The sequence below is a fragment of the Cognatiluteimonas weifangensis genome (genome assembly GCF_003416885.1).
GTDB classification, from domain to species: Bacteria; Pseudomonadota; Gammaproteobacteria; order Xanthomonadales; family Xanthomonadaceae; genus Cognatiluteimonas; species Cognatiluteimonas weifangensis.
In genome coordinates this window covers 137,715-248,565 of record NZ_QVPD01000001.1, presented here as the reverse complement: position 1 = coordinate 248,565, position 110,851 = coordinate 137,715, and the positions used below count along the sequence as shown (strand labels likewise).

The window sequence follows — 110,851 nt, the reverse complement described above, 5'->3', positions numbered from 1 at the left end:
GCGGCGGCGGATCGGCTCCGCATCACCGAGATCTTCCTGTCGTTGCAGGGCGAGGCCCGCGACGCCGGCTGGCCGAGCGTGTTCGTGCGCCTGACCGGCTGCCCGCTGCGCTGCCGGTACTGCGATACCACCTACGCCTTCCACGGCGGGCAGTGGCTGGGGATCGACGCGATCCTGGCGGAAGTGGCCCGCCATGGCGTGCGACACGTCTGCGTCACCGGCGGCGAGCCGCTGGCGCAGAAGCGCTGTATCGGCCTGCTGCAGCGGCTGTGCGATGCCGAATACGCGGTATCGCTGGAAACCTCGGGTGCGATGGATATTTCCGCGGTGGACCCGCGCGTCTCGCGCGTGCTCGACATCAAGACTCCGGGCTCGGGCGAGGTCGCGCGCAACCTGTGGTCGAACCTGCCGCTGCTGACCGCGCACGACCAGGTCAAGTTCGTGATCTGCGACCGCGCCGACTTCGACTGGGCCTGCACAGTGGTCGCCGAACGCAAGCTGCACGAGCGCTGCGATGTGCTGTTCTCGCCGAGCGCCGCGCAGCTGCCGGCCCGCGAGCTGGCCGACTGGATCGTGGCCGACCGCCCGCCGGTGCGCTTCCAGCTGCAACTGCACAAGGTCCTGTGGGGCGCGGAGCCGGGGCGATGACTTCTTGCCGTCATTGCCGCGCAAGCGGGGAATTTCGGTGGGCGCACGGCCCTCGCGCGGGTGCCCTTGCGGCTACTGGATCGAAGCCGCCGGCGTCCCGCTTTCGCGGGGACGGCGTGCAGGAACCGCGAGGTTTCCATCGATCCGCCGCCATCGCGGCCGTGCCGACATGAAAAAAGCGGTCGTTCTCGTCTCCGGAGGCATGGACTCGGCCGTGGTGCTGGCGCTGGCCCGCGAGCAGGGCTATGCGACGCATGCGCTGAGCGTGCGCTACGGCCAGCGCCACACCTCCGAACTGGACGCCGCCGCGCGCGTGGCGCGCGCGCTGGGCGCGGTCGCGCACAAGACCGTGGCGGTGGATCTGGCCAGCATCGGCGGCTCGGCGCTCACCGATGCCGGCATCGCGGTGCCCGAGGACCGCGACGGCCACGAGATCGGCACCGCCATCCCGGTGACCTACGTGCCGGCGCGCAACACCATCATGCTGTCGCTGGCGCTGGGCTGGGCCGAGGTACTGGGCAGCGCCGACTTGTTCTGCGGGGTCAACGCGGTCGACTACTCGGGTTACCCGGACTGCCGGCCCGAGTTCATCGAGGCCTTCCGGCAGCTCGCGAACGTCGCCACCAAGGCCGGTGTCGAGGGCGTGGGTTTCCGCGTGCACGCGCCGCTGTTGCGGCTGTCCAAGGCCGACATCGTGCGCGAGGGCCTGCGCCTGGGCGTGGATTTCGCGCAGACCGTGTCCTGCTACCAGGCCGATGCCGACGGCCGCGCCTGCGGCCATTGCGACGCCTGCCGGCTGCGCGCGCAGGGCTTCGCTGCGGCCGGCGTCGCCGATCCGACGCGTTATCGCCCGTAAGGCAGCCAGGGCTGCGCTAGAATCCGTCTCCGCGCCACGCGCGCCTCCGTGGGCCGTTAGCTCAGTCGGTAGAGCATCGGACTTTTAATCCGCTGGTCGCTGGTTCGATCCCAGCACGGCCCACCAGTGTTCTGCAGCCGGTCTCCGAATCGGCCTCAATCCGCTGGTCGCTGGTTCGATCCCGGCACGGCTCACCATCGCCATGAATTCCTTCTCCCCGCGTGCGGGGAGAAGGTGCCCGCAGGGCGGATGAGGGGCCGGCGGAGCGGTCGCCCTCGCCGCTGTTCCTCTCCCCGCAAGCGAGGCGCGGGAAGCCTGCGGCGAGGTGAGGGAAGTCCGCGTGGAGTGAGGGAGACCTAGGCGGGTGCGGGAACGCGCGCGCCGACGACCGGTGGCTGCAGCGGTCGTGCCGATTGGCCATAGTGGCGGGACCTCGAGCCCCAGGAGGCGCCATGACCCCGGATCCCCAGCACGACGCCAGCGTCGCCAAGCAACTGTTCCTCGGCGAGATCCTCGAGGAGCGCCTGTTTCCCTATCCGCAGATCCGCGCGCGCGACCGCGAGATGCTGGGGGCGATGACCGACGCCATCGACCAGTTCCTGGGCGAGCGCGCCGGCGACCTCAAGCACTACGACCGCATCGCCGAGCAGCCGCCGGAGTTTCTCCAGGCGCTGCGCGACATGGGCCTGTTCGGGCTGATCATCCCCGAGGGATACGGCGGCCTGGCGCTGTCCAATGGTGCCTACGCGCGCGTGCTCGCCCAGACCAGCAGCCACGACAGCTCGGTGTCGCTGACCATCGGCGCGCACAGTTCGATCGGCATGAAGGGGCTGCTGCTGTTCGGCAGCGACGAGCAGAAGCGGCGCTACCTGCCCGGGCTCGCCAGCGGCGAGCTGATCGCGGCGTTCTGCCTGACCGAAGCCGGCGCCGGTTCCGATGCCGCCTCGATCCGCACCCGGGCGACGCGCAACGACGACGGCAGCTGGACGCTGAGCGGCGAGAAGATCTGGATCACCAACGGCGGCATCGCCGACTTCTACACCGTGTTCGCACGCACCGACACGCCCGAGGGCAGGATCACCGCGTTCCTGGTCGAGGCCGGCTGGGCGGGCGTGAGCCACGGCCCGCACGAGGACAAGATGGGGATCCGCGCGTCCTCGACCACCACCGTCGCCTTCGACGACGTGCGGGTGCCGGCGGAAAACGTGCTCGGCCCGGTCGGCAAGGGCTTCAAGGTGGCGATGAGCATCCTCAACAGCGGTCGCACCGGCCTGGGCGGCGGCGCGGTCGGCGGGATGAAGGCGCTGCTGCGGCTGGCCACCGCGCAGGCGCAGCAGCGCGAGCAGTTCGGCAAGCCGATCGCGGAGTTCGGCCTGGTGCGCGAGAAGATCGCGCAGATGACGCTGGACTGCTTCGCCGCCGAGAGCACGGTGTGGATGGTCGCGCATCTGATCGACAGCGGTAGCGCCGATTACTCGGTGGAAGCGGCGATCAGCAAGGTGTTCGCCAGCGAGGCGATCCAGCGTGCGGCGTACGAGGCGCTGCAGATCGCGGCCGGCAACGGTTTCATGCGCGAGTTCCCGTACGAGCAGATCGCCCGCGACAGCCGCATCCTGTCGATCTTCGAGGGCACCAACGAGATCCTGCGCCTGTACGTCGCGCTGTCCGGGCTCAAGGACGTGGGGGCGGGCCTGAGCGAGTTGCAGGCGGCGGCGGGACAGATCTTCAACGACCCGATCAAGGGGTTCGGCGTGCTTGGCGGCTACACCGGCCGGCGCATGCGCGAGGCCACCGGCTACGGCATCGACCGGATCCGCCATCCGCTGCCGCCGGCGCTGCGCCGGCTGGCGACGACCTGCGAGAAGTACACGGTCGAGCTGTCGAAGGCTTCCGACCGGCTGCTGCGGCGCCACGGCAAGCAGATCGCCGACCGGCAGCACGCGCAGAAGCGCATCGCCGACATCGCCATCGACCTGTTCGTCGGCCTGTGCGTGCTGTCGCGTGCCGCCAGCCTGGTGGCGCAGTCGCACCCGGCCGCGGACGATGCGGTGGCGATCGCCGGCCTGTTCGCGCGGCAGGCGCGCCGGCGCATGGCGCGCAACGTGCGCGGGCTGGAGCGCAACGAGGACGAGGCGATCGAGCGCCTGGCGGTGGCGACCCTGGCGCGCGGCGGCTACGGCTGGGACGTGATCTGAGCCGTGCGGCGCGTGCGGCGTGCAGTCCCCTCATGCGGGCGCGGGGCTGCCCGCCAGCGGCCGCCGTTGCGCGTCCAGGTCGATGCTGCGCTCGGCCAGGGCCGGCCACACGCGCAGCGCATGGCGGCTGACGCGCTCGAAAAACTGCACGAAGCGCAGCACCTGCGCCTGCGACATCGCCTGCCGGCCGGGGTGCTGCGCCTGCAGCGTCTGCTCCTGCTGCCAGCGCCACTGCGGCACGACCTCGAACCCGGGACCGCGCAGCAGCAGCAGCCGCGGCAGTCGCGCCCACAGCGGCGGGTAGTCGCGCGCCAGCGCGTCGTTGCTCCAGCGCCGCCAGCGGCCGTGCGGATCCTCGTCGCGCTCCAGCGCATTGAGCGGCGCGACCAGTTCGGCCGGCGCCTGCGGCGGCACCTTCAGGAACCAGCCCTCGAACAGGACCAGGTCGGCGTGCGCCACCCGCGGCCATTGCGATTCGGGCAGGCGGTCGTCGGCGATCTTGTCGAAGCGCGGCAACGCCGCGGTGCGGCCCTCGCGCAGCGCGTCGAGCACCGCGCAGGCGAGCGCGGCGTCGTGGCTGCCGGGCGCGCCGCGGGTCGCGCACAGCGGATGCACCTCGCGACCCAGGCGCTGTCGCTCGCCATGGCCGAAATAAAAGTCGTCGATCGACAGCGGCACCACCCGCAAGCCGCGTTGTGCGCCCAGCGCGGCGACCTGCGCCGACAGGGTCGATTTGCCGGTGCCCTGCAACCCGGCGAGGGCGTAGATGCGGCTGTCGCCGGCGAGCGCGGCGTCCAGGATCGCGGCCACGAAGGATGCGTCGTAGCCGTGGCCGGGGGGGTGGGCTGCGGCGTCGGAGGCCGGATGCGCGAGGGTTGCCATCGCGCGACAATACCGCAATGGACGACACCGATCTGTACGCCCAGGCCCTGGCCGAGTTCGACCGATTGTTCGAGGAGGCGGCGCGCGCCGGCGAGCCGGACCGCACCGCGATGACGCTCGCCACCGCCACCCTGGACGCGCGGCCGTCGGCGCGCACGGTGTTGCTGAAAGGGGTCGATGCGCGCGGCTTCGTGTTCTACACGCACCTGGACGGACGCAAGGGCCGCGAGCTGCAGGCCAATCCGTACGCCGCGTTGCTGTTCCACTGGCCGCGGGTGCGCCAGGGCGTGCAGGTGCGGATCGAGGGCCGGGTGCACACGGTGCCCGACGAGGAGGCCGACGCCTATTTCGCCACCCGCCCGCGCGGCAGCCAGCTCGGCGCCTGGGCGTCGTTGCAGTCGGAGACGCTGGACAGCCGCGAGGCTTTCGCGCAGCGCCTGGCGCAGGTCGAGGCCCGGTTCGAGGGCCGCGCCGTGCCGCGGCCGCCGCGCTGGACCGGGTTCCGGGTGCGGCCGCGCTGGATCGAGTTCTGGTACGGCGCCGAATTCCGCCTGCACGAGCGCTGGCTGTACGAGCGCGACGTCGCCGGGGCGTGGTCGAAGCGGATGCTCTATCCCTGAAGGTGCAGCCGGGCGCAGGAGCGGCATGAGCCGCGCTGCTCGTCCGCGTGGGGGCGGATCGCGACTTGCGTCGTTCCTGTGCGTCGCTCCCGCCGCTCGCGGCTACAAGGGGTAGAGATCGCGGCTGAACTGCAGGCTCGCGGCCGTGCCGCCCTGCGGGACCACGGTGACCTCGAAGCGCAAGGTGTCGGGCAGCGTGGTGCTGGCGGTGCCGATGTAGTCGATCAGCCCGTCGATCCGCAATTCGCGCATCGCCAGCGGTTCGCGGCCACCGGTCAGGCCGGCCACCGTGGCGGTGACCGCGGCCGGCAGCGCGCTTGCGCTGGCGTCCGGGCCCTGGCGCACCGACACCAGCAGCAGCGCCGTGCCGGGATCGCGCGCGATGCCGTAGCGGCGCGCGACCGCGGCGTCGAGCTGCGCCGTCTGCACCGCACTGGCGCGGATGGTGACGTCGCCCACGCGCACGACCGCATCGCCCTGGCTGCCGGCCGCATCGGCCGACGACGCGGGCGTGGTGGGCACGGGTGCCGTCGCCGTGCCGGTGCAGGCGGCGAGGATGCCCAGCGACAGGGCGGCAAGAACGGAACGTATGGCTGGCATGCGGGACTCCGGCGGCGCGGCCGCTCAGTCGTTGGCGGCGGACAGTTGCCGGCCGCGCTGTGTGGCGGCATGGATCGCGCGCGCGACCAGGGCGGCGAAGCCGCCGGCCTCGAAGGTCTCGATCGCGGCCTGGGTAGTGCCGCCGGGCGAGGTCACGCGGCGCCGCAGGTCGGCGGCCTCGGCATCGCCCGCGGTGAGCATGCGCGCGGCGCCGAGGATCGTCTGCAGCACCAGCGTGCGCGCCGCCTCGGCCGGCAGGCCCTCGGCTACCGCCGCCGCCTGCATCGCCTCGGCCAGCAGGAACACGTAGGCCGGGCCACTGCCGGAGACGGCGGTGACCGCGTCCATCTTCGCCTCGTCGGTCAGCCACACGGTCTCGCCGGCGGCCGCCAGCAGCGTTTCCGCACGCCGGCAGCCGGCGGCGTCGACCTGCGGGTTGGCGTACAGGCCGGTGACGCCCGCGCCGAGCAGCGCCGGGGTGTTGGGCATGCAGCGCACCACCGCGATCTCGCCGCCGAGCCAGCGCTGCAGTTGCGCGGCGGTGATGCCGGCGGCGATCGACACCACCAGCGGCCGCGCGGCCTGCGCCTGCGGCGCCAGGGCCTCGCACACGCCGCGCAGCACCTGCGGCTTCACCGCCAGCACCCAGGTGGCGGCACCGGCGACCGCCTGCGCGTTGTCGGCCAGCGCCGCCACGCCGAAGTCGCGCTGCAGCCCGGCGCGCAGGTCCGCCACCGGTTCGGCCACGCGGATCGCGGCCGCGGGCGTGCCGCGCGCGACCAGGCCGCCGATCAGGCTGCGCGCCATGTTGCCGCCGCCAATGAAGGCGATGGCGCCGGCGGAGGTCGGAGCAGGGGAAGCGGAAAGCGGAGAGGCAGTCATCGGCGGCCGAATGCGACGGGGTAATGGTGCGATGGTATTGCATCCCCGCACGGCGCACGGCGGTGCGGACCTCGCCGGGCCGCCGGGGGGCGGCCTAGTCCGGGCGCCCGTCTTGCGGTTGCCGGACCCGCGGCCCGAACAGCGCAGTGCCGACCCGGACCATGGTCGCGCCCTCGGCGACGGCGAGGGCGGCATCCTCGCTCATCCCCATCGACAGCGTGTCGGCCTGAGGGTAGGCCGCGCGCAGCTGCTCGAACAGCCCGCGCATGCGCGCGAACGCGGCGCGGCGGCGCTCGGGATCCGGCAGCGGCGCCGGAATCGCCATCAGCCCGCGCAGCGCCAGCCGCGGCTGCGCGGCAATCGCGGCGGCCAGCGCCGGCACCTGGTCGGGGCGGCAGCCGTGCTTGCTGGCTTCGTCGTCGATGTTGACCTGGACCAGCACGTTCAGCGGCGCGCGCGCGGAGTCGCGGTGCGCGGCCAGCGCGGCCACCAGCTTGGCCCGGTCCAGCGACTGCACCCAGTCGAACAGCGCCGCCGCCTCGCGCGCCTTGTTGGATTGCAGGTGGCCGATCAGGTGCCATTCCAGGTCCGGATCCGCCAGCGCCGCCTGCTTGGCCTGCGCCTCCTGCACGTAGTTCTCGCCGAACGCGGGCCACTGCCCGGGCCGTTCGCGGCGCCAGGCCGCGGCCAGTTCCGCGACCGCGGTCGCGCTCTGGAACTTGCTCACGGCCAATAATCGCGGCGATGGCCGCCCCGCCCGTCGTGCCGCGTTATCAAGCTGTTGCAGCAGGTCGTGCAAGGCATGCGCGAGCACGTCGGGGCATCCTGTGAATGGGCGGTTTGCGGGGGCCGGGGGCCTCCGGTTTCCGCCTATACTGCCGACGGCAGGCATTCCATGCCAGCCGTGGCGTTTCGATTAAGCTGGTTGCAGTCGGTGCAGGGGAGCACGCATGGATATCGCCGAGCTGTTGGCGTTTTCGGTCAAGAACAAGGCTTCCGACCTGCATCTGTCGGCGGGTCTGCCGCCGATGATCCGGGTCGACGGCGACGTGCGCCGGATCAACATCCCGGCGCTGGACCACAAGCAGGTGCACGCGCTGGTCTACGACATCATGTCGGACAAGCAGCGCCGCGACTACGAGGAATTCCTCGAGGTCGACTTCTCCTTCGAGATCCCCGGCCTGGCGCGTTTCCGCGTCAACGCCTTCAACCAGAACCGCGGCGCCGGCGCCGTGTTCCGCACCGTGCCCTCGGAAGTGCTGACGCTCGAGGACCTGGGCTGCCCGCGCATCTTCAAGGAGCTGATCGACCAGCCGCAGGGCCTGATCCTGGTGACCGGGCCGACCGGCTCGGGCAAGTCGACCACGCTGGCGGCGATGGTCGACAACATCAACAAGGAAGAGTACGGCCACATCCTCACCATCGAGGATCCGATCGAGTTCGTGCACACCGCGCAGAAGTGCCTGATCAACCAGCGCGAGGTGCACCGCGACACCCACGGCTTCAACGAGGCGTTGCGCAGCGCGTTGCGCGAGGACCCCGACTACATCCTGGTCGGCGAAATGCGCGACATCGAGACCATCCGCCTGGCGCTAACTGCGGCGGAAACCGGCCACCTGGTGTTCGCCACCCTGCATACCTCGTCGGCGGCCAAGACCATCGACCGCATCATCGACGTGTTCCCCGCCGGCGAGAAGCCGATGGTGCGCTCGATGCTGTCCGAATCGCTGCGCGCGGTGATCAGCCAGGCGCTGCTGAAGAAGGTCGGCGGCGGTCGCACCGCGGCGTGGGAGATCATGGTCGGCACCCCGGCCATCCGCAACCTGATCCGCGAGGACAAGGTCGCGCAGATGTATTCGTCGATCCAGACCGGCCAGCAGTACGGCATGATGACCCTGGACCAGCACCTGCAGGACCTGGTCAAGCGCGCCGTGGTCACGCGTCAGCAGGCGCGCGAGTACGCCAAGGACAAGCGGTTGTTCGAGTGACCGCGACGGCAACGACGGCCGGATCGCGACAAGGCACGGCTAGCCACCGGTCCGCAGGCCGGTGGAATGGAGCAAAGCAATGAGCAGCATCGATTTCACCTCGTTCCTCAAGCTGATGGCGCACCAGAAGGCGTCGGACCTGTTCATCACCGCCGGCATGCCGCCGTCGATGAAGGTCCACGGCAAGATCTCGCCGATCACCCAGAACCCGCTGACGCCGCAGCAGTCGCGCGACCTGGTGCTGAACGTGATGACGCCGCAGCAACGCGAAGAGTTCGAGAAGACCCACGAGTGCAATTTCGCGATCGGCGTGTCCGGCGTCGGCCGCTTCCGCGTCTCGTGCTTCTACCAGCGCAACCAGGTCGGCATGGTGCTGCGCCGGATCGAGACCAAGATCCCGACGGTCGAGGAACTGAATCTGCCGCCGATCATCAAGACGCTGGCGATGACCAAGCGCGGCATCATCCTGTTCGTCGGCGCCACCGGCACCGGCAAGTCGACCTCGCTGGCGGCGATGATCGGCTACCGCAACCAGAATTCGACTGGGCACATCATCACCATCGAGGACCCGATCGAGTTCGTGCACAAGCACGAAGGCTGCATCATCACCCAGCGCGAGGTCGGCATCGACACCGACAGCTGGGACGCAGCGCTCAGGAACACCCTGCGCCAGGCGCCGGACGTGATCATGATCGGCGAGATCCGCACCCGCGAGGGCATGGACCATGCCATCGCCTTCGCCGAGACCGGCCACCTGGTGCTGTGCACCCTGCACGCCAACAACGCCAACCAGGCGATGGACCGCATCATCAACTTCTTCCCGGAAGACCGCCGCGGCCAGCTGTTGATGGACCTGTCGCTGAACCTCAAGGGCGTGGTCGCGCAGCAGCTGATCCCGACCCCGGACGGCAAGGGCCGGCGGGTGGCGATGGAGATCCTGCTGGGCACGCCGCTGGTGCAGGACTACATCCGCGACGGCGAGATCCACAAGCTCAAGGAAGTGATGAAGGAATCCACCAACCTGGGCATGAAGACCTTCGACCAGGCGCTGTTCGAGCTGTACCAGGCCGGCGAGATCAGCTACGAGGATGCGCTGCGCTACGCCGACTCGGCCAACGAGGTGCGTCTGCGGATCAAGCTGGCGCAGGGCGGCGACGCCAAGACCTTGGCGCAGGGGCTGGACGGGGTCGAGGTCGCCGAGGCGCGCTAGGCCACGGGGGGCGGCGGGCGCCGCTGCGCGCCGGCATCCCCAGCTTTTCCATCAGCGCCAGCGCGTCGAACGGCGCATGCACCTTGGCGTCGTTGTCGAAGTAGCAGTAGACGTCGCGGCGGCGGCGCGCGACCGGCCGCGCGCCGCCGATGAGGCGCGCGTCGTCCGGCTGGCCGCCATCGGCCCAGGTGCGGATCCGCGCCGCCCAGCGCTCCAGCGCGGCATCCGAATAACCGCTGGCGTAGAGCTCGGTGTCGCCGTGCAGGCGCAGGTAGAGGAAGCCGGCGGTGATGTCCTCGAAGTACGGCCATTTGCCCGCGGTATCGGCCACCGCCAGCGCCACCCCGTGCCTGCGCAGCAGCGCGACGAAGGCGGGATCGCCGAAGCTCGGATGCCGCACTTCGACGACGTGCCGCAAGCGTCGCTTGCGGTCGATCGCCAGTGCGCTGCGCCCGCGCATTCGGGCGACGTCGCGGCGGCGCGCCAATGCCAGCGCCTGCGCGCTGTCGCGCGGCAACTTCTCCAGGAAGCCGTCGATCGACGCCGGGTCGAAGCGCAGGCTCGGCGGAAGCTGCCACAGGATCGGGCCGAGCTTGGCGTGCAGCCGCAATATCCCGGAAGCGAAGAAGTTGGCCAGCGCCTTGTCGGCATCGCGCAGCCGCAGCACGTGGGTGATGTAGCGCGGGGCCTTGACCGCGAACACGAAGCCGGGCGGGGTGGCGTCGCGCCAGGACGAATAGCTGCGCGGGGTCTGCAGCGAGTAGAACGAACCGTTGATCTCAATGCTGCCGAAGCAGGCGGCGGCGTATTCCAGCTCCCGCCGCTGCCCCAGTCCCGCGGGATAGAACACGCCGCGCCACGGCCGATAGCGCCAGCCGGAAATGCCGATGCGGATCGCCATGCCGCGATGCTGGCGGCACGGTCGTGGCCGGCGCGTGATCGGCGGCGCAGCGACAACCGGCCCCGGTCCTGCACGACAACCGCGACCCCGACCCTGGCCCGATATGGCTTTCGATCCTGCCGGTGGAAAGCCGGGTCGCTTATTCCCGCGCTGCTGGCGGAGCCGCGTACTGCGACAGGCCCAGCGTTTCCAGCCCCTGCTCGAAGCGGATGTCGACCGGGATCCCGGCACCGTCGAGTTTCTTCAGGTCGCCGGCGAGTTCGGGGCCGATCACGCCGAGGGTGTCGGTCAGCTGCCTGGCCTGCGCATAGTCGCCGTCGCCCTGCACGGTGAGCAGCTTTTCGCCGAGCGCATTCATCGCCACATGCATCTTGTCGAAGTCGACGCGATAGCGGCCGCTCCGCGGGTCGCGCGCGAAAGCGCCGCGCTCGGCGAAGAAGTTGAAGCGCAGCATGTTGGCCTTGGCGTGCGCGTCGGTGGCGCCGAAGCGCACCGAGCGCAGGATGCCGGCGAGGAACGTGACGTAGTTGTCCAGCAGCTTCGACTTGTCCAGCTCGCCCTTGTTGGCCAGCGCGTCGACCATGTACAGCCCGAGCACGTCGGCCTTGCCCTCTTCGAAGCTCGATGCGTAATCCTTCAGCGCTTCGGACACCGTGCCCTTGCCGTCGAGGGTGTTCTTGATCCCGAGCCCGTGCGCGACCTCGTGGAACATGGTGTTCTGGAAGAACGCGTCGAAGGTGACGTTGGCGACCTGGTCCTGCGCGATCAGTTGCCTGGCGATCGGCACCATGATGGCGTCGAACTTGGCCTGCATGACGTTCTCGAGCTGCAGCCGGCGGGTGCCCTTCCGCAGCTGCACCTGCTCGTCGTTGGGCAGGTTGATGGCGATGGTCTTGGCGCCGACATTGGCGTTGCCGCCGTAGTACACGGCCGCGTAGGCGTTGAGGTCGGCGTCGGAGCCGGGCGTTTCGGCCTTGTACTTGTCCGCGACCGGCAGGCCGCGCTGCAGCTCCGGCAGGAACGCGGCGAAGCGCGCCAGCTTCGCGCTCCAGGCCTGGTCCTTGACCAGCACCACGCCCTCGTACGCGGCCTTGTAGCCGAACAGCTGGTCCTCGTAGGTTTCGATCGGGCCGATCACGATGTCCACGGGATTGGACTTCATGTCCATCCACGCCAGGTCGCTGGGCTGGAAGTCGTCGCTGAGCAGGGCGTCGGCGCGCATCGACAGGTAGTTGGCGAAGGACTTGTCGGCGCTGGCCGCCGCGGCTTCGCGCAGCAGCGCCGCCGCACGTTCCAGGTCGGCCTTGTAGGCGACATGGTAGGGCACGGTGACGAGCTTGCCGGCGTCGTCGCGGCGCAGCAGCGTGTACCAGGAAGTCTTGTCCGGCAGGTTCGCGGCCTCGAACTCCGCCTTGGTCATGTCGGCCGGATAGAAGGTGCTGCCGGCCGGTCGCGGACCGATTCCCGGCAGCAGCGGCGTGTCGGCGTTGAGCCGGTCCCAGGGGCCGAAGTTGAGCGCGACCAGGTCCCGGGTGGCGGCGTCCGGTGCGCGCGCCAGCAGCGCGGCGCGGTCGCCGTCCCAGGACTGCTGCCAGTAGAGGTCGTTCATCACCTCGCTGGCCTGCACCAGCAGCGCGATCATGCGCTTGCCGTTTTCGTCGAAAGCCGACAGGTCGGCTTTCAGCGGCACGGTCGCGTAGTCGCCGGCGTGCTGTCGGGCGTAGCTGCCCTGTGCGGCAGGTGGCGCCGCGCCTTCGGCGGAAGCGGCGGGTGCTGCGTCGCGCTGGCAACCCGTCGTCGCCGCGGCGAGGGCGGCGAGGAGGCAGGCGACCAGCAGGCGGCGGTGGGCCCGCAGGCGGCTCGGGATGGGCATGGCAGGCTCCGCTCAGGGGGAAGACCGCCATCCTAGCGTCGCCGACGGGATGGCGTTTGCCGGGCTGTCCGCAATCCTGGACAGGTTGCGTTCATACAAGGCCATCGGGCCGCCGGCCACGGTGGCAGCGCGCACGGAATGCCAGGGACGATCGCCAGGGCCTGCGATCTGCGGCATCCGCTCCGTACGACGTCATCCGTCCTCCCCCGGGGACCGCCGATGCCGCAGTTCAAGTACCACGCCTTCATCAGCTACAGCCATGTCGACCGCCGCTGGGCCGACTGGCTGCACAAGGCGTTGGAGACCTACCCGATCCCGCAACGCCTGGTCGGGCGCCGGACCGCGGCCGGGACGATCCCGAAAAAGCTCGCGCCGATCTTCCGCGACCGCGACGAGTTGCCCAGCGCCCACGACCTCGGCGGCAAGGTCGACGAGGCGCTGGCGCAATCGGCCAGCCTGGTGGTGATCTGCTCGCCGCATGCGGCGGCCTCGCGCTGGGTCGACGCGGAGGTGCGCGCATTCAAGCGCCTCGGCCGCGAGGGGCGCGTGTTCTGCCTGGTCGTCGAGGGCGAACCCAACGCCAGCGACATGCCGGGTCGCGAGGCCGAAGAATGCTTCGTGCCCGCGCTGCGCTACCGGGTCGGCGCCGACGGCGTAGCGACGACCGAGCGCGCCGAGCCGATCGCCGCCGACGCCCGCCCCGGCAAGGATGGCAAGACCAACGCCAAGCTCAAGCTGCTGTCGGGATTGCTGGGTGTCGGTTTCGACGAACTGCGGCAGCGCGAGCAGCAGCGGCGCACGCGGCGGCTGGCCTGGGTCGCGGCGCTGGCGATCCTCGGCATGCTGCTGGCGACCGGGCTTGCGGTCGCCGCGTTGAAGGGGCGCGAGCAGGCGCGGTTCCAGCGCGAGCAGGCCGAAAACCTGGTCGGTTTCATGCTTGGCAACCTGCGCGACAAGCTGGAGGCGGTGAACCGGCTCGACATCCTCGACGAGGTCGCAGACCACGCCATGGGCTATTTCGACGCGCAAGGCGAAGACAGTGGCGACGATGAGTTGGGAGCCAAGCGCGCCGAGGCCTTGCTGTTGATCGGAAGGGTGCGGATGGGGCAGGGCAAGTACGAACAGGCGGAGAAAGCATTCGACGGGTCGTTACGCCTGGCAAGCGCCCTTGCGGAGAGCCAACCGGCAGACCCGGCCAGAAAGATTGCGATCGCGGATGCGCACTCATGGCTCGGCCAGACAGCGTGGCAGCGTGGCGATCTGAAGTCGGCGTTGGCGCATTTCGAGGCCGCGCAGCCAATTGTCGATGGAGTGGTAACAGCAAATCCAGACAACAAGGATTGGCTGTCTCGCCTGTATTGGTCGCACTACAACATCGGCCATGTTTTCGAACAACGCGGAGATCTCCGGGCTGCATTGCGCGAATACAACGTGGTTCTCGATCTCATCAAAAACCGGATTTCAGCCGATCCCGGGAATGATGCACTCAAAGCCGAGCTGGCGAATGCACACGACGCCCTCGGGCAGGTGAATTACGCATTGGGAAATCTTGCTGTCGCCGAGAAGCATTACGGCGACGAGCAAAGGCTGCTTCTTTGGCTGATCGATCGCCGGCCCGGCAACAACGTGTGGAAGCGGGATCTGGCGTTTGCCGAAACCTTCCTCGCGCAGATAGCTGAGGCGAGGGGGCATTCGGATGTCGCGAACGAAAGCCTGAAGCGTGCGATGCAGATTGGCGAGGAGTTTCTTTCCTCCGATGCAGACGATATGGACAAGGTCGGGGATCTGGCGTCCTATTGCCGGCGACTGGCGCGAAATCTACGGCTGCGCGGCGACACGGCTGCTGCGGCATCGCTGCTGAATCGCGCCGATGCGCTGTATGCGCGGATATTGACGAAATCGCCGGAAGACGTGCGCGCCGAGGGCGGGAAGGCCGCCACGACGTTGGAGCAGGCACGCCTGGCCTGGCAGATTGGCGACACCGTTAAATCCCGGGCCAACGTCCTTGCTGCGCGCGATTCATACGCAACATTCCTGCGTGAGCGAAAGGATGATCGCTCAGCCGCGCTGGGCATGGCTCGTGCCCAATTACTGCTTGGCGTGATCGATGATTCGGCCGGGAATTCTCGCCGCGCGATGAGCGCATGGGCACATGGTCTGGAAGCGATGCGCGTTTTCGGAGCGGATTCCCGCGATCCGGATCAGATCGCGGTGCAGGCCGAGCTGCTGCATCGGCTTGGCCGCGAATCGGATGCCGGGCGCCTGGTTGCGAGACTGGATGCAATGGGCTATCGCGATCGGGACTACATGGCATGGGCAATGCCAGTCCCGCCGAGCAGGACTTCCGGCAGTGCGGAAGTTGCCCGGCGCGGGCATTGATTTCAGGGGAAAACCAGCAACGGAGGAGACAGCGTCATGACGATCAAAGTGAAATTGAGTGGCAATACAGTCACCGTCCACCCAAACATCCATGCGGTCGACAAGGGCAGCCGTCCGCTGGAGTGGGGCCCCCACGAGAATAGCGACACCTTCACATTCGACGATCCGCCGATCACCTTCTATGACCCGAATGCGCCCATCAGCGGGATCACCGCGACCGGAGACAGCGCTTCGGGTACCGACGACAACACCAGTACCACCGACACCGATTACGGATATCAAGTGCATATCATCGACGCCGCCGGAAACCATATTACGTTTCCGGCCACCGACGGTACGACGCGGGGTGAGCGACCGACACAGAAAAGGAACACGATGCAGGTGGAGGGCATGATGGCCGAGAACGATCCCGTAATCCGCAACAGGCCATCCTGAGCGAGATGTCGTGGACCCGATTGGCCATTAGCTCGAAAGCATTCCCTGCTGGCGATGTCACCTCGTGGCTTCGCCGGTGGGGGATGCTGTGGCTTGGGTGCTCCGGTTGACCTTGCGGCTGTAATACCGACGGCACGCTAGAATGGGCGCATGGACGCCCCCGGCACCCTCGCCAACCAGCTGCTGGTCGCGCTGCCGACGCTGGCCGACCCCAACTTCTCGCGCAGCGTCGCGCTGGTCTGCCAGCACGACGCCGACGGCGCGATGGGGCTGGTGGTCAATCGCGCCTCCGAGTACACCCTGGGCGAGGTGTTCCGGCAGATGGGCATCGACAGCGACGACGCGCAGCTCAACGCGCGCCAGGTGCTGGCCGGCGGGCCGGTGCACCCGGAGCGCGGCTTCGTGCTGCACGACGGCGCCCGCGAGTGGGATTCCAGCCTCGCCATCGCCGATGGCCTCTATGTCACCACCTCGCGCGACGTGCTGGAGGCGATGGCCTGCGGCCAGGGGCCGGACTCGGCCCTGGTGGCGCTGGGTTGCGCCGGCTGGGGTGCGGGCCAGCTGGAGCACGAGCTGGTCGAGAACAGCTGGCTGACCGTGCCGGCCGATCCGGAATTGCTGTTCGCGCTGCCGCTGGAGGCGCGCTGGCAGGCGGCGGCCGGGCGCATCGGCGTGGACCTGGCGCGGGTCGCGGACTACAGCGGCCGTGCCTGAGCGCGCGCCGGCGACGACGACGGTGGCCACGCCGGCTCCGGCGTCGATCCGGCCTGACGGCACCGTGCTCGGCTTCGATGTCGGCGCCCGCCGGATCGGGGTTGCGGTCGGCAGCGCGTTCGGCCACGGGGCGCGCGCGCTGGCGGTGGTCGACGTGCATGCGCAGGGTCCGGACTGGGCGGCGATCGACCGCCTGCAGCGCGAATGGCGGCCGGACGGGCTCGTGGTCGGCGACCCGATGACCCTGGACGGCGGCGACCAGCCGATCCGCGGCGTCGCCCACGCCTTTGCCGCGCAGCTGCGCACGCGCTACGCGCTGCCGGTGGTGTTGGTGGACGAGCGCTCCAGTTCGATCGAGGCCGCGCAGCGTTTCGCTGCCGAGCGCGCGCAGGGGCGCCGCAAGCGCCGCGACGCCGCCGTGCTGGATGCGGTCGCCGCCGCGGTGATCGTCGAACGCTGGCTGGCGGCGCCGCAGGATGCGCAGCCGTTGCCGTGACCTGTCCTTTCCGCCCGGCGCGGGCCGGGACCCAATCGAAGCCGGATCCATGACCGAACAACTCGATTCCAGCGGCCGCCTGCGCCACCTGCTTGCCCTCGAAGGCCTACCGCGTGCCGCGCTGCTGCGGCTGCTCGACCGCGCGCAGGCGCTGCGCGCGGATGCCTACGCGGGCAGCGCCCTGCGCGGCACGCTCGCCGGCAAGGCGGTGTGCAACCTGTTTTTCGAGCCGTCCACGCGCACCCGCTCCAGCTTCCAGCTGGCGGCGACGCGGCTGGGCGCCGACACGCTCAACTTCGATGCGTCCACCTCCTCGACCAAGAAGGGCGAGACTGCGGCCGACACCCTGCGCACGCTGCAGGCGATGGGCGTGCACGGGTTCGTCGTGCGCCATTCCGAGGATGGCGCGGTTGCCGCGCTGGCGCAGGCCGCCGGTGCCGGCACCGCACTGGTCAACGCCGGCGACGGCCGCCACGCGCATCCGACCCAGGGCCTGCTCGACATGCTGACCCTGCGCCAGGCCAAGGGCCCCGATTTCGCGCGGCTGAAGGTGCTGATCGTCGGCGACGTCAGGCACTCGCGGGTGGCGCGTTCGGACCTGCATGCCTTGCGCACGCTGGGAGCGGCGGAGATCCGCATCTGCGGCCCGCAGGCGCTGCTGCCCGATGCCGCCACCCTGGCCGGCTGCGCGGTGACGCAGGACCTGGATGCCGCGCTCGACGGCGTCGATGCGGTGATGATGCTGCGGCTGCAGCGCGAACGCATGCAGCAGGGATTGGTCGCGTCGCTGCAGGATTACCACCGCGACTACGGCCTGACCGTGGCGCGCCTGCGCCGCGCCGCGCCCGATGCGGTGGTGCTGCATCCGGGGCCGATGAACCGCGGGGTGGAAATCGACGACGCCGTCGCCGACGGCCCGCAGTCGCGCGTCCTGGCCCAGGTCGCCAACGGCGTCGCGGTGCGGATGGCGGTGCTGGAAGAACTGCTGGGCTGACCCGCGGCCGCGGATGCAGCGCTGCGCGTTCACTGCATCAGCAGCAGCGTCGCCAGCCCGAGGAAGGTGAAAAAGCCCATCACGTCGGTCACGGTGGTCAGGAAGATCCCGCTCCCCAGCGCCGGGTCGTAACCGAAGCGCTTGACCAGCACCGGCACCAGCACTCCGGCCAGCGCCGCGAACAGCAGGTTGAGGGTGAGCGCGACGGCAATCACCAGCGACAGCCCGAGGTTGTGGAACCACGCCAGCACGATGCTGCCCAGCACTGCGCCGAGCATCACGCCGTTGAGCAGCGCCACCCGGACTTCCTTCCACAGCAACAGGCGGATGTTGGAGGCGCCGACCTGGCCCAGCGCCAGCCCGCGCACCATCAGCGCCAGCACCTGGGTGCCGGCGTTGCCGCCCATGCCGGCGACGATCGGCATCAGCACCGCCAGCGCCACCAGCTTGTCGATCGTGCCTTCGAACTGGCCGACCACGCTGGCGGCGAGGAAGGCGGTCGCCAGGTTGATCGACAGCCATACCAGGCGCCGGCGCATCGCCCGCCAGACCGGGCTGAACAGGTCCTCGTCCTCGTCCAGGCCGGCCGCGCCCAGCGCCTGGTGCTCGGCCTGCTCGCGGATGATGTCGACCACGTCGTCGATGGTGATGCGGCCGAGCAGGATGTTGTTGTCGTCCACCACCGGCGCGGAGATCCAGTCGTGGTCGGAGAACCGGCGCGCGACTTCCTCGGCCGATTCGCCGACGTCGATCGCCGGCTGCTCGTCGTCCAGCAGTGCGTTGATCTGGGTGTTGGCGTCGTGGGTGAGCAGCGCCTGCAGCGCGATCCGGCCCAGGTACTGGTGGCGGCGGCTGACCACGTACAGGTGGTCGGTGTGGTCGGGCAGCTCGCCGCGCAGGCGCAGGTAGCGCAGCACCAGGTCCACGGTGGTGTCGGTGCGCACCGTGACCACGTCCGGATTCATCAGGCGCCCGGCGCTGTCCTCGGGATAGGACAGCACCTGTTCCAGGCGCTCGCGGTTCTCGCGGTCCATCGACTTGAGCACTTCGTCGATGACGGTGCCGGGCAGGTCCTCGACCAGGTCGGCGAGGTCGTCGATGTCCAGGTCCTCGACCGCGGCCACGATCTCGTCCGGATCCATGTCCGCGATCAGGCCCTCGCGCACCTCGTCGCCGACGTGCAGCAGCACCTCGCCGTCGTCCTCGGCGTCGACCAGGCCCCAGACCACGCTGCGCTGGCCCGGCGGCAGCGATTCGAGCAGGTTGCCGATCTCCGCCGGCGACAGGGTGTTGACCAGACGCCGCACCGGGCCGAGGCGGCCGCTGTCGAGCGCGTCGGAAAGCAGACGCAGCTGGCGCGCGGTCTTGTCGTGGCGGACGGCTTCGGCCATGCGGGGCTTCCTGGTGCTGGAAGGCACGTAGCGGGTCGCATCCACGATGGGCGCGACAGGGTCAGGCGTTCATGCGCGCATTATCGCCCGTTGCCTGCGCACTGCACAGCCCCGCGGGCCGGCGCGCAGGCCGGTGACGCGCGGCGCCGGGGCCCTGGCGGTGCGGGACGCGGGGATGGCTGCGACGAACGACGTTGCCGGCCGCGCCGGAAGGGTGCGACCGACGGGCCCCGCTCAGCACTCCCGCAGCCAGCCCTCGATCCCGGCGCGATCGCGCATGCGCAGCAACGCGGCCGCGCGCGCGCGCAGGGCGCCGAGGTCGCAACCGCGGATCGCGCGCCGCACTTCCAGCATGGTGGCCGGATGCAGGCTGAACTCCTCCAGCCCCAGCGCCAGCAGCAGCGGGACGAACGCTGCGTCGCCGGCCATCTCGCCGCACACCGCCACCGGCTTGCCGCGCGCGCGCGCGCTGCGGATCGTGTCGTGCAGCAGGCGGATCACCGCCGGATGCAACGGCGTGTACAACTCGCCCAGCGCGTCGTTGTTGCGGTCGACCGCCAGCAGGTACTGCACCAGGTCGTTGGTGCCGATGGACAGGAAATCGAGCGCGTGGATGAAACCGGGCAGCGCGATCGCGGCGGCCGGGACCTCGATCATCGCCCCCAGCGGGATCGACTCGGCGACCTCGAAGCCTTCGTCGCGCAACTGGCGGCACACGCGCTGCAGCCGCGCGCGCGCGGCGACGATTTCTTCGCGGCTGCTGACCATCGGCACCAGCACCCGCACCGGGCCGTAGCCGGAGGCGCGCGCGATCGCCCGCAACTGGGTGTCGAACAGGTCCGCGCGCGCCAGCGACAGGCGCACGCCGCGCAGGCCCAGCGCCGGATTGGGCTCGTGGTCGAGGGTGAGGCCGGTGCGGTCGGCCTTGTCCGCGCCCAGGTCCAGGGTGCGGATGGTGACCGTGCGTCCGGTCATGCCCAGCACCAGGTCGCGGTAGGCGCGCAACTGCGCCTCCTCGTCCGGCAACTCGCTGCTGCCCAGGAACAGGAACTCGGTGCGGTACAGGCCGACGCCGGCGGCGCCGAGCGCGTGCGCGTCGGCCACGTCCTCGCGCGATTCGGCATTGGCCCAGAGCTTGATGTCGACGCCGTCCAGCGTGCGCGAGGGCTCGCGTCGCAGCCGGTTGAGCTGCTTGCGTTCGCGCGCCTGTTCGCGCAGCCGGGTGCGGTGCGCGCGCAGGTCGGCGGCGTCCGGCTCCACCACCACCAGGCCGCTGCCGCCGTCCACCGCCAGCACGTCGCCGTCGTTGATCCTGGACAGCGCCTGCGCCACGCCGACCACCAGCGGCAGGTGCAGGCTGCGCGCCAGGATCGCGCTGTGCGACAGCGTGCTGCCGCCGGTGGTGACCACCGCCATCACGCCCTGGCTTTGCAGCTGCGCCAGTTCCGCCGGGGCGATGCCGTCGGTGACCAGGATCTCGCCGGCCACGCCCTGCAGATCGGCGGGGCGCCGATGCAGGGCGGCGTGGATGCGGCCGATCACCTGATCGATGTCGTCGACGCGGCTGCGCAGATAGGCGTCGTCCATGTCCTGGAACACGCCGGCGATGCGGTTGCGTTGCAGACGCAGGGCGTATTCGGCGGAGTAGCGGCCGGTGCGGATCAGCTCGTCCAGGCCGTGCAGCAGTTCCGGGTCGTCGAGCAGCAGCGCGTGCAGGTCGAGGAATTCGCCGACCTCCTGCGCCAGCGCGCCGTGCAGGCGTTCGCGCAGGCCGTGCATGTCGCTGCGGACGATGCGGATGGCCGCGTGCAGGCGCTCGAGTTCGGCCTCGACGTCGTCGATGCGTTCCTCGGCGACGTCCAGCACGTGCGGCAGCCGCATCCGCGCGCGGCCCAGTGCGCTGCCGCGCGAGGCGCCGTGCCCGGGCAGCACCCGCCGCATCAGCCCTCCTCGTCGAACAGGCGCTCGAACAGCGCGGCCACCGCGTCGGCGGCCTGGGTCTCGTCCTCGCCCTCCACCCGCAGCAGCAGCGGGGTGCCCTTGCCGGCGGCCAGCAGCATCACGCCCATGATGCTCTTGGCGTTGACTTCGCGGCCCTTGGCCGCGAGCGTGGCGCTGCAGCGGTAGCCGGACAGCAGTTGCACCAGCTTCGCGGTCGCACGCGCGTGCAGGCCGAGGCGGTTGGCGATCATGAGTTCGCGTTCGATCACGGGCGTGCGGCCTCAGGCGTCGTCATGGATCACCCCGTTGCGGGCGCCGGCGGCGGCGACCGCGGGCAACTCGTCGAGCTCCAGCTCGGCGTAGTTCATCACCCGCAGCAGCATCGGCAGGTTGACCGCCGACACGCGCCGCACCGGCGTCCCCAGCCGTGCCAGCCGGGCGGCCAGGTTGCTGGGGGTGGCGCCGTAGAGATCGGTCAGCACCAGCACGCCGGCGCCGCGGTCGACCCGCCGCAGCGCCGCGCTGGCGGCCGGCAGCTCGGCCTCGGGATCGGCGTCGAAGGCCACCTCGAAGGCTTCGGCCGGCAGCGGCAGCTGCCGCAGCAGCCGGGACGCCACCGCCAGCAGCGCCGAGCCGATGCCCTTGTGGGTGATGAGCAGGATGCCGACGGACATGCCCCAACTTACCAGACCCGGGCCCGCGGCCGAAAGCGCCGCCGCGCGCGGCGCCGGCGGCCGGCACCGCGGCCGATCAGCGCTCCAGCACGTGCAGGTCCTGCAGCAGCAGCTCGAGCTTGTCCTGCATCTGCGCCTGCGGCTGGCTGCCCTCGGCGGTGTAGTAGGCGGTGTACAGCACCGCGGGGTCGTCGGCGCCGGGCATCGCCACCACGGTGGTGATCTTGGTCGCGTCCTCGTCGCTGCGCACCTTGGCGTCGAAGGGATGCTGCCGTCGCAGCTTCTTTTCCCAGTCGTTGCGGTAGTCGTCGCCCAGGTGCGGCGGCGGCGCCTGGCCGCGGACCAGCATCAGGTAATTGTCGTCGCTGGCCTTGGCCGAGAGCCAGACCTCGGCCGCGTCCCACACCACCTTGCCGCGGTCCGGGAAGAAGGCGAAGCCCAGGGTCAGCACGCTGTCGGGCTGGATCGCCTGCAGTTGCGGGGTGAAGGCGAAGCGCATGCGCCCGGAGGCGTAGCTGAAACGGCGGCCGTAGTCGAAGTCGATGCGGGTGTCGCGCAGCGCCGCCGGCAGCAGTTCGGGCCGGCGCAGGAATTCCTTCCACTGCGCCAGGGTGCCGTCGTAATTGACGTAGACGAAGTCGGTCAGCGCGCGCGTGTTGATCAGCTGGTCGTGCTCCTGCATTGCCAGCGCGAAGCGCGCCACGCCGACGTAGCCGTCGGGCACCGGCAGCGCCAGCACGACCAGCCAGGCATTGGCGTAGGGCAGCGGCCAGCGCCATTCCTGCCAGCGCCGGCCCCAGGCGTCGACATGGACGGCGGCCTTGGCGGGCGCGCCCAGCGAGGTGACGAGGATGTTCTCGGCGCCGACGTTGCGCTTGAGGAAGCCGGTTTTCAGCAGCAGGTCCATGGCCACCGCGGGCTCGCGGTAGAGCCGGTCGGCGGGCACGTCGTCGGGCTTGCGCAGGTGGAACAGCAGGTTCTTGCCGAACGCGCCGGGGGTGACGTAGCCGTTGGCGGCCAGCCGCACGTCGTTTTCGGCCTCGCCGGACAGCCCCCAGGTGCCGCTGCTGTTGCGGGTGATCAAGCGCGGGAAATCGCCCATCGTGGCGATGCTGTGCAGCAGCTCGCTGGAGCCCTCGCCGTTGGGGAACAGGCGCTGCGGTTCCTTGCCCAGCAGTTCGCGCAGCTGGCTGTCGACATAGGCGTCCACGCGCGCCGAATAGGCGGCGTAGAAATCGTCCAGCGCCAGCGGCAGCGCGAACTGGGTCCTGAAGGTGTTGCTGATGGTGCTGTCGAAGACGTCGAACTGGTAGCTGACGCGCTGGTCGATCCGGGCCAGGTCGTCGGGCGCGTCCAGGACCTGCGCGATCGGCAGCGCGTAATTGAGGTTCTCGTTGGGCGACTTGGCCAGCACCACGCCCAGCACCTTGCCGTCCTTGTCCACCAGCGGGCCGCCGCTGTTGCCCGGCGAGGCGGCGGCGGAGAAACGCAGCCAGTTCCAGCGTCCGTCCTGCTGCTCGGGGGTGTCGGAGGTATACAGGCCATCGCGGATCACCACCCCGGTGCCGTAGGCGTTGCCCACCGAATACACCGCCTGCCCGGGCACCGGCACGGTCTCCAGCGGCAGCGCGGCGACCGCGGGCGGCGCGGCCAGGGTGAAGACGACGAAGTCCTTTTCCAGCGAGAACTTGCGCACCTTGTCGATGGCGTACACGCGGCCGCCGTTGTCGCGCAGCGCGGGCGGTCCCCACAGGCTGTCGACGCCGGTCAGCAGCACGTGCGCGGCGGTCACGTAGCGACCGTCGCCGATGGCGAAGGCGGTGCCGATCGAGTAGTACTTGTCGTTGCGCTGCTGGAACGGCAGCAGTTCCAGCGGCAGCGGTCTCTCGTACTGCAGCGGGTCCTGCAGCGGTTTGGCCGAGACCACTTCGAAGGTCGCCGCCTGGATGCCCGGCAGGCGCTGCGGATCGAGGCTGGCCGCGGGCGCGGCGGCGGCGAAGCAGAGGCCGGCGATCAGCGCCAGCCATGGCGTCCGGCCGGCGCGGGCGCCGGGAGTGCTGTCCTGCATGGGGTCCCCTGTTGGTCGCGTACTGGTGGAGAGGCCGCGACGGTACGCATGCGCCGCGCGGCCCGGCATCATCTTGGCACGCGACCGCGGGCGCTGCACGTCGGCGGCCCGGGCGCGCGCCGCGGGCCGTGCGGCTCAGTCCAGTTCGCGGTGGTGGACGGCGACCTCGCCCCAGCCGCGTTCGCGGCAGTGCGCGGCCAGGCGCTCGGCCAGGTATACCGAGCGGTGGCGGCCGCCGGTGCAGCCGAAGGCGATGGTGACGTAGCTGCGGGTGTCGGTGCGCAGCCGCGGCAGCCAGGTGTCCAGGAACTGCGCGACCTGGCCGGTGTATTCGACCACCTCGGCCTGGGCTTCGAGGAATTCGCGCACCACCCGGTCGCGCCCGGACAGCGGCCGCAACTCGGCGTCCCAGTGCGGATTGGGCAGGACCCGGGCATCGAACACGAAGTCCGCGTCCGGCGGCACCCCGCGACGATAGGCGAAGGATTCGAACAGCAGCGACAGGGTGTCATCGTTGCCGAGCCCGAACTCGGTGATCACCTGGCGCCGCAGCTGGTGCACGTTGAGCGCGCTGGTGTCGATCACGCTGTCGGCGATCTGGCGCAGCGGCTTGAGCACCTGCCGCTCCAGCGAGATCGCGTCGGCCAGCACCAGCCCGAGATGGCTGAGCGGATGCCGGCGGCGGGTGTCGGCGTAGCGCCGCAGCAGCACCGTGTCCCGGGTGTCGAAGAACACCAGCCGTGGGTCCAGCCCCATCGCGCCGACCGCCGACAGCCATTCCGGGATGTTGGCCAGGTCGCTGTGGCGGTTGCGCACGTCCAGGCCGACGGCGAGCTTGTCCGGGGCGTCGTCGCCGGCGACGCTGTGCACGAACGCCGGCAGCAGCTCCGCCGGCAGGTTGTCGACGCAGTAGAAGCCCAGATCCTCCAGCGTCTTCAGCGCCACCGACTTGCCGGAGCCGGACATGCCGCTGACCACGATCAACTGCGGGGTGACACCCGGGGTCACGGCGCGCGCTCCAGGAAATGGCTGTGGCGGGCCATGAACGCCGCGGCCGGGTCGACCCCCTTGGCGCGCAGGATGTGCACCCGGGTCGCGGCCTCGGTCAGCACCGCGAGGTTGCGGCCGGCCATCACCGGCACCGTGATCGTCGGCACGTCCAGGTCGAGCACCCGGCGCACGCCGCCGTCGCCGGTCAGTCGCGCCAGGCCGCTGCTGTCGCCCGCGGCGGCGGGCCACGGCTCGGCCGTGGGCTTGCCCAGGTGCACGATCAGGCGCAGGTACTTGTTGCGCTTGACCGCGGTGTCGCCGAACATCTGGCGGATGTTGAGCACGCCCAGGCCGCGGACCTCGAGCAGGTCCAGCAGCAGTTCCGGGCAGGTGCCGTCGAGCACGTCGGGCGCGATCTGGGTGAATTCCGGGGCGTCGTCGGCGACCAGGCGATGGCCGCGGGTGATCAGCTCCAGCGCCAGCTCGCTCTTGCCGGAACCCGACTCGCCGGTGATCAGCACGCCGATCGAATAGATCTCCATGAACACCCCGTGCAGCGTCACCCGCGGCGCCAGCGTGCGCGCCAGGTGGTACTGCAGGTGGTTGAGCAACTCGTGGCCGCGCTTGGGCGAGGACCACAGCGGGGTGGCGGATTCCTCCGCGGCGCGGCGCAGGTCCTCCGGGCAGGTCTGGTCCTTGCTGATCACCAGCGCCAGCGGCCGGAAGTGCATGATCTTCTCGATCGTCTCCCAGCGCTGGCGCGAGTCCAGGCTGTCGAGCCAGGCCAGTTCCTCGGTGCCCAGGATCTGCACCTTGTTGGGATAGATGGCGTTGAGGTAGCCGGCCAGCGACGGCCGCCGGGCGACGGTCTCCACCGACTCCAGCACGTGTTCGGCGCCCTCCTGGCCGGCGATCCAGCGCAGGTCCAGGCGGTCGCGCTGCTGCTCGAACAGCTCGCGGGCGCTGATGGCGGCGATCATGCGGTCCCGGGCCTCAGGGCGCGACCGGGGCGGTGCCCAGCAGGATCGCGCGCAGCGCGCCGGCATCCGGGGCCTGCCGCAGCGCGCTGCGGAACCCCGGATCGGCGAAGCGCTCGGCCAGTTCCGAAAGCAGTTGCAGATGCTGCTGGGTGAAATGCTCCGGGACCGCCATCGCGAATACCAGGTCCACCGGCACGCCGTCGCCGGCGCCGAAATCCACCGGCTGCCGCAGGCGCAGGAATGCCGCCCGCACCTCCTCGAACGCATCGCTGCGGCCGTGGGGAATGGCGACCCCGTGGCCGATCGCGGTGCTGCCCAGGCGCTCGCGCTGGCGCAGGCACGCACCGATCGTGGCCGCCAGCGCCGGAGCGGCGCCGGCCAGCAGCCGCGCGGCCGCGTCGAGCACCTGTTCGCGGTCGACCGGGTCGGCCAGCAGCACGATGCGGTCGGGATTGAGGAGTTCGGGCAGGGGCATCGGGTGGCGGGCCGCGGATCGGGCGTCGGGCGGGCGTCAGGAGAAGTCGCCGCTGCGCGAGGTGCTCTCGGCGCGGCGGCTGACATCGACCAGCTTTTCCTTGTGCTTGACCAGCAGCCGGTCGAGCTTGTCGGCGAGCAGGTCGATCGCCGCGTACATGTCCACCGCCGTGGCGTCGGCGTGCAGGGTGCGTCCGGCGATGCCGACGGTGGCCTCGGCACGGTGGTCGTGGCGGTCCAGGCCGAGCTGGGCGCGCACTTCGAGCGGCTGCTCGAAATGGCGGCCCAGCCGCGCCAGCTTGTTTTCGACGTAATCGCGCAGGGCCGGGGTGATCTGGATCTGCTGGCCGTGGGTTTCGATGCGCATCGCAACCTCTCCTTCGTCTGCGTGGGACCGGCGGCAGTGCCCGGAACCGGGACGGGTGCCGTGGACGGACGTTACCCCATTACGGGAACGGCGTCCCCCACCGCCAGCGGCAGCCGCTCAGCCGACCCGGAGGCGGTCGTGCGAGGACGGGATGTTCATGGCCTCCCGGTATTTTGCCACGGTGCGCCGCGCCACCGGCACGCCGGTGGCCTTGAGGGTCTCGGCCAGGCGCGCGTCCGACAGCGGCTTGCGCGGGTTCTCGGCGTCGATCAGGCGCCGGATCATCGACTGGATCGCGGTGCTCGACGCCTCGCCGCCGCCTTCGGTGTCGATGCCCGAGGCGAAAAACGCCCGCAGCGGCATGGTCCCGCGCGGCGTGCGCACGTACTTGCGGGCGACCGCGCGCGACACGGTCGACTCGTGCAGGCCGATTTCGGCGGCGACCTCGCGCAGGGTCAGCGGCCGCAGCGCCTGGTCGCCGAACTCGAGGAAGCCGGCCTGCTGCCGGATCAGGCAGCGCACCACCTTGAGCAGGGTCTCGCCGCGGGCCTGCAGGTTCTTCAGCAGCCAGCGCGCCTCCTGCAGACGCCCGCGCAGGTAGCCGGCATCCGCGGCGGTGGCGCCGGCGATCATGCCTTCGTAGCCGCGGTGGATGGTCAGCCGCGGAGCGTGGCTGGCGGCCAGCGCCACCCGCCACACGCCCTGCTGGCGCCAGATCACGCAGTCGGGGGTGATGTAGGTATCGGCGGGCAGGGCGCCGATCTGTGCGCCCGGGCGCGGGTCCAGCGTGCGCAGCAGCTGCAGCGCCAGCTGCACCTGGTCGCTGTCGCAATGCAGCTCCGCGGCCAGGCCGTCGACGCCGGCCTTGGGCAGGCGTTGCAGCGGGCCGCTGGCGATGCGCAGGGCCAGCGCCTTGCCGGCGGTGTCCTCGGGCAGCGGCGCCAGCTGCAGGGCCAGGCATTCGCCCAGGTCGCGGGCGGCGACGCCGGCCGGGTCGAAGCGCTGCAGCTGGCGCAGCACCGCCAGCACCTCGTCGGCGCCCGCCACCAGCTCCGGGCGCAGCGATTCGGCGATCGTCTCGAGCGGATCGCGCAGGTAGCCGTCGTCGTCGATCGCATCGATCAACGCCAGGCCGATGCGGCGGTCGCGGGCGGACAGGTGGGTGAGGTGCAGCTGCCACAGCAGGTGGTCGTGCAGGGAGTCGGTTTCGACCACGCGCTCGGCGGCCTCGCCGGGATCCTCGTCGGTGGCCGGTCCCAGCCGCTGCTGCCAGGGCTCCTCGCCGCGGGTCCACGGCGGGAGGTCCTCGGTCGCGGCCTGTTCGCTGCCGTCGGCCTCGCCGGCCGTGTCGACGGACTCGTGGCTGGACAGCGGCTCCGGCTCGGCCCAGTCCAGCAGCGGGTTGCTCTCCACCGCGGCGGCGAGTTCGGCGTCCAGTTCCAGCGCCGACAATTGCAGCAGGTGCAACGCCTGCCGCAACTGGGGCGTGAGCACCAGTTGCTGGCCGAGCGAAGTCTGCAGGCGGGGCTTCATGACCGGTACAACGCGTCCTGGCTGGGGACGGCGGCCGCAGGGTCTGGAAACGGGGCCCGCCGCAACCACGGGCGACCCCGGAGGCTACAGGCGGAAGGACTCGCCCAGGTACACGCGACGCACGTCGGGATTGGCCAGCAGCGCGTCCGGAGCCCCCTGCGCGAGCACGCCGCCTTCGTTGAGGATATACGCGCGGTCGCAAATGCCCAAGGTCTCGCGCACGTTGTGGTCGGTGATCAGCACGCCGATGCCGCGATTCTTGAGGTGGCGGATGATGCGCTGGATCTCGCCGATGGAAATCGGATCGACGCCGGCGAAGGGTTCGTCCAGCAGCATCAGCCGCGGCCGCGCCGCCAGCGCCCGGGCGATCTCGACCCGGCGGCGCTCGCCGCCCGACAGGCTCGCTCCGATCTGGTCGGCGACGTGCGCCACCTGCAGCTCGTCCATCAGGCTGTCGAGTTCGCGCGCGCGCCCGGTCTTGTCCAGGTCCGGGCGCAGCTCCAGCACCAGCCGCAGGTTGTCGGCGACGCTGAGCTTGCGGAACACCGACGGCTCCTGCGGCAGGTAGCCGACCCCGAGCTTGGCGCGGATGTACATCGGCTCGGTGGTGATGTCGCGGCCGTCGAGCACGATCCGGCCCGCGTCCGCCGGCACCAGGCCGACGATCATGTAGAAGCAGGTGGTCTTGCCGGCGCCGTTGGGGCCGAGCAGGCCGACGACCTCGCCGGCGTCCAGGTTCAGGCCGAAGTCGTGCACCACGGTGCGCGCGCGGTAGCGCTTGCGCAGCCCTTCGGCGACCAGCATCAGCGGTCGTCCTTGCGGTCCGGGGCGGTCTCCGGCGCGGTCGCGCCTTGGGCATCCCTGGGCAGGATCCGCATCCTCACCCGGCCGCCGCCTTCGCCGCCGCTGTCCACGCGGCCGCTCTTGAGGTCGTAGACCACGCGCTGGCCGCTCATGCTGCCGCGCGGTTGCTGGATGCTGACGTTGCCGGTGAAGACCACGACCTCGGTCCGCAGGTCGTAGTCCACGGCGTCCGCGCGTGCGCTCATCGGCGTGCCGTCGTCCAGGACCTGCTTCAGCACCACCGGGCCGCCGCTGAACACGGCGCGAGTGGGATCGCCGCCGGCCAGGGTGATGCGGGCGCTGTCGGCAGTGATGTCGAGGCTGCCCTGGGTGATGTGCACGCCGCCGGACAAGGTGTTGACGCTGTCGCCGCTGAAGGTGCCGACCTGGCGACCGGCCTCGATGTCCATCGGCCGGTTGCGGTCGGAGCTGCGCGCCCACGCGGCGCCGGCCGCAAGCAGTGCGGCCCCCAGCAGCAGCCACGCCGGGAGGCGCCGGCCGGCGCGGCGGCGGGACAGATCAGCGTTGCGGGACATAGCGGCTGTGCACCTGCGACTTGAGTTCGTAGCGCTTGCTGGCCAGATTGGTTTCCAGGCCGCGGCCGCGCAGTATAGAACCGGGCTGGGTGATGGTCACGACGGCGGGCGAGGTCGCCAGGTCGCGGTCGGGGAAGACGTTCAGCTGCTCGGTCCGCAGCGCGACCTTGCGTCCCTGCGGCGGGCCGTCGACGCGCACGTCGCCGCGCAGGCGCAACTCCTTGCCGTCGGCGGCGACCCAGCCGCTGCGCGCCCGCACCTGCCAGTAGTGGTTTTCGGAATCGGGCAGCAGGAACAGCGGCGTCTGCATCGCCATGGTGCGGTCGCCCGGATCGCGCGCCATCCGCGGTGCGCGCAGGGTGAAGGATTCGCGGCCGGCGTCGTCGAGCGCGACCAGTTCGAAATCGTGCAGCACGTAATCGGAGCGGCCGCCGCTGCCGGCGCCGGTCTCGGCGGCGCCGCGATGCATCCACACCGACCAGCCAGACACCAGCGCGCCCGCCAGCAGCAGCAGGGTCAGGGTGGTGCGCCAGTTCATGCCAGCAGCTCCTCGACCCGGCCCTGCGCGGCCAGCAGCAGGTCGCACAGCTCGCGCGCCGCGCCGCGGCCGCCGCGCGCGACCGTGCGCCAGTGCACGCGTTCGCGGATCCACGCATGCGCGTCGGCCGGCGCCGCCGCCAGCCCGACCGCGCGCAGCACCGGCAGGTCGGCGAGGTCGTCGCCCATGAACGCGACCGCTTCCAGGCCGATGCCCTGGTGCGCCGCCAGTTCGCGCACGCAGGCGAGCTTGTCCTTGACTTCCGCAAACGCCTGCACGCCCAGTTCCGCGGCGCGGCGTTGCGCGACCGCGCCCGGGCGCGCAGTGACGAAGGCCACTGCGATCCCGGCACGCCGGAGCAGCGCCAGCCCCTGACCGTCCTGGACGTGGAAGGCCTTCCATTCGCGCCCGTCGGCGTCGTACAGCAGACGGCCGTCAGTCAGCGTGCCGTCGACGTCGAAGCAGGCGAGGCGGATCCTCGCGGCGCGTTCGCGGATGTCGGCCGGATAGTCGCTGGTGGGGAAGTAGGGCATCGGAAACCGGGATTCGGGGGGTTCGGGACGATTCGGGATTCGGGTTCGGGGCTTGGCGCGGAGCCCGCTGTTGCGAAGCCCCGCTCTCCAATCGCCAGTCCCCGCGGCTAGACCACCCGCGCCCGCAGCAGGTCGTGGATGTTGAGCGCGCCGACCACGCGGCGCTCGGCATCGACCACCATCAGCGCGCTGATCTTGTGTTGTTCCATCAATTGCGCCGCTTCCACCGCCAGCGCCTCCAGGCCGATCGACTTGGGCGTGCGCGTCATCACCTCGGCGATGCGGGTGGCGCGCAGGTCGATGGCGGCGTCGTCCAGGGTGCGGCGCAGGTCGCCGTCGGTGTACAGGCCCAGCAGACGGCCGTCGTCGTCGACCACCGCGGTGATGCCCAGGTGCTTGCGGCTCATCTCCAGCAGCGCTTCGCTGAGCGAGGCTTCCGCGCGCACCCGCGGGACCTCGTCGCCGGCGTGCATGACGTCGGTGATGCGCAGCAGCAGGCGGCGGCCGAGGGTGCCGGCCGGGTGCGAGCGGGCGAAGTCGTCGGCGGTGAAGCCGCGCGCCTCCAGCAGCGCCACCGCCAGCGCGTCGCCCAGCGCCAGCGCCGCGGTGGTGCTGGTGGTCGGGGCCAGGGCCAGCGGGCAGGCTTCGGCCGGGATGCTGACGTCCAGGTGGATGTCGGCGGCGGTGGCCAGGGTCGAGTCGGCGCGTCCGGTCATCGCCACCAGCTTGTTGCCCTGGCGCTTGAGCACCGGCAGCAGCATCAGCAACTCGTCGGTCTCGCCGGAGTTGGACAGCGCCAGCACCACGTCGGCGTCGGTGATCATGCCCAGGTCGCCGTGACCGGCCTCGCCGGGGTGCACGTAGAAGGCGGGGGTGCCGGTGGACGCCAGGGTCGCGGCGATCTTGCGGGCGACGTGCCCGGACTTGCCCATGCCGGTGCAGACCACGCGACCGCGCGTGGCCAGCAGCAGGCGGCAGGCCTGGCCGAAGGCGCCGTCGACGCGTGCGGCGATCGCCTCCAGGCCGCGGATTTCCACCGCGAGCACGCGCCGGCCGCTGGCGGCGAAGTCGAAATTGTCGGCAAGTGCGGGGACGGAGGCCATCGGTACGGCAGTCATTCCGCTAGACTGGAGCGCCTGATTTTACGCGACTGGCCCGATGAACGCCGAAACCATCCAGCGACTGATCCAGCAGGGCCTGCCCGACGCCCGGGTGCAGGTGGAGGGCCCCGACGGCGTGCATTTCGAAGCCACCGTGGTCTGCGCGGCGTTCCGCGGCAAGCTGCCGCTCGCCCGCCATCGCCTGGTCTACGCCACCCTGGGTGAGCGCATGGGCGGGGAGATCCACGCGCTGGCGCTGAAGACGCTGACGCCCGAGGAAGCCGGCGCGTAAGCGGGCCCGGCCCCCGATCCCACTTTCCTCTTTCCATCGTGGCGGGCCGAAGCCCGCCGTACAGGCCATCGCATGCAGAAGATCGTCGTCCAGGGGGGCCGGCCGCTGCGCGGCGAGGTCCGCATTTCCGGCGCCAAGAACGCGGTGCTGCCGATCCTGTGCGCGGGCCTGCTGGCCGACGCGCCGGTGCTGATCCGCAACGTCCCCGACCTGCACGACGTCAAGACCACGCTGCGGCTGCTGGCCGAGCTGGGCGCCGGCATCGCCGCCGACGGCGAGGCCGGCATCCGCATCGACCCACGCAGCGTGCGCAGCCACGTCGCCCCGTACGAGCTGGTCAAGACCATGCGCGCCTCGGTGCTGGTGCTGGGGCCGCTGCTGGCGCGCCACGGCGCCGCGGAGGTCTCGCTGCCCGGCGGCTGCGCGATCGGTTCGCGCCCGGTCGACCAGCACATCAAGGGCATGCAGGCGCTGGGGGCGGAAGTCAGTGTCGAGCACGGTTTCATCAAGGCCGCGGCCAAGCGCCTGACCGGCGCGCGCGTGGTGTTCGACATGGTCAGCGTCGGCGCCACCGAGAACGTGCTGATGGCCGCCACCCTCGCCGAGGGCCGCACGGTGCTGGAAAACGCGGCGATGGAGCCGGAGATCGTCGACCTGGCGCAATGCCTTACCGCGCTGGGCGCGAAGATCGAGGGCGCCGGCAGCGGCCGGATCGTGGTCGAGGGCGTGGAGCGTCTGCACGGCGGCGAGCACACGGTGGTCGCCGACCGCATCGAGACCGGCACCTTCCTGGTCGCCGCGGCGATGACCGGCGGTCGCATCACCGCCACCCGTGCGCGCCCGGGCACGCTGGATGCGGTGCTGGGCAAGCTGCGCGAAGCCGGGGCGCAGATCGACTGCGACGGCGACCGCATCACCTTGGACATGGACGGCCGCCGGCCGCGCGCGGTCAACCTCACCACCGCGCCGCATCCGGCGTTCCCCACCGACATGCAGGCGCAGTTCATGGCCCTGGACTGCATCGCCGACGGCGTCGGGGTGATCAACGAAACGATCTTCGAGAACCGCTTCATGCACGTGCAGGAACTGCTGCGGCTGGGCGCGGACATCCGGGTCGAGGGCCACACCGCGATCGTGCGCGGCGTCGAAACGCTCGGCGGCGCGCCGGTGATGGCGACCGACCTGCGCGCCTCGGCCTCGCTGGTGCTGGCGGGGCTGGTGGCGCGCGGCGAAACCACCATCGACCGCATCTACCACCTGGACCGCGGCTACGAGAACATCGAGGCCAAGCTCTCGGGGCTGGGCGCCCGGATCCGGCGGGTCGACTGAGCGCCACCGGGCTCCGGCAAGCGCGCATCGCTCAGGGCAACGCCCGCATCCGTAGGTCGACGGTATCACCGCCCAGCTCGTGCTGAAGCAGGCGCACCGGTAGCGGCACGCCTGGCGCCACCCACGCGACGTATTGTTTGCCGGCCTCGCTGGCGAACAGCTTGACTGTGTCCACCCGGCGGCCGCCAACCACCAGCGTCTCGTTGCGTAGCCGGCGATAGGCGAGGATGCGTGCACGGCCGTTCTCGAGCATGCGATAACTCGGAGTGCGGTGGGCAGCGACGTCGGCAGCCAGCGCCACGTTCAGCACCAGCGGATCGACGTCGCCGGCGAGCAGCGGTACCGGCCCGCGCCTGTGCGGCTTGACGTCACCGCTCCAGCTCGCGCGCCGGTGGCGCCAGTCGAAGCGGGCGACGACGCCCTTGTTGGACACTACTGTGGACACGTGCCGGCTGCTGCCCAGCGGGCGCGGCCGGGCAGCGGCGAAATCGAAGACCGTGGCCTGGTCGATGCTACCCAACAGGTTGCCGACGCGCAGGGACACCAGCCAGCGCCCGCCGGTCTGCGGCCGCACGCTCATGCTGCCGCTGGCGGGGCGGCCGTTGTAACTGAGGTCGTAGCGGGCCTGGGCGGGCTTGAGCGCGAGCGCCGGCACAGCCGGGAGCGCGAAGGCCAGCGCCAGCACCGCTGCCGCGGTGCACCGGGTGGAAACGTGAATGCGGGTCATGTCGGGTCCTTTCGGGTGGGCTCAATGCAGCGACCTGAGCCTGAGGTCCATTTCGTCGTCGCCATTGTGCCGGCGCAGGATGCGCATCGGTACCGGCACGCCCTCGGCGATCCACAGCACCGTCTCGCGTGAGCCGTCCGGCATCGACACGCGGGTGGCCGCGTGCGACTTGCCGTCGACGTCGATGGTGTCCTTGCCGACCACTCGGAACGTCATCTGCTTGGCGCGGCCGTCGTCGACCATGCGGTAGCTGTGACTGGCCTCGCCAGCCTGCACATCGCGCACGATCGCGAGGTTGACCAGCATCGCATCGAGATCGCCGGCGCGCAGCGCGACCGGGCCGGCGCGATCGGGCTTGACGTTGCCGCTCCAGCGCGCCTCGCGCCGATCCCAGTCGTAGGTCGCGTGCTTGCTGCTCTTCTTGATCAGCAGCAGCGAGGAGTCGCTGTTGGACAGGGGTTTCCAGTGCCCGCCGTCGGCCTGGAACACGGTGTTCTGGCTGAGCCGGGCGACGGCGCCGTCGATCTCCAGGCTGTATTTCCAGCGATCGCCGCCGACCGCGACCAGAGTCATCGTGCCAGTGCCGCGCAGGCCCATGTAGCTGGCCTGGTAGGTGGCGGTGAACGGCTTGAGCGCCGCGGGCCGGGCCGCGGACGCGGACAGTGCGACGGCCAGCAGCAGGGCCGCCATCGTCGCCGGCAGCCATCCGGGTTTGTGCGGGCAGGGAGCGACCAGGGTCATTGCAGGGTTTCCTTGTATTCGACCAGGCGCAGGTCGGTGCCGTCGTCGCCGTCCTCGCGTTGCAGGATGCGGATCGGCGTCGGCACGCCGCGGGCGACCCAGACCACGGTCTGGTCGTTGCCGTCCTGGCGACTGACCCGCATCGCGTCGTAGGACAGGCCGTCGACCTCGATGCCTTCGGTCTGCGCCGCGACGACGTAGGTGTGCTCGCGCGCGCGGCCGCCTTCGACGAAGCGGTAGTGCAGGGTGCGGCCGGGCGCGGCGTCGCGGATCACCGCCAGGTCGATCAGCAGGCCGCTGAGGTCGCCCTCGCGCAACGGCACCGGCGCGCGTCGCGATTTCTTCAGGTCGCCGTCCCAGCGCGCGCTGCCGGCGACCCAGTCGTAGACCCCGGTGCTGCGCTTGCTGGACAGGAACACGCGCCGTAGCGTGCTCTGGCTGAGCGGCCGGTAGTGGTGGCCGTCGCTGTCGAACAGGGTGCTCTGCTGCACGTTGAGCCCGGTCAGGCGCATCAGGCCGCTGCCGGCCATGCCCAGGTCGATGCGCCAGCGGCGGTCGTCCAGCCGCAGCAACCGCAAGCTGGCATCGCCCAGCCGGCGACCGTCGCTGAACACCTGGTAGGTGGCCACGAACGGCGCCAGCGCCGGTGCCGGGGCAGGGTCGGGCGCGGGCAGCGCGGCGGCGTCGCGCGCTGATGCCGCGGAGGACTGCGTTGCAGTCGGCGGCGCTGCAGTGGGCGGTGCCGACTGCGCCAACACCACGCCGGACAGCAGCCCGCACGCCAACAGCAGGAATCGCGGAAGGGTCATGGCCCGGATCGAGGCTCGCTGTGGTCCAAATGCCCCGTGGAATCTAATTGCAGCGGAGTAAACAGCGGATGACCGTCGAGCAGGACGGTTGCGCCGTGTTCAGCGATGCGCCCGGCGGCCGCCAGTCGCACCACCGCGACCAGCAGCGGATGCTCGACCTGCAGCACGCGTGCGGCCAGCGTGTCGGCTTCGTCGTCGGCGAGCACCGGAACCCGCGCCTGCGCGATCACCGCGCCGGCATCGAGCTCCGGCACCACGAAATGCACGCTGACGCCGTGCTCGCGCTCGCCCGCCGCCAGCGCGCGTGCATGCGTGTGCAAGCCACGGTATTTGGGCAGCAGCGAGGGATGGATGTTGAGTACGCGGCCGCGGAAGCGGGCGACGAAGTCGTCGCCGAGGATGCGCAGGTAACCGGCGCAGACGATCCAGTCCGGCTGCGCTGCGGCCACCGCGACGGCGAGCGCGGCATCGAACTCCGCCCGCGTCGGGAAGGCCCTGGCGTCGCGGCTCCAGCGCAGCGGCGCCGGCACGCGTTGCAGCGCCGGCGCCGCCGGACGATCGCTGAAGACGCCGACGACCTGCGCGGCGAGATGGCCGGCAGCGATCGCGTCGAGCAGCGCCTGCAGGTTGCTGCCGCGGCCGGAGACCAGCACTGCGAGGCGGGGCAGGGGCGATGGAATCGGGGGCGTCGATGCGTCCGGTTGCGCCCGCGGGCCGCGACTTCCGGCGTCGATGTCCCTGCCCCCCATTGCCTCCGCCTCAGGCGATGCGCACGCGGGCAGCGCCCGTCGTTGCCACCACCTCGCCGATGGCGCGATGCGCAAGCCCGAGGCGCTGGAGCTCCGTGGCGACCGCGGCGACGGCCTCGGCCGCGATCACCAGCACGAAGCCGATGCCGCAGTTGAAGGTGCGCCACATCTCCTCGCGCGGCACCGCACCCTCGCGCTGCAGCCAGTCGAATACCGGCGGCAGCACGATGGCCGAGGCCTCGATGTCCAGCCCCAGGCCGTCGGGGATCACGCGGATGATGTTTTCGGTCAGGCCGCCACCGGTGATGTGCGCCATGGCGTGGATCGCCGCACCCTGGTCGCCGCGCAGCAGTTCCAGCACCGGCTTGACGTACAGCGCGGTCGGCGCCATCAGCGCGTCGACCAGCCGCACGCCGCCGAGGTCGAGCTCGGCCGGCCGGCCGGCGCGGTCGTAGATCCGGCGGATCAGCGAATAGCCGTTGGAATGCGGGCCGCTGGAGGCGATGCCCAGCAGCACGTCGCCGGCGCGCACCTTGCGGCCGTCGAGCAGGTCGGACTTCTCCACCGCGCCGACGGTGAAGCCGGCCAGGTCGTACTCGCCCGGCGGATACATGTCCGGCATCTCGGCGGTCTCGCCGCCGATCAGCGCGCAGCCGGCGAGCTCGCAGCCGCGGGCGATGCCGCCGACCACCGCCACCGTGGTGTCGACATCGAGCTTGCCGGTGGCGAAGTAGTCGAGGAAGAACAGCGGCTCGGCGCCCTGCACCAGCACGTCGTTGACGCACATGCCGACCAGGTCGATGCCGATGGTGTCGTGGCGGCCCAGTTGCTGCGCCAGCTTGAGCTTGGTGCCGACGCCGTCGGTGCCCGACACCAGCACAGGCTCGCGGTACTTGCCGGACAGGTCGAACAGCGCGCCGAAGCCGCCGAGTCCGCCCATCACCTCCGGGCGGTAGCTGCGCCGGACCAGGGGCTTGATGCGTTCGACCACGGCGTTGCCCGCGTCGATGTCGACCCCGGCGTCGCGGTAGGTCAGGGGCGTGGGAGCGGGGGGCTTGGGCGTGTTCACACGGATTCCGGCGGCGCGCGAAACCGCGATTTTAGCAGCGCCGCCCCGGCTGCGGCCCGGCGCCGACGCGGCGATGGACGCGCCGGCGCGGGTGCGGCACCATTTCCGTCGGTAGCCAGGCGGGGAGGAGCGATGCGGCGGACGATCCGGATGGCGTGGCGGGCAGGGTGGCTGCTGGTGCTGCTCGCCGGCGGCATCGGCGTGGCCAGCGCGCAACGCGTGGAAGGCGACCGCGCCGCCGCGCGCGGCGTCTACCAGGCCGAGGTCAGCGTCCGCAGCCAGGCCGAAAGCGAGCGCCACGCCGGGTTCGCCCGCGCGCTGGCGCAGGTGCTGGGCAAGCTGTCCGGGGACCGCGGCGCGGCCGCGCGCCCGGGCGTGGACGACGAGATGCGCCGCGCCGGCGACTACGTCGACGGCTACGACTACCGCCAGGACGAGGGCGTGTCGGCGGTCACCGGCGCCCCGACCTACGACACCACCCTGATCGTGCGCTTCGACCGCGACAAGGTCGACGACATCGCCGCCGCGCTCGGCCTGCCGGTGTGGCCGCAGCCGCGGCCCAAGCCGGTGCTGTGGCTGGCGATCGACGACGGCAGCGGCCCGCGCCTGGTGGGCCTGCCCAAGGCCGAGGCGGCGCGCTCGGTTCTGGACCGGGCGCTGGAGCGCGGCTACCGCCTCGGCCTGCCCGCGGGCAGCGCCGCCGAGCAGGCCGCGGTCGGCGCGATCTGGCGCGGCGACACCGGTGCCATCGCCCGCATCTCCGCGCGCTACAGCCCGCCGCTGCAGCTGATCGGCAAGCTGCGCCGCGGCAACGGCGGCTGGGTCGCCGACTGGATCTTCGTCGATCACGGCAAGGTGCTGGCGCGTTGGTCCGACAGCGACCGCAGCGCGCGCCGGGCGATGGCTGCCGGCGCCGACGGCGCCGCCGATGCGCTGGCGCGCCGTTACGCCAAGGTCGCGCCGATCGGGCCGCCCGGCCGCTACCTGGTGCGCTTCACCGGCCTGGACAGCAGCCAGGACTACCTGCGCCTGTCGGCCTGGCTGCAGGACCTGTCGGTGGTGCGCGGGATCACGCCGGTGCGGGCGACGCCGGAGGCGCTGGACCTGGAACTGGAACTGACCACCGGCGTTGCCGGCCTGCGCCGCCTGCTCGACGACGAGCTGCTGGAAGCCGACGGCGCGGACGAGCCGCCGCGCTTCCGGCTGCGCTGAGGCCGCCATGGACGGTCGCGACGAGTACGCGCTGGCGACCTTCCTGCAGCGCCTGCAATGGGGCCTGCTGGCGCTGGCCGTGGGCTGGGGCGTGTGGCTGCTGGCGCCGGTGCTGACGCCGTTCGTGCTGGCCGCGCTGCTGGGCTGGCTCGGCGATCCGCTGGTGGACCGGCTCGAGCGCGCCGGGCGTGCGCGCAATACCGCGGTGATCGTCGTGTTCACGGTGATGGCGGCGATCGTGCTGCTGGGCCTGCTGCTGCTGCTGCCGTTGCTGCAGCGGCAGATCGTCACCCTGGTGGCGTCGTTGCCGAATTATCGCGACTGGTTCATCGGCACCGCGCTGCCGTGGGTCGAGGTGCGCACCGGGCTGCAGCTGGTCGGCTGGCTGGATCCGGCACGGCTGATCGAACTGGTGCGCACGCACTGGCAGCAGGCCGGCGGCGCCGCGGCGACGGTTTTCGGCTACCTCTCGCGCTCGGGCTTCGCGCTGCTGGGTTGGGTGGCCAACGTGGTGCTGCTGCCGGTGCTGACGTTCTTCTTCCTGCGCGACTGGGACCTGTTCGTGGGCCGGGCCGCGGCGCTGGTGCCGCGCGACCACGCAAGCACGGTGGCGCGGCTGGCGCGCGAATCCAGCGAGGTGCTCGGCGGCTTCCTGCGCGGGCAGCTGCTGGTGATGCTGATCCTGGGCGTGCTCTACGGCCTCGGGCTGTGGGCGGTGGGGCTGGACCTGGGGATCCTGATCGGCATCATCGCCGGGCTGCTGACCTTCGTGCCCTATCTCGGGCCGGCGACGGTGGTGGTGCTCGGCAGCATCGCCGCGCTGGTGCAGTTCGGCGATTGGCAGCACCTGGTCGGGGTGGCCGCGGTGTTCGGCATCGGCCAGGCGATCGAGAGCTACTGGCTGACCCCCAAGCTGGTCGGCGACCGCATCGGCCTGCATCCGGTGGCGGTGATCTTCGCGGTGCTGGCCGGCGGCACCCTGTTCGGTTTCCTCGGCATGCTGCTGGCGCTGCCGGTGGCGGCGATCGCCAACGTGCTGCTGCGCTATGCGCACGAGCGCTATACCCAGAGCCGGCTGTATGCCGGCGGGCACCCGGCGATCCTGCTCGACGACTACGTCGCGCCCGACGACAGCGCCGCGAGCCGGGACGACGCGTGAGCGCGCCCGGCCCCGACGCGGCGCGGCAGCTGCCGCTCGCGCTGCGTTACCCCCCCGACCAGCGCCTGCAGACGTTCGTTGCCGCGCCCGCCGGCGCGCTGGCGCAGCTGCGCACGCTGGCGCAGGCGCCCGGCGCCGACGGGCTGTTCCTGTGCGGGCCGGCGGGCGTCGGCAAGACCCATCTGGCGCTGGCCGCCTGCGCGGCCGCGGAGGCCGCCGGTCGCCGCGCCGCCTACCTGCCGCTGCAGGCCGCCGCCGGGCGCCTGCCGCTCGCGCTGGATGCGCTCGAGGGCAGCGACGTGATCGCGCTCGACGGCCTGGATGCCATCGCCGGCAGCCGCGACGACGAGATTGCGTTGTTCGGCTTCCACAACCGCGCGCGCGCGGCCGGCCGCGCGCTGCTGTACACCGCGCGGGTGGCGCCCGATGCCTTGCCGCTGGCCTTGCCGGACCTGCGCTCGCGGCTGGCGCAGTGCGCCCGGATCGCGCTGGCGCCGCTGGACGATGCCGGCCGCCGCACGGTGTTGCGCGAGCGCGCACAGCGGCGCGGGCTGGTGCTGGAGGAGGCGGCGCTGGAATGGCTGCTGCGGCGGGTCGGACGCGACCTGGCCGGGCTCACCGGCCTGCTCGACCGGCTCGACCGGGCCTCGCTGGCGGCGCAACGGCGGGTCACCGTGCCGTTCCTGCGGCGGATCCTGGCGCCCGGCCACTGAGCGGCCGCGGGCACCGCCGCTCAGGAGCTTTCCGCGGCCAGTCCGGCATCCAGCTGCGCCAGCCGCTGCGGCGTGCCGACATCGGTCCAGCGGCCGCGATGGTGTTCGCCGGTCGCCGCTCCGCGCGCGATCGCCGCGCGCAGCAACGGCGCGAGCTTGAAGCGTGGTGGTGTGGCTTCCACGCCGGGGGCCGCGCCGATCGTCGCGCGCCAGTCGGCGAACAGCGACGGCCGGTAGACGCCGATGCCGGCGAAAGTCAGCGCCGCCGCGCCGCTGGCGGCCAGGCCACCGTCCGCGCGCAGGACGAAGTCGCCGTGCGGATGCTGCGGCGGGTTGTCGACCAGCACCAGGTGCGCGGCGCCGGCGGGGGCGCGCGGCAGCCGCGCGAAGTCGTAGTCGCACCAGATGTCGCCGTTGATCGCCAGGAACGGCGTGTCGTCGGCGCCGGCCAGCAGCGGCAGCGCGTGGTGCATGCCGCCGCCGGTTTCCAGCGGCGTGGCGCCTTCGTAGGCGTAGTGCAGGCGCAGGCCCCAGTGCGCGCCGTCGCCGAGCGCGCGCGAGAACTGCTCGGCCAGCCAGCTGGTGTTGACCACCACGTCGCGCACGCCGAGCGCGGCGAGCTTTTCCAGGTGCCAGGCGATCAGCGGCTTGCCGCCGGCGCGCAGCAGCGGCTTGGGCGTGGTCTCGGTCAGCGGGCGCATGCGCTCGCCGAGGCCGGCGGCGAAGATCAGCGCCTTCATCCGGGCCCGGTCCCGGCCGCGCGCGCCGGCGCCGGCACCCGGCGCGCGATCAGCGCGGCCAATGGCGCCAGCTCCGGGTAGCGCGGCAGCACCGCGTCGAGGTAGGCGAAGAAGCGCGGCACGTCGGCGAGGTATTTGGGCTTGCCGTCGCGATGCTGCAGGCGCGCGAAGATGCCGATCACCTTCAGGTGCCGCTGCACCCCGATCCAGTCGGCGTCGCGGCGGAACCGCGCCAGCGGCGGCACCGGCAGGCCGGCGGCCACGGCGCGCGCGTGATAGCGGCCGAGCCAGCCGTCCACGCGCGCCTGCGGCCAGCTCAGGAAGGCGTCCTTGAACAGGCTCAGCGGATCGTAGGCGATTGGGCCGCGCACCGCGTCCTGGAAATCCAGCACCGCCAAGCCGCCGTCCACCGGCATCAGGTTGCGCGGCATGAAGTCGCGGTGCACCAGCACCTGCGGCTGCGCCAGCGCGGCGTCGATCAGGCGCCGGTAGACCAGATCCAGCGTCTCCAGTTCGCCGCAGTCCAGGGTCACGCCGAGATGGCGGCCGAGGAACCATTGGTCGAACAGCCGCAGCTCGCGCGCCAGCAGCGCCTCGTCGTAGGCCGGCAGGTCCGGCGGCGGCGCGATCGCCTGCAGCTTCAGCAACTGCGTAAGGGCGGCGTCGAACAGGGCGTCGGCATTGGAGTCGTCGATCGCCTGCAGGCAGGTGTCCGCGCCCAGGTCCTCCAGCAGCAGGAAACCGCGCTCGACCTCGCGCGCCAGCACCTGCGGTACGCGCACGCCGCCGGCCGCGAGCAGGTCGCGGATGCGCAGCCACGGCCGCACATCCTCCTTGTCCGGCGGCGAATCCATCACGATCCGGCTGGGCGCCGCGCCGAGCGTGCGCCAGTAGCTGCGGAAACCGGCGTCCGTCGACGCGCGCACCAGCGTCGCGGCCGGGGCCGCGAGCGCGTCGCGGGCCCAGGCCAGGCGCTCCAGGGCGCGCGCGGAAGGATCGTCGGCGGGGCGGTTCATGCGTTCTCCGGGCGGGGCGCGGTGCCGCACAGGGTAAACTGCCGCTTCGATTACAGGGAGATGATCGTGGCGACACTGCAACCCGTGCTGCTGTGCGGCGGTTCCGGTACCCGCTTGTGGCCGTTGTCGCGCGAGGCCTATCCCAAGCAGTTCCTGCCGCTGGCGGGCGAGGACAGCCTGCTGCAGGCGACCTGGCGCCGGGTCGCGCCGCTGGCCGACGCCGCGCCGATCGTGGTCGCCGGCGAGGAGCACCGTTTCCTCGCCGCCGAGCAGCTGCGGCTGACCGGCGCGCCGGCCGCGGCGATCGTGCTGGAACCGGTCGGCCGCAACACCGCGCCGGCGATCGCCGCAGCGGCGCTGCAGGCGACCGCGGCGGGCGCGGACCCGTTGCTGCTGGTGCTGCCGTCCGACCATGTCGTCGCCGACGCCGAGGCGTTCCGCGCCGCGGTGCGCGCGGCCTGCGCGGCGGCGGCGGACGGCGCGCTGGTGACCTTCGGCATCGTGCCGGACGCGCCGGAAACCGGCTTCGGTTACATCCAGGCCGCCCCCGGCGAGGGCGTGCGCAAGGTGCTGCGCTTCGTCGAGAAACCCGATGCCGACACCGCCCGGGCCTACCTGGACGCGGGCGGTTACTACTGGAACAGCGGCATGTTCCTGTTCCGCGCCTCGCGCTACCTGGCCGAGCTCGAGCGGCTGCGCCCGGACATCCTTGCGGCCACCCGCGCCGCGTTCGCGGCGGCCCGCCGCGACGGCGACTTCATCCGCCTGGACCGCGACGCCTTCGTCGCCTGCCCCGCGCAGTCGATCGACTACGCGGTGATGGAGCGCACCGATGCGGCGATGGTGCTGCCGGTGGAGGTCGGCTGGAACGACGTCGGCTCGTGGTCGGCGCTGTGGGACGTGGCCGAGCGCGACGCGGCAGGCAATGCCTGCCGCGGCGACGTGATCGCGGTCGACAGCCGCGACAGCTACGCCTATGCGCGGCGGCTGGTGGCGCTGGTCGGGGTCGAGGGCATCGTCGTGGTCGAGACCGACGATGCGGTGCTGGTGGCGCGCAAGGACAAGGTGCAGCAGGTCAAGGAGGTGGTCGCGCAGCTCAAGGCCGACCAGCGCAGCCAGGCGGCGCTGCACCGCGAGGTGCACCGGCCCTGGGGCAGCTACGACTCGGTCGACCAGGGCGAGCGCTTCCAGGTCAAGCGGATCAAGGTCAAGCCGGGCGCGGCGCTGTCGCTGCAGTCGCACACGCGCCGCGCCGAACACTGGATCGTGGTCAGCGGCACCGCGCGGGTGACCCGCGACCACGACGTGTTCGAGCTGCACGCCAACCAGTCGACCTACATCCCGATCGGCGCGAAGCACCGGCTGGAGAACCCCGGCAGCGAGGTGCTGGAACTGATCGAGGTGCAGTCGGGCGACTATCTCGGCGAGGACGACATCGTCCGCTACGAGGACGTGTACGGCCGCGCCTGAACGCAAGCGCCCCGCTTTCGCGGGGCGCCGGGCCTGCGGGCGGAAGCGTCGCGTCAGGTCGTGGCCACGGGCTTCTTGCGGCGCAGCAGTTCGTAGAGGAACAGCAGCACGATCGCGCAGCCGACCGCGAGCGCCCAGACCTGCCAGGTCGCACCCACCCCGAACATGCCCGCGAGGTAGTTGCCGGCGAGCGCGCCGGCGATGCCCAGCACGATGGTCATGATCCAGCCCAGCGGATCCGCGCCGGGCTTGAACAGCCGGGCCAGGATGCCGATCACCGCGCCACCGACGATGTAGCCAAGGATGCCTTCGAACATGCTTGTGCTCCCCTAGGGTGAGATGGGTGTTGCCCGCCGCATCCTAGGGGGTCAGGGCGGCGGAGCCTTGCGGCGGCGCAGCATGCGGGCCAGCATGCCGCCCGGCAGCGCCAGCACGCAGCTGCCGGCCAGCGCCGCGAGGAAGCGCGCGCCCGGGCCGGGCAGGGCGATGCCGAAGACGCCGGCCGCGGATACACCCAGCACGGCGCCCGCGACCCCGAGCAGGGCGCTCGACCAGAAGCCGACGTGGCGCTGCCGGCTGCTGGCCAGTCGCACCAGCAAGCCGGCGAACACGCCGGTCGCCACGAGGGCGATCCAGCCATCGCCGAGGCGTTCGAACAGGCGCAGGAACTGGACGATCTGGACCGGGCCGTGCTCCATGCGCCGCTCCGGGGTTCAGCAGCAGCCGTGGGTGCCGCGTTCCTGGACGCTGGCGGCCACCGCCGCGCCGGTGGTCTCGCCACGCACGCTGGCGGCGTGGTGCTCGGCGAGCACCCGCGCCACCGAGGCGGTGACCTTCTTGCCCATCGGGATGTGCAGGAATTCGTTGGGCCCGTGCGCATTGGAATGCGGGCCAAGCACGCCGGTGATCATGAACTGCGCGCCGGGGAACTTCTCGCCGAGCATGCCCATGAACGGGATCGAGCCGCCCTCGCCCATGTACATCGCCGGCTTGCCGAAGAATTCCCGGCTGGCGGTGTCGATCGCCCGCTCCAGCCACGGCGCCATCGCCGGCGCGTTCCAGCCGGTGGAGGCCTTCTCCAGGTCCAGCGTCACCTGCGCGCCGTTCGGCGGATCGCGCAGCAGGGCGTCCTTGAGCAGGTCGCCGGCGCGCTTGCCGTCCAGGGTCGGCGGCAGGCGCAGCGACAGCTTGACCGCGGTCTGCGGACGCAGCACGTTGCCGGCCGAGGCCAGCGGCGGGATGCCGTCCATGCCGGTGATCGACAGCGCCGGGCGCCAGGTGCGGTTGAGCACCAGCTCGGTCAGGTCGGCGTGCATGGGCTGCATGCCCGGCAGCAACGGGAACTTGTCGTAGACCTCGGTGCCGAGCACTTCGGCGACCTTGGCCGCCTGGAGCGCGCGGTCGGCGGGGATCTCGGCGTGCAGGCCGTCGAGCAGGATCCGGCCGCTGTCCTCGTCCTCGATCCGCGACAGCAACTGCCGCAGCAGGCGGAAGCTCGAGGGCACGATGCCCGACGCGTCGCCCGAGTGCACGCCTTCGGACAGCACCTTGACGGTGAGATTGCCGCCGGCCAGGCCGCGCAGCGAGGTCGTGCACCACAGCTGCTCGTAGTTGCCGCAGCCCGAATCCAGGCATACCACCAGCGAGGGCTTGCCGATCCGCTCGGCGAGGTGGTCGACGTAGGCCGGCAGGTCGTAGCTGCCCGATTCCTCGCAGGCCTCGATCAGCACCACGCAACGCGCATGCGGTGCGCCCTGCGCCTGCAGTGCCTGGATCGCCGCCAGCGAGCCGAAGATCGCATAGCCGTCGTCGGCGCCGCCGCGGCCGTACAGGCGCTCGCCGCGCAGCACCGGCGTCCACGGCCCCAGGCCTTCGTCCCAGCCGGTCATCTCCGGCTGCTTGTCCAGGTGCCCGTAAAGCAGCACGCAGTCCTCGCCGGTGTCCGCGCCGGTGGCCGGGATCTCCAGGTAGATCAGCGGCGTGCGCCCTTCCAGCCGCACCACCTCCACCGTCATCCCGGGGATCGCCTGGGCCCGGGCCCAGGTCTCCATCAATCCGGCGGCAGCGTCCATGTAGCCGTGCCCGACCCAGTCCGCGTCGAACATCGGCGACTTGTTGGGGATGCGGATGTATTCGACGAGTTGGGGAACGATGTCCGCGTCCCATTTGTCGGCGACGAAGCGTTCGATCTTGCTGGCATCCATGGCGGGCCTTGCGTGCGTGGAGTCGCCGAATTCTACGCTGCGGCGGCGTGTAGGACTTTTCCTACGCCGGGATGCGGCATTTCCCGGCTTCGCCGCGGCGGATGCGGCGATAGGGTGGCGGCATCGGGATGCGGACACTGTTTCCACCGGCAGCCAAGACCAGCCGGCCCGGAAACGGAAGCCCACATCACCCAAGGAGATCCGCCATGAACACCTTCGCCGCTACCCTCAAGTCGCTCGCCCTGACCCTGCTGCTGGCCACCAGCGCGCTGTCCGCCTCCGCGTTCGCCGCCGACCGGGTCAACATCAACACCGCCGACGCCGCCACCATCGACCGGGTGCTGCTCAACGTCGGCCCGTCCAAGGCGCAGGCCATCGTCGCCTACCGCAAGGCCCACGGCAGCTTCCGCAGCGTCGAGCAGCTGGCACTGGTCAAGGGCATCGGCCTGAAGACGGTCGAGAAGAACCGCGACCGCATCGTGCTCGGCACCGTCGCCCCGGCGCGCAAGCCGGCCGCGCCCGCCGCGCGCAAGGTCGCCACGCGCTGACCGCTACGCCGGACGCGCACGGAGGCGCGCCGCGGCCGCAGGAGCAGGACGCTCCAGCCAGGACCGGCAGGATGCCGCCACAGGGACGTATGCCGCCCGCCCCGCGCAGGAAGCGCGAGGCGGGCGGCTCTGTTGCGGCCGGGCGGGCCCGCCCGGCGGGGTGGCCAATGTCGCCGCCGCGCCTCGTTACACTGGCGGCATGGAGCGCGCGATCCGGATCATCCCCGCCAACGAGTACCGGCGCCAGCGCTGGCGCAACGGGGCCGGCTGGACCCGGGAGATCCATGCGCAGCCGGCGCCGGCGCCCGCCGACGGCTGGGACTGGCGCCTGTCGATCGCCGAGATCGAGCAGGACGCACCGTTCTCCGTCTTTCCCGGGATCGAGCGCGAACTGCTGCTGCTGGCCGGCAACGGCCTGCGCCTGCGCTTCGACGACGGCGAGATCCGCGAGCTGTTGCCGCCGCACGACCGCCTGCATTTTGCCGGCGAGCGCGCGTTGCGCGGCGAACTGCTCGACGGCCCGACCCAGGACTTCAACCTCATGTGGCGCCGCGACGCGTTCGACGCCCGGCTCTGGCACCGGCCGCTGGTGGGGACGATGGTGCTGTTCGCCGGACCCGGCGAAACCTGGGCCGTGCACCAGTTGGCCGGGCATGCACGCTTCGCCGACGACTCCGGGCTGGGCGACCTGCAGCAGGGCGATACCGCCTTGCTCGCCGCCACTGCCGCACGCCGGCGTTGCGTGCTCGACGGCAGCGGCGCGGTGCTGCTGGTGCGCCTCGCCCCGCGCGAGCGCCGCTAGGCGACCCCGGGCAGCGGCCGCAACCGCACGTCCGCCGGGCCCCGCACGGCGCTGGCGCCCTGCGGCCGGGCGTCGTTGCCGCAGCGGGGCTCCATCACCGGACCGGGGATCCGGGGGCGCTCGCAGCCAGGTACCTGAGCGCCGACCTGCAAGGGCACGGACAGCCCCGGCCCACCGCTGCGGCGGTGGGGTGGGCAGGCGTCGCGGCCGCTGCCTCAGAACCGGTAGTTCACCCCGATCCACGCGCTGCGCGGCGCGCCCGGGCTGATGTTGTTGTTGCTGTGGGCGCTGGCGAAATAGCGCCGGTCGGTCAGGTTCTCGATGTTGAGCTGCAGTTGCAGCGCCGGGGCGAGGGTCCAGTACACGGCCGCGTCGAAGCGGGTGAAGGCCGGCAGCTCGACCGCGTTGTCCACGTTGGCGAAGATCGCGCCGCGGTGGACGATGCCCAGGCCGACGCCGAAGGCCGGGGTGAAGTCGTAGCGGTTCCACAGCGAGGCCGAATGCCGCGGCAGCTGCGCCAGGCGATTGCCGGCCAGCGCGGTGGCCGACTGGGTGCTGGTGATCTCGCCGGTCTGGTACGCGTAACCGCCCATCAGTTGCCAGGCCGGGGTGATGCGCCCGGCGATGCCCAGCTCCACGCCCTTGGCGACCTGGCCGTCGACCAGCAGCGAGCGGGTCGGGTCGGCGGGGTCGGCGACCGCGACGTTGCCGCGGTCCAGCCGGTAGACCGCGAGGCTGGCCTGCAAGTCCGGGCGCAGGTCCCACTTGGCGCCGAGCTCACGGTTGCGGAAAGTTTCCGGGTCCAGCGCCGCGTTGCCGACGTTCAGCGAGGCCAACTGGTCGCCGGCGCGCGGCTGATAGGCGACCGAGTAGCTGGCGTACAGCGAGACGCGGTCCAGCGGCTTGTACACCAGCCCGGCGCGCGGCGAGAGCAGGCCGTCGTCGCTGCGGAAGGTCTCGCCGCTGCGGTGGTCGCGCAGGTCGACGCGGAAGTCGTCGTAGCGCAGGCCGGCGATCAGCTGCCACTGCGGCGACAGTTCGATCTGGTCCTGCAGGTACACCGCGGCGACCTCGGCCACGCCGTGGTTGTCGGCGTCGCTGGCCTTGCGGCGGAACTCCACCGGCAGCGGGCTGCGCGGATCCGACAGCGGCACGCTGATGCCGGTGACGGTGCTGCCCGGCGCGCCGAAGTAGCCGGTCATGCGCAGGTTGTCGGTGACCTGGCGGCCGAACTCGGCGCCGGCCAGCACGGTATGCCGCACGCCGCCGGTAGCGAGCTTCCACACCAGGTCGGTCTGGTTGAACAGGTTGCGGCGGGTGGTGGCGTTGTTGTAGGCCGCCAGGGCCACGCTGTCGGTGGCGGCGTCCACCGCGCCCGGGAACACGTTCTGGTAGAACTTGTCGTAGTCGGCCCAGCGCAGGTGGTTGCGCAGGCTCAGGCTGTCGCCGAAGTCGTGGTCCAGCACCGCGTCGAAGGCGTCCACGGTGGCCTGCACCGGGCTCAGTTCCGGGTTGCCGAAAAAGCGCGAGGGATCGACATCGAGCGGGCGCCCGCCCAGCGACGGCACGCCGCGGTCGGCCACCCGCGCATCGTGGAAATGCTCGTAGGACAGCTGCAGCCGGGTGTGCGCGCCCAGGTCGATGCCGAAGGTCGGGTTCAGGCCATGGCGCTCGAGCTCGTAGCCGTCGCGAAAGCTCCCGGAGTCCTCGTACACCGCGTTGATGCGGAAGCCGGCATCGGCGTTGCCGCTGCCCAGGCCAGTGCCGTAGTCGAGCGTGGCGCGGCGGCGGTCGCCGGAGCCGAACTGCAGGGTGCCGCTGCGGTGGCTCTGGCCGTCCGCCTGGCGGGTCACGCGGTTGATCACGCCGCCGCTGCCGCCGCGGCCGAAGATCATCGCGTTGGGGCCCTTCAGCGCCTCCACCCGCTCCAGGTTGTAGAGGTCGCGGATGTACTGCACGTCGTCGCGGATGCCGTCGACGAAGAAGTCGCCGGTCGAGCTGGTGCCGCGGAACACCGGCGTATCGCGATTGCCCTCGCCCTGCGCCACGCCGATGCCGGGCATGTAGCGCAGGGTGTCGGCGAGGCTGGTCATGGCCTGATCGGCGGCCAGCTTGTCGGTGACCACGGTCACCGCCTGCGGCACGTCGAGCAGGCGCGTGTCGGTGCGGGTGGCGGTGCGGGTCTTGCGCGCCGTGTAGTCCGGCAGATAGCGCTGGCCGACCACGGTGACACCGGCCAAGTCCTGGGGAGCGTCGTCGTCGACGGGGTCGCCGTCGGCGGCCAGGGCCGGCGCGCACAGGGCCAGGCCCAGGGCCAGGGTCAAAGGGGCACGACAACAGCGCGCGGCGCGCGCACGGGACAGGGACGGCATCGGTTCCTCGGCAAATGGGGCGGCCTGTGGGCCGCGTCATCCGCCATGGTAATGAGAACGATTCGCAGTCGCAATCGTTTCGGTGCCGGACTCAGTCGCGGTCGTCGCGGGTCCAGACGGCGTCGTCCTCGAGCTTGACCGGGAACCGGACCGCCGGGGTGTAGGCCGGCGGATTCAGCGGCCGGCCGTCGCGGACGTCGAACCTGGAGCCGTGCAGCACGCATTCGATGGTGCCGCTGCCGGCATCGAAGCAGCCGGCCGACAGCTCGAAGTCCTCGTGGCTGCAGCGGTCCTCCAGCGCGTAGTAGGCGCCGTCATAGTTGACCACCAGGATGGGGGTATCGCCGTCCCAGACCAGCTTGCTCTCGCCGGGCAGCATTTCGGAGGTGGCGCAGACGCGGATCCAGTCGGGCATGGCGGGCTGTCTCGGCAACGGCGGGTGGCAGCAGCGGCGCCGGGCGCGCAGGTGTTCGTCGCTGCGCAGGGCCGGCGGACGCGCCGCTACAGGGGTTTTTCCAGCACCTCGAAGCGCAGGTCGTCGCGCCTGGGGATGCCGAAGCGCGGATCGGTGGCGGGGAACGGCTTCTTGATGCCGGTGCGGCGGTAGCCGCGGCGCTGGTACCAGGCGATCAGTTCCTCGCGCAGGTCGATCACGGTCATGCGCATCGCCGGCAGCCGCCACTCCTCGCGCACGATGCGCTCGGCCTCGGCCAGCACCGCGCGGCCGAGGCCGCCGCGTTGCAGCTCCGGACGCACCGCGAACATGCCGAAATAGCCGGCGCCGTCGACCTCGGCGACATGCGCGCAGGCCAGCGGCAGGCCGTCGCGCTCGGCCAGCACGATCCGGCTGCGCGACCGCGCCAGGTCGGCGTACAGCACTTCCGGGACGATGCGGTTGCCGTCCAGCAGGTCGGCCTCGGTGGTCCAGCCGCGGCGGCTGGCGTCGCCACGGTAGGCGGCGGTGACCAGCTCCACCAGCGCCGGCACGTCGTCCGCGGTGGCGGCGCGGAACGCCGGGGCAGGGGAGGCGACGGGGGCACTCATGGCGACAGGGCCCGCAGGTTAGGCCAGAGCATCAGCGCCAACAGCAGCAACAACAGCGGCACGGCCAGCCACAGGATCGCCCGGATGGCCTTGCCGGCCCGGCCCTGGATCGCCTCGGTGCGGTCGTTGATGCGCTCGGCGCGGTCGAGTTGCGCCTGGTACAGCGCCATGTATTCGCGCTGAAGTTGCAGGCTCGCGCGCTGGTTGTCGCGGATCTCGCGCAACAGCGTGGCGGTCTCGTCGGGCATCGGATCCTCCGTCGGCACCGGCGGAGTCTAGCCGAGCAGGCGCCGCACCTTCAGCAGCGCCGCGATGAAGGCCTCGATCTCGGCGTGGGTGTTGTAGAAGGCGAGCGAGGCGCGGCAGGTCGCCGGCACGCCGTAGAACTGCATCAGCGGATGCGCGCAGTGGTGGCCGGAGCGCACAGCCACGCCTTCCAGATCGAGCAGCGTGGCCAGGTCGTGGGCGTGCGCGCCTTCGACCAGGAACGAGACCACGGCCGCCTTGTCGGGCGCGGTGCCGATGATGCGCAGGCCCGGGATCTTGCGCATTTCCTCGGTCAGGTGCGCCAGCAGCTCGGTTTCGCGCGCGGCGACGTTGGCCATGCCCAGCGCGCCCAGGTAATCGACCGCGACGCCGAGGCCGACCTGGCCGGCGATGTTGGGGGTGCCGGCCTCGAAACGGTGCGGCGGATCGTTGAAGGTGGTGCCCTCGAAGCGCACCTGCCGGATCATCTCGCCGCCGCCGAGGAACGGCGGCATCGCCGCCAGGTGCTCGCGCCGCGCCCACAGCGCGCCGGTGCCGGTCGGGCCGCACATCTTGTGCCCGGTGAGGGCGTAGAAGTCGCAGCCGATCGCGGCGATGTCCACCGCCATGTGCGGCAGCGCCTGCGAGCCGTCGACCACGGTGACCACGCCGCGCTTGCGCGCCAGCCGGCAGATCTCGCGCACCGGGTTGATGGTGCCGAGCACGTTGGAGACGTGGGCCACCCCGAGCAGCTTGACCTCCTGGGTCAGCGCGGCGTCCAGCGCGTCCAGGTCGAGCGCGCCGTCGGCGGTGATCTCCGCGACCTTGATCGTGGCGCCGGTGCGTTGCGCAACCAGCTGCCACGGCACGATGTTGGCGTGGTGCTCCATGCGCGTGAGCACGATCGCGTCGCCGGGCCGCAGCTGCGGCAGCGCCCACGAATAGGCCACCAGGTTGATGGCGAAGGTGGTGCCGCTGGTGAACACGAGCTCGTCGCTGCGCACGTTGAGATGGCGCGCCAGCTTGCCGCGCGCGGCCTCGTAGGCGTCGGTCGCCTCGTTGCCCAGCGCGTGCACCGCGCGGCTGACGTTGGCGTTGTGGCGGCGGTAGAAATCGTCGGTCGCCGCGATCACCGGCTCCGGCTTCTGCCCGGTGTTGGCGGAGTCGAAATAGACCAGCGGCTTGCCGTGGACCTGGCGGTCGAGTAGCGGAAAGTCGGCGCGCACCCGCGCCCAGTCGATCGCGGCCGGGATCGGCGTGGCCGCGTTCATGCCGGCGCCAGCGCGGCCAGGGCGCGGTCCAGCGACGCGGTCAGCGTCTCGCGCAGGGTGGCTGGTTCCAGCACCGCCAGCACCTCGCGGCAGAAGGCCGCGGTCAGCAGACGCCGCGCCTCGGATTCGGGCAGGCCGCGCGAGCGCAGGTAGAACATCGCGGTGGGATCGAGCTGGCCGACGGTGGCGCCGTGCGCGGCCTTGACCTCGTCGGCGTAGATCTCCAGCACCGGCTGGGTGTCGATCTCGGCCTGGTCGGACAACAGCAGGTTCTTGTTGGACAGGTTGGCGTCGCTGCCGTCGGCGCCGGGGCGGATGACGATGCCGCCGTGGAACACCGCGCGGCCGCGGCCGGCGCCGAGGCCACGCCAGGTCAGGTCGCAGGCGGTGTCGCGGGCGATGTGCTCGATGTGCAGGCGGGTGTCGAGGTGGCGCTTGTCGCTGGCCAGCAGCACGCCGTTGCAGACCAGCATGGCGTTCTCGCCTTCCAGGCGCACGTTGAGCTCGTGGCGCGACAGCGCGGCGCCAAGCTCCAGGTCCAGGCGCTGGTATTGCGCCTCGCGCGCCAGCACCGCGTCGGTGCGCGCCATCAGCGTCGCGCGCGGCGCTTCGTCCTGCAGCCGCAGGTGCTGCAGCTGCGCGCCGGCGGCCAGATGCACGTGGGTCAGGGTGTTGCCGAGATGGGCGTGGGCGCCGGCGGCGAGGTGGTGCTCGACGACGGTCGCCTCGGCGCCGCGGCGCAGTTCGATGAAATGGCGCGCATGCCAGGCGAGGTCGGCGTCCGCGGCCGCGCCCACGAACACCAGCTGCAGCGGCGCGGGCAGGCGCACGTGCTCGGCCACGCGCAGCACCGCGCCGTCGACGGCGAAGGCGGCGTTGAGCCGGGCGAAGACCTCGTCGGCGCGTTCGAAGCGGCGCTGCAGGAAATTGCCGGCGCGCGGGTCCGGGTCGGCCAGGACCTGCGCCAGCGGGCGCAGCGTGGCGCCGGCCGGCAGCCCGGACAGGTCGGACAGCTCCGGGTCGAAGCGGCCGTTGACCAGCACCATCCGCGGCGCCGGGATGGCGGCCAGCAGCGCCGGGTCGACCGCGGCGTGCGGCTGCGGCAACGCACTGAAGCTGCGGCGCTCCAGCGCGCGCAGCGGCGTGTACTTCCAGGCCTCGCTGCGCGTCGGCGGCAGGCCGTCGCGCAGCGCCGCATCCAGCGCCAGGCGGCGTCCGGCGTCGCCGTCGAAACCGGCGGCCAGCGAGTCGAGCAGCGCGCCCATCAGGCGGCCTCCGGCGCGACCCGGTCCTTGAGCCAGGCGTAACCGTGGGCTTCCAGTTCCAGCGCCAGCTCCGGCCCGCCGCTCTCGACGATGCGGCCGTCGGCCAGCACGTGCACCACGTCGGGCTTGATGTAGTCCAGCAGGCGCTGGTAGTGGGTAATCACCAGGAACGCGCGCTCGGGCGAGCGCAGCGCATTGACGCCGTCGGCGACGCTCTTGAGCGCGTCGATGTCCAGGCCCGAGTCGGTCTCGTCCAGGATCGCCAGTGCCGGCTCCAGCACCGCCAGCTGGAAGATCTCGTTGCGCTTCTTCTCGCCGCCGGAAAAGCCCTCGTTGACCCCGCGCTGCAGCAGGCGATCGTCCAGGTGCAGGATCGCCAGCTTCTCGCGCACCTTCTTCAGGAACTGCATCGAGTCCAGCTCCGGCTCGCCGCGCGCCTTGCGCTGGGCGTTGAGCGCGCTGCGCAGGAAGTAGGTGTTGTTCACGCCCGGGATCTCGACCGGGTACTGGAAGGCGAGGAACACCCCGGCCGCCGCGCGCGCCTCCGGCGCCAGCTGCAGCAGGTCGCGGCCCTGGAACTCGACGCTGCCGGCGGTCACCTCGTAGCCGTCGCGCCCGGCCAGGATGTTGCCCAGGGTGGACTTGCCGGCGCCGTTGGGGCCCATGATCGCGTGCACTTGCCCGGGCTGCACCTGCAGCGACAGGCCCTTGAGGATGTCGCGGCCGTTGATGCGGGCGTGGAGGTTGTCGATCTTCAGCATGGGATTGGGATTGGGATTCGGAGTGGGGAAATGGGAAGCGGGGAAGGGGGACCGGGTCAGCCGACCGCGCCTTCCAGGCTGACGTCCAGCAGTTTCTTGGCTTCGACCGCGAACTCCATCGGCAGCTCGCGGAACACCTGCTTGCAGAAGCCGTCGACGATCATCGACACCGCATCCTCCTCGCCGATGCCGCGGCTGCGGCAGTAGAACAGCTGGTCGTCGGAGATCTTGGAGGTGGTGGCTTCGTGTTCGACGGTGGCGCCGGGCTGCTTGACCTCGATGTAGGGGAAGGTGTGGGCGCCGCACTGCTTGCCGATCAGCAGCGAGTCGCACTGGGTGTGGTTGCGCGCGCCCTCGGCGCTGCGCTCGACCTTGACCAGGCCGCGGTAGATGTTCTGGCCGCGGCCGGCGCTGATGCCCTTGCTGACGATCTTCGACTTGGTGCGCTTGCCGATGTGGATCATCTTGGTGCCGGTGTCGGCCTGCTGGTAGTGGTGGGTCAGCGCGACCGAATGGAACTCGCCCACCGAATCGTCGCCGCGCAGCACGCAGCTGGGGTATTTCCAGGTGATCGCGCTGCCGGTCTCGACCTGGGTCCAGGTCACCTTGCTGCGCGCGCCGCGGCACTCGGCGCGCTTGGTGACGAAGTTGTAGATGCCGCCGACGCCGTTCTCGTCGCCGGGGTACCAGTTCTGCACCGTGCTGTATTTGATGTTGGCGTCGTCCAGCGCCACCAGCTCGACCACCGCCGCGTGCAGCTGGTTCTCGTCGCGCATCGGCGCGGTGCAGCCTTCCAGGTAGGAGACGTTGGAACCCTCTTCGGCGACGATCAGGGTGCGCTCGAACTGGCCGGTGTGGCCGGCGTTGATGCGGAAATAGGTCGACAGTTCCATCGGGCAGCGCACGCCCTTGGGAATGAACACGAAGCTGCCGTCGGAGAACACCGCCGAGTTGAGCGCGGCGAAGTAGTTGTCGCCCACCGGCACCACCGTGCCCAGGTACTGGCGCACCAGCTCCGGGTGTTTCTGGATGGCATCGCTCATCGAGGTGAAGATGATGCCCACCGCCGCCAGTTCCTTCTGGAACGTGGTGCCGACCGACACCGAGTCGAACACCGCGTCCACCGCTACCCCGGCCAGCTTGGCGCGCTCGTGCAGCGGCACGCCGAGCTTGTCGTAGGTGTCGATCAGCTCCTTGGGCACCTCGTCCAGCGACTTGTACTTGGGGCCCTTGGGCGCGGAGTAGTAGCTCAGCGCCTGCAGGTCGATCGGGCCGAGCCTGAGCTTGGCCCAGTCCGGCTGGCGCATGGTCAGGAAGTGGCGGTAGGCGTCCAGCCGCCACTGCGTCATCCACTCCGGCTCGTGCTTCTTGGCCGACAGCGCGCGGATGATCTCCTCCGACAGGCCCGGCGGCAGCGAATCGGTCTCGATGTCGGTGATGAAACCGGCGTCGTAGCGGCGGCCGAGTTGTTCGATGATCTGCGCGTTGCCGGGCGCGGCGGTATCCATGGGCGGGGTCCGGGCGGGAAGGGCTTGGGGCGTGGCGGTCGGTGGGGTCATGGGGTACTCGGCGCCGGCGCGGCGGCCTTGCGCAAGACGGGGGTCGGCAGCGGCTGCGCCAGCATGTGCGCCAGGGTCACGCCGCGCAGGGCCTCGGCGACGACGTCGTTGAGCCGGCGCCAGTTGGCGCGGACGCCGCAGGATTGCTCGATGCTGCAGGTGCCGGTGTGGATGCTGCACTCGGTCATGGCCAGCGGCCCTTCCATCGCCTCGACGATCTCGATCAGGCTGATAGCGGTCGCGTCGCGGGTCAGGCGGTAACCGCCGTTGACGCCGCGGAAGCCTTCGACCAGGCGCGCCTGGGCGAGCGGCTTGAGCACCTTGGCCACGGTGGGGATTTCCAGCCCGGCCTGTTCGGCCAGGTCCGCCGCGCTGAGCACGACGCCCGGCCGCGCGGCAAGCGCGGTCAGGACGACAGTGGCGTAGTCGGTGAGCTTGGTGACGCGCAGCATGGCAGGGGCCGGGGTGGGGGAAATCCGCAGCGCGGATGCGGGCCCGGGAGGACGGCCCGCATTTCGTACTGAAATTGTACGGATTTCCGCCGCGCGGGCCAACCCGGCGCGCGGCGGGCGGCAATCAGCCGGCGGACGGCGCCTGCGGCGCGGGTGCCGGCGGCAGCACCCACTGCACGTACGGCCGTTGCGGCACCTGTCCCGGCGGCAGGTAGGCCGGCGCCGGCTGGCCGGCCGGCCCCAGCGCGTGGATGAAGCGATACAGCGCGCGGCGGTCGGATTCATCCATCGCCCGCACCGCGAAGTCCGGCATCGGCGGGCGCGTGTGCAGTTCGGCGCTGTACTCGAGCCAGGCGGCCTCGTCCATTTCCTGCACCTTGAGCCGCAGGTTGGCGGGGTAGGTTGTGCCCCAGGGGCCGCTCCAGCCCAGCGGCGAGCCGGTCAGCCAGTCGTGCTGCGGCGTCTGCCCGCCGGATTCGGCATAGCCCGGCGTGTGGCAGTCGTTGCAGCCGGCGATCCGGGTCAGATATTCGCCGCGCGCGCGCAACTTGGCCTCGCTGGGCATGGCGGCGGGGGCGGAGGTGGGGGCCGGAGTCAGGTTGGCGGCCAGGGCCGCGGTATCGACGGTCTGCGGGCCCGGGGCGCAGGCGGCGAGCGTCGAGACGGCCAGCAGGGACAGGGTGGGGCGTGCGTGCATCGGAAGTTCTCGTTACGGGAATGCCGAGCAAACGCCACCCGGCGCGATCGGCGGCCACGCGATGGCGATCGGCGGCCGCTGCGGCGACAATGCGGGTTTTCGCCCCACGGAATTCCCATGCCGCGCAAGATCGTCGCCCGCAAGTCCCGCATCCACGGCAACGGCGTGTTCGCCCTCGCCCCGATCGCCAAGGGCGAGCGGATCATCGAATACAAGGGCCTGCGCCGCACCCATGCCGAGGTCGATGCCGGCGACAGCGGCGATATCGAGAGCGGGCACACCTTCCTGTTCACCCTCAACGACGATTACGTCATCGACGCCAATTACGGTGGCAACAGCGCGCGCTGGATCAACCACAGCTGCAAGCCCAATTGCGAGGCGGTGCTGGACGAGAACGCGCGCGATCCGAAGAAATCGCGCGTGTTCATCGAGGCCATCCGCGCGATCGAGCCGGGCGAGGAGCTTACCTACAACTACGGCATCACCTTGGACGAGCCGCACACCGCGCGGCTGAAGAAGATCTGGGCCTGCCGTTGCGGCGCCCGCAAGTGCACCGGGACCATGCTCCAGCCCAAGCGCTAGATGCGCGACGCGGGCCCCGGGTCGCATGACTGATGGCGGTGTCGGCGAGGGGCCGGCAATCGCATGCTGGCACGCCCCCGTCGCGGAGCCCGGCAATGCCATCCTGGACCAAGACCGCATGCTGTCTGCTCGCGCTGGCGGCGGTGCTGCCGGCCGCATCGGCCCCGGCCCTCGCGCAGGGGCCTGCCGACGCCGCCCCGATCGCAGTGCTCAAGCTCGAGCCGTATCGCAAGAGCGTCGCGGTCAGGGTGGTGGCCAATGGCAAGCCAGGGCTGTTCACGCTGGATACGGCCGGCGGCAATACCGTCGTTTCCCCCGCCTTCGCGGCTGCGGCGGGCTGCAAGCCGTGGGGCCGGATGGTCGGCTTCCAGATGACCGGCAACCGTCTGGAGATGCCGCGCTGCGATGATTTCGACCTCAGCGTCGGCGGCCACGCCTTGCGGGCGCCGGTTGCCGGGGTGCTCGATGTCACTGCCCTGATCGCAAAGGACGCCGAGCCCGTGGACGGTTCGCTGGCGCTCGATGTGTTCGATGGCCAGACGATCAGCATCGATTTCGCCGCCGGCGAGTTGGTGGTGGAGTCGCCCGCGAGCGCGCGACGCCGCATCGCCGGGGCGCGCGAGCTGCCGCTGCGGCTGGTGCGGGAATACGGCGTGGCGCTGGCGGCGATGGTCGAGGTGCCCACCCGCAAGGGAATCGTCCGCTTCGAGATCGACAGCGGCAACGGCGGCACGATCCTGGTGTCCAGGCCCTACGCGGCGCTGTTCGGCCTCGACCCCGAAGCGCAGGGGCCGCAGCACGGCGCCTTCGACATCGCGCCCGGCATCCGCGTCGAGGGCCTGATGTTCACGCCCGACCTCACCATCGACGGCAACATCGGCATGCCCTTCCTCAAGGATTGGGTGGTCACCCTGGACCTCGCCGAAGGCCGCCTGTGGGTCCAGCGCAGCCGCGCGACGCCACCCCCCGGCATGGGTACGCCGCCGCCACTGCCGCGAGCGGCCTGAACCGCGTTGCGTCCACCGGCCGAAAGGTTGCAATGACTTCCGCCAGTTAGACGCGCCGCCGCCGCCGGCTATCGTGCCCGGCAATCCCGCGATTCCCGGACCCGCACGCATGCGCGCACTGTTGGCGACCTTGCTCCTGGCCACGGCCGGCCCGGCCCTGGCGATCGACGTCGACGGCCGCATCGATCCGGCCGAATGGCAGGGCGCCGAGCACATCACCGATTTCCGCGTGGTCGAACCGCTGACGCGCGCGCCGTCGCCGTACCCGACCGAAGCCTGGATCAAGGCCACGCCCGAGGGCCTGGCGATCGGGTTCCGCAACACCCAGCCGGCCAGCGTGCCGCGCACCTACCGCCGTACCCAGCGCGACGAGGACGCGCAGGTGGACCGCGTCAACCTGATGGTCGATTTCGACGGCGACGGACGCACCGGCTACAACTTCACCCTGTACATCACCGACGGCATCATCGACGCCACCATCGCCAACGAGTCCGACTTCAACAAGGACTGGGACGGCAACTGGCGGCATGCGACCAGCGAGGACGGCGACACCTGGTCGGCGGAGATGCTGATCCCCTGGTACATCGCGCCGATGCGCAAGGGCGCCGAGGGCAAGCGCACGCTGGGCATCTACCTGGACCGCGTGATCGGTTCCACCGGCGAGCGCGTGGCGTGGCCGGCGGCGAGCTTCACCCGGCCGCGCTTCCTGTCGGAGTTCTCGCCGCTGGCGGTGCCGCAATACAGCCAGTCGCTGCTGGCAGTCACGCCGTACGCGGTCGGCAGCTACGACAACATCGCCGGCCAGGAGCACTTCGACGCCGGCGTCGACCTGGTCTGGAAACCCAACGGCCAGACCCAGCTCACCGCGACCGTCAATCCGGACTTCGGCCAGGTGGAAAGCGACGACCTGGTGGTCAATTTCGGCGCCAACGAGACCTTCTTCAGCGACAAGCGCCCGTTCTTCACCGAGAACCAGGGCATCTTCGACTTCGGCACGCCGTCGGACTTCAGCCAGCTGCTGTACACGCGCCGGGTCGGCGGCCCGGCGGACGACGGCAGCGGTCCCGGCGACATCACCGCGGCGGTCAAGCTCAACGGCAGCCTGGGCGCGTACAAGTACGGCCTGTTCGCGGCCGAGGAGGCCGATGCCGCCGGGCGCTCGTTCCGCGCGCTGCGGCTGGTGCGCGACTACGACAAGCAGAACCTCGGCTTGATGCTGACCCAGGTCGAGCATCCGTACCTGGACCGCGAGGCGACGGTGCTCGGCATCGACCACAACTGGCGGCCGACCGAGCACCTCAACGTGCAGACCCGGCTGCTCGGCAGCCGCATCGACCAGGCCGGCGACAGCACCCGCGGCAGCGGCGCGACTGTGGTCGTGGACTACGAGCTGGACAACGGCTGGCGCTCGCAATGGCTGGCCATGCACTTCGGCGACAGCCTGCAGATCAACGATTTCGGCTACCTGTCGCGCGCCAACCTCAACTACGGGCACTGGCAGCTGTCGCGCCGTTTCACCGACCTGCCGGAAACCTCGGCGTATGCCTCGCACGAGTGGCGCTGGCGCATCAGCGGTACCGACAACGACCATGGCCTGGCGCTGCAGCGGCAGTTCCGGATGATGCGCCAGAGCACCCGGCGCGACGGCGGCAACGAGTACGCGCAAATCAACATCAACTCCGCCGGGCAGGACGACCGCCTGCTGCGCGGCCATGGCAGCATCGCGATGCCGGCGAATTTCAACGCGTTCTACGAGCGGTCGCGCCCGCGCAAGGGCGACTGGGAGTTCTACGGCAACGTGGGCATCAACCGCGGCGGCATCGGCCCCGATCGCAAGCTCGGCTACAACGCCCAGTTCAGGCCGACCTACTTCATCAGCGATGCCTTCAACGTGTTCGTGCTCGGCTACCTGGAGCACGCGCCGCAGTGGGTGGTATGGCAGCGCGACAACCTGGTCGGTACCTTCGACGAGCGCGCGCTGGAGATCGATGCGGGAGTCAACTGGACCATCGGCGACCGCCAGGAACTGCGGGTCAAGCTGCAGGCGATCGGCCTGGAGGCGAAGCTGCGCCAGGCCTGGCGCGCCGCGCCGGACGGCACCCCGATCCCGGTCCAGGAGCCGGTCGCCGATTTCAGCCTGCGCAACCTCGGCTTCCAGGTGCGCTACCGCTACGAGCTGGCGCCGCTGTCGGACCTGTACGTGGTCTACGGCCGCGGCGGCTACCTGCTCGACGAGTTCGCGCGGGACGAGGCGTCGCAACTGCGCGATGCCTTCGCGCTGCGCGATAGCGAGCAGTTGTTGATCAAGCTGAGCTACCGCTTCGAATTGTAGGGGCGGCGCTGCGCCGGGCTCGGCACGGGCGTCGGTGGCGATCGCGCGCTCGCGGTTCGTGTCGCTGCTGCCGGAGCAGCGTCACTCGACCTCGCGCAGGTCGGCTGCGACGATCCGCCACGCGCGCTGTTCGGCGCTGGCGCCGGCGACCACCGCGCGCTGCAGGGTGTGGGTGCCGACGTAGCGGCGCACGCTGCCGTCGCGGGCGCTGACGCGGACCGCCACCGGCAGCTGGATGTAGCGCGAGCCGGCGGCCGCGTCGACCCGGCCCGGCGTGCGCAGTTCCACGCTCACTTGCGTGCCTTCGGCAAAACCGTCGGCGAACGGCGACGTGCCGGCCCGACCGGCGTCGATCCACAGCGCGCGGGCGCGCGCGGGCTGGCGGGCGTCGAGCGCCGCGTAGTATTCGCGCACCACCGCGGCCGCATCCTGCGCGGTGGGCTCGGCGGCCGCCGCTTCCACGGCGCCGCCTGCTTGCGGGTCGCCGGCCTGGGCCGCGCCTGCGGGCGCGTCCGTCGCGGGCGCGCTGCCGTCGGCAGGCGGCAAGCCGAAGCTGCCGTCCCCGGCGAGCGTGGTGTCGGATGGCAAGCCGTCGAGCGCCGGGTTGGCCGGCGGCGGCCCGACCGGGCCGGGGCCCGGGGTGTCGGGCATGCCGGTGACCGAACCGCGGGTCGCTTCGGGCTTGGGCAGGTTGGCGTCGGCGCCGCTGGCGGTGGCGTCGGCAGCGTCGCTGCGGGTGCCATCGCCGCAGGCAGACAGCAGCAGCAACAGGCAGGGCAGGGCGAGGAGGCGGCCGATAGCGCGCATGGCGGGCAAGCATAACGTTTGCGGGGCCGCCGTGGCGTGCGCGCACGCCCGATCGTGCTCGCGCCGCCGCGCCGCCATGCCGAGAGCGGCGGGCCGTCGTCAGGCCGGGGCCAGGGTCCGACGTGCGCGTGCCCAGCCGGCGCTCGACCAGGCCGCGGTCGGTGGCGTGCGGTCCGGCGGCGACGCCCCCGGACCGCGCGGGCTTCACAGGGTCTTGCGGCCCGGATTGAGCCAGGCCAGCAGCAAGCCCAGCAGCAGCGTCGCGATGGTGCCGTACAGCAGCTGCTTGCCCACCAGCGACGCCGGCAGCGGCTGCACCGCGTAATAGATCAGGTAGCCGGGGAGGGTGGCGATTGCCGCCACCGCGGCGCCGAAGCGCAGGCCCTGGCCGAGCGCGGGCTTGCCCGAGTCGACACCCTTGCGGTACAGCCAGGTCAGGCCGAAACCGATCAGCAGGTGCGCGCCCAGCATGTACGGCAGGTAGCCCTGTGCGTCGGCCGCGTCGCGCATGATCCCGCGGCCGACCAGGGGCTGGTAGTCGCCCGCGAGCAGCACGCCGTGCACCAGGAAGTCCAGCAGCAACGCGGCGATCGCGACCAGGATGCCGCAGACCCAGAAACGCTTGTCCATGGGATGACTCCGAATCGAGGGAAGGCCCGGGGGGACGAAGTCGCGGGTGGGGACGGCGACGCGGCGATGCTAGCGCGTCGCGCGCGGCGCGGACAGCGGTCCCCGCCCGGACGCGCGCGGCATGCGCGGTGCGCGCGGCGGCATCCGCAACCGGCAAACGAAAAAGGCCGGAATCCCTCGGGATTCCGGCCTTTCGGTCCGGTGCGGCGAACCGCACCGGCGTAACGTGGCGACGATCAGGCCGCGGCGTCCTTGAGCTTCTTCAGCGGGCGCACCTTGACCTTCACCGAGGCGGGCTTGGCGGCGAACCACTGCTCTTCCTTGGTGAACGGGTTGATGCCCTTGCGCTTGGGCTTGGCCGGCACGTTGACCGCGGTGATCTTCAGCAGGCCGGGCAGGGTGAAGGTGCCCGCGCCCTTCTTGCTGATGGAGCCGTGGACCGCGCCTTCCAGCGCGCCCATCACCGCGCGCACGTCGCGTGCGGCGATGCCGCTGGCTTCGGCGATGTACGCCACCAGCCCGGACTTGCTCAGGGCTTCCTTGATCGGCTTCGGTGCGGCCGGCTTGGCAGCGGCCTTCTTCGGAGCGGCCTTCTTTGTCGCCTTCTTCTTCGCCATATATGTCCTGTGGTACTCGGTGGTTGGATCGGTCGGTATGGAATCGGTGCCTGGAAATCCCCTCGGCACACGAAATGTAGGGCAAGTCCGCGCCGCCGCCAAGTCCCGAAAGCGGCTTTTTTTCGGGTTTATTCGCCGCGGCGACTGTGCCGGACGGGCATCCGGGGGCGTCACTCTTCCTCGCGCCGGGGCTTGTACGCCGCCATCAGCTTCTGCTGCACCTGCGCCGGAACCGGCTCGTAATGGCTGAAATCCAGGGCATAACGGCCGCGACCGGCGGTGATCGATTTCAGCTCCGCGGCATAGCCTTCCAGCTCCGACAGCGGTACCTGCGCCCGAATCACGATCTCGCCGCCGCGCACCGAATCGGTACCGTTGATGCGCGCGCGCTTGGCCGCCAGGCCGCCGCTGATGTCGCCCATGTGCTGCTCCGGCGCCGACACCTCCAGCGTCACGATCGGCTCCAGCACCTGCGGGCCGGCCTTGGCGATGGCGTCCAGGAAGGCCTTTTTCCCGGCCGCCACGAACGCGACCTCCTTGCTGTCGACGCTGTGGTACTTGCCGTCGTACACGGTCACGCGCAGGTCCTGCAGCGGATAGCCGGCGACCGCGCCGCTGGCCAGCACCTGGCGCACGCCCTTCTCGACCGCGGGGATGAACTGCCCGGGGATGGCGCCGCCCTTGACCTCGTCGGCGAACTCGAAACCGGCGCCGCGCGGCAGCGGCTCGATCCGCAGGAACACCTCGCCGAACTGTCCGGCGCCGCCGGTCTGCTTCTTGTGCCGGTGATGGCCCTCGGCGCCGGCGCTGACGGTTTCGCGGTAGGCGATCCGCGGCGGATGCGTGACCACTTCCACCCCGTACTTGTCCTTCAGCCGCTCCAGCATCACCCGCAGGTGCAGGTCGGAGAGCCCGCGCAGCACGGTCTCGTTGAGCTCGGCGTGGTGTTCGACAGCGAACGCGGGATCCTCCTCGGCGAGCTTGTGCAGCGCGGCCGACAGCTTCTGCTCCTGGCCCTTGCTCGCGGCCTCCACCGCCAGCCCGAACATCGGCCGCGGGTAGGCCATCGGCGCCAGGCGGATCCGGTCCTCGTCGTGGCTGTCGTGCAGCACCGCGTCGAAGTGCAGGTCCTCGACCTTGGCCACCGCGGCGATGTCGCCGGGGATCGCCTGTTCGATCTCCACGTGGTCCTTGCCGTGCAGCTTGAACAGGTGCGCGACCTTGAACGGCTTCTTGCCGTCGTCGACGAACAGCTGCGCGTCCCGGCGCACCGTGCCCTGGTGGACGCGGAACACGCCGAGCTTGCCGACGAAAGGGTCGTTGACGATCTTGAAGACGTCGGCGATGACGTGCGCGTCCGGATCCGGCCTGGCCCGGATCGGGGTCGCCTCGGCGCCGGCGCCTTTCACGAACGGCGGCGGATTGGCCTCGCCCGGATGCGGGAACAGGCTCGCGACGATGCCGAGCAACTCCTTCACCCCGACGCCGGTGCGCGCGGAAACGAAGCACACCGGCACCAGGTGGCCCTCGCGCAGGCATCGCTCGAAGGCGTCGTGCAGCTCCTGGCCCGAGAGCCCGCCCTCGCCCTGGTCCAGGTAGCGGTCCATCATCGTCTCGTCGATCTCGACCACCTGGTCGATGATCTTCTGGTGCCACTGCGCGACCGGGCCCAGGTCGCTGCTGCCGGCGTCGCTGCCGAAGCAGTCCACCACCCGCGTGCCGCCGTCCGCCGGCAGGTTGAGCGGCAGCAGCTCCGGGCCGAAGCGCGTGCGCAACTCATCCAGCAGACCCGCGCAGTCGGCGCCGGCGTGATCGATCCGGTTGACCACCAGCGCGCGGCACAGGCCGCGATCGCGGGCGTACTCCAGCATCCGCCGGGTGCCGTGGCCGATCCCGGCGTCGGCGTCGACCACGACCGCGACGGTGTCGACCGCAGCCAGCGCCGACAGCGTGGGACCGCGGAAATCCGGATAGCCGGGGGTGTCGATCAGGTTGAGGTGGATCGGTTCGCGGCCGACGCCGTAGTCAATGCCGGCGATGGCGGCATCGATGGAATGGCCGCGCTGCTTCTCGATCGGGTCGAAATCCGACACCGTGGTGCCGCGTTCGACCGTGCCTGCCGCCTGGATCGCGCCGCCGGCCTGCAGCAGGGCTTCGAACAGGGTGGTTTTGCCGGCGCCGGGATGGCCCGCCAGGGCCACGTTGCGGATCTGCTGGGTCGAGTAGGACATGCGGCCGTTGCTCCCTTGCCCGGCCCGGGCGTGGCGCCGGGAACCGGGTGGTCAGAAAACGGGCCGTCATGGCTGTCCGCAGCGGAGTCGCCACCGTCCGAGCAGGCGCTCGGCGGGCGGTCATGGCGGGTACCGGTACGCAGGCACCGGCAGACAAGCGTCCCCCAGCCGGCGACGGCGGTCAAGCCGCGGGCGACTGCCGCGCATGCGGCGCTCACGCCGCCATCGGTAGGTTGGCGTCCCGTCCGCAGTGCAGGAGGTCTCGACATGGACATTTCGCGCTACGCCGTGGCGCATTGGGAAGGCGATCTGAAGTCCGGGCGCGGCACGCTGGGGACGCCCGCCAGCGGCCTGCTGGTGGACACCCCGTACGGCTTCAACAGCCGTTTCGGCGACGGCAAGGGGACCAATCCGGAGGAACTGATCGCCGCCGCGCATGCCGGCTGCTTCAGCATGGCGCTGGCGGCCAGGCTGGGCGACGCCGGGCACCCGCCGGCGGCGCTGGATACCCGCGCCGAGGTCGACCTGTCGCTGGACGGCGGGCCGTCGCTGGCGGCGATCCGGCTCAAGGTGACCGCGCACGTGCCCGGCATCGACCCGGCCCGGTTTCGGGCGCTGGCCGAGGACGCGGAGAAGAACTGCCCGGTCTCGCGCGCGCTCAGCGCGGTGCCGATCAGCCTGCAGGCCACGCTGGCCTGATCCGGTAGCGCGCGGCTGCGATGCGGTCGCGCGGCGGGATCCGCCGGTCGCCGGCGGGATGCCGCCGTATTCGATCGCCGTGCACGCCCTGCGCCGCGCGCCGCCGCGCGCGAGGACATCCGCTCACCAGGCAAGCTGGCCGCTGATCACGCTGCAGACGCGGCCGCCGGACCACACGTCCCCGGCGGCGTCCACCGTCAGTTCGATGATCGCGTCGTGGCCGACCTCGCGGCCCTGGCTGACGCGGTAGAAGCCGCCCGCGCCCGGCAGTGCGCCGCGTGCGGCCAGCCACGCGGCCAGGGTGGCGTTGGCCGCGCCCGAGGCGGCGTCCTCGAACTGAGCCGGCGCGCCGACGAACGCGCGCACGGCCAGGTAGTAGACCGGGTCGTCGCTGCGCGCGAACGCGCACACGCCCATGCTGCCGGTGGCCTGCGCCAGGGCCGCGATCGCGGCCCAGTCCGGGGTCGCTGCGCGCAAGGCCGCTTCGTCGGCCACGTGCGCCAGCCACCAGCGGCGGCCGCCGTCCACCAGCGCCGGCGGCAGCGCGCCGGCCGGCAGCCCGCGCAGGGCCTCGCGCAGGCGCGGATCGTCCGTGCTGGCGACCTCCAGCACCTGCGCCCGCGGCGTGCGCACGGCGATGGTGCGGCGGCGGCCGCTGCCGTCCACCCGCAACGGCAATACCCCGGCGACGCCTTCCTGCAGCAGCAGGCCGTCGCGCGGCGCCGCCAGTCCGGCCTCGAGCACGGCGTGCGCCGTGCCCACGCTCGGATGCCCGGCGAAGGGCACCTCGTGGCGGGGACTGAAGATGCGCAGGCGGTAGCTGGCTCCGGGCTCGGTGGCCGGGAACACGAACGTGGTTTCCGGCAGCCGCGTCCAGCGCGCGATCGCCTGCATCGTGGCCGCGTCCAGGCCCTGCGCGTCCAGCACCACTGCCAGCGGATTGCCGGCGCCGGGGCGATCGGCGAACACGTCCAGTTGCAGATAGCGTCGGGCGGTCATGCAGGCGGGGCCTTCGACTAGAATTGCGGCTTCCTGCCCGGCATGGGACAGGCGCCGGATTCTACGGGTTTCCGGCGCCGGCCCGGCGCCTGCGCTGCCACGGTTCCGATGTTTCCCGCCATGACCCTCCCCGACCGCTGGCTGGTGCTCAAGTTCGGCGGCACTTCGGTGTCGCGCCGCGAGCGCTGGGACACCATCGGTCGGCTGGCGCGCGAGCGCGCGGGCGCGGCCGATGCGCGCGTGCTGGTGGTGGTGTCGGCGCTGTCGGGGGTGACCAACGCGCTGCAGGCGATCGCCGACGGCGACGGCGACGGCGACCGCGCCGGCCGCGCCGCGGCGCTGGCGGAACGCCACCGCGCCTTTGCCGTCGAACTGGACCTGGACCCGGACACCGTGCTCGGCGCGCGCCTGGCCGCGCTGCAGGCGCTGGCGGTCGATCCGCGTGCCGCCGCGCGCACGCTGGCCTGGCAGGCCGAGGTGCTGGCGCAGGGCGAGCTGCTGTCGTCCACGCTGGGCGCCGCCTACCTGCGCGCGCAGGGCCTGGACTTCGGCTGGTGCGACGCGCGCGACTGGCTGGATGCCGTGGCATTGCCGAACCAGAACGCCTGGTCGACGCGGCTGTCGGCGTCGTGCCGGCACCAGGCCGACGCCGCCTGGCGCGCGCGCTTCGCCGCACAGCCGGCGCGGCTGCTGCTGACCCAGGGGTTCATCGCCCGCCACGGCGACGGCGGCAGCGCGATCCTCGGCCGCGGCGGCTCCGACACCTCGGCCGCGTATTTCGGTGCGCTGCTGCAGGCGCAACGGGTGGAGATCTGGACCGACGTGCCCGGTCTGTTCAGCGCCAATCCGCGGATCGTGCCGGAGGCGCGGCTGCTGGCGCGGCTGGACTATGCCGAGGCGCAGGAAATCGCCACCACCGGCGCCAAGGTGCTGCACCCGCGCGCGATCGCGCCGTGTCGCGACGCGCGCGTGCCGATGGCGATCCTGGACACCGCGCGCCCGGACCTGCCCGGTACCCGGATCGACGCCAGCGCCGCGACCGTGCCCGGGGTCAAGGCGGTCAGCCGCCGCAACGGCATCGTGCTGGTGTCGATGGAATCGATCGGCATGTGGCAGCAGGTCGGCTTCCTCGCCGACATCTTCGAGCGCTTCAAGCGCCACGGCCTGTCGGTGGACCTGATCGGCTCGTCGGAAACCAACGTCACCGTGTCGCTGGACCCCAGCGACAACCTGGTCAGCAGCAACGTGATCGAGGCGCTCAGCGCGGACCTGGCGCAGGTGTGCCGGGTCAAGGTGATCGTGCCGTGCGCGGCGATCACCCTAGTCGGGCGCGGCATGCGTTCGCTGCTGCACCGGCTGGGCGACGTCTGGGCCACGTTCGGGCGCGAGCGCGTGCACCTGCTGTCGCAGTCCTCCAACGACCTCAACCTGACCTTCGTCATCGACGAGGCCGACGCCGACGGCCTGTTGCCGCTGCTGCACGCCGAGCTGGAGCGCAGCGGCGCGATGCCGATGCACGACCCCGGCGTGTTCGGCCCGAGCTGGCAGCAGATCGCGCACGGCCGCGCGCGGCGCGCGCCGCCGTGGTGGGAGCAGCGGCGCGAGACGTTGCTGCGACTGGCCGCGCAGGGCACGCCGCGCTACGTCTACGACCTGGCGACGCTGCGCGAGCGCGCCCGCGCCCTGGGCGCGGTCGCCGCGATCGACCGCCGCTACTACGCGCTCAAGGCCAACTGGCACCCGGCGATCCTGCGCGCGCTGGCGGCCGAGGGGTTCGGCTTCGAATGCGTCTCCGCCGGCGAGCTGGCGCACGTGTTCGCCACGCTGCCGGAGCTGGAGCCTGAGCGGGTGCTGTTCACCCCCAGCTTCGCCCCGCGCGCCGAATACGAGGCCGCCTTCGCCCGTGGCGTCACCGTCACCCTCGACAGCGTCGAGGCGCTGCAGCGCTGGCCGGACCTGCTGCGCGGCCGCGCAGTGTGGCTGCGGCTGGACCTGGGCCGCGGCGACGGCCACCACGCCAAGGTCCGCACCGGCGGCAGCGCGGCCAAGTTCGGCTTGCCGCTGGCGCGGCTGGATGCGTTCCTCGAGGCTGCCCGCGCAGGGGATCTGCGCATCGTCGGCCTGCACGCGCACCTGGGCAGCGGGATCGAGCCGGCGGCGCACTGGCGCGAGGTCTACGCCGAGCTCGCCACCCTCGCCGAGCGCATCGGCACGGTGGCGACCATCGATATCGGCGGCGGCCTGCCGGTGCCGTACCTGCCCGACGCCGCGCCGTTCGATCTCGACGGCTGGGCGCGCGACCTGGCGGTGATCAAGGCGGCCTATCCGCAGTTCGCGCTGGCGGTGGAGCCGGGCCGCTACCTGGTGGCCGAATGCGGCGTGCTGCTGCTGCGCGCGACCCAGGTGGTGGAGAAGGACGGCGTGCGCCGGGTCGGCTGCGACGCCGGCATGAACGCGCTGCTGCGGCCGGCGCTGTACGAGGCGTTCCACGGGATCGTCAACCTGTCGCGTGCGGACGCCGGCGCTACGATGGTGTGCGACGTGGTCGGCCCGATCTGCGAATCCGGCGACGTGCTCGGGCGCCAGCGTGCGCTACCGGCCGCCACCGCCGAGGGCGACGTGCTGCTGCTGGCCGACGCCGGCGCCTACGGCCGGGCAATGGCCAACACTTACAACCTGCGGGCGCTGCCGGCGGAGGATGTCATCGAATGAATGGGTGGAAGTTCCGGCGCGACGCGATCCGCGCGTTCCGCTTCGTGCGCTGCGGGTTCGACCCGGCCAGCGGCGTCGCGCAGCTGGTGTATGCCTGCGACGACGGCCCGGAGCTGGTCGAGACTGTGACCGTGCCGGGGGCGCCGTTCGCGCTCGATGGCGCCCGCGCCGCGGCGGTCGAGCGCGCGCTGCGGCTGCTGCACCTGATCGCCGGCGTGAGCTACTACAAGGCCGCGGTGCCGCCGGAGATCCGCATCGAGGGGTACGCGATCGATGCCGACACGGCGGCCCTGCTGGAGACGATCTACGTCAATGGCCTGGGCGAGTTCGCCTACCGCAACGGCCTGGACCTGCACGGCCGGATCCGCTTCCCGCATGCCGCCGCCGCAACCCCGGCGGCGCCGGCGCTGGGCCTGCGCGAGCATGCGCTGGTGGCGATCGGCGGCGGCAAGGATTCGCTGGTCTCGATCGAGGCGCTGCGCACCCTGGGCGTGACCCAGACCGTGGCCTGGGTCGGCGGCTCGCAGCTGATCGCCGCCTGCGCCGCACGCACCGGCCTGCCGACCCTCAACCTCGGCCGCCAGCTGGCGCCGCAGCTGTTCGACTACAACCGCGAGGGCGCGTGGAACGGGCACATTCCGGTGACCGTGCTGAACTCGGCGATCCTGGCGCTGGCCGCGCTGCTGCACGGCGCCGGCCAGGTGGTGTTCTCCAATGAGCGCTCGGCCAGCTACGGCAGCCTGATCGAGGGCACCGGCGAGGTGAACCACCAGTGGTCCAAGGGCTGGGCCTGCGAGCGCGCGTTCGGCGAGTACCTGCAGCGCCAGGTCGCGGCCGACCTGCACTACTACTCGCTGCTGCGGCCGCTGTCGGAGCTGGCGGTGGCGCGGCAGTTCGCCAGGAGCGACCGCTACGACGCGCACTTCTCCAGCTGCAACCGCAACTTCCACATCCTTGGCGAGCGTCCGGTCAACCGCTGGTGCGGGGTTTGCCCGAAGTGCCATTTCGTGTTCCTGGCGCTGGCGCCGTTCATGCCCAAGCCGCGGCTGGTTGGCATCCTCGGCCGCAACCTCCTCGACGATCCGGCGCAGACCGACGGCTACGACGCCCTGCTGGAATACCAGGAGCACAAGCCGTTCGAGTGCGTCGGCGAGGGTCGCGAGTCGCGCGCGGCGATGGCGGCGCTGGCGCAGCGCCCGGAATGGCGCGAGGACGCGCTGGTGAAGCGTTTCGACCGCCTGATCCGCCCGCAGCTGGAGGCCGAGTCGCTGCGGATCGAGCCGTTGCTGCAACCCGACGACACCGAGCACCGCATCCCCGCGGCGCTGTGGGGCAGGCTGCGTGCGCATTTCGCAGCTTGACGGGCGCCGGGTCGCGCTCTGGGGCTGGGGCCGCGAAGGCCGCGCCGCCTGGCGGGCGCTGCGCGCGCGGTTGCCGGCGCTGCCGCTGACCGTGTTCTGCCGCGCCGAGGAGGCCGCGGACGTGCGCGCCGCCGGCGATCCGCTGCTGGCGGTGGACACCGAGCCCGACGCCGCACGCCTGGCGGCGTTCGAGGTCGTGGTGAAGTCGCCCGGCATCAGCCCGTACCGGCCCGAAGCCGTGGCCGCGGCGCAGGCGGGCACCCGCTTCGTCGGCGGCACCGCGCTGTGGTTCGGCGAACGCGGCGATGCGAGGGGCATCGCGCCCGGCAGCGTCTGCATCACCGGCACCAAGGGCAAGAGCACCACCACCGCGCTGCTGGCGCACCTGCTGCGCGCCGGCGGCCACCGCACCGCGCTGGCCGGTAACATCGGCCTGCCGTTGCTGGAACTGGCGGACGCACGCGCCGAGTACTGGGCGATCGAGCTGTCCAGCTACCAGACCGGCGACGTCGCCGACAGCGGCGTGCGCCCGCAGGTTGCGGTCGCGCTCAACGTGTTCCCCGAGCATCTGGACTGGCACGGCTCGCACGCGCGCTACGTCGCCGACAAGCTGCGCCTGCTCACCGACGCCCGGCCGCGCATCGCCGTGCTCAACGCCGGCGACCCGACGCTGGCGGCGCTGTCGCTGCCGGACAGCGAGGTGCGCTGGTTCGGGCGCGCCGACGGCTGGCACCTGCGCGGCGAGGTCCTGCACCGCGGCGACACCGCGGTCATGGACACCGTGGCACTGCCGCTGCCCGGCCGCCACAACCGCGGCAACCTGTGCGCGGTGCTGACGGCGATCGAGGCGCTGGGCGTGGACGCGGCCGCGCTGGCCGCGCACGCCGCCAGCTTCCGCCCGCTGCCGCACCGGCTGCAGGCGCTGGGCGTGCGCGACGGCCTGACCTGGGTCAACGATTCGATCAGCACCACGCCGCACGCCAGCCTGGCGGCGCTGGAGGTGTACCGCGGCCGCCGCATCGCGCTGCTGGTCGGCGGCCACGACCGCGGCATCGCCTGGGACGACTTCACCGCGGCAATGCGCGAGCGCGCCCCGGCGGCGATCGTCACCCTGGGCCACGGCGTCGCCGGCCAGAACGGTCCGCGTATCCACGAGTTGCTGGCGCCGCTGGCGCCGGCCTGCAGGTTCGCGTTGCATGCGGCGGCCGACCTGGAGCAGGGCGTGCGTCAGGCGCGGGCGGCGCTGGCGGGCGAGGGCGTGGTGCTGCTGTCGCCCGGCGCACCCAGCTTCGGCGCCTACCGCGACTACACCGAGCGCGGCCGGCATTTCGCGCGCCTGGCCGGTTTCGACCCCGACACGATCAGCACCATTCCCGGCCTCGGCATCGCGTAAGGCTCCTCTCCCGATGGCGGGAGAGGCTTCGGCCAGAGTCGCCGCTCGGCGGGCTGGGGCTGCGCCTTCCGACGATGCCGTGTCTGGAGGAAGGCCTGAAGAAGCGTTGTCCTCATCCTCGCGAAAGCGGGATCCAGTCTTCAAGCCATCGGAACGCGGCTCGGGGTAGGCAGCATGCGCGCGCCGCGCTTCCGCGGCCGAACTGGTCGAGTGTTTCTCGATCGCGATCGTCTTGCGGTGCTTTTCCCGGCTGCGGGGATCGGCTTCGGATGGAATACGTCGCCCGGTGGACTTTCATCTGACCTCCGGAAATCGGCTTCGGAGGGGCGGGCCAGGGGTGCTGCGCCCTCCTGACGACATCCTGTCTTTTAGTCTGGGCGCGGGCGATGCCTGGCCTGACGTCGAGTCATGGCCTGGACTCGGGAGAGCGGCTTTGGAGGGAGTCGCCGCCCGGCGGGCTGGGGGTGCTGCGCCCTCGTGACGACACCCTGTCTTTAAGCCGGGGCGCAAGCGCCATTGATGGCCTGACCTTGGGAGATCGGCTTCGGAGGGAGTCGCCGCCCGACGGGCTGGGGGTGCTGCGCCCTCCTGACGACCTCCTGTCTTTAAGTCGGGTCGTGGACCATCCATGGTCCACTCTCCGCACCCCCAGCCCGCCGGGCGGCGACTTGGCGAGATTGAAGATCGTCGCTTCGGCGGCTTTTTTTACAAGCGCCGACTCACTTGCCAGAAGCCGGTGGCCCGGCCTGTGCGGGACCGTCGGCGGCATGGATGCCGCCGAGGAGCCTCCAGGGATGGATTCACGGCGTGTCCCGCACAGGCCGGGCCACCGGCTTCCCCCGCGATGTTTCCGTACATGAAGGATGGATTCACGGCGTGTCCCGCACAGGCCGGGCCACCGGCTTCCCCCGCGATGTTTCCGCACATGAAGGATGGATTCACGGCGTGTCCCGCGAAGATCTGGACACCGGGTTCTCCCGCGGAAGTTCCCATGCCCGGTGGAGGAGCGACATCGACACGGTGCGTCGTGTGGGGGTGCCGTGGACGGCCGCGTGCACGGGCTTGGGATAGGCTAGGAAATCCCCGACGCGGAGTGCCGCCATGAAGACCAGGATTGGGTTGCAGCGATGGCTTGCGGTCGCCGTGCTCGCGCTGTGCGCGACGCCGGCGCTGGCGAAGATGCAGACGAAGACGGTGGAGTGGAAGGTCGGCGCGCAGGCCTTCAGCGGCGTGCTGGTGTACGACGATGCCAATGCGATCAAGCGCCCCGGCCTGGTGATGGTGCCCGACTGGATGGGCGTCACCGACAGCGCGGTGGCCAAGGCCAAGCATATCGCCGGCGACGATTACGTGGTGCTGGTGGCCGATGTCTACGGCGCCGGCGTGCGGCCGAAGGACAGCGACCAGGCGCTGGCCCAGGTCAAATCGCTGTATGCCGACCGCGGTGTGCTGCGCGCGCGCGTCAACCGGGCGCTGGAGGTGCTGCGCGCGAATGCGGCCGGTGCGCCGCTGGATACCGCGAAGCTCGGCGCGATCGGCTACTGCTTCGGCGGCGCCACGGTGCTGGAACTGGCGCGCAGCGGTGCCGACATCGCCGCGGTCGCCACCTTCCACGGCGGCCTGGACACGTCGATGCCCGCGGAAAAAGGCGCAGTCAAGGCCAGCCTGCTGGTGCTCAACGGCGCCGACGACCGCGGCACCGCCGGCGACATCGCCGGCTTCGAGCGGGAAATGAACGCCGCCGGCGCCGACTGGCAGTTCGTCAACTTCAGCGGCGCGGTGCACTGTTTCGCGCTGCCGGAGGCGAACAACCCGCCCGGCTGCCTCTACAACGAGCGCGCCGCCACCCGCGCCGAGCGGATCATGCGCGGATTCTTCGACGAGCGTTTCGGCGGGTAGCGCGGAGCACGCGGCGGCGCAGGAGTCGGGCGCCGCCACGTCCGTCCGAAACCCTCGCGCCGTGGACGCCTGGAGTCGTGGGTCCGCGCCTGCACGGCAGGCGGCAGGCGTCGGGCGGTCTAGCGGTCGCGGCTGACGGTGTAGCGCGCCAGTCCGCGCAGCGCGGCGACATGGGCGTTGTCCGCCAGTCCGGCGAGCGCGCGCTCGGCCGCCTGCGCGTAGTCGCCGGCGCGGCGGCGGCTGTAGTCGAGGCTGCCGGCGGCGGCGATCGCCGCCAGCACCTCCGGCATCGCGCCGCTGTCGCCGTGCTCGATCGCCGCGCGCAGGCGCGTGCGGGCCGCCGCGTCGGCGTGGACGATGGCGTGGATCAGCGGCAGGGTCGCCTTGCCTTCGGCCAGGTCGTCGCCCAGGTGCTTGCCGAGCGCAGCCTCGTCGGCCGCGTAGTCGAGCACGTCGTCGGCGATCTGGAAGGCGTAACCGAGGTTGAGGCCGTAATCGTGCAGGGCATCGCAGGTCGCCGCATCGGCGCCGGCCAGCAGCGCGCCCAGGCGGGTGGCGGCGGCGAACAGCACCGCGGTCTTGCGTTCGATCACGCCGAGATATGCGGCCTCGTCGGTGTCCGGGTTGCGCACGTGCAGCAGCTGCAGCACCTCGCCCTCGGCGATGCGGTTGGTGGTGTCGGCGAGGATCCGCTGCACCTGCATCGAGTCCAGCTCGACCATCAGCTGGAAACTGCGTGAATACAGGAAGTCGCCGACCAGCACGCTGGCGGCGTTGCCCCAGACCGCGTTGGCGGTGCGGCGGCCGCGGCGCAGGTCGGACGCATCGACCACATCGTCGTGCAGCAGGGTCGAGGTGTGGATGAACTCGATCACCGCCGCCAACTGCTGCGCATCGGCGCCGACGCCCGGTTCGCCATCGCCGCTGCGCTTGCCCAGCGCGGCGGCGGCCAGCAGCAGCAGCATCGGCCGCAGGCGCTTGCCGCCGGCGCCGACGATGTACTCGGCGACCTGGTTGATCAGCACCACGTCGGAGGCCAGCCGGCGCCGGATCAGGGTGTCGACCGCAGCCATGTCGGCGGCGGCCAGGGCCTGGATCGCGGGCAGGTCGGGGGCGGCGGGGCGCGGCGGGGGGATGTCCATGCGGGGCTCGGGGCGGGCCAGCCCCGATTATACGGAGGCGGTTTTCCCGCGGTCGGCGGCTGTGGGCGTTTCCCGACGCGCGGCCGCGGCGGCGGCCGAGGGACGCGGGGCCGCAGGTATACTGCAATGCCCCCTGCCCACTGTCGGGCGCTACCGGAAGGACAGCCATGGCCCGCGGCGTGAACAAAGTGATCCTGGTCGGCAACCTCGGCAACGACCCGGACGTGAAATACACCCAGGGCGGCATGGCGATCTGCACGCTGTCGCTGGCCACGACCTCGGTGCGCAAGGACAAGGAGGGCAACACCCAGGAGCGCACCGAGTGGCACCGGGTGAAGCTGTTCGGCAAGCTCGGCGAGATCGCCGGCGAGTACCTGAGGAAAGGCCGCCAGGTCTACATCGAAGGCTCGATCCGCTACGACAAGTTCACCGGGCAGGACGGCCAGGAGCGCTATATCACCGAGATCATCGCCGACGAGATGCAGATGCTCGGCGGCGGCGAGGGCCGCGGCGAGCCGCGCGCCGAACGCGCCGAGCGCCCGCAGCGCAGCGCGCCGGCGCGGCGCGAGGCCCCGACCGCGCCCAAGGCGGATTTCGCCGACGAATTCGCCGATGACGACATCCCGTTCTGACGCCCGGGAAAGGCGTCGGGCGATTCGTTCCGTTTCCTGACATGGAGGTCCCTGTGCCAACCTGGCTCGTCACCGGCGGTGCCGGTTTCATCGGCGGTAATTTCGTGCTGGCGGCCGTCGCCTCCGGCGTGCGTGTGGTCAACCTGGATGCGCTGACCTACGCCGGCAACCGCGACACGCTGGCGGCGCTGGACGGCAATCCGGACCACGTGTTCGTGCACGGCGACATCGGCGACCGCGCGCTGGCCGACCGCCTGCTGCGCGAGCACCGGCCCGACGCCATCATCAATTTCGCCGCCGAGAGCCATGTCGACCGCTCGATCGACGGCCCGGCCGCCTTCGTGCAGACCAACGTCGTCGGCACGCTGGCGCTGCTGGAAGCCGCGCGCGATTACTGGAAGGCGCTCGACGACGGGGCGAGGGACGCGTTCCGCTTCCTGCACGTGTCCACCGACGAGGTCTACGGTTCCCTCGGCGAGACCGGCAGGTTCACCGAATCCACGCCGTACGCGCCCAACTCGCCGTATTCGGCGTCCAAGGCCGCCTCCGACCACCTGGTGCGTGCGTTCCACCACACCTACGGCCTGCCGGTGCTGACCACCAATTGCTCCAACAATTACGGTCCGTACCAGTTCCCGGAAAAACTCGTCCCGCTGATCATCGCCCGTGCCCTGGCCGGCGAGCCGCTGCCCGTCTACGGCGACGGCAAGAACGTGCGCGACTGGCTGTACGTCGGCGACCACTGCGCCGCGATCCGCGCGGTGCTGGAGCGCGGCCGCGTCGGCGAGACCTACAACGTCGGCGGCGACGCCGAGAAGCAGAACATCGAGGTGGTGGAAACCATCTGCGCGCTGCTTGACCAGCGCCGGCCGCGCGCCGACGGCAAGCCGCGCAGCAGCCAGATCGCCCATGTCGCCGACCGCCCCGGCCACGACCGCCGCTACGCGATCGACGCTTCCAAGCTCAAGGCCGAGCTCGGCTGGGCTCCGGCGCACGGTTTCGCGCAGGGCATCGCCGCCACCGTCGACTGGTACCTGGACCACCAGGACTGGGTGCGGCGGGTGCTCGACGGCAGCTACCGGCTCGAGCGCATCGGGGTGAGCGCGTGAGCGCGGTGGCGGAAAGTCCGCGGAGCGATGCGCGGGCGGCCGCGACAAACGCGCGCAAGGGCATCATCCTCGCCGGCGGCTCCGGCACCCGGCTGTATCCGATCACCCAGGCGATCAGCAAGCAGCTGCTGCCGGTGTACGACAAGCCGATGATCTACTACCCGCTCGGGGTGCTGATGCTGGCCGGCATCCGCGAGGTGCTGATCATCAACACCCCGCACGAGCAGGCGCTGTTCAAGACCCTGCTCGGCGACGGTTCGCAGTGGGGCATGCGCATCGAGTACGCGGTGCAGCCGAGCCCGGACGGGCTGGCGCAGGCCTACCTGATCGGTCGCGAGTTCGTCGCCGGCCAGCCGAGCTGCCTGGTGCTGGGCGACAACATCTTCTACGGCCACGGCCTGACCCAGCTGCTGCAGAGCGCCTCGCAGCGCGTGCACGGCGCGACCGTGTTCGGCTACTGGGTGCGCGATCCCGAGCGCTACGGCGTCGTCGAGTTCGACGCCGGCGGCAAGGTGATCGGGCTGGAGGAAAAGCCGGCGCAGCCGCGCTCCAGCTACGCGGTCACCGGCCTGTATTTCTACGACGGCCGTGCCGGCGATTTCGCCGCGCGACTCAAGCCGTCGCCGCGCGGGGAGCTGGAGATCACCGACCTCAACCGCTGCTACCTGGAGCAGGGCGACCTGCATCTGGAGAAGCTCGGCCGCGGTTTCGCCTGGCTCGACACCGGCACCCACGAGTCGCTGGTCGAGGCCTCGGCCTACATCGAGACGATCGAGAAGCGCCAGGGCCTGCGCGTGTGCTGCCCGGAGGAGATCGCCTTCGCCAACCGCTGGATCGACGCCGCGCAGCTGCGCGATCTGGCACAACCGCTGACCAAGAACGGTTACGGCAAGTACCTGCTGGACCTGCTCGAGCACGGGCAGCCGGCATGAGGGCGGCGGCATGAAGGTGATCCGGACCGACCTGCCGGACTGTCTGGTGCTGGAGCCGCAGGTGTTCGGCGACGAGCGCGGTTTCTTCTACGAGTCCTTCAACCGCGACAAGCTCGCCGCGATCGGGCTGACGCCGCAGTTCGTGCAGGGCAACGTGTCCGCCTCCGCGCGCGGCGTGCTGCGCGGCCTGCATTACCAGTGGCCGCAGCCGCAGGGCAAGCTGGTGTCGGTACTGGAGGGTGAGGCCTGGGACGTGGCGGTCGACATCCGGCGCGGCTCGCCGAGCTTCGGCCGCTGGACCGCAGTGCTGCTGAGCGCGGAGAACAACCGCCATTTCTGGATTCCGGAAGGCTACGCGCACGGTTTCGTCGCGCTCAGCGAGCGCGCGCTGTTCACCTACCTGTGCACCGCCACCTACGACCGTGATGTCGACGCCGGCATCGCCTGGAACGACGCCGACCTGGCCATCGACTGGCCGGTCGCCGCGCCGCTGCTGTCGGACAAGGATGCCAGGGCGCCGTTCCTGGCCGACGTGGCGCCGGAGCGGCTCCCGGTCTACGTGCCGTGAGCGCGGCGGCATGAGGATCCTGCTGCTGGGCGGCAACGGCCAGGTCGGCAGCGCATTGCGCCGCAGCCTGGCGCCGCTGGGCACGGTGATCGCCACCACCCGCAGCGGCGCGCTCAAGGACGGCACGGCCTGCGAGCGCGCGGATTTCGATGTCCCGGACGCGTTGCCGGCGCTGGTCGCGCGGATCGTCCCGGACGTCGTGATCAATGCCGCGGCGCACACCGCGGTGGACCGTGCCGAGAACGACGCCGAGGCCGCCTTCCGCGCCAACGCGCAGGCGCCGCAGGCGCTGGCCGCGGCCTGCGCCGAACGCGATGCGCTGCTGGTGCATTACTCGACCGACTACGTGTTCGACGGCCGCGGCACGCGCCCCTACCGCGAGGACGACGCCACCGCGCCGCTGGGCGTCTACGGCGCCAGCAAGCTCGCCGGCGAGCAGGCGGTCCGGGACAGCGGTGCGCGGCACCTGATCTTCCGCACCGCCTGGGTGTACGCGGCGCACGGCAGCAACTTCCTGCGCACGATGCTGAGGCTGGCGCGCGAGCGCGACGAGCTGCGGGTGGTCGCCGACCAGGTCGGTGCGCCGACCCCGGCGGTGCTGATCGCCGACGTCACCGCGCGGGTACTGGCGCAAGCCCCGTCGCGATCTGGAACCTGGCACCTGACCGCGACCGGCGCCACCAGCTGGCATGGTTTCGCCGAGGCGATCGTGGCCGGCGCACACGCGCGCGGGCTGCTGGCACGCATGCCGCGCGTGTTGCCGATCGCCACCGCCGACTATCCGACGCCCGCGGCGCGGCCCGCGTATTCGGTGCTCGATTGCAGCGCGCTGCAAAGCGACTTCGGAATCGAGTTGCCCGATTGGCGCACGGGCCTGGCGACCGTCCTCGACGCGTTGCCGCGCGGCTAGCCGCACGTCCCCTGGAACCGCGTTCTCGCCGGGAACCTGTGCATGGGGGAAGCCGGTCGCACAGGCCTGCGCAGGGCGCGTCGCGAGAACATCCCTTCAAGTGCGGAAGCGTCTGCGCGGGAAGCCGGTGGCCCGGCCTGTGCGGGACACGCCGTGAATACGTCCCTGTAGGCTCCTCGGCGGCATCCATGCCGCCGACGGTCCCGCACAGGCCGGGCCACCAGCTTCCGGGCAAGTAAGTCGGCGCCTGCAGAAAAAAGCCGCCCGAAGCGATGACCTCCAATCTCGCCAAGTCGCCGCCCGACGGGCTGGGGGTGCGGAGAGTGGGCCATGGATGGCCCACGACCCGACTTAAAGACAGGAGGTCGTCAGGAGGGCGCAGCACCCCCAGCCCGTCGGGCGGCGACTCCCTCCGAAGCCGATCCGCGTCTGCTTTCAGACAGGAGTCGTCAGGAGGGCGCACCCCCAACCCGCCGGGCGGCGACTCCTGCCGAAGCCGATCTCCCGAGGTCAGGCCACGCCCCGACTTGAAGACAGGAGGTCGTCAGAGGGCGCAGCCCCCCAGCCCGCCGGGCGGCGACTCCGTCCGAAGCCGATCCAGAAAAGTCGATCCTGTCGCGGGATTCCTGCTGGCGTGGGGCGGCGTCCGGGCAGCCGCGACTGTGCTGCACGCATAGCCGCATCGCTGCCTCACTTCACCCCGTGCATCCAGCGCCGCAGCAGCGGCGCCAGCAACAGGAACACCAGCGCGGCGCCCAGACCGATCCACAGCAGCCACTGGAACAGCTCGCCGTACTTCGCCGCCGCGGTGGCCAGATCGATGGCCTCGCCTTCGCGGATCTCCAGCGACGCCAGCTTGCCGAACTGCGCCGCCAGCAGCTCCGAGTAAGCGGTCGCCAGCCAGAACCCGCCCATCATCAACCCGACCACCCGCGCCACCGACAGCTGGGTGACCGCCGACAGCCCGATCGGCGACAGGCACATCTCGCCGATTTCGAGGATGAAATAGGCCAGCACCAGCCACCACACGCTAGCCAGCGCGCCCCCGGCCGCGGTGTCCGCGGCGGCCATCAGCGGCAGGAACGACAACGCCGCGAACAGCAGCCCGAGCGCGCTCTTCAGCGGCTTGCCCGGATTGCGGCCGCGACGCTCCAGCCACGGCCACAGCCAGGCGAACAGCGGCGACAGCAACACGATGAAGAACGAGCCCAGGAACGTCAGCGAGCCGGCGGTCTGCGGCACCAGCACCACGTCGCGGAAGCAGGCCACCGCCATGCCCGCCGCCATCAGCGCCACCAGCCAGCCCGACAGCGCGCGGGCGCCGCGGTCGCTGGCGCGCAGCGCCAGCGCCATCAACGGCACGCTCGCGACCATCAGGTACAGCGACCACGGCAGGGTGCCGCCGGCGTCGCTCACCAGCGACGGGAACAGGTCCTTGGTCAGCAGCCGGTCGGTGAAGGTCAGCCACGAGCCGTAGGTCTGCTCGTACAGGGTGAAGAACACCAGCACGCCGAGGATCATCGCCACCAGCGCCAGCATCTGCTGGCGTTCGATGCGGTTGCAGTGCTTCGCCAGGAACCAGCCGAACCACGCCAGGAAGCCCGCCGCCACCAGGTGCATCGCGCCCTGCACGGTCCAGCTGCGCTGGATCAGCTGCCAGACCATCGCCGCGCCGGCGAAAGCGAGCAGGTAGATCCAGCCCTCGCGCGTCAGTCCCGCCACGCGCTCGCGCAGCTTCGCCGGATTCCGCGGCTCGGCGTGCCCGTGCAGGTATTTCTGCCCCCACAGGAACATCCCCAGGCCGGCAAGCATGCCGACGCCGGCGGCGCCGAAGCCGTACTTCCAGCCGTAGGTTTCGCCCAGGAATGCGCAGATCAGCCCGGCGAACAGCCCGCCGACGTTGATGCCCGCGTAGAACAGGGTGAAGCCGGAGTCGCGGCGCGGGTCGTCCTGCGCGTAGAGCTTGCCGACGATGGTGGAGATGTTGGGCTTGAGGAAGCCCACGCCCATGACGATCAGCGCCAGCGACAGGTAGAACACCTGCAACGCACCGGCGTCGCGCACCACCACCCCATCCACCACGCGCGCGTCGGCGCCCTCGAAGGCCATGCCGAAGTGGCCCAGGCACAGCAGCACGCCGCCCAGCACCACCGCCTTGCGCATGCCCAGCCAGCGGTCGGCGACCAGGCCGCCGATCACCGGCACCGCGTACACCAGCCCGCCGTAGGCGCCGATCAGGTCGTAGCCCATGTCGTCGCTGAAGCGGTGGTGCTTGAGCAGGTACAGCAGCAGCAGCGCCTTCATCCCGTAGAAGGAAAAGCGCTCCCACATCTCGGTGAAGAAGCAGACGAACACGCCCTTGGGATGGCCGAGGAAGTCCCCGCGGATCGCGGGCAGGGAACGGGCGGTGACGGACAAGGGCGGGCCCCGGCAGGGTTCGCCGGAGTATAGCGAGGCCGCAGCGCGCGTCCCGCGGTTTTGCGCCGGCGATGCGCGGGTGCCATCATCCGGCGTTCCCGGCCGCCGGCCGGACCGTCCAACCCAGGGGAGCCAGCCCGGATGAGTACGCCCGACCCGAACCCGACCGCCCGTGTCCCGCAGCTGACCTTCCGCGCGATCGTGCTGTCGATGATCCTGGCGGTGATCCTGGCCGCGGCCAACGCCTACCTGGGCCTGTTTGCCGGCCTGACCATTGCCACCGCAATCCCGGCGGCGGTGGTGTCGATGGGCGTGCTGCGGCTGCTGGGCGGCGGCACGATCCTGGAGAACAACATCGTCCAGACCGGCGCCTCGGCCGGCTCCTCGATCGCGGCGGGGGTGATCTTCACCATCCCGGCGCTGATCATCCTCGGCTACTGGGACGACTTCCGGTATTCGTGGGTGCTGGCGATCGCCGGTCTCGGCGGCCTGCTCGGGGTGCTGTTCTCGGTGCCGCTGCGGCGCACGATGATCGTCGAGGATCCGCTGCCGTTCCCCGAGGGCAAGGCCGCGGCGGAAGTGCTCAAGGCGGGCGAAAACCCGGGGCCGGGGCTGAAACTGCTGGGCTTCTCGGCGGTGCTCGGCGGCGCGTTCAAGCTCGCCGCCGCCAGCGGCCTGCGCATGCTGCCCGACACCGCCGCCGGCGCCGGCTTCTTCGGCAAGTACCTGGGCTACCTGGGGACCAACCTGTCGCCGGCGCTGCTGGGCGTGGGCTACATCGTCGGCCTCAACATCGGCATCGTGGTGCTCTCGGGCAGCATCCTGTCCTGGCACATCGCGATCCCGATCTACCACGCCTTCTTCCTGGATAGCGATCCGGCGCTGGCGGCGTCGATCGCCGGCGCCGGCGCCGAGGACGCGGCGTTCGCGATCTGGAGCGCCAAGGTCCGCTATCTGGGCGTCGGCGCGATGCTGGTCGGCGGCGTGTGGACGCTGTTCTCGCTGCGCAATTCGCTGGTCTCGGGCATCCGCAGCGGCATCGCCGCCGCGCGCAAGGGCGCCGGCCACATCGTCGCCGAGACCGAGCGCGACCTGCCGATGAAGTGGATGCTGATCGCGCTGGTGGCGTTCGTGGTGCCGCTGGCCTTCCTCTACCAGGCGATCGTCGGGCAATGGCTGGTGAGCATCCCGATGACGATCATCATGATCGTCGCCGGCTTCCTGTTCGTGTCGGTGTCGGCGTACCTGGCCGGCCTGGTCGGCTCGTCCAACAATCCGGTGTCCGGCATCACCATCGCCACCATCCTGTTCGCTTCGGTGGTACTGATGCTGATGCTCGGCCGCGACTCGCCGATCGGCGCGGTCGCCGCGATCATGATCGGCGCGGTGGTGTGCTGCGCGGCGGCGGTTGGCGGCGACAACCTGCAGGACCTCAAGGCCGGCTACATCGTCGGCGCGACGCCGTGGAAGCAGCAGCTGATGCTGATGATCGGCGCCTTCTCCTGCGCGCTGATCATGGCGCCGGTACTCAACCTGCTGGCGCAGGCCTACGGCATCGGCGCACCGACCGCCGAGCACCCGAACCCGCTGTCGGCACCGCAGGCGACGCTGATGGCCTCGGTCGCGAAGGGCATGTTCGGCGGCCATCTGCCCTGGGACATGATCGCGATCGGCGGTGGCGTCGGCGCCGCGATCATCGCCTTCGACGGCTGGCTGAAGTCGCGCAGCTCCAGCTTCCGGGTGCCGGTGCTGGCCGCGGCGATCGGCATCTATCTGCCGCTGGAACTGATGGTGCCGATCTTCCTCGGCGGCCTGCTCGCCTGGCTGGTGGAGCGCCGGCATGGCGTCGTCGGTACCAGGGACGAATCGCTGCGCGACCGCATCCACCGCCCCGGCACGCTGTTCGCCGCCGGCCTGATCACCGGCGAGGCGCTGATGGGCATCGCCATCGCGATCCCGATCGTGGCTTCCGGCCGCGCCGACGTGCTGGCGCTGCCGGAAGGCTGGCAGTTCGGCAAATGGGTCGGGCTCGCGGTGCTGGCGCTGGTGGCCTGGCTGCTGTACCGCAGCGGCACCCGGCGCACGCTCGGCGAGACCGAACCGGGGCCGATGTGAGCCGCGCCGCAATCGTCGCTGGCGCCACTCCCGCAACTGCTCCTGCCACCGTTCCTACCCGAGATCCGACATGAAGATCCGTTACGCCCTCCTGCCCCTCGCGCTGCTGCTGTCGCTGCCGTCGCTGGCGCTCGCCGAGCGCGGCTTCCAGGCCAGCGACCTGGTGTCCATGGACCGCTATTCCTCGCCGGTGCTGTCGCCGGACGGCCGCAAGCTGGTGTTCGCCAGGCGCGTGGTCGACATGGACGCCAACAAGGCCGCCAGCGCGCTGTGGATCGAGGATCTGTCCGCGCGCGACGCCGCGCCGCCGGTGCGGCTCACGCCGGAGGGCTGGAACGTCAACTCGCCGGCGTTCTCCAGCGACGGCGCCACGGTCTATTTCCTCAGCGGCAAGTCCGGCAGCTCGCAGCTGTACGCGATCCCGGCCGCCGGCGGCGCGCCGATGCAGGTCACCGACTTCGCGCTCGGCGTGGATGCCTATGCGCTGTCGCCCGACGGCACGCGCATCGCCTTCGCCGCGGCGGCGTTTCCCGCCTGCGGCGGCGACCTGGCCTGCAGCCGCCAGCGCTTCGACGCCAAGCGCGCCGCCAGCGGCGTGGTGTTCGAGCGCATGTTCATCCGCCACTGGGACACCTGGGCCGACGGTTCGCTCAACCGGATTTTCGTCGCGACGCTGCCGGCCGCCGCGGCCGCCCCGGTGACGACGGCCACGCTGCTCGGCGCCGACCTGCTCGCCGACGTGCCGTCCAAGCCGTTCGGCGACCTGTCCGACCTGGCCTGGGCGCCGGACGGCCAGTCGCTGGTGGTCAGCGCGCGGCTGTCGAACGCCGAGGAACCGCGTTCGACCAACTTCGACCTGTACCGGCTGCAGGCCGACGGCAGCGGCCAGGCCGTGAACCTCACCGCCGCCAACCCGGCGTGGGACGCCGGCCCGGTGTTCAGCGCCGACGGCCAGACCTTGTACTACCGCGCGATGCGCCGGCCCGGTTTCGAGGCCGACCGTTTCGCGCTGGTGGCGATGGACCTGGCGACCGGCAAGACCCGCGAAATCGCTCCGCAATGGGACCGCTCGGCGGACAACATCGTGCTGTCGAAGGATGGCAAGACGCTCTACGCCACCGCGCAGGACCTGGGCCAGCATCCGTTGTTCGCGGTCGACATCGCCGGCGGCACCGCGACCCGCGCGCTCGGCGACGGCAGCATCGGTGACTTCGCCATCGCCGGGCCGACCGCCGTGTTCACCCGCAACTCGATGCGCAGCGGCGCGCAGGTATTCGTCGGCGGCCTCGACGGCGCACCCGAGCGCGCGATCACGCCCAGCGCCGGCGAGATGCTGCCCGACGTCAAGTGGGGCGAGTACGAGCAGTTCTCGTTCCCGGGCTGGAACGACGAGACCGTGCACGGCTACGTGGTCAAGCCGTGGAACTTCGAGGCCGGCAAGACCTACCCGGTGGCGTTCCTGATCCACGGCGGCCCGCAGGGCAGCTTCGGCGACGGTTGGAGCTACCGCTGGAACCCGCAGACCTATGCCGGCCAGGGCTATGCCGTGGTGATGATCGACTTCCACGGCTCCACCGGCTACGGCCAGGCCTTCACCGACGCGATCAGCCAGCACTGGGGCGACCGCCCGCTGGAGGACCTGCGCAAGGGCTGGGCCGCCGCGCAACAGCGGTATGCGTTCCTCGACGGCGCCAACGCCTGTGCGCTGGGCGCCAGCTACGGCGGCTACATGGTCAACTGGATCGCCGGCAACTGGCCTGCCCCGGCCAGCGGCGCCTGGAAGTGCCTGGTCAACCACGACGGCGTGTTCGACCAGCGGATGATGGGCTACGCCACCGAGGAACTGTGGTTCAGCGAGTGGGAAAACGGCGGCACGCCCTACGACAACCCGCAGGGCTACGAGCGCTTCAACCCGGTCAACCACGTCAAGAACTGGCGGGTGCCGATGCTGGTGGTGCACGGCCAGCAGGACTTCCGGATCCCGGTGGAGCAGGGCATCGCCGCGTTCACCGCGTTGCAGCGCCAGGGCATCGAGTCGAAGTTCCTGTACTTCCCGGACGAGAACCACTGGGTGCTGAAGCCGGCCAACAGCCTGCTCTGGCACGACACCGTCAATGCCTGGTTGGGCGCGCACCTCCGGCAGCCGTGAACGGGACCGGGGCCGCGATTTGACGCGACCCCGCGGCCGGCCCGAACCTAGGCGCGGGGGCGGGCCCCGGGGAGGTGCGCGATGGTCGACGACCAGAAGCAGGGCGAGCGTTACCGCGGTCCGGAACGACGCAGCGGCAAGGAGCGCCGCCAACACGGCGACCGCCGCGAGGAGATCCGTTTCGAGCTGGACAAGGGCGATCGCCGCAGCGGCAAGGACCGGCGCAAGCACGGCCGCTGGGACGATATCCCGATCCGCTGAGGCCGCGCCGTGAACGACGCCGACGACGACACCGAGCGCTGGTGGGCGCGGGTCGCGGAAGGTTCGGTACGGTCCGCGCTGCGCCATCCGGCGCAGTACTTCGGCCGGCAGTGGCTGCGCCATCTCGGTCCCGAGGATCGCGCGCGGCTGACCGCGGTGCAGGTCACCGCCACCCGGCCGGCGTTCACTGCGGTGCTGGCCGGCGGCGCCGCGATCCTGGCCCTGGTGGGGGGATTGCAGTGGGTCGGCGTCACGCCCGGCATCGGCTATCCGCCCTGGCTGGTGCTCGCCGCCGCCGCCGCGGTCGCGCTGCTGGCCTGGGCCAACTGGCGCCTGCGCAACTGGCGGCTGCGGCTGCTGGCGCTGCTGGCGAGCATGATCCTGCTCGGGGTGTTCCTGTCGATCCCGACGCCCGCCGCCAGCGCGCAACTGCCGATCCGCACCGGCCTGTTCCACCTGATCCCGATCGCGTTGCTGGCGCTGACGGTGCGGGCGACGTCCACCGTGGCGCTGGTGCTGGTGCTGCTGGGCCTGGCCGCCGCGCGGCTGCTGCTGCACGGCGCGCCGGCCTCCGGCGCCGCGCTGTACTGGCTGTACACCGCCGCCACCGTCGTGTTCGGGCTGATGCTGTCGGGCTACCGCACCGACTTCGCGGTCGAGGCCTACCGCGTGCGTCACCTGCTGTGGAAGCAGGCCACCACCGACGCGCTCACCGGGCTGTGCAACCGCACCGGCTGGCAGCGCGACGCCGCCCGGGTGTACGCCGATGCCGGCAAGCGTGCGGCCACGCGCAGCCTGATCTTCTTCGACGTCGATCATTTCAAGCGCATCAACGACACCTGGGGCCACGAGCGCGGCGACGAGGTGTTGCGCCTGCTGGGCCTGGCGATCGCCGCGCGGCTGGGCGCCGACAGCTACGCCGCGCGCCTGGGTGGCGAGGAATTCATCGTGCTGATGGTGGATGCCGCGCCGGCGGCGGTGGAGCGCTACGCGCAGCGGGTGCGCGAGGATTTCGCCCAGGCCACCAGCGAGCTGGGCTGCACGCTCAGCGCCGGGATCGTGTTCGCCGGCCCGGACGAGGAGCTGGCCGCGAGCATGCGCCGCGCCGACCACGCCCTGTATGCGGCCAAGCAGGGCGGGCACGACCGCATCGTGATCGCTCCCCCGCCTTGAACCGCGCCGGGCTGGGCGGACCGGGCTACGCGGGGTCCGGCGCGTCGTGACGCGCTACAGCCAGCGCACCTTCCTGAGATAGCGGTACAGCCCGATGCAGACCGCGGCCACCACCCCGATCAGCACGTAGTAGCCGTAGCGTCCGGACAGTTCCGGCATGTAGCGGAAGTTCATCCCGTACCAGCTGGCGATCAGCGTCGGCGCCGCCAGCAGCGCCGCCCAGCCGGCCAGGCGCTTGACCACCTCGCCCTGGCGGATGGTGACCAGCGACAGGTTCACGCTCATCGCCGCGCCCAGCATCTCGCGCATGGTGTCGGTGGACTCGTTGACCCGCAGCGCGTGGTCGAGCACGTCGCGGAAGTACGGCCGCACCTCGCCGGGGATCAGCTCGCCGTGCATGCGCGTGAGCTGGGCGAGGATGTCCTGCAGCGGCGCCACCGCCAGCCGCAGCTGGGTCAGCTCGCGCTTGAGGTCGTAGAGCTCGACGATGGTGTCGCGGCGGAACTCGTCGGCGAAGATGTCCTTCTCCAGCGCGACCAGCGCCTCGTGGAACTCGCCCACGATCGGCAGGTAGTTGTCGACGATGGAATCCAGCACCGCGTACAGGCCGTAGCTGGGGCCCAGCGCGAGCAGCTCCGGTTCGCGTTCCACCCGCGTGCGCACCGACGCGTACGACGCCGAGGCGCCGTGCCGCACCGTGACCAGGTAACGCCGGCCCAGGAACGCGTGCGTCTCGCCGAAGCGGATGCGGCCGCCGTCGACTGCCTGCGCGGTATGCGCGACCAGGAACAGCGAATCGCCGTAGGCCTCGATCTTCGGCCGCTGGTGCGCGTGCTGCGCGTCCTCGATGGCCAGGTCGTGCAGGCCGAATTCCTCCTGCAGCTTGTCCAGCAGCGCGTCTTCGGGCTCGTACAGGCCGACCCAGACGAAGCTGCCGTCGTCCACCGCCAGCACGTCGCTGATCCGGTCCAGGGCGATGTCGCGGCGGCGGCCTGCGCGGTCGTAGGCCACGCAGTTGATCACGCAGCCGGGCAGGGCGGTGGCGTCGGTCATGGCCGCATCCTGCGCTGCGGCCGCGACCGCGGCAAGCGCTCAGCGGCGGCGCAGGCGCACGTACAGCGCCAGGTGCAGCGGCAGCAGCAGTGCGATCCACGGCTGATTGGCCTGCGAGAACAGCAGGATCCATTTCAGCAGCAGCGCGCCGGCCGCGCCCAGGGTCACCGTGGACAGCACCCCGCGGAACAGGCGCCCGCCGTCGCGGCCGCGGGCCAGGCGCCAGCCACCGGGCAGCAGCAGCAGGCACAGCGGACTGAACAGCAGCAGGTTCTCGTTGCCCCAGCCGGCGCGGTGCGCGGTGCCGAGCCAGAGAAAGAGCATCAGCGCCCCGAGCAGGCCGCCCAGCAGCCAGAACGGCAGCGCGATCGCCGCCAGTCGCCGCGGGTGCAGCGCCCCGAGCCAGAGAACGGCGGCCGCCAGCGCCAGCCCGGCGAGCGCCCAGGGCCACCACGGACGCGGTGCCTCCGCCGGTTCCGGCGCGATCCGGTGCGGCAGCAGCACCTGGGTCGCGGCCACCAGCGGCCGGCCGTCGGCCAGCCGGGTTTCCGCGAGGCTGTCGGCCAGGCGCATCGGCACGAACGCCTCTTCCCAGCGCGACAGCTGCTGGTCGGCGTGGCGCGACAGGCCGAGGTCGAAGCCCAGCCACAGCCACGGCGCCGGCGAGGCCAGCCGCACCGCCTCGCTGCGATACGTGTTGCCGCGCGAGCGCCCCGCGATCTGGCGATGCAACTGGCCGTCGAGCGCGGCGTCCAGCGCATCGCGCACCTTGGTGGCGCAGTTGGCGGTGAAATAGTCGTAGCGGTAGCGCGCATGCTCCGGCCGCGCGGCCTCGGCGAGCGCCTGCGCCAACCGGGTCGCCTGCGCCGGCGTGAGGTCCAGCCACTGGATGAACACGCCGCGGCCTTCCTCGCGGTAGACCGCCAGATCCTGCTGCAGCGGCAGCGCCACCAGCATGTACTGCATTTCCCCGCGCACGAAGCGCCCGAGGAAGCCGGGTTCGTCCAGGTCGAAGAAGCCGAAGTTGTACGAGGTCGCCGCGCCGCTGGCCGGGTCCACCACCACGATCGCATCGTGGCCGAAGCGCTCCCAGAAGATCTCGCCCGGCTGCATCGTCATCACCCCGAGACGCGGCGTCGCCGCGGCGGCCGGAGCGGGCGTCACGGTTGCCGCCGCGTCGGCCGTGGTGGCTGCCGGAGCAGGCGCCGCCGCCGGCGCCGGTTGGCCTGCCGTGCCCGCCGGCGCATCGATGGCCGCTACCAGCCGATCGCCCGCTCCCGTTTGCGCGAGTCCCATCGATGGCAACGCCAGCGCCAGCAGCAGCGCGGGCAACAGGCAGCCACGCAGCCAGGCACGCGTCGGGAACCCACGCAGCCAAGCACGCGTCCCTTCTCCCCGCCTGCGGGGAGAAAGTGCCCCGCAGGGGCGGATGAGGGGCCGCCGGCCCGCGTCACTCCCCATGCACGCTCACGTGCAGCGCATGCAGCCGCCGCGCATCCGCGCGCGCCACGCGGAAGCCGAAACGCCCCAGCGTCAGTTCCTCGCCGGCCTCGGGCAGGTGCCCGATCGCGGCCGTGACCAGGCCGCCGATGGTGTCGTATTCGTCGTCGTCGAAGTCGGCGCCGAAGCGCTCGTTGAAGTCCTCGATCGGAGTCAGCGCGTCGACCACATATTGGCCGTCTGCCTGCGCCGCGATCAGCGTGGTCACGTCCTCGGCTTCGTCGTGCTCGTCGTCGATCTCGCCGACGATCTGCTCCAGCACGTCCTCGATCGTCACCAGCCCGGCGACGCCGCCGTACTCGTCGATCACGATCGCCATGTGGTTGCGCGACTGCCGGAACTCGCGCAGCAGCACGTTGAGCTTCTTCGACTCCGGGATCAGCACCGCCGGCCGCAGCAGCTCGCGCACGGTGCTGTGGCTGAGGTCGTGGTCGGCGACCACGCCGCGCAGCAGGTCCTTGGCCAGCAGGATGCCGAGGATCTCGTCGCGGTCCTCGTCGTGCACCGGGAAGCGCGAATGCCCGGATTCCACCACCTGCCGCATCAGCTCCAGCAGCGGCACCTGCGCCGACAGCGCCACCATCTGCGCGCGCGGGACCATCACGTCGCCGACGCTGAGATCGGAGACCGCGATCGCGCCTTCCATCATGCGCAGGGTGTCGGCCGCGATCAGGCCGTCGGCCTGGGTGTCGCGCAGCAACTCGACCAGGTCCTCGCGGGTGCTCGGCTCGCCCGACAGCATCGCGCCGATGCGGTCCAGCCAGGAGCGGCGTTCGGGGCGGCCCTTGTCGGCGGCCTGGGTGGGGGAGCTACTACTGTCGTCCTCGGACATTGCGTTCATGCGGGCGCCCGGCGGGCGACGGGGGAAGTCTAGCGCGAGCGCGTCGCGGGCTGGTAAGTGGCCGTCGGGTACCGGGAAATCAAGCCCGCCGGCGGCTGTTTGCGCCGGGGCGAATCGACAAGGGGGGCGGAGGCAGCCAGGTTGTCTTCGACAAGTAAGCCCGCCTGTTGGCGGGTCTCTTTTGTACGGTGGGGCGACGCCGGATTCCGCCTAGCGTTCGCGGTACGGGTCCTCGATGCCGAGCCCGGCGAGGATCTCGCGCTCCAGGCGCTCCATGCACTCGGCTTCGCGCGTGTCCTGGTGGTCCAGGCCCAGCAGGTGCAGGGCGCCGTGCACGGTGAGGTGGGCGTAGTGGGCGTTGAGCGGCTTGCCCTGCTCGCGCGCTTCCCGGGCGACCACCGGGGCGCAGAGCACCAGGTCGCCGAGCAGCGGCAGCTTCACGCCCCTGGGCAGCTTGACGCCTTCCGCGACCTCGGCCGGGAAGCTGAGCACGTTGGTGGCGTAATCCTTGCCGCGGTAGTGGCGGTTGAGCGCGCGGCCCTCGTCGGCGTCGACCAGGCGGATGGCGAGGTCGGCCTCGCGGATGCGGCCTTGGAGCGCGGCGGCGACCCACTTGCGGAAGCTGGCGGCGGCCGGCAACCCGGCGCGCGGCAGCGCGTAGCCGACGGCGACATCCAGGCGGAGCGGACCCTTGGTCATGACGGCGGCAATTGTAGGGCCCGCCGCGGTCTCGCGGCGCGAACGCGGCCGCCGCGCCGGACGCAGCGCGGTTGCAGGCGGCCGTCGTGCGCGGGCCGGTTCATGCCGGCCCGGCGGGGGCGTCGCGGCTGTCGCGTGCGTCGTAGGCGTTGACGATCCGCGCCACCAGCGGATGCCGCACCACGTCCTTCGCCTCGAAGAAGGTGAAGCCGATGCCGTCGACGCCGCGCAGCACCTCCAGCGCGTCCCTGAGTCCGGATTTCTGCTGCTTGGGCAGGTCGATCTGGGTCAGGTCGCCGGTGACCACGGCGGTGGAGCCGAAGCCGATGCGCGTGAGGAACATCTTCATCTGCTCGATCGAGGTGTTCTGCGCCTCGTCCAGGATCACGAAGGCGTCGTTGAGCGTGCGCCCGCGCATGTACGCCAGCGGCGCGATCTCGATGACGTTCTTCTCCAGCAGCTTGAGCACCTTTTCCACGCCCAGCATTTCGTACAGCGCGTCGTACAGCGGGCGCAGATAGGGGTCGACCTTCTGGGTGAGGTCGCCGGGCAGGAAGCCGAGCTTCTCGCCGGCCTCCACCGCCGGGCGCACCAGCACCAGCCGCTGCACCCGCGATTCGTTCAACGCCTCCACCGCCATCGCCACGGCGAGGAAAGTCTTGCCGGTGCCGGCCGGGCCGATGCCGAAGTTGATGTCATGGGTGGCGATCGCGTGCAGGTATTTGGCTTGGTTGGCGCCGCGGCCGCGGATGGTGCCGCGCTTGACGCGGATCGCGACTTCCTGCGGCTGGATGTCCGCGTCCACGATCCGGTCGGCGCCGGCCACGGCCAGGCGCAGATGGATCGCGGCTTCGTCCAGCGGTTCGGTGGCGGCGTCGCGCCAGAGCTCGCGCAGCAGCTTCTCGGCCGCGCGCACGGACGCTTCGGGGCCGGTGATGCGGAACACGTTGCCACGGTTACCGATTTCCACGCCCAGGCGCAGTTCCAGCAGCCGCAGGTGGCCGTCGAACGGGCCGGCGAGGTTGGCCAGGCGCTCGCCGTCGGCGGGATCCAGGGCGAATTCGGACGTGCTGTGTTGGGGCATCGGCGCGGTCGTGATGCTGGCGGGTCCGGGCGGGCCAGCTTGCGCCCGGGGGCCGTTTTTCGCAAAGTGCCGCGGTCATCGGCGAACCATGCGGAAAGGGGACACAGGATGCGGAGCGTGCTGGGGACACTGGGATTGGCCGCGCTGTGCGCGCTGGCCGCGTGGCCGATGCAGGCGGCGCAGGCGGTGCAGGTCACGGTGCTGACCGCATCGCGGATCGACACCATGGACGTCGCGCAGCCGCGGGCGCAGGCGCTGGCCTTCGACGCCGACGGCACCATCCTCGCGCTCGGCGACGGCGCGGCGCTGCTGGCGCGATATCCGGGCGCGCGCCGGATCGACGCCGGCGCTGCGGTCGTCATCCCCGGCATGATCGATGCGCACGGCCATGTCGCCGGGCTCGGGCTGACCCATCTGCGGGTCGACCTGACCGGTACCGCCAGCAAGGAGGAAGTGCTGCAGCGCCTGCGCGCGTTCGCCGCCACGCTGCCGGCCGACGCCTGGCTTACCGGCGGCGGCTGGGACCAGAACGACTGGCCGCAGCACGATTTCCCCACCGCGGCCGACCTGGATGCCGCGTTCCCCGACCGGCCGGTCTGGCTCTCGCGCATCGACGGCCACGCCGGCTGGGCCAACAGCGCGGCGCTGCGCGCGGTGCCGCGCGAACTGGACGGCGACTGGCAACCCGACGGCGGCCGCATCGTGCGCGATGCGGCGGGCAAGGCCACCGGCGTGTTCGTCGACGGCGCGATGGCGCTGGTCGACGCGGTGCAGCCGCCGCTGGACGACGCCGCCATCGAGCGCGCGCTGCAACTGGGCATGCACGATGCGGTCGCCAGCGGCCTCACCGGCGTGCACGATGCCGGCATCCCGCTGACGCAGCTGCGCGCCTACCAGCGCCTGGCCGACCGCGGCGCGCTGCCGCTGCGGATCACCGCGATGGCCGACGGCGACGCCGAAGCGCTGGCGTGGCTGTGCGACAACGGCCTGTACCGGCACCCCTCGCACCGGCTGCAGATGCGCACGGTCAAGCTGTACATCGACGGCGCGCTCGGCAGCCGCGGCGCGGCGCTGCTGGAGGATTACAGCGACGACCACGGCAACCGCGGCCTGCTGCTGATGGCGCCGGAACAACTGGACGCCGTCGCCGCCAAGGCCAGGGGCTGCGGCGTGCAGGTCGCCAGCCATGCGATCGGCGACCGCGGCAACCATCTGGTGCTGGAAGCCTATGCCAAGGCGCTGGGCGCGGACGCCATCGCCAGCGACCACCGCTGGCGGATCGAGCACGCGCAGGTGCTGGCGCCGGCGGACCTGCCGCGGCTGGCGCGCCTGCACGTGATCGCCTCGATGCAGCCCACGCACGCGACCAGCGACATGCCCTGGGCCGAAACCCGGCTCGGGCCGCAGCGGATCGTCGGCGCCTACGCCTGGCGGCAGTTGCGCGACAGCGGCGCGCGGCTGGCGCTGGGTTCGGACTTCCCGGTGGAATCGGTGGATCCGCGACTGGGCCTGTACGCCGCCGCCACCCGCGCCGACGCCCAGGGCCAGCCCGCCGGCGGCTGGCAGCCGCAGGAGAAACTGACTGCCTACGAGGCCCTGCGCGGCTTCACCCTGGACGCCGCCTACGCCGGCTTCGCCGAGGACGAAGTCGGCAGCCTGGCGGTCGGCAAGCGCGCCGATTTCGTGCTGCTGGCGCAGGACCCGCTGACCGTCGCCCCGGAGCAGCTGCGCGGGCTCGAGGTGCTGGCGACCTATGTCGACGGCCAGCCGGTCTACCAGGCCGCGGCGCCCACGCCCTAGCGCGGGCCGTGTCGACCTCGCCGACAGCCCGCGTGCCTTGGCGCAGGCTTTGTCGGCTTCGGGCCGGGGCGGCGGGCGGGGAGTCGCTTTCCCCTCGGTCAGGGCCTCCTGCCCTGACTCGGGCGCGCGCCTTCCCTGGCGCGCTTGGCGCGACTCCCCGCCCGCCACCCCCTGATCCGCAGAGTCTGTGTTCCAGAGGCTCGGGTGGCATCAGGCGCAGCCCGGGTTTTCTCGTGATCGAAGTTGCATCCGTTGCACGTGCGACGGAGGGGACGGCTGGCCGGGTGCCGCGTCCAGCGCGCCATGGATGGCGCGCGCCCGAGTCAGGGCAGGAAGCCCTGACCGAGGGAAAAGCGGCACCCGGCCAGCCGGCCCCGCCTTTCCGGAGCCGGACGGACCGAGCGCTGCATCCAGTACGCCAGCGATGGCGCACGCGAGTCGGGGCAGAGCCGCACTGACCGAGGGAAAGCGCACCCGGCCAGTTGGTCCGCTTTTCCGGAGCGAAAGACTCAGGCCGCCACGTCCGCGTCGACCGTCGCCACCTGCCCGCGCAGCGAGTTGCTCAGCGCCTCGGTGATCACGACATCCACGAACTGGCCGATCAGGCGCGGCCGCCCGGGGAAATTCACCGAGCGCATGTTCTCGGTCTTGCCGGTCAGCTCGTTCGGATCCTTCTTCGACGGGCCCTCGACCAGCACCCGCTGGGTCGAGCCGACCATCGCCTGCGAGATCCGCGCCGCGTTGGCGTTGATCGCCGCCTGCAGCCGCGCCAGCCGCGCGTGCTTTTCGGCGTCGTCGACGTGGTCCTCCAGGTCGGCCGCCGGCGTGCCCGGACGGCGCGAATAGATGAAGGAGAACGACTGGTCGAAACCGACGTCCTCGATCAGCTTCATGGTCTTGTCGAAATCGGCTTCGGTCTCGCCGGGGAAGCCGACGATGAAGTCCGAGGAGATCGAGATGTCCGGGCGCACCGCGCGCAGCTTGCGCAACTTCTGCTTGTATTCCAGCGCGGTGTAGCCGCGCTTCATCGCCGCCAGGATGCGGTCGCTGCCCGACTGCACCGGCAGGTGCAGGTAGTTGGCCAGCTTGGGCACGTCGCGGTAGGCCTCCACCAGCGAATCGCTGAAGTCCAGCGGGTGCGAGGTGGTGAAGCGGATGCGATCGATGCCCTCGATCTGCGCGATCGCGCGGATCAGCAGCGCCAGGTCGGCGGTTTCTCCGTCGCCCCCGCCATCAACCGGCGCGATCGGCCCGCGGTAGGCGTTGACGTTCTGCCCCAGCAGGTTGACCTCGCGCACGCCCTGCGCCGCCAGCTGCGCGACCTCGACCAGCACGTCCTCGAACGGGCGGCTGACCTCCTCGCCGCGAGTGTAGGGCACCACGCAGAACGAGCAGTACTTGCTGCAGCCTTCCATGATCGAGACGAAGGCGCTGGGGCCGTCGGCGCGCGGCTCGGGCAGGCAGTCGAACTTCTCGATCTCCGGGAAGCTGATGTCCACCTGCGGCCGGCCGGAGACGCGGCGCGCGCGGATCAGTTCCGGCAGCCGATGCAGGGTCTGCGGGCCGAACACCAGGTCCACGTAGGGCGCGCGCTGCACGATCGCCGCGCCTTCCTGGCTGGCCACGCAGCCGCCCACGCCGATCAGCACCGGCCGGTCGCCCTGCTTGAGGGTCTTCCAGCGGCCCAGCTGGCTGAACACCTTTTCCTGGGCTTTTTCGCGGACCGAGCAGGTATTGACCAGGATCACGTCGGCTTCTTCGACGTTCTGGGTCAGTTCCAGACCGTCGGAGGCGGCCAGCACGTCGGCCATCCGCGCCGAGTCGTACTCGTTCATCTGGCAGCCGTGGGTCTGGATGAACAGTTTGCCGCGCGGCGGCCGGGTGGGGTGGGGCATGGCGTTGAAATCCGGGTGACGGCGGTGCATCCGCACCGGGCGCAGTGTAAGGCGGGGGACGGCAGTGGCGCTGGATCTGCGTGGGCGTTCAGCAAAATCAAGCACTTGTCATCGCGGTGCGATGGTAGGACACTCGCCGGCATGATGGGGGCACGGGGAATCCTGGCATTGGCATGCCTGCTGCTGGCGGCTCCGGCCGTGGCCGGCACCGTGTACCGCTGCGACAGCGCCGATGGCAGCCGCAGCTATTCCAGCAAGCGCGTCCCCGGCGCCAAATGCACCGCCGTGAGCAGCTACCGGGCCGCCCGTCGCAAGGCTCCGGCCGCGGCGCCGCGGGCCGCCGGCGCGGCCACGCTGGAGACGTCCGCCGCCGGCTCGCCGCTGGCGGCCAACCTGCCGGCGCCGCCGTCGACCGCGGCTGCGCCGCCCCCGGCGTCGCAGTCGCCGCGGCTGGTCCGCGGCCAGGTCTATGCCTACATCCGCAACGGCGTGCGCCATTACAGCAGCACCCCGCCGCGCGGCCAGGCCGGCGTCAGCGCGCTGCGCACGATCAAGTACAGCTACATGGAGACCTGCTACGCCTGCGGCCGCCCGGGCGTCGATTTCGGCCGCGTGCGCCTGAACACCAGCGCCTACGGCGACGAGATCCGCGCCGCGGCCCGGGATTACGGCGTCGACGAGGCGATCGTGCGCGCCATCATCCATGCCGAGTCGGCCTTCAACCCCAATGCGCTGTCGCGGGTCGGGGCGCAGGGGCTGATGCAGCTGATGCCGGCGACCGCGCGCCGCTTCGGCGTCGGCAATGCCTTCGACGCCGGCCAGAACATCCGCGGCGGGGTCCAGTACCTGGCCTGGCTGCTGAAGCGCTTCAACGGCAACCTGACCCTGGCCGCGGCCGGCTACAACGCCGGCGAGGGCGCGGTCGACAAGTACCAGGGCGTGCCGCCCTACAGCGAAACCCGGCGCTACGTGCAGCGCGTGGGGGTGCTGGCCGAGCGCTACCGCGGCACCCTGGCCGCGCGTTGAGCCGCGCCGGGCGGTTTTGGCCGCAAACGTTGTCGGCCTAATTCACGTTCCGTTACACTTCCCGTCTTTGCGGCCGCCGGCCGGAGCGCGTTGTCGCGCGTGGCGCAGGCGGACGGGTCCGAACATCGAGTCTTTGCGGAGTGCCTGATGGGCAATGATGGGGTCGAAAACCAGGGCCGACGCCGGTTCCTGACCGCGACCACGGCCGTGGTCGGTGCCGTGGGCGCCGGCTTTGCGGCGGTGCCGTTCATCAAGTCGTGGAATCCGAGCGCGCAGGCCAAGCTGGCCGGCGCGCCGGTCACCGCCGACATCGGCGCGCTGCCGGAGGGCCAGCAGCTGACGCTGAAGTGGCGCGGTCAGCCGGTGTACGTGGCGCACCGCTCCAAGGCGATGCTGGACGTGCTGCCGACCATGGACAAGCTGCTGCTGGACCCCAAGTCCGACAACACCGACCAGCAGCCCGAGTACGCCAAGAACGAATACCGCTCGATCAAGCCCGAGTACCTGGTGCTAATCGCGGTCTGCACCCACCTGGGCTGCGCCCCGGAGTTCGTGCCCGAGCTGGCGCCGCAGCCGTTCGACCCGGACTGGAAGGGCGGCTATTTCTGCCCCTGCCACAAGTCCCGCTACGACCTCTCCGGCCGGGTCTACTCCGGCCAGCCGGCGCCGGCCAACCTGCCGGTGCCCCCGTACCACTTCGAGAACGACACCACGCTGGTGATCGGCGTCGATCCGCAGGGGGCGGCATAAGCCATGGCCAACATCATCACCCGTACCGCCGACACCGTGATGGACTGGGTCAACGCGCGCGCGCCCGGCATGATGCCGATGTACCGCAAGCACATGACCGAGTACTACGCGCCGAAGAACTTCAACTTCTGGTACTTCTTCGGCTCGCTCGCGCTGCTGGTGCTGGTCAACCAGATCGTCACCGGCATCTTCCTGACGATGCACTTCAAGCCGAGCGCGGCCGAGGCCTTCGGCTCGGTCGAGTACATCATGCGCGACGTGGAGTGGGGCTGGCTGATCCGCTACATGCACTCCACCGGCGCCTCGCTGTTCTTCGTCGTCGTCTACCTGCACATGTTCCGCGGGCTGATGTACGGCTCCTACAAGAAGCCGCGCGAGCTGGTGTGGCTGCTGGGCATGACCATCTACCTGGTGCTGATGGCCGAGGCCTTCATGGGCTACGTGCTGCCGTGGGGGCAGATGTCGTTCTGGGGCGCCAAGGTGATCATCTCGCTGTTCGGCGCGATCCCGGTGGTCGGCAACGGCCTGACCGAATGGATCATGGGCGACTACAACCCGGGCGACGCCACCCTCAACCGCTTCTTCGCGCTGCACGTGATCGCGCTGCCGCTGGTGCTGCTGCTGCTGGTGGTGCTGCACCTGGGCGCGCTGCACGAGGTCGGGTCCAACAACCCCGACGGCGTGGAGATCAAGAAGGGCCCGAAGGGCAACCGCTGGTCGACCACCGCGCCCGCCGACGGCATCCCGTTCCACCCGTACTACACGGTCAAGGATCTGGTCGGGGTCGGCTTCTTCCTGATGCTGGCGGCGTTCATCATCTTCTTCGCGCCGACCTTCGGCGGCTGGTTCCTGGAGCACGACAACTTCACCGAGGCCAATGCGCTGGTGACGCCGACCCACATCAAGCCGGTGTGGTACTTCACCCCGTACTACGCGATGCTGCGGGTGGTGCCGTCGTTCTTCGGCATCAAGCTGTGGGGCGTGCTGGTGATGTTCGGCGCGATCGTGCTGCTGTTCCTGGTGCCGTGGCTGGACAAGAGCAAGGTCAAGTCCTACCGCTACCGCGGCAAGCTGTCGTGGCTGATGCTGGGCGTGTTCGTGGTCTCCTTCGTGTGGCTGATGAAGATCGGCGCCGGCCCGGGCACCGATCCGGTGGAGACGATCATCGGCCGCGTGCTGACCTTCCTCTACTACGCGTTCTTCATCTCCATGCCGCTGTGGACCAGGCTCGACAGGACCAAGCCGGTGCCGGAACGGGTGACGACGCATGAGTAGGCATGTGCAGGTCCCTGTGCGGCAGTCCGCGCGGCGCGCGGGCTTTTCGAAGAGCCAGTCGTCTTGTGGGGAACGTGTCTTGAAGAAGATCCTCGTGCTGTTCGCGGGCCTGCTGCTGGGCGCCGGGCTGGGCGCCGCCCCGGCCATGGCGGCCGAAGGCGCGCACCTGCCGCAGGCGGGCACCGACCTCGGCGACCGGGCGTCGCTGCAGCGCGGCGCCCGCGACTTCATGAACTACTGCTCCGGGTGCCATTCGCTCAAGTACATGCGCTACTCGCGCATGGCCGAGGACCTCGGCCTGAGCGAGGAGGACGTGCAGGACAACCTCAACTTCACCGGCGCCAAGGCCGGCGAGCAGATCCGGGTGGCGCTGACCGAGGACGACGGCACCCGCTTCTTCGGCAAGGCGCCGCCGGACCTGAGCGTGATCGCGCGCGTGCGCGGCAGCGACTGGATCTACAACTACCTGAAGTCGTTCTACCTGGACGAGTCGCGCCCGCTGGGCTGGAACAACACCCTGTTCCCCAACGTCTCCATGCCCAACCCGCTGTGGGAGATGCAGGGCCTGCAGCACGCCGAGTACGGCCCGGCCGACGCCACCGGCGAACGCCCGGTCGAGAAGCTGGTGCTGGCGCAGCCGGGCACGCAGACGCCCGCGCAGTTCGACCAGACCGCGCGCGACATCACCGCTTTCCTCGAGTACGTCGGCGAGCCGGCCGCGCTCAAGCGCCAGAGCCTGGGCGTGTGGGTGCTCCTGTTCCTGGCGTTCTTCACGTTCCTGGCGTTCCTGCTGAAGAAGGAATACTGGCGCGACGTGAAGTAATCGCGAACCCCGTCGCAGGCCTCCGCGCCCCCCTCCGCGGACTTGCGCAGGAAAAGCCCGCGCCGGGCCGGCGCAGGCTTTTTTGCCGGGTCGCGCTCGGGAACCGTGGCGACCGCCTGCAAGGGGCAGGCGGCGCCGGTGCGGCCGGCGGTTCCGGTCGCCGGAGAAGCCCATGATGGCGACGAGTCCGCGCATGCGTAACGCCCTGACCCTGTTTTCTTCCGTCGACGACGTGCTGTGCCATCGCGTGCGCCTGGTGCTGGCCGCGAAAGGCGTCACCTACGATTTCATCCCGGTCGATCCGCAGAACCCGCCGGAAGACCTGATCGACCTCAATCCCTACCACTCCGTGCCCACGCTGGTGGAGCGCGAGCTGGTGCTGTACGCCGCCAGCGTGGTCTGCGAATACCTCGACGAGCGCTACCCGCACCCGCCGCTGATGCCGGTGGATCCGCTGTCGCGCGCGCGCCTGCGCCTGGCGATGCTGCGGATCGAGCACGACTGGGTGCCGCAGGTGCAGGCGATCCAGCTGGGCAACAAGGCCCAGGCGGAAGCCGGGCGCAAGCGCCTGAAGGAGCTGCTGACCGCGTCGGTGCCGCTGTTCAAGGCCAGCAAGTTCTTCCTCAACCCGGAGATGAGCCTGGCCGACTGCGCGATGGCGCCGATCATCTGGCGCCTGGATTCGCTCGGCATCGGCCTGCCCAGGGACGGCAAGGCGATCGAGGACTACGGCAACCGCATCTTCCGCAACCCCGGCTTCGCCCGCAGCCTGACCCCGCAGGAGAAGAACCTGCGCGAGCTCCCGGCGTAGCGACCCGCCCGGGCGTGATCGGCCGGGGGCGACGGCAGTCGCGGACCCGTCGCACCCGCGGTGCGCCGGTGGCTGCCGCCGCGTCCCGCGACAGGCCGCCGGCGGCGGCAGCGGCTACACTGCCGCCATGAGCGATACCGCCGCGCCCGGCATGACCAGTCACCGCCCGTACCTGCTGCGGGCGCTGTACGCATGGATCGCCGACAACGGCATGACGCCGCACCTGCTGGTCGACGCGACCTGCGCCGGCGTGCGGGTGCCGGCGCACACGATCAAGGACGGCAAGGTGGTGCTCAACATCGCCGACCGCGCGGTCGCGCACCTGGACATGGGCAACGACGCGGTGGCCTTCACCGCGCGCTTCGGCGGCGTCAGCCAGGCGGTGATCGTGCCGGTGGCGGCGGTGCTGGCGATCTATGCGCGCGAGACCGGGCAGGGCATGGCGCTGCCGGAGGACGCGAGCACGGCGGAGCCGGACGCCGGCGCGGAGGCCGCGTCCGCCGACGGACTGCCCCCCGACGATGGCGGCGACGGGCCGCCCGCGCCCAAGCGCGGTGCGCACCTGCGGATCGTCAAGTAGGCGAGAGCTTTCGACAGGTCCGGGACAGGCGTGCGGTCGCGGGCCCTTCTGGACGATTTCGGCCCCGCAGGAGTGGCGTAAGCCGCGATCCGCCGCGCAAGAGCGTCGCGGGCTGCGGCGCTCCTGCGAAAAAGCATGGCGCCCGCACCAGCGGTGCGCGGCTGAAGCCGCGAACTCTTCAGCCTGTCACCGGCAGCAAGCCGAGCCGTAGTCCCGCACTCAGTGCAGGGTCACCGCCTGGGTCGCCCGCACCGGTCCGCTGAAGGCGATCAGCTGACCGCCGCGCAGCACCAGCCGGCCGACGTGGCGGTCGCTGCCATCCTCGGAATATTCGAAGCGGAAGCTGCGCTCCAGCCCGAGCCGGCCGTTCTCGCCGCGGCGCAGGCGCAGGCCGTCGGCGTGCACGGTCTGGTCCAGCCATTGCACGCCCGCGGCCCGGCAGGCGTCGCGGCCCATGGCCTCGGCGCGCTCGGCGGCGGCGCGGGCCGCGCTCCAGACTGCGACCGCGGTCGCAATGCAGATCATCAGGACGAGTAGATTCGGCATGCGTGCAATGTGCGGTCTGGTGCCGGTTTCGGCAAGCTAGAATGCCGCGGAGCCGCCGCCCTGCCGCCGCGCGCTGCCTCTTCCCGCCATGCACGGACCGGTGAACCGCATGAAACTCGTCTTTCCCGGTGGCGAACACCCGCAGGTGCTGCTCGGTCCGGGCATCAACCGCGTCGGTTCCGACCCGCAGGCCAACATCGTGCTCGACCGCCCGGGCGTGCTGCCGCAGCATTGCGAACTGCACGTGACCGCGCACGGGGTGATGCTGCAGGTGCCGCACGGCACCACGGTCAGCGTCAACGGCCGCAGCGTCGACGGCCTGATCGCGCTGCGCCCGGGCGACAGCGTGAGTTTCGACGGCATCCAGGCGCGGCTGGCCACGCTCGAGGCCGCGGCGCCGGCCCGCCAGCACATCGGTCCGCTGCCGGCCCCGGCCAACGACGATCCCGGCGCCACCGCGGTGCGGCCGGTGCTGCCCCGGTACGCCTTGCGCGGCGTCTCCGGGGAGGCGTTCGGGCGCACCCATGCGCTGCTCGGGCCGACCCTGGTCGGGCGCGCGCCGGAATGCAACCTGCGCATGGACGAAGCCGGCCTGTCGCGCCAGCACGCGCGCCTGATTCCGACCAACGGCGGGGTCCAGGTCGAGGACCTGGGCTCGACCAACGGCAGCTTCATCAACGGCAAGCGCGTGCAGCACGGGTTCGCCGCGCCCGGCGACGAGATCGGCTTCGACACCCTGCGCTTCCGCCTGACCGCGCCCGCGCAGGCGTCCGAACCGGCGGCAGCCCCCGCCGCGGAGGCGCCCGTGCACGCGCCGGCGCGGATTTCGCCGTGGTGGTGGGTCGGACTGGCGGCCGCCGGCCTGGCCGCGATCTGGATGGCGGCGTTGCTGCGCTGACCTTCTCGCGGGGTCCGCCACCGCCGCCGATCGGCGCGGCTCAGTGCGGCGGCTCGCCCAGCTTCATCGACAGGTCGATCGCCCGCACGTGCTTGGTCAGTGCGCCGATCGAGATGCAGTCCACGCCGTCGCGCGCGATCGCGCGCAGCCCGTCGAGGTCGACGCCGCCGGACACCTCCAGCGGGATCGCGCCGGCGAACGGCGCGGCCGCGGCGATGCGTACCGCCTCGCGCCGGGTGGCGGCATCGAAGTCGTCGATCAGGACGCGGTCGCAGCCGGCGGTCAGCGCCTCGCGCAGCTGCGCCAGCGTTTCCACCTCCACGATCAGCGGCAGCGCCGGGTGCCGCGCGCGCGCGGCGGCGATGGCGGCGCCGATCGAACCGGCGGCGCGGACGTGGTTTTCCTTCAGCATCACTGCGTCGTACAGGCCCATGCGGTGGTTGTCGCCGCCGCCGACCCGGACCGCGTACTTCTGCGCGTGGCGCAGGCCGGGCAGGGTCTTGCGGGTGTCGAGGATGCGCGGATCCGGCGCCGGCGCGCGGGCGCCGCGCACGGCGTCGACATAGGCCGCGGTGACGGTCGCGGTGCCGCTGAGCGTCTGCAGGAAATTGAGCGCGGTGCGTTCGGCGCTGACCAGCGCGCGGCTGCGGCCGGCGAGGGTGGCCAGCACGCTGCCGGCGGCGACGCGCGCGCCCTCGGCCACGCGCCAGTGGATGCGCACGTCCGGATCCAGCACGCGATGGCAGGCGTCGAACCAGGGGCGGCCGCAGACCACCGCCGGCTCCTTGCACAGCAGATAGGCGACGTCCGGCACGTCGGGCAGCAGCTCGGCGGTGGCGTCGCCGCTGCCCAGGTCCTCGGCCAGGGCGCGGGCGACGTCGGCGTCGACCAGCTCCGCCGGCGGCGGCGCAGCGGCCGTGCTCACTGCTTCGGAAAATCCGGGATCCGCGCGGTGGCGATGGCTTCCTCCACCAGCAGCACCGGGATGCCGTCGTCGATGCGGTAGACCAGCTTGTGGTCGCGGGTGACCAGCGCCTCGCGCAGCGGCGCGGTCTGCGCGCTGTCGTCGACGCGGCGCACGCCGCCGGCGGCGATCGCGCGGTTGAGCGCCTCCAGCCCGGCCTTGTCGAGCAGCGCCAGCGGCTGGCGGGTGGCCGGGCAGGCGAGGATGTCGAGCAGCTTGCGGTCCATCGGGTGAGCCTCTATCGGTGGCGTGTCGCGCACGGACCGGTCGGGCCCGCGCGGCGAGCGCCGGTGTGAAGACCGGCACGGGCCGCTAGAATACGTGTTCGCGACCGGGGAGAGCCATGTCTTCCAATCCTGCAAGCTCGACGCAAGCCGCCCCGCGGGTCGGCGTGGTGATGGGTTCGCGCTCGGACTGGGACACGATGCAGCACGCCGCCGACCGGCTGGCGCAGCTGGGCGTGCCGCACGAGGTGCGCGTGATCTCCGCCCACCGCACCCCGGACGCGCTGTTCGATTACGCCGTCACGGCGCAGGCGCGCGGGTTGCGCGCGATCATCGCCGGCGCCGGCGGCGCCGCGCACCTGCCGGGCATGCTCGCGGCCAAGACCGCGCTGCCGGTGCTCGGCGTGCCGGTGCAGAGCAAGGCGCTCAACGGCCTGGATTCGCTGCTGTCGATCGTGCAGATGCCGGCCGGAGTGCCGGTCGCCACCTTCGCCATCGGCAACGCCGGCGCCGCCAACGCGGCGCTGTTCGCCGCGGCGCTGCTGGCGCACGGCGATGCGGACATCGCCGCGGCGCTGGCGGCCTTCCGCGCGCGCCAGACCGCCGAGGTCGCCGACCACGACGACCCGCGCAAGTGATGCGCGCGGCAAGCGCCGGCGCCGTTCCTCCGCAGCGCGGGCACGCCGCGCCGAAGTCGAAAGGCGCGGCGGGCGGTGCGCCCTTCAACCTGCGCCGGCGCCGCGGCAGCCGCGCGGACGCGGTCGAGGTTCCAGAACACAGGAGCAATGCAGCATGACCATCCCCGGATTTCGCATGACCCTCGGGGGCCGCGGCGCATGACCACCGTCGGCATCCTCGGCGGCGGGCAGCTGGCCCGCATGCTGGCGCTGTCCGGTGCGCCGCTGGGCCTGCGCTTCCTGGTGATGGACACCGCCGGCGACGCCTGCGCCGGGCAGTGCGCGCCGATGGTCGTGGGCGACTATCGCGACCAGGCGGCGTTGGCCGAATTCGCCTCGCGCATCGACGTGGCCACCTTCGATTTCGAGAACGTGCCGGCCGAATCGGCGCGCTGGCTGACCGAGCGCGTGCCGGTGTTCCCGAGCCCGCGCGCGCTGGCGACCGCGCAGGACCGGCTGGCCGAGAAGACCCTGTTCCGCGAACTCGGCATCCCGGTGCCGCAGTTCGCCGCGATCGACTCGCGCGCCGGGCTCGATGCCGCGATCGCGAACATCGGCGCGCCGGCGGTTCTCAAGACCCGCCGCCTGGGCTACGACGGCAAGGGCCAGTTCCGGATCAGGACGCCCGGCGATGCCGACGCCGCGTGGGCCGCGCTCGGCCCGCAGGCGCCGGCCGTGGGCCTGATCCTGGAAGCGTTCGTGCCGTTCCAGCGCGAACTGTCGGTGGTGGCGGTGCGCGGCCGCGACGGTGGCTTCCGCAGCTGGCCGCTGACCGAAAACTGGCACGTCGACGGCGTGCTTTCGGCGAGTCTGGCGCCGGCCGCGGTCACGCCTGCGCTGGCCGCGGCGGCGATTGCCCACGCCCGCAAGCTGGCCGAAGCGCTGGACTACGTCGGCGTGTTCGCGCTGGAACTGTTCTGCAAGGACGGTCAGCTGCTGGCCAACGAACTGGCGCCGCGCGTGCACAACTCCGGCCACTGGACCATCGAGGGCAGCGAGACCTCGCAGTTCCAGAACCACCTGCGCGCGGTGCTCGGCCTGCCGCTGGGCGACACCCGGATGGTCGGCACCGCCTGCATGCTCAACTGGATCGGCGCGATGCCCGATCCGGCGGCGGTGCTGTGCGAACCCGGCGGCCACTGGCACGACTACGGCAAGTCGCCGCGTGCCGGGCGCAAGGTCGGCCACGCCACGCTGCGCGCCGATGCGGCGGTCGAACTGGCGCAATCGCTGCAGCGCGTGGGCCAGGCGCTGGAGCGCCAGGCGCAGGTCGCGTCGGTGCTCGAACGCCTGCGCGCATACGACGCCTGAGGGCGACGCAGCGCGGCCGGACGCACTTCCACAAACGCGCGACGCACCCCTCACCCTGCTTCGCTGCGCGAAGCTGTCCCTCTCCCCGCTCCGCGGGGCGAGGGCGACACCGTTCCTTCTCCCCGCGTGCTGGGCAAGAGCGAGAGCGACGCTGTTCCTTCTTCCCGCGTGCTGGGCGAGAGCGAGGGCGACGCTGTTCCTTCTCTCCGCGTGCTGGGCGAGAGCGACGCTGTTCCTTCTCCCCGTTTGCTGGGCGAGAGCGAGAGCGACGCCGTCCCTTCTCCCCGCTTGCGGGGAGAAGGTGCCCGCCAGGGCGGATGAGGGGGCCGGCGGTGCGGTCGCGGTCGGCTGCGACGTACGGCTCCGTGCCCCGCCCGGCACGTTCTGCCTTTCGGTCCGCGGCGCGACCGGAGCGGATCACTGCCCGCTTCCCGCAAAGCGGAACGGCCGGGTTTCCCCGGCCGTTCGCGTCACGCAGGCGCCGATCGCGCTCAGCGCATGTTGGACGCCACGAAATCCCAGTTGACCAGGTTCCAGAACGCCTCGACGTACTTCGGCCGTGCGTTGCGGTAGTCGATGTAGTAGGCGTGCTCCCAGACATCGCAGGTGAGCAGCGCGGTGTCCTCGCCGGTCAGCGGGGTGGCGGCGTTGGGCGTGGACGCCAGTGCCAGCGAACCGTCCGGGCGCTGCACCAGCCAAGCCCAGCCGGAACCGAAGGTCTTGACCGCGGTGTCGCTGAACTGTTCCTTGAATTTGGCGAAATTGCCGAAGCCCTTGGCGATCGCGTCGGCGACCTTGCCGCCGGGCTCGCCGCCGCCATTGGGCGACAGGCAGTTCCAGTAGAAGCTGTGGTTCCAGATCTGCGCGGCGTTGTTGAACATCCCGCCCTGCGCCTTGCGCACGATGTCCTCCAGCGGCATCGCCTCGAACTCGGTGCCGGCGATCATCTTGTTGAGATTGTCGACGTAGCCCTTGTGGTGCTTGCCGTAGTGGTAATCCAGGGTCTCGCCGGAGATGTGCGGCTCCAGCGCGGTGCGGGCGTAGGGCAGGGCAGGCAGTTCGATGGCCATGGCAGGCTCCTGTATCGGAAGAGGGCAGGAATCCCGTTCGTCCTGAGCGCAGCGCCGAAGGCGCGAAGTCCAAGGACCAGCCCGTAGTCGAGGGCAGCCCTCCGACTCCGGCCCTGCGGGCCTGGGCTCAGGGCGAACTGAGGTCTGGGAAGTCTTACAATGGCAATTCTACCCCCACGTCCCGTTGCCGGCCCGTCAATGCCGGCAGCGGCGCAACGCAGGAGACAGCGATGCAGGTGTCGCAGCGGATCCAGGCCGAGGTCGAAGGCCATCCGGTGGTGCTTTTCATGAAGGGCACGCCGCAGTTCCCGATGTGCGGTTTTTCCAGCCGCACGGTGCAGGCGCTGAAGACCGCCGGCGCCGGCGAGCTGTACACGATCAACGTGCTCGAAGAGCCGGAAATCCGCGCCAACCTGCCGCGCTATTCCAACTGGCCGACGTTCCCGCAATTGTTCATCAACGGCGAGCTGATCGGCGGCTGCGACATCACCCTGGAGCTGCTCGAGTCCGGCGAGCTCGCGCGCATGCTGGCGGAGGCGCAGAAGGCGTGAGCGCGACGGCCGCAGCCGACCCGGGCCGGCCGGCCGGAGCCGCGGCCGCGCAGGCTTTGGCCGGGCGCGTGGTGCTGGTCGCCGGCGCGCACGGCGGTCTCGGCAGCGCGGCGTCGCTGGCCTGCGCCCGCGCCGGCGCGCGCGTGGTCCTGCTCGGCCGACGGGTGCCGAAATTGAACCGCGTGTACGACGCGATCGCGCGCGAGGGCGCCGAACCACTGCTGTATCCGCTGGATCTGGAAGGCGCCTCGCCCGACGATTACGCCGAGCTCGCCGGCCGGCTGCAGGACCAGCTCGGCCGCCTCGACGGCCTGCTGCATTGCGCCGCCGAATTCCGCGGCCTGACCCCGCTGCAGCACACCGATCCGGCCGACTTCGCGCGCGCGCTGCACGTCGGCCTGACCACGAAATGGTGGCTCACCCAGGCCTGCCTGCCGCTGCTGTCGCAGGCCGCGGACGCGGCGGTGGTGTTCGCGGTCGACGACCTCGCCCGGGTGCGGCAGGCCTACTGGGGCGGCTACGGCATCGCCCAGCACGGCCTGGCCGCGCTGGTGGGCATGCTGCACGCCGAACTGGCCAATTCCCGCGTGCGCGTGTGCGGCCTGCAGCCCGGGCCGATGCGCACCGCCCTGCGCGGCCGTGCCTTCGTCGCCGAGGATGATCGCAGCGCGCGCGAACCCGAGGCGTACGCCGGCGCCTGCGTGGAACTGCTGTCGGCCGCCGGCGCCGCGCACCGCGGCCAGGTCTGGGCCCCGCACGCGTGAGCGGCATGGGCGCCGCCGCGCAGCGTGCCGACGGCTACCCCGTGCGCGGCAAGGGACCGGCTTGCGCGTCGTTGCCGCGCCAGCGCAGTCCCGGCCCCCTTGATGCCGCTCGGCTGCAGTCGCCGGCTCCCGGCTTGCGCCAGGACGACAGCCAGGGTCGCTCCGCGATGCTGCCGCCATGACCATCGCCTCCGCCGCGCTGCTGCTGTTCCTGATCCTGGATCCGCTGGGCAACGTCCCGGTGTTCCTGAGCCTGCTGCGCGGCATGCCGGCGCACCGCCAGCGCGTGGTGCTGGCGCGCGAGATGCTGATCGCGCTGGGCGTGCTGATGGCATTCCTGTGGGGTGGCCGCTACGCGCTGGAACTGATGCATCTGCGCCAGGAGTCGGTGTCGATCGCCGGCGGCATCGTGCTGTTCCTGATCGGCATCCGTATGATCTTCCCGCCGCCGGAAGGCCTGCTGGGCGAGCTGCCCGGCGGCGAGCCGTTCATCGTGCCGATGGCGATCCCGCTGATCGCCGGGCCCTCGGGCATGGCCGCGGTGATGCTGATGGGCAGCCAGGAGCCCGACCGCATGGGCGCCTGGAGCCTCGCCCTGCTGCTCGCCTGGGCGGCGACCGCGGCGATCCTGTTTTCGGCCACCTACCTCTACAAATGGCTGGGCGGGCGCGTGCTGGCCGCGATCGAGCGGCTGATGGGCATGCTGCTGGTGGCGATTTCCGTGCAGATGTTCATGGACGGACTGGCTGCCTACCTGGGCAGCGGCGCCACGCTGGCCGGATGAGCCGGCGCGGCCGGTCGCGGGCGGTCATGGCCCTGTCACCGGCCCCGGGTAGGGTGTTAAACTGGCGTTAACCCGTGCGCTGGCGCACGGGTCGGGGAATGCCTGAAAGCGCCGACACCTGCGTCCCGCGGGTAGTCGGCCTGCGCCATGTCCGCCACCGAATCCAGCAGCTCCAGGAAACCATCATGACCCATCGCAACCTCTGGTCGAACCACGCCCGGCTGTCCAAGCTGTCGCTCGCCCTGATCATGGCGCTTGCCGCCGCCCCCGCGTTCGCGCAGAGCACCTCCGCCGGCGTCGGCGGTACCGTGGTCGCCGCCGACGGCCAGCCCGTGGCCGGCGCCGAGGTCGTCATCACCCACGTCGAATCGGGCACCGTCAGCCGCGCCGTCACCGACGCCAACGGCAACTACAGCGCCCGCGGCCTGCGCGTCGGCGGCCCGTACACGATCACCGTCAACAAGGAAGGCGCCGGCAGCAGCACCCACAGCGATGTCTACCTGAGCCTGAACCAGGTCGCCGACGTCGATGCCACCCTCAATGCCGACGTCACCAACCTGGGCGGCGTCGCCGTCTACGCCGATGCCACGGCGGACCTCTTCAGCTCGCAGAACAAGGGCGTGGGCACTTCCGTCGATGGCCGCCAGCTGGCGCTGGCGCCGCAGGGCAATCGCTCGCTGGACGATATCGCCCGCCTCGACCCGCGGATCCAGGTGACCGACCAGGCCTCCGGCGCCATCTCGGTCGCCGGCATCAACAACCGCTACAACACCATTTCCGTCGATGGCCTGTCGCAAGGCGACCCCTTCGGCCTGAATGCCAACGGCATGCCCTACGTCGGCTCGCCGATCTCGGTCGACACCATTGCCGCCTACGACATCAAGATCAGCGATTACGATGTCACCACCGACACCGTCGGTGCGACCGTCAACGCCGTGACCAAGTCGGGCACCAACGAGTTCCATGGCTCGGTGTACTACGCGCTGAAGGACGCCAGCAGCATGGTTGGCGAGCGCAACGGCGAGGAGTACGGCCTGTTCGACAAGGACGAGACCAAGGGCATCACCCTCGGCGGCCCCATCCTCAAGGACAAGCTATTCTTCTTCGCTTCGTACGAAGAGCAGGCGATCAAGAACTTCGGCGGCGAGTCCGCCTCCGACGGCCTGGCCAACGGCGACGTCACCCAGGACGACATCGACCAGGCGATCTCGATCGCCAACGACGTGGGCATGCAGCCCGGCGTCTATGGCGCCACCGGCATCAACCTGGAGAACAAGCGTTACCTGGCCAAGCTGGACTGGAACATCAACGATTTCCACCGCGCCAGCCTGACCTACCAGCAGACCGAGGAGTTCCGCC

Annotated in this window: 108 protein-coding genes and 1 tRNA gene (1 of these 109 running past the window's edge); 51 read left to right on the top strand and 58 right to left on the bottom strand. The window is 71.2% G+C overall.

Translation table 11 applies throughout. The features are described from left to right. The 4 genes from queE to D0Y53_RS01145 all read left to right on the top strand — a co-directional run. Positions 1 to 648: the 3' portion of a 7-carboxy-7-deazaguanine synthase QueE gene (queE, locus tag D0Y53_RS01160; RefSeq protein ID WP_117201278.1), read on the top strand. 33 nt of this gene lie to the left of the window's left edge; 648 of the gene's 681 nt are visible here — the last part of the coding sequence; its start codon lies beyond the left edge, outside the window; its stop codon occupies positions 646 to 648. A 169-nt stretch (positions 649 to 817) separates the two neighbouring features. Further along, positions 818 to 1,504, top strand: a complete 687-nt coding sequence (gene queC / locus D0Y53_RS01155; RefSeq protein WP_117201277.1) for a 7-cyano-7-deazaguanine synthase QueC — start codon at positions 818 to 820, stop codon at positions 1,502 to 1,504. 50 nt (positions 1,505 to 1,554) lie between these two features. Then, positions 1,555 to 1,630, top strand: a tRNA-Lys gene (locus D0Y53_RS01150). 326 nt (positions 1,631 to 1,956) lie between these two features. Next, complete coding sequence (locus D0Y53_RS01145; protein WP_117201276.1) at positions 1,957 to 3,699, top strand: acyl-CoA dehydrogenase family protein; 1,743 nt, start codon at positions 1,957 to 1,959, stop codon at positions 3,697 to 3,699. A gap of 30 nt (positions 3,700 to 3,729) precedes the next feature. Here D0Y53_RS01145 and D0Y53_RS01140 read toward each other — a convergent pair whose 3' ends face one another. Next, complete coding sequence (locus tag D0Y53_RS01140) at positions 3,730 to 4,581, bottom strand: kinase (protein ID WP_233511582.1); 852 nt, start codon at positions 4,579 to 4,581, stop codon at positions 3,730 to 3,732. 17 nt (positions 4,582 to 4,598) lie between these two features. On the opposite strand from D0Y53_RS01140, the gene pdxH reads away from it, so the two are divergent. Then, complete coding sequence (pdxH, locus tag D0Y53_RS01135; protein WP_117201275.1) at positions 4,599 to 5,201, top strand: pyridoxamine 5'-phosphate oxidase; 603 nt, start codon at positions 4,599 to 4,601, stop codon at positions 5,199 to 5,201. 102 nt (positions 5,202 to 5,303) lie between these two features. Here the strand turns inward: pdxH and D0Y53_RS01130 are convergent, their stop codons facing one another. From D0Y53_RS01130 to D0Y53_RS01120, 3 genes are all read right to left on the bottom strand, one after another. Further along, on the bottom strand, positions 5,304 to 5,801 hold the full coding sequence (locus D0Y53_RS01130) for a DUF4426 domain-containing protein (protein ID WP_117201274.1): 498 nt from the start codon (positions 5,799 to 5,801) through the stop codon (positions 5,304 to 5,306). Between the two features lie 24 nt (positions 5,802 to 5,825). Continuing rightward, positions 5,826 to 6,683, bottom strand: coding sequence for a pyrroline-5-carboxylate reductase (gene proC, locus D0Y53_RS01125; RefSeq protein WP_117201273.1), 858 nt, complete (start codon positions 6,681 to 6,683; stop codon positions 5,826 to 5,828). 94 nt (positions 6,684 to 6,777) lie between these two features. Further along, positions 6,778 to 7,497, bottom strand: coding sequence for a YggS family pyridoxal phosphate-dependent enzyme (locus D0Y53_RS01120; RefSeq protein ID WP_386724318.1), 720 nt, complete (start codon positions 7,495 to 7,497; stop codon positions 6,778 to 6,780). A gap of 136 nt (positions 7,498 to 7,633) precedes the next feature. On the opposite strand from D0Y53_RS01120, the gene D0Y53_RS01115 reads away from it, so the two are divergent. Next, on the top strand, positions 7,634 to 8,671 hold the full coding sequence (locus D0Y53_RS01115; RefSeq protein WP_117201271.1) for a type IV pilus twitching motility protein PilT: 1,038 nt from the start codon (positions 7,634 to 7,636) through the stop codon (positions 8,669 to 8,671). Positions 8,672 to 8,750: 79 nt separating this feature from the next. Next, positions 8,751 to 9,881, top strand: coding sequence for a PilT/PilU family type 4a pilus ATPase (locus tag D0Y53_RS01110; RefSeq protein ID WP_117201270.1), 1,131 nt, complete (start codon positions 8,751 to 8,753; stop codon positions 9,879 to 9,881). On the opposite strand, the gene D0Y53_RS01105 is transcribed toward D0Y53_RS01110, so the two are convergent. Further along, positions 9,805 to 10,782: a DUF72 domain-containing protein gene (locus D0Y53_RS01105; protein WP_117201269.1), complete on the bottom strand. Its 978-nt coding sequence runs from the start codon at positions 10,780 to 10,782 to the stop codon at positions 9,805 to 9,807. The two genes, D0Y53_RS01110 and D0Y53_RS01105, sit on opposite strands and share 77 nt — an antisense overlap. Positions 10,783 to 10,921: 139 nt before the next feature. Next, positions 10,922 to 12,655 carry a dipeptidyl-peptidase 3 family protein gene (locus tag D0Y53_RS01100; protein ID WP_117201268.1) on the bottom strand — a complete coding sequence of 578 codons (1,734 nt, stop codon included), beginning with the start codon at positions 12,653 to 12,655 and terminating at the stop codon, positions 10,922 to 10,924. A gap of 219 nt (positions 12,656 to 12,874) precedes the next feature. Between D0Y53_RS01100 and D0Y53_RS01095 the strand changes: the two genes are divergently transcribed. The 5 genes from D0Y53_RS01095 (at position 12,875) to D0Y53_RS01075 (ending at position 17,673) form a co-directional block, all read left to right on the top strand. Continuing rightward, positions 12,875 to 15,034: a TIR domain-containing protein gene (locus D0Y53_RS01095; protein ID WP_158550545.1), complete on the top strand. Its 2,160-nt coding sequence runs from the start codon at positions 12,875 to 12,877 to the stop codon at positions 15,032 to 15,034. 36 nt (positions 15,035 to 15,070) lie between these two features. Then, positions 15,071 to 15,469 carry a hypothetical protein gene (locus D0Y53_RS01090; RefSeq protein WP_117201266.1) on the top strand — a complete coding sequence of 133 codons (399 nt, stop codon included), beginning with the start codon at positions 15,071 to 15,073 and terminating at the stop codon, positions 15,467 to 15,469. 150 nt (positions 15,470 to 15,619) lie between these two features. Then, on the top strand, positions 15,620 to 16,183 hold the full coding sequence (locus D0Y53_RS01085; protein WP_117201265.1) for a YqgE/AlgH family protein: 564 nt from the start codon (positions 15,620 to 15,622) through the stop codon (positions 16,181 to 16,183). A gap of 46 nt (positions 16,184 to 16,229) precedes the next feature. Beyond that, positions 16,230 to 16,679 (top strand): Holliday junction resolvase RuvX, encoded by a 450-nt coding sequence (gene ruvX, locus D0Y53_RS01080; protein ID WP_386724330.1) that lies wholly within the window; start codon positions 16,230 to 16,232, stop codon positions 16,677 to 16,679. 49 nt (positions 16,680 to 16,728) lie between these two features. Further along, positions 16,729 to 17,673, top strand: a complete 945-nt coding sequence (locus tag D0Y53_RS01075; RefSeq protein ID WP_117201263.1) for an aspartate carbamoyltransferase catalytic subunit — start codon at positions 16,729 to 16,731, stop codon at positions 17,671 to 17,673. Between the two features lie 29 nt (positions 17,674 to 17,702). Here D0Y53_RS01075 and mgtE read toward each other — a convergent pair whose 3' ends face one another. The 15 genes from mgtE to D0Y53_RS01000 form a co-directional block, all read right to left on the bottom strand. Continuing rightward, a complete protein-coding gene (gene mgtE, locus D0Y53_RS01070) occupies positions 17,703 to 19,064 on the bottom strand; it encodes a magnesium transporter (protein WP_117201262.1) in 1,362 nt (453 codons plus the stop codon). Positions 19,065 to 19,298: 234 nt separating this feature from the next. Then, positions 19,299 to 21,005 carry a phosphoenolpyruvate--protein phosphotransferase gene (gene ptsP, locus D0Y53_RS01065; RefSeq protein ID WP_117201261.1) on the bottom strand — a complete coding sequence of 569 codons (1,707 nt, stop codon included), beginning with the start codon at positions 21,003 to 21,005 and terminating at the stop codon, positions 19,299 to 19,301. Next, a complete protein-coding gene (locus D0Y53_RS01060; RefSeq protein ID WP_117201260.1) occupies positions 21,005 to 21,274 on the bottom strand; it encodes an HPr family phosphocarrier protein in 270 nt (89 codons plus the stop codon). The genes ptsP and D0Y53_RS01060 overlap by 1 nt, the downstream gene beginning before the upstream one ends. A gap of 12 nt (positions 21,275 to 21,286) precedes the next feature. Further along, a complete protein-coding gene (locus D0Y53_RS01055) occupies positions 21,287 to 21,679 on the bottom strand; it encodes a PTS sugar transporter subunit IIA (protein ID WP_117201259.1) in 393 nt (130 codons plus the stop codon). A gap of 76 nt (positions 21,680 to 21,755) precedes the next feature. Further along, positions 21,756 to 23,747, bottom strand: a complete 1,992-nt coding sequence (locus D0Y53_RS01050) for a S1 family peptidase (protein ID WP_117201258.1) — start codon at positions 23,745 to 23,747, stop codon at positions 21,756 to 21,758. A 135-nt stretch (positions 23,748 to 23,882) separates the two neighbouring features. Further along, positions 23,883 to 24,728: an RNase adapter RapZ gene (rapZ, locus tag D0Y53_RS01045; RefSeq protein ID WP_117201390.1), complete on the bottom strand. Its 846-nt coding sequence runs from the start codon at positions 24,726 to 24,728 to the stop codon at positions 23,883 to 23,885. 23 nt (positions 24,729 to 24,751) lie between these two features. Then, a complete protein-coding gene (hprK, locus tag D0Y53_RS01040) occupies positions 24,752 to 25,717 on the bottom strand; it encodes an HPr(Ser) kinase/phosphatase (RefSeq protein WP_117201257.1) in 966 nt (321 codons plus the stop codon). A gap of 13 nt (positions 25,718 to 25,730) precedes the next feature. Continuing rightward, positions 25,731 to 26,192 (bottom strand): PTS sugar transporter subunit IIA, encoded by a 462-nt coding sequence (locus D0Y53_RS01035; RefSeq protein WP_117201256.1) that lies wholly within the window; start codon positions 26,190 to 26,192, stop codon positions 25,731 to 25,733. 36 nt (positions 26,193 to 26,228) lie between these two features. Next, positions 26,229 to 26,558, bottom strand: coding sequence for a ribosome hibernation-promoting factor, HPF/YfiA family (hpf, locus tag D0Y53_RS01030; protein ID WP_117201255.1), 330 nt, complete (start codon positions 26,556 to 26,558; stop codon positions 26,229 to 26,231). Positions 26,559 to 26,675: 117 nt separating this feature from the next. Further along, entirely contained in the window at positions 26,676 to 28,091 is a 1,416-nt protein-coding gene (locus tag D0Y53_RS01025; RefSeq protein WP_117201254.1) for an RNA polymerase factor sigma-54, read from the bottom strand. A gap of 84 nt (positions 28,092 to 28,175) precedes the next feature. Continuing rightward, entirely contained in the window at positions 28,176 to 28,895 is a 720-nt protein-coding gene (lptB, locus tag D0Y53_RS01020) for an LPS export ABC transporter ATP-binding protein (RefSeq protein WP_117201253.1), read from the bottom strand. After that, positions 28,895 to 29,470, bottom strand: a complete 576-nt coding sequence (gene lptA, locus D0Y53_RS01015; protein WP_117201252.1) for a lipopolysaccharide transport periplasmic protein LptA — start codon at positions 29,468 to 29,470, stop codon at positions 28,895 to 28,897. Before lptA ends, lptB begins: the two co-directional genes overlap by 1 nt. After that, on the bottom strand, positions 29,454 to 30,008 hold the full coding sequence (lptC, locus tag D0Y53_RS01010) for an LPS export ABC transporter periplasmic protein LptC (RefSeq protein WP_117201251.1): 555 nt from the start codon (positions 30,006 to 30,008) through the stop codon (positions 29,454 to 29,456). The genes lptA and lptC overlap by 17 nt, the downstream gene beginning before the upstream one ends. Continuing rightward, positions 30,005 to 30,541, bottom strand: a complete 537-nt coding sequence (locus D0Y53_RS01005; protein WP_117201250.1) for a KdsC family phosphatase — start codon at positions 30,539 to 30,541, stop codon at positions 30,005 to 30,007. The genes lptC and D0Y53_RS01005 overlap by 4 nt, the downstream gene beginning before the upstream one ends. Positions 30,542 to 30,648: 107 nt before the next feature. After that, positions 30,649 to 31,644 carry a KpsF/GutQ family sugar-phosphate isomerase gene (locus D0Y53_RS01000; RefSeq protein WP_117201249.1) on the bottom strand — a complete coding sequence of 332 codons (996 nt, stop codon included), beginning with the start codon at positions 31,642 to 31,644 and terminating at the stop codon, positions 30,649 to 30,651. 55 nt (positions 31,645 to 31,699) lie between these two features. On the opposite strand from D0Y53_RS01000, the gene D0Y53_RS00995 reads away from it, so the two are divergent. Together D0Y53_RS00995 and murA are read left to right on the top strand one after the other, a co-directional pair. Next, positions 31,700 to 31,933 (top strand): BolA family protein, encoded by a 234-nt coding sequence (locus D0Y53_RS00995; RefSeq protein ID WP_117201248.1) that lies wholly within the window; start codon positions 31,700 to 31,702, stop codon positions 31,931 to 31,933. A gap of 72 nt (positions 31,934 to 32,005) precedes the next feature. After that, positions 32,006 to 33,262 (top strand): UDP-N-acetylglucosamine 1-carboxyvinyltransferase, encoded by a 1,257-nt coding sequence (gene murA, locus D0Y53_RS00990; protein WP_117201247.1) that lies wholly within the window; start codon positions 32,006 to 32,008, stop codon positions 33,260 to 33,262. Between the two features lie 31 nt (positions 33,263 to 33,293). Here the strand turns inward: murA and D0Y53_RS00985 are convergent, their stop codons facing one another. The 5 genes from D0Y53_RS00985 to purM form a co-directional block, all read right to left on the bottom strand. After that, positions 33,294 to 33,989 (bottom strand): DUF3108 domain-containing protein, encoded by a 696-nt coding sequence (locus tag D0Y53_RS00985; RefSeq protein WP_117201246.1) that lies wholly within the window; start codon positions 33,987 to 33,989, stop codon positions 33,294 to 33,296. Between the two features lie 21 nt (positions 33,990 to 34,010). Continuing rightward, the gene (locus D0Y53_RS00980; protein WP_233511581.1) at positions 34,011 to 34,730 is read right to left on the bottom strand and encodes a DUF3108 domain-containing protein; all 720 of its coding nucleotides are present in this window, start codon (positions 34,728 to 34,730) and stop codon (positions 34,011 to 34,013) included. After that, positions 34,727 to 35,539 carry a DUF3108 domain-containing protein gene (locus tag D0Y53_RS00975; RefSeq protein WP_117201245.1) on the bottom strand — a complete coding sequence of 271 codons (813 nt, stop codon included), beginning with the start codon at positions 35,537 to 35,539 and terminating at the stop codon, positions 34,727 to 34,729. Before D0Y53_RS00975 ends, D0Y53_RS00980 begins: the two co-directional genes overlap by 4 nt. Continuing rightward, complete coding sequence (gene purN / locus D0Y53_RS00970) at positions 35,536 to 36,219, bottom strand: phosphoribosylglycinamide formyltransferase (protein ID WP_233511597.1); 684 nt, start codon at positions 36,217 to 36,219, stop codon at positions 35,536 to 35,538. The genes D0Y53_RS00975 and purN overlap by 4 nt, the downstream gene beginning before the upstream one ends. A gap of 79 nt (positions 36,220 to 36,298) precedes the next feature. Further along, positions 36,299 to 37,357: a phosphoribosylformylglycinamidine cyclo-ligase gene (gene purM, locus D0Y53_RS00965; protein WP_117201243.1), complete on the bottom strand. Its 1,059-nt coding sequence runs from the start codon at positions 37,355 to 37,357 to the stop codon at positions 36,299 to 36,301. A 132-nt stretch (positions 37,358 to 37,489) separates the two neighbouring features. Here purM and D0Y53_RS00960 point away from each other — a divergent pair, with 132 nt between their 5' ends. From D0Y53_RS00960 to hda, 3 genes are read left to right on the top strand one after another with little or no spacing between them, the layout of a single operon-like run. Then, positions 37,490 to 38,569 carry a DUF2066 domain-containing protein gene (locus D0Y53_RS00960; protein WP_117201242.1) on the top strand — a complete coding sequence of 360 codons (1,080 nt, stop codon included), beginning with the start codon at positions 37,490 to 37,492 and terminating at the stop codon, positions 38,567 to 38,569. Positions 38,570 to 38,576: 7 nt separating this feature from the next. After that, the gene (locus tag D0Y53_RS12990) at positions 38,577 to 39,728 is read left to right on the top strand and encodes an AI-2E family transporter (RefSeq protein WP_233511580.1); all 1,152 of its coding nucleotides are present in this window, start codon (positions 38,577 to 38,579) and stop codon (positions 39,726 to 39,728) included. Continuing rightward, on the top strand, positions 39,725 to 40,441 hold the full coding sequence (gene hda / locus D0Y53_RS12985) for a DnaA regulatory inactivator Hda (protein WP_233511579.1): 717 nt from the start codon (positions 39,725 to 39,727) through the stop codon (positions 40,439 to 40,441). The genes D0Y53_RS12990 and hda overlap by 4 nt, the downstream gene beginning before the upstream one ends. Before the next feature lie 20 nt (positions 40,442 to 40,461). Here the strand turns inward: hda and murU are convergent, their stop codons facing one another. Beyond that, positions 40,462 to 41,181: an N-acetylmuramate alpha-1-phosphate uridylyltransferase MurU gene (gene murU / locus D0Y53_RS00950; RefSeq protein ID WP_117201241.1), complete on the bottom strand. Its 720-nt coding sequence runs from the start codon at positions 41,179 to 41,181 to the stop codon at positions 40,462 to 40,464. Beyond that, positions 41,178 to 42,197, bottom strand: coding sequence for an aminoglycoside phosphotransferase family protein (locus tag D0Y53_RS00945; protein ID WP_117201240.1), 1,020 nt, complete (start codon positions 42,195 to 42,197; stop codon positions 41,178 to 41,180). Before D0Y53_RS00945 ends, murU begins: the two co-directional genes overlap by 4 nt. 66 nt (positions 42,198 to 42,263) lie before the next feature. Between D0Y53_RS00945 and D0Y53_RS00940 the strand changes: the two genes are divergently transcribed. Further along, a complete protein-coding gene (locus D0Y53_RS00940; protein ID WP_325048054.1) occupies positions 42,264 to 43,667 on the top strand; it encodes a mannose-1-phosphate guanylyltransferase/mannose-6-phosphate isomerase in 1,404 nt (467 codons plus the stop codon). A 53-nt stretch (positions 43,668 to 43,720) separates the two neighbouring features. On the opposite strand, the gene D0Y53_RS00935 is transcribed toward D0Y53_RS00940, so the two are convergent. The 3 genes from D0Y53_RS00935 to D0Y53_RS00925 are packed head-to-tail and all read right to left on the bottom strand — an operon-like array spanning position 43,721 to position 45,871. Further along, a complete protein-coding gene (locus D0Y53_RS00935; protein WP_117201238.1) occupies positions 43,721 to 43,984 on the bottom strand; it encodes a GlsB/YeaQ/YmgE family stress response membrane protein in 264 nt (87 codons plus the stop codon). Positions 43,985 to 44,035: 51 nt separating this feature from the next. Continuing rightward, a complete protein-coding gene (locus tag D0Y53_RS00930) occupies positions 44,036 to 44,365 on the bottom strand; it encodes a GlsB/YeaQ/YmgE family stress response membrane protein (RefSeq protein WP_117201237.1) in 330 nt (109 codons plus the stop codon). Positions 44,366 to 44,380: 15 nt separating this feature from the next. Further along, positions 44,381 to 45,871 (bottom strand): M20 family metallopeptidase, encoded by a 1,491-nt coding sequence (locus D0Y53_RS00925; protein ID WP_117201236.1) that lies wholly within the window; start codon positions 45,869 to 45,871, stop codon positions 44,381 to 44,383. A 206-nt stretch (positions 45,872 to 46,077) separates the two neighbouring features. Between D0Y53_RS00925 and D0Y53_RS00920 the strand changes: the two genes are divergently transcribed. Both D0Y53_RS00920 and D0Y53_RS00915 read left to right on the top strand, forming a co-directional pair. Next, positions 46,078 to 46,419, top strand: a complete 342-nt coding sequence (locus D0Y53_RS00920; protein WP_117201235.1) for a ComEA family DNA-binding protein — start codon at positions 46,078 to 46,080, stop codon at positions 46,417 to 46,419. A gap of 199 nt (positions 46,420 to 46,618) precedes the next feature. Then, positions 46,619 to 47,221 carry a HutD/Ves family protein gene (locus D0Y53_RS00915; RefSeq protein WP_117201234.1) on the top strand — a complete coding sequence of 201 codons (603 nt, stop codon included), beginning with the start codon at positions 46,619 to 46,621 and terminating at the stop codon, positions 47,219 to 47,221. Between the two features lie 215 nt (positions 47,222 to 47,436). Here the strand turns inward: D0Y53_RS00915 and D0Y53_RS00910 are convergent, their stop codons facing one another. From D0Y53_RS00910 to D0Y53_RS00865, 10 genes are all read right to left on the bottom strand, one after another. After that, positions 47,437 to 49,545 (bottom strand): TonB-dependent receptor, encoded by a 2,109-nt coding sequence (locus D0Y53_RS00910; RefSeq protein WP_233511578.1) that lies wholly within the window; start codon positions 49,543 to 49,545, stop codon positions 47,437 to 47,439. Between the two features lie 139 nt (positions 49,546 to 49,684). Further along, positions 49,685 to 50,008 (bottom strand): non-heme iron oxygenase ferredoxin subunit, encoded by a 324-nt coding sequence (locus D0Y53_RS00905; protein ID WP_117201232.1) that lies wholly within the window; start codon positions 50,006 to 50,008, stop codon positions 49,685 to 49,687. Between the two features lie 86 nt (positions 50,009 to 50,094). Continuing rightward, positions 50,095 to 50,637, bottom strand: coding sequence for a GNAT family N-acetyltransferase (locus tag D0Y53_RS00900; RefSeq protein WP_117201231.1), 543 nt, complete (start codon positions 50,635 to 50,637; stop codon positions 50,095 to 50,097). Next, on the bottom strand, positions 50,634 to 50,885 hold the full coding sequence (locus D0Y53_RS00895) for a hypothetical protein (protein WP_117201230.1): 252 nt from the start codon (positions 50,883 to 50,885) through the stop codon (positions 50,634 to 50,636). Before D0Y53_RS00895 ends, D0Y53_RS00900 begins: the two co-directional genes overlap by 4 nt. 27 nt (positions 50,886 to 50,912) lie before the next feature. Then, positions 50,913 to 52,154 carry a cysteine desulfurase gene (locus D0Y53_RS00890; protein WP_117201229.1) on the bottom strand — a complete coding sequence of 414 codons (1,242 nt, stop codon included), beginning with the start codon at positions 52,152 to 52,154 and terminating at the stop codon, positions 50,913 to 50,915. Beyond that, the gene (gene sufD, locus D0Y53_RS00885) at positions 52,151 to 53,419 is read right to left on the bottom strand and encodes a Fe-S cluster assembly protein SufD (RefSeq protein ID WP_117201228.1); all 1,269 of its coding nucleotides are present in this window, start codon (positions 53,417 to 53,419) and stop codon (positions 52,151 to 52,153) included. The genes D0Y53_RS00890 and sufD overlap by 4 nt, the downstream gene beginning before the upstream one ends. Next, entirely contained in the window at positions 53,419 to 54,180 is a 762-nt protein-coding gene (gene sufC / locus D0Y53_RS00880; protein ID WP_117201227.1) for a Fe-S cluster assembly ATPase SufC, read from the bottom strand. The genes sufD and sufC overlap by 1 nt, the downstream gene beginning before the upstream one ends. 56 nt (positions 54,181 to 54,236) lie before the next feature. Next, a complete protein-coding gene (gene sufB, locus D0Y53_RS00875; protein ID WP_117201226.1) occupies positions 54,237 to 55,688 on the bottom strand; it encodes a Fe-S cluster assembly protein SufB in 1,452 nt (483 codons plus the stop codon). A 47-nt stretch (positions 55,689 to 55,735) separates the two neighbouring features. Next, positions 55,736 to 56,191, bottom strand: coding sequence for an SUF system Fe-S cluster assembly regulator (locus tag D0Y53_RS00870; RefSeq protein WP_117201225.1), 456 nt, complete (start codon positions 56,189 to 56,191; stop codon positions 55,736 to 55,738). Between the two features lie 124 nt (positions 56,192 to 56,315). Next, a complete protein-coding gene (locus tag D0Y53_RS00865; protein WP_117201224.1) occupies positions 56,316 to 56,888 on the bottom strand; it encodes a cytochrome C in 573 nt (190 codons plus the stop codon). A 117-nt stretch (positions 56,889 to 57,005) separates the two neighbouring features. Here D0Y53_RS00865 and D0Y53_RS00860 point away from each other — a divergent pair, with 117 nt between their 5' ends. The 3 genes from D0Y53_RS00860 (at position 57,006) to D0Y53_RS00850 (ending at position 60,809) form a co-directional block, all read left to right on the top strand. Then, positions 57,006 to 57,470, top strand: coding sequence for an SET domain-containing protein (locus D0Y53_RS00860; RefSeq protein ID WP_117201223.1), 465 nt, complete (start codon positions 57,006 to 57,008; stop codon positions 57,468 to 57,470). A 32-nt stretch (positions 57,471 to 57,502) separates the two neighbouring features. Then, positions 57,503 to 58,477, top strand: a complete 975-nt coding sequence (locus D0Y53_RS00855; protein ID WP_117201222.1) for an aspartyl protease family protein — start codon at positions 57,503 to 57,505, stop codon at positions 58,475 to 58,477. A 109-nt stretch (positions 58,478 to 58,586) separates the two neighbouring features. Continuing rightward, a complete protein-coding gene (locus tag D0Y53_RS00850; protein WP_117201221.1) occupies positions 58,587 to 60,809 on the top strand; it encodes a DUF5916 domain-containing protein in 2,223 nt (740 codons plus the stop codon). An 81-nt stretch (positions 60,810 to 60,890) separates the two neighbouring features. Here D0Y53_RS00850 and D0Y53_RS00845 read toward each other — a convergent pair whose 3' ends face one another. The 4 genes from D0Y53_RS00845 to fusA form a co-directional block, all read right to left on the bottom strand. Then, entirely contained in the window at positions 60,891 to 61,616 is a 726-nt protein-coding gene (locus tag D0Y53_RS00845) for a hypothetical protein (protein WP_117201220.1), read from the bottom strand. 204 nt (positions 61,617 to 61,820) lie between these two features. Then, a complete protein-coding gene (locus tag D0Y53_RS00840) occupies positions 61,821 to 62,246 on the bottom strand; it encodes a hypothetical protein (protein ID WP_117201219.1) in 426 nt (141 codons plus the stop codon). 236 nt (positions 62,247 to 62,482) lie between these two features. Continuing rightward, positions 62,483 to 62,863, bottom strand: coding sequence for an HU family DNA-binding protein (locus D0Y53_RS00835; protein ID WP_117201218.1), 381 nt, complete (start codon positions 62,861 to 62,863; stop codon positions 62,483 to 62,485). Between the two features lie 170 nt (positions 62,864 to 63,033). Then, positions 63,034 to 65,094, bottom strand: a complete 2,061-nt coding sequence (gene fusA, locus D0Y53_RS00830; protein ID WP_117201217.1) for an elongation factor G — start codon at positions 65,092 to 65,094, stop codon at positions 63,034 to 63,036. A 267-nt stretch (positions 65,095 to 65,361) separates the two neighbouring features. On the opposite strand from fusA, the gene D0Y53_RS00825 reads away from it, so the two are divergent. Further along, on the top strand, positions 65,362 to 65,793 hold the full coding sequence (locus D0Y53_RS00825) for an OsmC family protein (RefSeq protein WP_117201216.1): 432 nt from the start codon (positions 65,362 to 65,364) through the stop codon (positions 65,791 to 65,793). 123 nt (positions 65,794 to 65,916) lie between these two features. Here D0Y53_RS00825 and D0Y53_RS00820 read toward each other — a convergent pair whose 3' ends face one another. Beyond that, positions 65,917 to 66,792 carry a PhzF family phenazine biosynthesis protein gene (locus tag D0Y53_RS00820; RefSeq protein ID WP_117201215.1) on the bottom strand — a complete coding sequence of 292 codons (876 nt, stop codon included), beginning with the start codon at positions 66,790 to 66,792 and terminating at the stop codon, positions 65,917 to 65,919. 120 nt (positions 66,793 to 66,912) lie between these two features. On the opposite strand from D0Y53_RS00820, the gene D0Y53_RS00815 reads away from it, so the two are divergent. From D0Y53_RS00815 to D0Y53_RS00800, 4 genes are all read left to right on the top strand, one after another. After that, positions 66,913 to 69,504, top strand: a complete 2,592-nt coding sequence (locus tag D0Y53_RS00815; protein ID WP_117201214.1) for a bifunctional aspartate kinase/diaminopimelate decarboxylase — start codon at positions 66,913 to 66,915, stop codon at positions 69,502 to 69,504. After that, positions 69,501 to 70,865: a UDP-N-acetyl-alpha-D-muramoyl-L-alanyl-L-glutamate epimerase gene (gene murL, locus D0Y53_RS00810; RefSeq protein ID WP_117201213.1), complete on the top strand. Its 1,365-nt coding sequence runs from the start codon at positions 69,501 to 69,503 to the stop codon at positions 70,863 to 70,865. Before D0Y53_RS00815 ends, murL begins: the two co-directional genes overlap by 4 nt. Next, positions 70,846 to 72,258, top strand: a complete 1,413-nt coding sequence (murD, locus tag D0Y53_RS00805) for a UDP-N-acetylmuramoyl-L-alanine--D-glutamate ligase (protein WP_117201212.1) — start codon at positions 70,846 to 70,848, stop codon at positions 72,256 to 72,258. The genes murL and murD overlap by 20 nt, the downstream gene beginning before the upstream one ends. Before the next feature lie 1,101 nt (positions 72,259 to 73,359). Further along, a complete protein-coding gene (locus tag D0Y53_RS00800; RefSeq protein ID WP_117201211.1) occupies positions 73,360 to 74,157 on the top strand; it encodes a dienelactone hydrolase family protein in 798 nt (265 codons plus the stop codon). A 119-nt stretch (positions 74,158 to 74,276) separates the two neighbouring features. Here the strand turns inward: D0Y53_RS00800 and D0Y53_RS00795 are convergent, their stop codons facing one another. Continuing rightward, on the bottom strand, positions 74,277 to 75,299 hold the full coding sequence (locus D0Y53_RS00795; protein WP_117201210.1) for a polyprenyl synthetase family protein: 1,023 nt from the start codon (positions 75,297 to 75,299) through the stop codon (positions 74,277 to 74,279). Between the two features lie 167 nt (positions 75,300 to 75,466). On the opposite strand from D0Y53_RS00795, the gene ssb reads away from it, so the two are divergent. Genes ssb through rfbD form a run of 5 tightly spaced genes read left to right on the top strand, consistent with a single transcriptional unit; the run spans position 75,467 to position 79,450 of the window. After that, positions 75,467 to 75,931 carry a single-stranded DNA-binding protein gene (gene ssb, locus D0Y53_RS00790; RefSeq protein ID WP_117201209.1) on the top strand — a complete coding sequence of 155 codons (465 nt, stop codon included), beginning with the start codon at positions 75,467 to 75,469 and terminating at the stop codon, positions 75,929 to 75,931. 53 nt (positions 75,932 to 75,984) lie between these two features. Further along, positions 75,985 to 77,040 (top strand): dTDP-glucose 4,6-dehydratase, encoded by a 1,056-nt coding sequence (gene rfbB, locus D0Y53_RS00785; RefSeq protein WP_117201387.1) that lies wholly within the window; start codon positions 75,985 to 75,987, stop codon positions 77,038 to 77,040. Beyond that, positions 77,037 to 77,972, top strand: coding sequence for a glucose-1-phosphate thymidylyltransferase RfbA (gene rfbA / locus D0Y53_RS00780; protein ID WP_233511577.1), 936 nt, complete (start codon positions 77,037 to 77,039; stop codon positions 77,970 to 77,972). The genes rfbB and rfbA overlap by 4 nt, the downstream gene beginning before the upstream one ends. Positions 77,973 to 77,982: 10 nt before the next feature. After that, positions 77,983 to 78,540 (top strand): dTDP-4-dehydrorhamnose 3,5-epimerase, encoded by a 558-nt coding sequence (rfbC, locus tag D0Y53_RS00775; RefSeq protein ID WP_117201208.1) that lies wholly within the window; start codon positions 77,983 to 77,985, stop codon positions 78,538 to 78,540. A gap of 10 nt (positions 78,541 to 78,550) precedes the next feature. Continuing rightward, positions 78,551 to 79,450, top strand: coding sequence for a dTDP-4-dehydrorhamnose reductase (gene rfbD, locus D0Y53_RS00770; protein ID WP_117201207.1), 900 nt, complete (start codon positions 78,551 to 78,553; stop codon positions 79,448 to 79,450). A gap of 690 nt (positions 79,451 to 80,140) precedes the next feature. Here the strand turns inward: rfbD and D0Y53_RS00765 are convergent. After that, entirely contained in the window at positions 80,141 to 81,868 is a 1,728-nt protein-coding gene (locus D0Y53_RS00765; RefSeq protein ID WP_117201206.1) for a peptide MFS transporter, read from the bottom strand. A 141-nt stretch (positions 81,869 to 82,009) separates the two neighbouring features. On the opposite strand from D0Y53_RS00765, the gene D0Y53_RS00760 reads away from it, so the two are divergent. From D0Y53_RS00760 to D0Y53_RS00745, 4 genes are all read left to right on the top strand, one after another. Beyond that, positions 82,010 to 83,983 (top strand): OPT family oligopeptide transporter, encoded by a 1,974-nt coding sequence (locus D0Y53_RS00760; RefSeq protein ID WP_117201205.1) that lies wholly within the window; start codon positions 82,010 to 82,012, stop codon positions 83,981 to 83,983. A gap of 70 nt (positions 83,984 to 84,053) precedes the next feature. Beyond that, positions 84,054 to 86,132 (top strand): S9 family peptidase, encoded by a 2,079-nt coding sequence (locus D0Y53_RS00755; protein WP_117201204.1) that lies wholly within the window; start codon positions 84,054 to 84,056, stop codon positions 86,130 to 86,132. An 81-nt stretch (positions 86,133 to 86,213) separates the two neighbouring features. Next, positions 86,214 to 86,393: a hypothetical protein gene (locus D0Y53_RS00750; RefSeq protein ID WP_117201203.1), complete on the top strand. Its 180-nt coding sequence runs from the start codon at positions 86,214 to 86,216 to the stop codon at positions 86,391 to 86,393. Positions 86,394 to 86,402: 9 nt separating this feature from the next. Beyond that, the gene (locus tag D0Y53_RS00745) at positions 86,403 to 87,566 is read left to right on the top strand and encodes a GGDEF domain-containing protein (protein WP_117201202.1); all 1,164 of its coding nucleotides are present in this window, start codon (positions 86,403 to 86,405) and stop codon (positions 87,564 to 87,566) included. Between the two features lie 54 nt (positions 87,567 to 87,620). Here D0Y53_RS00745 and corA read toward each other — a convergent pair whose 3' ends face one another. The 5 genes from corA to D0Y53_RS00720 form a co-directional block, all read right to left on the bottom strand. Next, positions 87,621 to 88,619 (bottom strand): magnesium/cobalt transporter CorA, encoded by a 999-nt coding sequence (gene corA, locus D0Y53_RS00740; protein ID WP_117201201.1) that lies wholly within the window; start codon positions 88,617 to 88,619, stop codon positions 87,621 to 87,623. Positions 88,620 to 88,658: 39 nt separating this feature from the next. Continuing rightward, on the bottom strand, positions 88,659 to 89,915 hold the full coding sequence (locus D0Y53_RS00735; protein WP_117201385.1) for a lipoprotein N-acyltransferase Lnb domain-containing protein: 1,257 nt from the start codon (positions 89,913 to 89,915) through the stop codon (positions 88,659 to 88,661). A gap of 154 nt (positions 89,916 to 90,069) precedes the next feature. After that, complete coding sequence (locus D0Y53_RS00730; protein ID WP_117201200.1) at positions 90,070 to 90,951, bottom strand: CorC family transporter; 882 nt, start codon at positions 90,949 to 90,951, stop codon at positions 90,070 to 90,072. 219 nt (positions 90,952 to 91,170) lie between these two features. After that, the gene (gene ybeY / locus D0Y53_RS00725) at positions 91,171 to 91,659 is read right to left on the bottom strand and encodes an rRNA maturation RNase YbeY (protein ID WP_117201199.1); all 489 of its coding nucleotides are present in this window, start codon (positions 91,657 to 91,659) and stop codon (positions 91,171 to 91,173) included. 100 nt (positions 91,660 to 91,759) lie between these two features. Continuing rightward, entirely contained in the window at positions 91,760 to 92,743 is a 984-nt protein-coding gene (locus D0Y53_RS00720) for a PhoH family protein (RefSeq protein WP_117201198.1), read from the bottom strand. 108 nt (positions 92,744 to 92,851) lie between these two features. Between D0Y53_RS00720 and D0Y53_RS00715 the strand changes: the two genes are divergently transcribed. Beyond that, complete coding sequence (locus D0Y53_RS00715; RefSeq protein WP_117201197.1) at positions 92,852 to 94,543, top strand: amidohydrolase; 1,692 nt, start codon at positions 92,852 to 92,854, stop codon at positions 94,541 to 94,543. A gap of 509 nt (positions 94,544 to 95,052) precedes the next feature. On the opposite strand, the gene miaB is transcribed toward D0Y53_RS00715, so the two are convergent. Next, positions 95,053 to 96,468 carry a tRNA (N6-isopentenyl adenosine(37)-C2)-methylthiotransferase MiaB gene (miaB, locus tag D0Y53_RS00710; RefSeq protein WP_117201196.1) on the bottom strand — a complete coding sequence of 472 codons (1,416 nt, stop codon included), beginning with the start codon at positions 96,466 to 96,468 and terminating at the stop codon, positions 95,053 to 95,055. Positions 96,469 to 96,579: 111 nt separating this feature from the next. Here miaB and D0Y53_RS00705 point away from each other — a divergent pair, with 111 nt between their 5' ends. The 6 genes from D0Y53_RS00705 (at position 96,580) to D0Y53_RS00680 (ending at position 101,703) form a co-directional block, all read left to right on the top strand. Next, on the top strand, positions 96,580 to 97,464 hold the full coding sequence (locus tag D0Y53_RS00705; protein WP_117201195.1) for a lytic transglycosylase domain-containing protein: 885 nt from the start codon (positions 96,580 to 96,582) through the stop codon (positions 97,462 to 97,464). A 147-nt stretch (positions 97,465 to 97,611) separates the two neighbouring features. After that, on the top strand, positions 97,612 to 98,214 hold the full coding sequence (gene petA, locus D0Y53_RS00700; protein WP_117201194.1) for a ubiquinol-cytochrome c reductase iron-sulfur subunit: 603 nt from the start codon (positions 97,612 to 97,614) through the stop codon (positions 98,212 to 98,214). Between the two features lie 3 nt (positions 98,215 to 98,217). Then, positions 98,218 to 99,489 (top strand): cytochrome b, encoded by a 1,272-nt coding sequence (locus D0Y53_RS00695; RefSeq protein WP_117201193.1) that lies wholly within the window; start codon positions 98,218 to 98,220, stop codon positions 99,487 to 99,489. Between the two features lie 145 nt (positions 99,490 to 99,634). After that, entirely contained in the window at positions 99,635 to 100,312 is a 678-nt protein-coding gene (locus D0Y53_RS00690) for a cytochrome c1 (RefSeq protein WP_233511596.1), read from the top strand. Positions 100,313 to 100,487: 175 nt separating this feature from the next. Beyond that, the gene (locus D0Y53_RS00685) at positions 100,488 to 101,123 is read left to right on the top strand and encodes a glutathione S-transferase N-terminal domain-containing protein (protein ID WP_117201384.1); all 636 of its coding nucleotides are present in this window, start codon (positions 100,488 to 100,490) and stop codon (positions 101,121 to 101,123) included. Positions 101,124 to 101,250: 127 nt separating this feature from the next. Further along, the gene (locus tag D0Y53_RS00680; RefSeq protein ID WP_199491979.1) at positions 101,251 to 101,703 is read left to right on the top strand and encodes a ClpXP protease specificity-enhancing factor; all 453 of its coding nucleotides are present in this window, start codon (positions 101,251 to 101,253) and stop codon (positions 101,701 to 101,703) included. A gap of 219 nt (positions 101,704 to 101,922) precedes the next feature. Here D0Y53_RS00680 and D0Y53_RS00675 read toward each other — a convergent pair whose 3' ends face one another. Next, positions 101,923 to 102,249 (bottom strand): DUF3301 domain-containing protein, encoded by a 327-nt coding sequence (locus D0Y53_RS00675; protein ID WP_117201191.1) that lies wholly within the window; start codon positions 102,247 to 102,249, stop codon positions 101,923 to 101,925. A gap of 109 nt (positions 102,250 to 102,358) precedes the next feature. On the opposite strand from D0Y53_RS00675, the gene D0Y53_RS00670 reads away from it, so the two are divergent. Further along, complete coding sequence (locus D0Y53_RS00670; protein ID WP_158550543.1) at positions 102,359 to 103,147, top strand: FHA domain-containing protein; 789 nt, start codon at positions 102,359 to 102,361, stop codon at positions 103,145 to 103,147. Positions 103,148 to 103,187: 40 nt separating this feature from the next. Here the strand turns inward: D0Y53_RS00670 and nadC are convergent, their stop codons facing one another. Both nadC and D0Y53_RS00660 read right to left on the bottom strand, forming a co-directional pair. Then, positions 103,188 to 104,072, bottom strand: coding sequence for a carboxylating nicotinate-nucleotide diphosphorylase (gene nadC, locus D0Y53_RS00665; protein ID WP_117201189.1), 885 nt, complete (start codon positions 104,070 to 104,072; stop codon positions 103,188 to 103,190). Next, positions 104,069 to 104,338 carry a Trm112 family protein gene (locus D0Y53_RS00660; RefSeq protein ID WP_117201188.1) on the bottom strand — a complete coding sequence of 90 codons (270 nt, stop codon included), beginning with the start codon at positions 104,336 to 104,338 and terminating at the stop codon, positions 104,069 to 104,071. The genes nadC and D0Y53_RS00660 overlap by 4 nt, the downstream gene beginning before the upstream one ends. Before the next feature lie 116 nt (positions 104,339 to 104,454). Here D0Y53_RS00660 and purE point away from each other — a divergent pair, with 116 nt between their 5' ends. Continuing rightward, positions 104,455 to 104,973, top strand: a complete 519-nt coding sequence (gene purE, locus D0Y53_RS00655; RefSeq protein ID WP_117201187.1) for a 5-(carboxyamino)imidazole ribonucleotide mutase — start codon at positions 104,455 to 104,457, stop codon at positions 104,971 to 104,973. A gap of 198 nt (positions 104,974 to 105,171) precedes the next feature. Continuing rightward, positions 105,172 to 106,323, top strand: coding sequence for a 5-(carboxyamino)imidazole ribonucleotide synthase (locus tag D0Y53_RS00650; RefSeq protein WP_117201186.1), 1,152 nt, complete (start codon positions 105,172 to 105,174; stop codon positions 106,321 to 106,323). 491 nt (positions 106,324 to 106,814) lie between these two features. Here D0Y53_RS00650 and D0Y53_RS00645 read toward each other — a convergent pair whose 3' ends face one another. Then, entirely contained in the window at positions 106,815 to 107,393 is a 579-nt protein-coding gene (locus tag D0Y53_RS00645) for a superoxide dismutase (RefSeq protein ID WP_117201185.1), read from the bottom strand. A gap of 230 nt (positions 107,394 to 107,623) precedes the next feature. Here D0Y53_RS00645 and grxD point away from each other — a divergent pair, with 230 nt between their 5' ends. The 4 genes from grxD to D0Y53_RS00625 form a co-directional block, all read left to right on the top strand. Next, positions 107,624 to 107,944: a Grx4 family monothiol glutaredoxin gene (gene grxD / locus D0Y53_RS00640; protein ID WP_117201184.1), complete on the top strand. Its 321-nt coding sequence runs from the start codon at positions 107,624 to 107,626 to the stop codon at positions 107,942 to 107,944. Further along, a complete protein-coding gene (locus tag D0Y53_RS00635) occupies positions 107,941 to 108,708 on the top strand; it encodes an SDR family NAD(P)-dependent oxidoreductase (protein WP_233511574.1) in 768 nt (255 codons plus the stop codon). The genes grxD and D0Y53_RS00635 overlap by 4 nt, the downstream gene beginning before the upstream one ends. A gap of 178 nt (positions 108,709 to 108,886) precedes the next feature. Continuing rightward, complete coding sequence (locus tag D0Y53_RS00630) at positions 108,887 to 109,492, top strand: MarC family protein (protein ID WP_117201183.1); 606 nt, start codon at positions 108,887 to 108,889, stop codon at positions 109,490 to 109,492. A 185-nt stretch (positions 109,493 to 109,677) separates the two neighbouring features. Further along, positions 109,678 to 110,851, top strand: a 1,174-nt coding sequence (locus D0Y53_RS00625) for a TonB-dependent receptor (protein ID WP_233511573.1), incomplete at its 3' end; no start/stop codon positions are given.

Coding starts and splice junctions, on each gene's coding strand:
- queC (WP_117201277.1), top strand. CDS start 818: ATGAAAAAAGCGGTCGTTCTCGTCTCCGGAGGCATGGACTCGGCCGTG.
- D0Y53_RS01145 (WP_117201276.1), top strand. CDS start 1,957: ATGACCCCGGATCCCCAGCACGACGCCAGCGTCGCCAAGCAACTGTTC.
- D0Y53_RS01140 (WP_233511582.1), bottom strand. CDS start 4,581: ATGGCAACCCTCGCGCATCCGGCCTCCGACGCCGCAGCCCACCCCCCC.
- pdxH (WP_117201275.1), top strand. CDS start 4,599: ATGGACGACACCGATCTGTACGCCCAGGCCCTGGCCGAGTTCGACCGA.
- D0Y53_RS01130 (WP_117201274.1), bottom strand. CDS start 5,801: ATGCCAGCCATACGTTCCGTTCTTGCCGCCCTGTCGCTGGGCATCCTC.
- proC (WP_117201273.1), bottom strand. CDS start 6,683: ATGACTGCCTCTCCGCTTTCCGCTTCCCCTGCTCCGACCTCCGCCGGC.
- D0Y53_RS01115 (WP_117201271.1), top strand. CDS start 7,634: ATGGATATCGCCGAGCTGTTGGCGTTTTCGGTCAAGAACAAGGCTTCC.
- D0Y53_RS01110 (WP_117201270.1), top strand. CDS start 8,751: ATGAGCAGCATCGATTTCACCTCGTTCCTCAAGCTGATGGCGCACCAG.
- D0Y53_RS01105 (WP_117201269.1), bottom strand. CDS start 10,782: ATGGCGATCCGCATCGGCATTTCCGGCTGGCGCTATCGGCCGTGGCGC.
- D0Y53_RS01100 (WP_117201268.1), bottom strand. CDS start 12,655: ATGCCCATCCCGAGCCGCCTGCGGGCCCACCGCCGCCTGCTGGTCGCC.
- D0Y53_RS01095 (WP_158550545.1), top strand. CDS start 12,875: ATGCCGCAGTTCAAGTACCACGCCTTCATCAGCTACAGCCATGTCGAC.
- D0Y53_RS01090 (WP_117201266.1), top strand. CDS start 15,071: ATGACGATCAAAGTGAAATTGAGTGGCAATACAGTCACCGTCCACCCA.
- D0Y53_RS01085 (WP_117201265.1), top strand. CDS start 15,620: ATGGACGCCCCCGGCACCCTCGCCAACCAGCTGCTGGTCGCGCTGCCG.
- D0Y53_RS01075 (WP_117201263.1), top strand. CDS start 16,729: ATGACCGAACAACTCGATTCCAGCGGCCGCCTGCGCCACCTGCTTGCC.
- mgtE (WP_117201262.1), bottom strand. CDS start 19,064: ATGGCCGAAGCCGTCCGCCACGACAAGACCGCGCGCCAGCTGCGTCTG.
- ptsP (WP_117201261.1), bottom strand. CDS start 21,005: ATGCGGCGGGTGCTGCCCGGGCACGGCGCCTCGCGCGGCAGCGCACTG.
- D0Y53_RS01055 (WP_117201259.1), bottom strand. CDS start 21,679: ATGTCCGTCGGCATCCTGCTCATCACCCACAAGGGCATCGGCTCGGCG.
- D0Y53_RS01050 (WP_117201258.1), bottom strand. CDS start 23,747: ATGCAGGACAGCACTCCCGGCGCCCGCGCCGGCCGGACGCCATGGCTG.
- hprK (WP_117201257.1), bottom strand. CDS start 25,717: ATGATCGCCGCCATCAGCGCCCGCGAGCTGTTCGAGCAGCAGCGCGAC.
- D0Y53_RS01035 (WP_117201256.1), bottom strand. CDS start 26,192: ATGCCCCTGCCCGAACTCCTCAATCCCGACCGCATCGTGCTGCTGGCC.
- hpf (WP_117201255.1), bottom strand. CDS start 26,558: ATGCGCATCGAAACCCACGGCCAGCAGATCCAGATCACCCCGGCCCTG.
- D0Y53_RS01025 (WP_117201254.1), bottom strand. CDS start 28,091: ATGAAGCCCCGCCTGCAGACTTCGCTCGGCCAGCAACTGGTGCTCACG.
- lptB (WP_117201253.1), bottom strand. CDS start 28,895: ATGCTGGTCGCCGAAGGGCTGCGCAAGCGCTACCGCGCGCGCACCGTG.
- lptA (WP_117201252.1), bottom strand. CDS start 29,470: ATGTCCCGCAACGCTGATCTGTCCCGCCGCCGCGCCGGCCGGCGCCTC.
- lptC (WP_117201251.1), bottom strand. CDS start 30,008: ATGAACTGGCGCACCACCCTGACCCTGCTGCTGCTGGCGGGCGCGCTG.
- D0Y53_RS01005 (WP_117201250.1), bottom strand. CDS start 30,541: ATGCCCTACTTCCCCACCAGCGACTATCCGGCCGACATCCGCGAACGC.
- D0Y53_RS01000 (WP_117201249.1), bottom strand. CDS start 31,644: ATGGCCTCCGTCCCCGCACTTGCCGACAATTTCGACTTCGCCGCCAGC.
- D0Y53_RS00995 (WP_117201248.1), top strand. CDS start 31,700: ATGAACGCCGAAACCATCCAGCGACTGATCCAGCAGGGCCTGCCCGAC.
- murA (WP_117201247.1), top strand. CDS start 32,006: ATGCAGAAGATCGTCGTCCAGGGGGGCCGGCCGCTGCGCGGCGAGGTC.
- D0Y53_RS00985 (WP_117201246.1), bottom strand. CDS start 33,989: ATGACCCGCATTCACGTTTCCACCCGGTGCACCGCGGCAGCGGTGCTG.
- D0Y53_RS00980 (WP_233511581.1), bottom strand. CDS start 34,730: ATGACCCTGGTCGCTCCCTGCCCGCACAAACCCGGATGGCTGCCGGCG.
- D0Y53_RS00975 (WP_117201245.1), bottom strand. CDS start 35,539: ATGACCCTTCCGCGATTCCTGCTGTTGGCGTGCGGGCTGCTGTCCGGC.
- D0Y53_RS00960 (WP_117201242.1), top strand. CDS start 37,490: ATGCGGCGGACGATCCGGATGGCGTGGCGGGCAGGGTGGCTGCTGGTG.
- D0Y53_RS12990 (WP_233511580.1), top strand. CDS start 38,577: ATGGACGGTCGCGACGAGTACGCGCTGGCGACCTTCCTGCAGCGCCTG.
- murU (WP_117201241.1), bottom strand. CDS start 41,181: ATGAAGGCGCTGATCTTCGCCGCCGGCCTCGGCGAGCGCATGCGCCCG.
- D0Y53_RS00945 (WP_117201240.1), bottom strand. CDS start 42,197: ATGAACCGCCCCGCCGACGATCCTTCCGCGCGCGCCCTGGAGCGCCTG.
- D0Y53_RS00935 (WP_117201238.1), bottom strand. CDS start 43,984: ATGTTCGAAGGCATCCTTGGCTACATCGTCGGTGGCGCGGTGATCGGC.
- D0Y53_RS00930 (WP_117201237.1), bottom strand. CDS start 44,365: ATGGAGCACGGCCCGGTCCAGATCGTCCAGTTCCTGCGCCTGTTCGAA.
- D0Y53_RS00925 (WP_117201236.1), bottom strand. CDS start 45,871: ATGGATGCCAGCAAGATCGAACGCTTCGTCGCCGACAAATGGGACGCG.
- D0Y53_RS00920 (WP_117201235.1), top strand. CDS start 46,078: ATGAACACCTTCGCCGCTACCCTCAAGTCGCTCGCCCTGACCCTGCTG.
- D0Y53_RS00915 (WP_117201234.1), top strand. CDS start 46,619: ATGGAGCGCGCGATCCGGATCATCCCCGCCAACGAGTACCGGCGCCAG.
- D0Y53_RS00905 (WP_117201232.1), bottom strand. CDS start 50,008: ATGCCCGACTGGATCCGCGTCTGCGCCACCTCCGAAATGCTGCCCGGC.
- D0Y53_RS00900 (WP_117201231.1), bottom strand. CDS start 50,637: ATGAGTGCCCCCGTCGCCTCCCCTGCCCCGGCGTTCCGCGCCGCCACC.
- D0Y53_RS00895 (WP_117201230.1), bottom strand. CDS start 50,885: ATGCCCGACGAGACCGCCACGCTGTTGCGCGAGATCCGCGACAACCAG.
- D0Y53_RS00890 (WP_117201229.1), bottom strand. CDS start 52,154: ATGAACGCGGCCACGCCGATCCCGGCCGCGATCGACTGGGCGCGGGTG.
- sufD (WP_117201228.1), bottom strand. CDS start 53,419: ATGGGCGCGCTGCTCGACTCGCTGGCCGCCGGTTTCGACGGCGACGCC.
- sufC (WP_117201227.1), bottom strand. CDS start 54,180: ATGCTGAAGATCGACAACCTCCACGCCCGCATCAACGGCCGCGACATC.
- sufB (WP_117201226.1), bottom strand. CDS start 55,688: ATGGATACCGCCGCGCCCGGCAACGCGCAGATCATCGAACAACTCGGC.
- D0Y53_RS00870 (WP_117201225.1), bottom strand. CDS start 56,191: ATGCTGCGCGTCACCAAGCTCACCGACTACGCCACTGTCGTCCTGACC.
- D0Y53_RS00865 (WP_117201224.1), bottom strand. CDS start 56,888: ATGCACGCACGCCCCACCCTGTCCCTGCTGGCCGTCTCGACGCTCGCC.
- D0Y53_RS00860 (WP_117201223.1), top strand. CDS start 57,006: ATGCCGCGCAAGATCGTCGCCCGCAAGTCCCGCATCCACGGCAACGGC.
- D0Y53_RS00855 (WP_117201222.1), top strand. CDS start 57,503: ATGGCGGTGTCGGCGAGGGGCCGGCAATCGCATGCTGGCACGCCCCCG.
- D0Y53_RS00850 (WP_117201221.1), top strand. CDS start 58,587: ATGCGCGCACTGTTGGCGACCTTGCTCCTGGCCACGGCCGGCCCGGCC.
- D0Y53_RS00845 (WP_117201220.1), bottom strand. CDS start 61,616: ATGCGCGCTATCGGCCGCCTCCTCGCCCTGCCCTGCCTGTTGCTGCTG.
- D0Y53_RS00840 (WP_117201219.1), bottom strand. CDS start 62,246: ATGGACAAGCGTTTCTGGGTCTGCGGCATCCTGGTCGCGATCGCCGCG.
- D0Y53_RS00835 (WP_117201218.1), bottom strand. CDS start 62,863: ATGGCGAAGAAGAAGGCGACAAAGAAGGCCGCTCCGAAGAAGGCCGCT.
- fusA (WP_117201217.1), bottom strand. CDS start 65,094: ATGTCCTACTCGACCCAGCAGATCCGCAACGTGGCCCTGGCGGGCCAT.
- D0Y53_RS00825 (WP_117201216.1), top strand. CDS start 65,362: ATGGACATTTCGCGCTACGCCGTGGCGCATTGGGAAGGCGATCTGAAG.
- D0Y53_RS00820 (WP_117201215.1), bottom strand. CDS start 66,792: ATGACCGCCCGACGCTATCTGCAACTGGACGTGTTCGCCGATCGCCCC.
- D0Y53_RS00815 (WP_117201214.1), top strand. CDS start 66,913: ATGACCCTCCCCGACCGCTGGCTGGTGCTCAAGTTCGGCGGCACTTCG.
- murL (WP_117201213.1), top strand. CDS start 69,501: ATGAATGGGTGGAAGTTCCGGCGCGACGCGATCCGCGCGTTCCGCTTC.
- D0Y53_RS00800 (WP_117201211.1), top strand. CDS start 73,360: ATGAAGACCAGGATTGGGTTGCAGCGATGGCTTGCGGTCGCCGTGCTC.
- D0Y53_RS00795 (WP_117201210.1), bottom strand. CDS start 75,299: ATGGACATCCCCCCGCCGCGCCCCGCCGCCCCCGACCTGCCCGCGATC.
- ssb (WP_117201209.1), top strand. CDS start 75,467: ATGGCCCGCGGCGTGAACAAAGTGATCCTGGTCGGCAACCTCGGCAAC.
- rfbC (WP_117201208.1), top strand. CDS start 77,983: ATGAAGGTGATCCGGACCGACCTGCCGGACTGTCTGGTGCTGGAGCCG.
- rfbD (WP_117201207.1), top strand. CDS start 78,551: ATGAGGATCCTGCTGCTGGGCGGCAACGGCCAGGTCGGCAGCGCATTG.
- D0Y53_RS00760 (WP_117201205.1), top strand. CDS start 82,010: ATGAGTACGCCCGACCCGAACCCGACCGCCCGTGTCCCGCAGCTGACC.
- D0Y53_RS00755 (WP_117201204.1), top strand. CDS start 84,054: ATGAAGATCCGTTACGCCCTCCTGCCCCTCGCGCTGCTGCTGTCGCTG.
- D0Y53_RS00750 (WP_117201203.1), top strand. CDS start 86,214: ATGGTCGACGACCAGAAGCAGGGCGAGCGTTACCGCGGTCCGGAACGA.
- corA (WP_117201201.1), bottom strand. CDS start 88,619: ATGACCGACGCCACCGCCCTGCCCGGCTGCGTGATCAACTGCGTGGCC.
- D0Y53_RS00735 (WP_117201385.1), bottom strand. CDS start 89,915: ATGGGACTCGCGCAAACGGGAGCGGGCGATCGGCTGGTAGCGGCCATC.
- D0Y53_RS00730 (WP_117201200.1), bottom strand. CDS start 90,951: ATGTCCGAGGACGACAGTAGTAGCTCCCCCACCCAGGCCGCCGACAAG.
- ybeY (WP_117201199.1), bottom strand. CDS start 91,659: ATGACCAAGGGTCCGCTCCGCCTGGATGTCGCCGTCGGCTACGCGCTG.
- D0Y53_RS00720 (WP_117201198.1), bottom strand. CDS start 92,743: ATGCCCCAACACAGCACGTCCGAATTCGCCCTGGATCCCGCCGACGGC.
- D0Y53_RS00715 (WP_117201197.1), top strand. CDS start 92,852: ATGCGGAGCGTGCTGGGGACACTGGGATTGGCCGCGCTGTGCGCGCTG.
- miaB (WP_117201196.1), bottom strand. CDS start 96,468: ATGCACCGCCGTCACCCGGATTTCAACGCCATGCCCCACCCCACCCGG.
- D0Y53_RS00705 (WP_117201195.1), top strand. CDS start 96,580: ATGATGGGGGCACGGGGAATCCTGGCATTGGCATGCCTGCTGCTGGCG.
- petA (WP_117201194.1), top strand. CDS start 97,612: ATGGGCAATGATGGGGTCGAAAACCAGGGCCGACGCCGGTTCCTGACC.
- D0Y53_RS00695 (WP_117201193.1), top strand. CDS start 98,218: ATGGCCAACATCATCACCCGTACCGCCGACACCGTGATGGACTGGGTC.
- D0Y53_RS00690 (WP_233511596.1), top strand. CDS start 99,635: ATGGCGGCCGAAGGCGCGCACCTGCCGCAGGCGGGCACCGACCTCGGC.
- D0Y53_RS00685 (WP_117201384.1), top strand. CDS start 100,488: ATGGCGACGAGTCCGCGCATGCGTAACGCCCTGACCCTGTTTTCTTCC.
- D0Y53_RS00680 (WP_199491979.1), top strand. CDS start 101,251: ATGAGCGATACCGCCGCGCCCGGCATGACCAGTCACCGCCCGTACCTG.
- D0Y53_RS00675 (WP_117201191.1), bottom strand. CDS start 102,249: ATGCCGAATCTACTCGTCCTGATGATCTGCATTGCGACCGCGGTCGCA.
- D0Y53_RS00670 (WP_158550543.1), top strand. CDS start 102,359: ATGAAACTCGTCTTTCCCGGTGGCGAACACCCGCAGGTGCTGCTCGGT.
- D0Y53_RS00660 (WP_117201188.1), bottom strand. CDS start 104,338: ATGGACCGCAAGCTGCTCGACATCCTCGCCTGCCCGGCCACCCGCCAG.
- purE (WP_117201187.1), top strand. CDS start 104,455: ATGTCTTCCAATCCTGCAAGCTCGACGCAAGCCGCCCCGCGGGTCGGC.
- D0Y53_RS00650 (WP_117201186.1), top strand. CDS start 105,172: ATGACCACCGTCGGCATCCTCGGCGGCGGGCAGCTGGCCCGCATGCTG.
- D0Y53_RS00645 (WP_117201185.1), bottom strand. CDS start 107,393: ATGGCCATCGAACTGCCTGCCCTGCCCTACGCCCGCACCGCGCTGGAG.
- grxD (WP_117201184.1), top strand. CDS start 107,624: ATGCAGGTGTCGCAGCGGATCCAGGCCGAGGTCGAAGGCCATCCGGTG.
- D0Y53_RS00630 (WP_117201183.1), top strand. CDS start 108,887: ATGACCATCGCCTCCGCCGCGCTGCTGCTGTTCCTGATCCTGGATCCG.